Annotated in this window: 106 protein-coding genes, 1 tRNA gene and 1 other RNA gene (2 of these 108 running past the window's edge); 43 read left to right on the forward strand and 65 right to left on the reverse strand. The window is 65.2% G+C overall.

Annotation, left to right across the window (positions count from 1 at the left end):
- Both J2T07_RS03990 and J2T07_RS03995 read left to right on the forward strand, forming a co-directional pair.
- Positions 1–262 carry the 3' portion of an alpha/beta hydrolase gene (locus tag J2T07_RS03990; RefSeq protein ID WP_306847435.1) on the forward strand. It extends 755 nt beyond the left edge of the window, so only the last 262 of its 1017 coding nucleotides appear in the window; the start codon falls outside the window, past its left edge; its stop codon occupies positions 260–262.
- A 23-nt stretch (positions 263–285) separates the two neighbouring features.
- Positions 286–1773 (forward strand): OprO/OprP family phosphate-selective porin, encoded by a 1488-nt coding sequence (locus J2T07_RS03995; protein ID WP_306847438.1) that lies wholly within the window; start codon positions 286–288, stop codon positions 1771–1773.
- 67 nt (positions 1774–1840) lie between these two features.
- Here J2T07_RS03995 and J2T07_RS04000 read toward each other — a convergent pair whose 3' ends face one another.
- Entirely contained in the window at positions 1841–2326 is a 486-nt protein-coding gene (locus J2T07_RS04000; RefSeq protein WP_306847440.1) for a hypothetical protein, read from the reverse strand.
- Positions 2327–2538: 212 nt separating this feature from the next.
- On the opposite strand from J2T07_RS04000, the gene J2T07_RS04005 reads away from it, so the two are divergent.
- The 3 genes from J2T07_RS04005 (at position 2539) to J2T07_RS04015 (ending at position 6267) form a co-directional block, all read left to right on the forward strand.
- Entirely contained in the window at positions 2539–4044 is a 1506-nt protein-coding gene (locus J2T07_RS04005; protein ID WP_306847442.1) for an FAD-dependent monooxygenase, read from the forward strand.
- A 45-nt stretch (positions 4045–4089) separates the two neighbouring features.
- Positions 4090–4440, forward strand: coding sequence for a GFA family protein (locus J2T07_RS04010; RefSeq protein WP_306847444.1), 351 nt, complete (start codon positions 4090–4092; stop codon positions 4438–4440).
- A 357-nt stretch (positions 4441–4797) separates the two neighbouring features.
- Positions 4798–6267: a serine hydrolase gene (locus J2T07_RS04015; protein ID WP_306847446.1), complete on the forward strand. Its 1470-nt coding sequence runs from the start codon at positions 4798–4800 to the stop codon at positions 6265–6267.
- Between the two features lie 47 nt (positions 6268–6314).
- Here J2T07_RS04015 and J2T07_RS04020 read toward each other — a convergent pair whose 3' ends face one another.
- Complete coding sequence (locus J2T07_RS04020) at positions 6315–7193, reverse strand: S1 family peptidase (RefSeq protein ID WP_306847448.1); 879 nt, start codon at positions 7191–7193, stop codon at positions 6315–6317.
- A gap of 314 nt (positions 7194–7507) precedes the next feature.
- Here J2T07_RS04020 and J2T07_RS04025 point away from each other — a divergent pair, with 314 nt between their 5' ends.
- Positions 7508–7693, forward strand: coding sequence for a hypothetical protein (locus J2T07_RS04025; RefSeq protein ID WP_306847450.1), 186 nt, complete (start codon positions 7508–7510; stop codon positions 7691–7693).
- Complete coding sequence (locus J2T07_RS04030) at positions 7686–7865, forward strand: TetR family transcriptional regulator (RefSeq protein WP_306847452.1); 180 nt, start codon at positions 7686–7688, stop codon at positions 7863–7865. The genes J2T07_RS04025 and J2T07_RS04030 overlap by 8 nt, the downstream gene beginning before the upstream one ends.
- 250 nt (positions 7866–8115) lie before the next feature.
- Here the strand turns inward: J2T07_RS04030 and J2T07_RS04035 are convergent, their stop codons facing one another.
- Positions 8116–8544, reverse strand: a complete 429-nt coding sequence (locus tag J2T07_RS04035) for a GFA family protein (protein WP_306847454.1) — start codon at positions 8542–8544, stop codon at positions 8116–8118.
- 160 nt (positions 8545–8704) lie between these two features.
- A tRNA-Ser gene (locus J2T07_RS04040) sits at positions 8705–8794 on the reverse strand.
- Positions 8795–8939: 145 nt separating this feature from the next.
- Between J2T07_RS04040 and J2T07_RS04045 the strand changes: the two genes are divergently transcribed.
- A complete protein-coding gene (locus J2T07_RS04045; RefSeq protein ID WP_306847455.1) occupies positions 8940–9644 on the forward strand; it encodes a PP2C family protein-serine/threonine phosphatase in 705 nt (234 codons plus the stop codon).
- Positions 9645–9659: 15 nt separating this feature from the next.
- On the opposite strand, the gene J2T07_RS04050 is transcribed toward J2T07_RS04045, so the two are convergent.
- From J2T07_RS04050 to gltX, 3 genes are read right to left on the reverse strand one after another with little or no spacing between them, the layout of a single operon-like run.
- Complete coding sequence (locus J2T07_RS04050; RefSeq protein ID WP_430539305.1) at positions 9660–10133, reverse strand: transcriptional repressor; 474 nt, start codon at positions 10131–10133, stop codon at positions 9660–9662.
- Between the two features lie 40 nt (positions 10134–10173).
- Positions 10174–10449 carry a hypothetical protein gene (locus J2T07_RS04055; RefSeq protein ID WP_306847457.1) on the reverse strand — a complete coding sequence of 92 codons (276 nt, stop codon included), beginning with the start codon at positions 10447–10449 and terminating at the stop codon, positions 10174–10176.
- Positions 10450–10476: 27 nt separating this feature from the next.
- Positions 10477–11880 carry a glutamate--tRNA ligase gene (gltX, locus tag J2T07_RS04060; RefSeq protein WP_306847458.1) on the reverse strand — a complete coding sequence of 468 codons (1404 nt, stop codon included), beginning with the start codon at positions 11878–11880 and terminating at the stop codon, positions 10477–10479.
- 150 nt (positions 11881–12030) lie between these two features.
- On the opposite strand from gltX, the gene J2T07_RS04065 reads away from it, so the two are divergent.
- Positions 12031–13191: a glycosyltransferase family 4 protein gene (locus tag J2T07_RS04065; RefSeq protein ID WP_306847459.1), complete on the forward strand. Its 1161-nt coding sequence runs from the start codon at positions 12031–12033 to the stop codon at positions 13189–13191.
- Positions 13163–13705, forward strand: a complete 543-nt coding sequence (locus tag J2T07_RS04070) for a phosphatase PAP2 family protein (RefSeq protein ID WP_306847460.1) — start codon at positions 13163–13165, stop codon at positions 13703–13705. Before J2T07_RS04065 ends, J2T07_RS04070 begins: the two co-directional genes overlap by 29 nt.
- A gap of 9 nt (positions 13706–13714) precedes the next feature.
- Here the strand turns inward: J2T07_RS04070 and accD are convergent, their stop codons facing one another.
- From accD to prmB, 12 genes are all read right to left on the reverse strand, one after another.
- Positions 13715–14587 carry an acetyl-CoA carboxylase, carboxyltransferase subunit beta gene (accD, locus tag J2T07_RS04075; RefSeq protein ID WP_306847461.1) on the reverse strand — a complete coding sequence of 291 codons (873 nt, stop codon included), beginning with the start codon at positions 14585–14587 and terminating at the stop codon, positions 13715–13717.
- A gap of 37 nt (positions 14588–14624) precedes the next feature.
- Positions 14625–15425, reverse strand: coding sequence for a tryptophan synthase subunit alpha (trpA, locus tag J2T07_RS04080; RefSeq protein WP_306847462.1), 801 nt, complete (start codon positions 15423–15425; stop codon positions 14625–14627).
- Positions 15425–16636 carry a tryptophan synthase subunit beta gene (trpB, locus tag J2T07_RS04085; protein ID WP_306847464.1) on the reverse strand — a complete coding sequence of 404 codons (1212 nt, stop codon included), beginning with the start codon at positions 16634–16636 and terminating at the stop codon, positions 15425–15427. The genes trpA and trpB overlap by 1 nt, the downstream gene beginning before the upstream one ends.
- A gap of 29 nt (positions 16637–16665) precedes the next feature.
- Positions 16666–17289: a phosphoribosylanthranilate isomerase gene (locus J2T07_RS04090; RefSeq protein WP_306847467.1), complete on the reverse strand. Its 624-nt coding sequence runs from the start codon at positions 17287–17289 to the stop codon at positions 16666–16668.
- The gene (truA, locus tag J2T07_RS04095) at positions 17286–18053 is read right to left on the reverse strand and encodes a tRNA pseudouridine(38-40) synthase TruA (RefSeq protein WP_306847469.1); all 768 of its coding nucleotides are present in this window, start codon (positions 18051–18053) and stop codon (positions 17286–17288) included. The genes J2T07_RS04090 and truA overlap by 4 nt, the downstream gene beginning before the upstream one ends.
- Positions 18054–18312: 259 nt before the next feature.
- The gene (gene aqpZ, locus J2T07_RS04100) at positions 18313–19017 is read right to left on the reverse strand and encodes an aquaporin Z (RefSeq protein ID WP_306847471.1); all 705 of its coding nucleotides are present in this window, start codon (positions 19015–19017) and stop codon (positions 18313–18315) included.
- A 94-nt stretch (positions 19018–19111) separates the two neighbouring features.
- On the reverse strand, positions 19112–21574 hold the full coding sequence (locus tag J2T07_RS04105) for a FimV/HubP family polar landmark protein (protein ID WP_306847473.1): 2463 nt from the start codon (positions 21572–21574) through the stop codon (positions 19112–19114).
- 181 nt (positions 21575–21755) lie between these two features.
- Positions 21756–22040, reverse strand: a complete 285-nt coding sequence (locus J2T07_RS04110) for a hypothetical protein (RefSeq protein ID WP_306847475.1) — start codon at positions 22038–22040, stop codon at positions 21756–21758.
- Positions 22040–23068, reverse strand: coding sequence for an aspartate-semialdehyde dehydrogenase (locus J2T07_RS04115; protein WP_306847478.1), 1029 nt, complete (start codon positions 23066–23068; stop codon positions 22040–22042). Before J2T07_RS04115 ends, J2T07_RS04110 begins: the two co-directional genes overlap by 1 nt.
- Before the next feature lie 32 nt (positions 23069–23100).
- Positions 23101–24102: a 2-hydroxyacid dehydrogenase gene (locus J2T07_RS04120; RefSeq protein ID WP_306847479.1), complete on the reverse strand. Its 1002-nt coding sequence runs from the start codon at positions 24100–24102 to the stop codon at positions 23101–23103.
- Positions 24103–25206, reverse strand: coding sequence for a chorismate synthase (gene aroC / locus J2T07_RS04125; protein WP_306847481.1), 1104 nt, complete (start codon positions 25204–25206; stop codon positions 24103–24105). It abuts the gene before it with no gap.
- Positions 25207–25224: 18 nt separating this feature from the next.
- On the reverse strand, positions 25225–26145 hold the full coding sequence (prmB, locus tag J2T07_RS04130; RefSeq protein ID WP_306847483.1) for a 50S ribosomal protein L3 N(5)-glutamine methyltransferase: 921 nt from the start codon (positions 26143–26145) through the stop codon (positions 25225–25227).
- 158 nt (positions 26146–26303) lie between these two features.
- On the opposite strand from prmB, the gene J2T07_RS04135 reads away from it, so the two are divergent.
- Positions 26304–27785: a hypothetical protein gene (locus J2T07_RS04135; protein WP_306847485.1), complete on the forward strand. Its 1482-nt coding sequence runs from the start codon at positions 26304–26306 to the stop codon at positions 27783–27785.
- A gap of 28 nt (positions 27786–27813) precedes the next feature.
- Here J2T07_RS04135 and J2T07_RS04140 read toward each other — a convergent pair whose 3' ends face one another.
- Both J2T07_RS04140 and hisN read right to left on the reverse strand, forming a co-directional pair.
- Positions 27814–29943 carry a phosphocholine-specific phospholipase C gene (locus J2T07_RS04140; protein ID WP_306847487.1) on the reverse strand — a complete coding sequence of 710 codons (2130 nt, stop codon included), beginning with the start codon at positions 29941–29943 and terminating at the stop codon, positions 27814–27816.
- 6 nt (positions 29944–29949) lie between these two features.
- Positions 29950–30741 (reverse strand): histidinol-phosphatase, encoded by a 792-nt coding sequence (hisN, locus tag J2T07_RS04145; RefSeq protein WP_306847488.1) that lies wholly within the window; start codon positions 30739–30741, stop codon positions 29950–29952.
- A gap of 141 nt (positions 30742–30882) precedes the next feature.
- Here hisN and J2T07_RS04150 point away from each other — a divergent pair, with 141 nt between their 5' ends.
- The 6 genes from J2T07_RS04150 (at position 30883) to J2T07_RS04175 (ending at position 40410) form a co-directional block, all read left to right on the forward strand.
- The gene (locus tag J2T07_RS04150; RefSeq protein WP_306847490.1) at positions 30883–31944 is read left to right on the forward strand and encodes an ABC transporter substrate-binding protein; all 1062 of its coding nucleotides are present in this window, start codon (positions 30883–30885) and stop codon (positions 31942–31944) included.
- 25 nt (positions 31945–31969) lie between these two features.
- On the forward strand, positions 31970–32971 hold the full coding sequence (locus J2T07_RS04155) for an ABC transporter ATP-binding protein (RefSeq protein ID WP_306847492.1): 1002 nt from the start codon (positions 31970–31972) through the stop codon (positions 32969–32971).
- A 5-nt stretch (positions 32972–32976) separates the two neighbouring features.
- Positions 32977–34599, forward strand: a complete 1623-nt coding sequence (locus J2T07_RS04160) for an ABC transporter permease subunit (protein ID WP_306847956.1) — start codon at positions 32977–32979, stop codon at positions 34597–34599.
- The gene (locus J2T07_RS04165; protein ID WP_306847494.1) at positions 34589–35344 is read left to right on the forward strand and encodes a DeoR/GlpR family DNA-binding transcription regulator; all 756 of its coding nucleotides are present in this window, start codon (positions 34589–34591) and stop codon (positions 35342–35344) included. The genes J2T07_RS04160 and J2T07_RS04165 overlap by 11 nt, the downstream gene beginning before the upstream one ends.
- Positions 35345–35435: 91 nt before the next feature.
- Entirely contained in the window at positions 35436–38447 is a 3012-nt protein-coding gene (locus J2T07_RS04170) for a TonB-dependent receptor (RefSeq protein ID WP_306847497.1), read from the forward strand.
- Positions 38448–38457: 10 nt separating this feature from the next.
- Positions 38458–40410: a CocE/NonD family hydrolase gene (locus tag J2T07_RS04175; RefSeq protein ID WP_306847498.1), complete on the forward strand. Its 1953-nt coding sequence runs from the start codon at positions 38458–38460 to the stop codon at positions 40408–40410.
- 18 nt (positions 40411–40428) lie between these two features.
- Here the strand turns inward: J2T07_RS04175 and J2T07_RS04180 are convergent, their stop codons facing one another.
- The 3 genes from J2T07_RS04180 to J2T07_RS04190 all read right to left on the reverse strand — a co-directional run bounded on the left by J2T07_RS04180 (position 40429) and on the right by J2T07_RS04190 (position 42936).
- Positions 40429–41865: a catalase gene (locus J2T07_RS04180; protein ID WP_306847499.1), complete on the reverse strand. Its 1437-nt coding sequence runs from the start codon at positions 41863–41865 to the stop codon at positions 40429–40431.
- A 119-nt stretch (positions 41866–41984) separates the two neighbouring features.
- A complete protein-coding gene (locus tag J2T07_RS04185; RefSeq protein WP_306847501.1) occupies positions 41985–42194 on the reverse strand; it encodes a tautomerase family protein in 210 nt (69 codons plus the stop codon).
- Between the two features lie 7 nt (positions 42195–42201).
- Complete coding sequence (locus J2T07_RS04190; protein WP_306847503.1) at positions 42202–42936, reverse strand: SDR family NAD(P)-dependent oxidoreductase; 735 nt, start codon at positions 42934–42936, stop codon at positions 42202–42204.
- A 125-nt stretch (positions 42937–43061) separates the two neighbouring features.
- On the opposite strand from J2T07_RS04190, the gene J2T07_RS04195 reads away from it, so the two are divergent.
- From J2T07_RS04195 to J2T07_RS04205, 3 genes are all read left to right on the forward strand, one after another.
- Positions 43062–43979, forward strand: a complete 918-nt coding sequence (locus tag J2T07_RS04195; protein ID WP_306847505.1) for a LysR substrate-binding domain-containing protein — start codon at positions 43062–43064, stop codon at positions 43977–43979.
- Between the two features lie 43 nt (positions 43980–44022).
- Positions 44023–44877, forward strand: coding sequence for an archaetidylserine decarboxylase (gene asd, locus J2T07_RS04200; RefSeq protein ID WP_306847506.1), 855 nt, complete (start codon positions 44023–44025; stop codon positions 44875–44877).
- A gap of 128 nt (positions 44878–45005) precedes the next feature.
- A complete protein-coding gene (locus J2T07_RS04205; RefSeq protein ID WP_306847509.1) occupies positions 45006–45452 on the forward strand; it encodes a hypothetical protein in 447 nt (148 codons plus the stop codon).
- Positions 45453–45461: 9 nt separating this feature from the next.
- Here the strand turns inward: J2T07_RS04205 and J2T07_RS04210 are convergent, their stop codons facing one another.
- Positions 45462–46988 carry a transglycosylase SLT domain-containing protein gene (locus tag J2T07_RS04210; RefSeq protein ID WP_306847512.1) on the reverse strand — a complete coding sequence of 509 codons (1527 nt, stop codon included), beginning with the start codon at positions 46986–46988 and terminating at the stop codon, positions 45462–45464.
- A 134-nt stretch (positions 46989–47122) separates the two neighbouring features.
- Between J2T07_RS04210 and J2T07_RS04215 the strand changes: the two genes are divergently transcribed.
- The 3 genes from J2T07_RS04215 to greB are packed head-to-tail and all read left to right on the forward strand — an operon-like array spanning position 47123 to position 50384.
- The gene (locus J2T07_RS04215; RefSeq protein WP_306847514.1) at positions 47123–48622 is read left to right on the forward strand and encodes a helicase HerA-like domain-containing protein; all 1500 of its coding nucleotides are present in this window, start codon (positions 47123–47125) and stop codon (positions 48620–48622) included.
- A gap of 2 nt (positions 48623–48624) precedes the next feature.
- The gene (locus J2T07_RS04220) at positions 48625–49887 is read left to right on the forward strand and encodes a hypothetical protein (RefSeq protein ID WP_306847516.1); all 1263 of its coding nucleotides are present in this window, start codon (positions 48625–48627) and stop codon (positions 49885–49887) included.
- Positions 49884–50384 carry a transcription elongation factor GreB gene (greB, locus tag J2T07_RS04225; protein ID WP_306847518.1) on the forward strand — a complete coding sequence of 167 codons (501 nt, stop codon included), beginning with the start codon at positions 49884–49886 and terminating at the stop codon, positions 50382–50384. The genes J2T07_RS04220 and greB overlap by 4 nt, the downstream gene beginning before the upstream one ends.
- On the opposite strand, the gene J2T07_RS04230 is transcribed toward greB, so the two are convergent.
- Positions 50334–53915, reverse strand: coding sequence for an ATP-binding protein (locus J2T07_RS04230; RefSeq protein ID WP_306847520.1), 3582 nt, complete (start codon positions 53913–53915; stop codon positions 50334–50336). The genes greB and J2T07_RS04230 overlap by 51 nt on opposite strands.
- 84 nt (positions 53916–53999) lie before the next feature.
- Here J2T07_RS04230 and J2T07_RS04235 point away from each other — a divergent pair, with 84 nt between their 5' ends.
- Positions 54000–54635 (forward strand): response regulator transcription factor, encoded by a 636-nt coding sequence (locus J2T07_RS04235; RefSeq protein ID WP_306847522.1) that lies wholly within the window; start codon positions 54000–54002, stop codon positions 54633–54635.
- A gap of 72 nt (positions 54636–54707) precedes the next feature.
- Here J2T07_RS04235 and J2T07_RS04240 read toward each other — a convergent pair whose 3' ends face one another.
- From J2T07_RS04240 to J2T07_RS04265, 6 genes are all read right to left on the reverse strand, one after another.
- The gene (locus J2T07_RS04240) at positions 54708–55505 is read right to left on the reverse strand and encodes a DUF3025 domain-containing protein (protein WP_306847523.1); all 798 of its coding nucleotides are present in this window, start codon (positions 55503–55505) and stop codon (positions 54708–54710) included.
- 6 nt (positions 55506–55511) lie between these two features.
- Positions 55512–56837 (reverse strand): 30S ribosomal protein S12 methylthiotransferase RimO, encoded by a 1326-nt coding sequence (gene rimO / locus J2T07_RS04245; RefSeq protein WP_306847525.1) that lies wholly within the window; start codon positions 56835–56837, stop codon positions 55512–55514.
- A 261-nt stretch (positions 56838–57098) separates the two neighbouring features.
- The gene (locus J2T07_RS04250; RefSeq protein WP_306847527.1) at positions 57099–57395 is read right to left on the reverse strand and encodes a hypothetical protein; all 297 of its coding nucleotides are present in this window, start codon (positions 57393–57395) and stop codon (positions 57099–57101) included.
- 13 nt (positions 57396–57408) lie between these two features.
- The gene (locus tag J2T07_RS04255) at positions 57409–58470 is read right to left on the reverse strand and encodes a hypothetical protein (RefSeq protein WP_306847529.1); all 1062 of its coding nucleotides are present in this window, start codon (positions 58468–58470) and stop codon (positions 57409–57411) included.
- 337 nt (positions 58471–58807) lie between these two features.
- A complete protein-coding gene (locus J2T07_RS04260; RefSeq protein ID WP_306847531.1) occupies positions 58808–59155 on the reverse strand; it encodes a hypothetical protein in 348 nt (115 codons plus the stop codon).
- 4 nt (positions 59156–59159) lie between these two features.
- Entirely contained in the window at positions 59160–59378 is a 219-nt protein-coding gene (locus J2T07_RS04265; protein ID WP_306847533.1) for a hypothetical protein, read from the reverse strand.
- Positions 59379–59988: 610 nt separating this feature from the next.
- Here J2T07_RS04265 and J2T07_RS04270 point away from each other — a divergent pair.
- The gene (locus tag J2T07_RS04270) at positions 59989–60660 is read left to right on the forward strand and encodes a dienelactone hydrolase family protein (protein ID WP_306847534.1); all 672 of its coding nucleotides are present in this window, start codon (positions 59989–59991) and stop codon (positions 60658–60660) included.
- Positions 60657–61073, forward strand: coding sequence for an HIT domain-containing protein (locus J2T07_RS04275; RefSeq protein WP_306847537.1), 417 nt, complete (start codon positions 60657–60659; stop codon positions 61071–61073). Before J2T07_RS04270 ends, J2T07_RS04275 begins: the two co-directional genes overlap by 4 nt.
- A gap of 102 nt (positions 61074–61175) precedes the next feature.
- Here J2T07_RS04275 and J2T07_RS04280 read toward each other — a convergent pair whose 3' ends face one another.
- The 3 genes from J2T07_RS04280 to apbC form a co-directional block, all read right to left on the reverse strand.
- Positions 61176–61667, reverse strand: coding sequence for a hypothetical protein (locus tag J2T07_RS04280; protein ID WP_306847539.1), 492 nt, complete (start codon positions 61665–61667; stop codon positions 61176–61178).
- A gap of 87 nt (positions 61668–61754) precedes the next feature.
- Positions 61755–62321 carry a dCTP deaminase gene (gene dcd / locus J2T07_RS04285; protein WP_036114141.1) on the reverse strand — a complete coding sequence of 189 codons (567 nt, stop codon included), beginning with the start codon at positions 62319–62321 and terminating at the stop codon, positions 61755–61757.
- Between the two features lie 70 nt (positions 62322–62391).
- Positions 62392–63477 (reverse strand): iron-sulfur cluster carrier protein ApbC, encoded by a 1086-nt coding sequence (apbC, locus tag J2T07_RS04290; protein ID WP_306847543.1) that lies wholly within the window; start codon positions 63475–63477, stop codon positions 62392–62394.
- Positions 63478–63616: 139 nt separating this feature from the next.
- Here apbC and J2T07_RS04295 point away from each other — a divergent pair, with 139 nt between their 5' ends.
- Entirely contained in the window at positions 63617–64063 is a 447-nt protein-coding gene (locus J2T07_RS04295; protein WP_306847545.1) for a DUF2147 domain-containing protein, read from the forward strand.
- Positions 64064–64118: 55 nt separating this feature from the next.
- Here J2T07_RS04295 and dnaJ read toward each other — a convergent pair whose 3' ends face one another.
- The 4 genes from dnaJ to hrcA form a co-directional block, all read right to left on the reverse strand.
- The gene (gene dnaJ / locus J2T07_RS04300; RefSeq protein ID WP_306847547.1) at positions 64119–65246 is read right to left on the reverse strand and encodes a molecular chaperone DnaJ; all 1128 of its coding nucleotides are present in this window, start codon (positions 65244–65246) and stop codon (positions 64119–64121) included.
- Positions 65247–65373: 127 nt separating this feature from the next.
- Positions 65374–67299: a molecular chaperone DnaK gene (gene dnaK, locus J2T07_RS04305; protein ID WP_306847549.1), complete on the reverse strand. Its 1926-nt coding sequence runs from the start codon at positions 67297–67299 to the stop codon at positions 65374–65376.
- A gap of 131 nt (positions 67300–67430) precedes the next feature.
- Positions 67431–67967 (reverse strand): nucleotide exchange factor GrpE, encoded by a 537-nt coding sequence (gene grpE / locus J2T07_RS04310; protein ID WP_306847551.1) that lies wholly within the window; start codon positions 67965–67967, stop codon positions 67431–67433.
- A gap of 86 nt (positions 67968–68053) precedes the next feature.
- Positions 68054–69115 (reverse strand): heat-inducible transcriptional repressor HrcA, encoded by a 1062-nt coding sequence (hrcA, locus tag J2T07_RS04315; protein WP_306847553.1) that lies wholly within the window; start codon positions 69113–69115, stop codon positions 68054–68056.
- 134 nt (positions 69116–69249) lie between these two features.
- Between hrcA and recN the strand changes: the two genes are divergently transcribed.
- Complete coding sequence (gene recN, locus J2T07_RS04320) at positions 69250–70920, forward strand: DNA repair protein RecN (RefSeq protein ID WP_306847556.1); 1671 nt, start codon at positions 69250–69252, stop codon at positions 70918–70920.
- Here recN and J2T07_RS04325 read toward each other — a convergent pair whose 3' ends face one another.
- On the reverse strand, positions 70921–71550 hold the full coding sequence (locus J2T07_RS04325; protein WP_306847558.1) for a response regulator transcription factor: 630 nt from the start codon (positions 71548–71550) through the stop codon (positions 70921–70923).
- 89 nt (positions 71551–71639) lie between these two features.
- On the opposite strand from J2T07_RS04325, the gene J2T07_RS04330 reads away from it, so the two are divergent.
- Positions 71640–73259, forward strand: a complete 1620-nt coding sequence (locus J2T07_RS04330; protein WP_306847560.1) for an MASE1 domain-containing sensor histidine kinase — start codon at positions 71640–71642, stop codon at positions 73257–73259.
- 293 nt (positions 73260–73552) lie between these two features.
- Here the strand turns inward: J2T07_RS04330 and fur are convergent, their stop codons facing one another.
- Positions 73553–73966: a ferric iron uptake transcriptional regulator gene (gene fur / locus J2T07_RS04335; protein ID WP_306847561.1), complete on the reverse strand. Its 414-nt coding sequence runs from the start codon at positions 73964–73966 to the stop codon at positions 73553–73555.
- Positions 73967–74038: 72 nt separating this feature from the next.
- On the opposite strand from fur, the gene J2T07_RS04340 reads away from it, so the two are divergent.
- Positions 74039–74521, forward strand: coding sequence for an outer membrane protein assembly factor BamE (locus J2T07_RS04340; protein WP_306847563.1), 483 nt, complete (start codon positions 74039–74041; stop codon positions 74519–74521).
- A gap of 7 nt (positions 74522–74528) precedes the next feature.
- Here J2T07_RS04340 and J2T07_RS04345 read toward each other — a convergent pair whose 3' ends face one another.
- A complete protein-coding gene (locus tag J2T07_RS04345) occupies positions 74529–74807 on the reverse strand; it encodes an RnfH family protein (RefSeq protein ID WP_306847565.1) in 279 nt (92 codons plus the stop codon).
- Positions 74800–75228, reverse strand: coding sequence for a type II toxin-antitoxin system RatA family toxin (locus J2T07_RS04350; protein WP_306847566.1), 429 nt, complete (start codon positions 75226–75228; stop codon positions 74800–74802). Before J2T07_RS04350 ends, J2T07_RS04345 begins: the two co-directional genes overlap by 8 nt.
- 79 nt (positions 75229–75307) lie before the next feature.
- Between J2T07_RS04350 and smpB the strand changes: the two genes are divergently transcribed.
- Both smpB and ssrA read left to right on the forward strand, forming a co-directional pair.
- Positions 75308–75808 (forward strand): SsrA-binding protein SmpB, encoded by a 501-nt coding sequence (smpB, locus tag J2T07_RS04355; RefSeq protein ID WP_306847568.1) that lies wholly within the window; start codon positions 75308–75310, stop codon positions 75806–75808.
- An 81-nt stretch (positions 75809–75889) separates the two neighbouring features.
- Positions 75890–76282, forward strand: a transfer-messenger RNA (tmRNA) gene (gene ssrA, locus J2T07_RS04360).
- A gap of 303 nt (positions 76283–76585) precedes the next feature.
- Here ssrA and J2T07_RS04365 read toward each other — a convergent pair.
- Positions 76586–77035 (reverse strand): acetyltransferase, encoded by a 450-nt coding sequence (locus J2T07_RS04365; RefSeq protein ID WP_306847570.1) that lies wholly within the window; start codon positions 77033–77035, stop codon positions 76586–76588.
- Between the two features lie 291 nt (positions 77036–77326).
- On the opposite strand from J2T07_RS04365, the gene J2T07_RS04370 reads away from it, so the two are divergent.
- The 3 genes from J2T07_RS04370 (at position 77327) to J2T07_RS04380 (ending at position 78848) form a co-directional block, all read left to right on the forward strand.
- Entirely contained in the window at positions 77327–77875 is a 549-nt protein-coding gene (locus J2T07_RS04370) for a MarR family winged helix-turn-helix transcriptional regulator (protein ID WP_306847572.1), read from the forward strand.
- Positions 77876–77955: 80 nt separating this feature from the next.
- Complete coding sequence (locus J2T07_RS04375; RefSeq protein ID WP_306847574.1) at positions 77956–78516, forward strand: isochorismatase family protein; 561 nt, start codon at positions 77956–77958, stop codon at positions 78514–78516.
- A gap of 2 nt (positions 78517–78518) precedes the next feature.
- The gene (locus J2T07_RS04380) at positions 78519–78848 is read left to right on the forward strand and encodes a hypothetical protein (protein ID WP_306847576.1); all 330 of its coding nucleotides are present in this window, start codon (positions 78519–78521) and stop codon (positions 78846–78848) included.
- Positions 78849–78978: 130 nt separating this feature from the next.
- Here the strand turns inward: J2T07_RS04380 and J2T07_RS04385 are convergent, their stop codons facing one another.
- Together J2T07_RS04385 and J2T07_RS04390 are read right to left on the reverse strand one after the other, a co-directional pair.
- Positions 78979–79791: an NAD-dependent epimerase/dehydratase family protein gene (locus J2T07_RS04385; RefSeq protein ID WP_306847578.1), complete on the reverse strand. Its 813-nt coding sequence runs from the start codon at positions 79789–79791 to the stop codon at positions 78979–78981.
- A complete protein-coding gene (locus tag J2T07_RS04390; RefSeq protein ID WP_306847581.1) occupies positions 79788–80753 on the reverse strand; it encodes an SDR family oxidoreductase in 966 nt (321 codons plus the stop codon). The genes J2T07_RS04385 and J2T07_RS04390 overlap by 4 nt, the downstream gene beginning before the upstream one ends.
- A 126-nt stretch (positions 80754–80879) precedes the next feature.
- Between J2T07_RS04390 and J2T07_RS04395 the strand changes: the two genes are divergently transcribed.
- The gene (locus J2T07_RS04395; protein ID WP_306847583.1) at positions 80880–81470 is read left to right on the forward strand and encodes a TetR/AcrR family transcriptional regulator; all 591 of its coding nucleotides are present in this window, start codon (positions 80880–80882) and stop codon (positions 81468–81470) included.
- A gap of 69 nt (positions 81471–81539) precedes the next feature.
- On the opposite strand, the gene J2T07_RS04400 is transcribed toward J2T07_RS04395, so the two are convergent.
- The 3 genes from J2T07_RS04400 to J2T07_RS04410 are packed head-to-tail and all read right to left on the reverse strand — an operon-like array spanning position 81540 to position 85048.
- Positions 81540–82472 (reverse strand): Gfo/Idh/MocA family protein, encoded by a 933-nt coding sequence (locus J2T07_RS04400; RefSeq protein ID WP_306847585.1) that lies wholly within the window; start codon positions 82470–82472, stop codon positions 81540–81542.
- A 2-nt stretch (positions 82473–82474) separates the two neighbouring features.
- Positions 82475–83467 carry an AraD1 family protein gene (gene araD1 / locus J2T07_RS04405; protein ID WP_306847587.1) on the reverse strand — a complete coding sequence of 331 codons (993 nt, stop codon included), beginning with the start codon at positions 83465–83467 and terminating at the stop codon, positions 82475–82477.
- Between the two features lie 30 nt (positions 83468–83497).
- Complete coding sequence (locus J2T07_RS04410; protein ID WP_306847590.1) at positions 83498–85048, reverse strand: aldehyde dehydrogenase (NADP(+)); 1551 nt, start codon at positions 85046–85048, stop codon at positions 83498–83500.
- 95 nt (positions 85049–85143) lie between these two features.
- On the opposite strand from J2T07_RS04410, the gene J2T07_RS04415 reads away from it, so the two are divergent.
- Positions 85144–85893 (forward strand): FadR/GntR family transcriptional regulator, encoded by a 750-nt coding sequence (locus J2T07_RS04415; RefSeq protein WP_306847592.1) that lies wholly within the window; start codon positions 85144–85146, stop codon positions 85891–85893.
- Positions 85894–85926: 33 nt separating this feature from the next.
- Here J2T07_RS04415 and mmsB read toward each other — a convergent pair whose 3' ends face one another.
- Genes mmsB through chvE form a run of 3 tightly spaced genes read right to left on the reverse strand, consistent with a single transcriptional unit; the run spans position 85927 to position 89817 of the window.
- Complete coding sequence (gene mmsB, locus J2T07_RS04420) at positions 85927–87132, reverse strand: multiple monosaccharide ABC transporter permease (protein ID WP_306847594.1); 1206 nt, start codon at positions 87130–87132, stop codon at positions 85927–85929.
- Entirely contained in the window at positions 87116–88672 is a 1557-nt protein-coding gene (mmsA, locus tag J2T07_RS04425) for a multiple monosaccharide ABC transporter ATP-binding protein (RefSeq protein ID WP_306847596.1), read from the reverse strand. Before mmsA ends, mmsB begins: the two co-directional genes overlap by 17 nt.
- 17 nt (positions 88673–88689) lie before the next feature.
- Positions 88690–89817, reverse strand: a complete 1128-nt coding sequence (gene chvE / locus J2T07_RS04430; RefSeq protein ID WP_306847598.1) for a multiple monosaccharide ABC transporter substrate-binding protein — start codon at positions 89815–89817, stop codon at positions 88690–88692.
- 193 nt (positions 89818–90010) lie between these two features.
- Here chvE and J2T07_RS04435 point away from each other — a divergent pair, with 193 nt between their 5' ends.
- Positions 90011–91804, forward strand: a complete 1794-nt coding sequence (locus J2T07_RS04435; RefSeq protein ID WP_306847600.1) for an IlvD/Edd family dehydratase — start codon at positions 90011–90013, stop codon at positions 91802–91804.
- A gap of 60 nt (positions 91805–91864) precedes the next feature.
- On the opposite strand, the gene J2T07_RS04440 is transcribed toward J2T07_RS04435, so the two are convergent.
- The 6 genes from J2T07_RS04440 to J2T07_RS04465 are packed head-to-tail and all read right to left on the reverse strand — an operon-like array spanning position 91865 to position 97718.
- On the reverse strand, positions 91865–92278 hold the full coding sequence (locus J2T07_RS04440) for a VOC family protein (RefSeq protein ID WP_306847602.1): 414 nt from the start codon (positions 92276–92278) through the stop codon (positions 91865–91867).
- A gap of 49 nt (positions 92279–92327) precedes the next feature.
- Positions 92328–93356: an alcohol dehydrogenase AdhP gene (adhP, locus tag J2T07_RS04445; RefSeq protein ID WP_306847604.1), complete on the reverse strand. Its 1029-nt coding sequence runs from the start codon at positions 93354–93356 to the stop codon at positions 92328–92330.
- Positions 93357–93399: 43 nt separating this feature from the next.
- A complete protein-coding gene (locus tag J2T07_RS04450) occupies positions 93400–94791 on the reverse strand; it encodes an NAD-dependent succinate-semialdehyde dehydrogenase (protein ID WP_306847606.1) in 1392 nt (463 codons plus the stop codon).
- A gap of 56 nt (positions 94792–94847) precedes the next feature.
- A complete protein-coding gene (locus J2T07_RS04455; protein ID WP_306847608.1) occupies positions 94848–96260 on the reverse strand; it encodes an NAD(P)(+) transhydrogenase (Re/Si-specific) subunit beta in 1413 nt (470 codons plus the stop codon).
- 1 nt (position 96261) lies between these two features.
- Positions 96262–96573: an NAD(P) transhydrogenase subunit alpha gene (locus J2T07_RS04460; RefSeq protein WP_306847611.1), complete on the reverse strand. Its 312-nt coding sequence runs from the start codon at positions 96571–96573 to the stop codon at positions 96262–96264.
- A complete protein-coding gene (locus J2T07_RS04465) occupies positions 96570–97718 on the reverse strand; it encodes an NAD(P) transhydrogenase subunit alpha (protein WP_306847612.1) in 1149 nt (382 codons plus the stop codon). The genes J2T07_RS04460 and J2T07_RS04465 overlap by 4 nt, the downstream gene beginning before the upstream one ends.
- 548 nt (positions 97719–98266) lie before the next feature.
- Here J2T07_RS04465 and J2T07_RS04470 point away from each other — a divergent pair.
- Together J2T07_RS04470 and J2T07_RS04475 are read left to right on the forward strand one after the other, a co-directional pair.
- On the forward strand, positions 98267–101293 hold the full coding sequence (locus tag J2T07_RS04470; protein ID WP_306847613.1) for a TonB-dependent receptor domain-containing protein: 3027 nt from the start codon (positions 98267–98269) through the stop codon (positions 101291–101293).
- 112 nt (positions 101294–101405) lie between these two features.
- The gene (locus J2T07_RS04475) at positions 101406–102944 is read left to right on the forward strand and encodes an alpha/beta hydrolase (RefSeq protein WP_306847614.1); all 1539 of its coding nucleotides are present in this window, start codon (positions 101406–101408) and stop codon (positions 102942–102944) included.
- A 32-nt stretch (positions 102945–102976) separates the two neighbouring features.
- Here J2T07_RS04475 and J2T07_RS04480 read toward each other — a convergent pair whose 3' ends face one another.
- Positions 102977–104572 (reverse strand): Na+/H+ antiporter, encoded by a 1596-nt coding sequence (locus J2T07_RS04480; RefSeq protein ID WP_306847615.1) that lies wholly within the window; start codon positions 104570–104572, stop codon positions 102977–102979.
- Positions 104573–104735: 163 nt separating this feature from the next.
- On the opposite strand from J2T07_RS04480, the gene J2T07_RS04485 reads away from it, so the two are divergent.
- Complete coding sequence (locus J2T07_RS04485) at positions 104736–106721, forward strand: CocE/NonD family hydrolase (protein WP_306847616.1); 1986 nt, start codon at positions 104736–104738, stop codon at positions 106719–106721.
- 6 nt (positions 106722–106727) lie between these two features.
- Here J2T07_RS04485 and J2T07_RS04490 read toward each other — a convergent pair whose 3' ends face one another.
- The 3 genes from J2T07_RS04490 to J2T07_RS04500 are packed head-to-tail and all read right to left on the reverse strand — an operon-like array spanning position 106728 to position 109076.
- Positions 106728–107057: a hypothetical protein gene (locus tag J2T07_RS04490; protein WP_306847617.1), complete on the reverse strand. Its 330-nt coding sequence runs from the start codon at positions 107055–107057 to the stop codon at positions 106728–106730.
- A 14-nt stretch (positions 107058–107071) separates the two neighbouring features.
- Complete coding sequence (locus J2T07_RS04495; RefSeq protein WP_306847618.1) at positions 107072–107839, reverse strand: LytR/AlgR family response regulator transcription factor; 768 nt, start codon at positions 107837–107839, stop codon at positions 107072–107074.
- The gene (locus J2T07_RS04500; RefSeq protein WP_306847619.1) at positions 107832–109076 is read right to left on the reverse strand and encodes a histidine kinase; all 1245 of its coding nucleotides are present in this window, start codon (positions 109074–109076) and stop codon (positions 107832–107834) included. Before J2T07_RS04500 ends, J2T07_RS04495 begins: the two co-directional genes overlap by 8 nt.
- Before the next feature lie 199 nt (positions 109077–109275).
- Here J2T07_RS04500 and J2T07_RS04505 point away from each other — a divergent pair, with 199 nt between their 5' ends.
- Complete coding sequence (locus J2T07_RS04505) at positions 109276–109617, forward strand: hypothetical protein (protein ID WP_306847620.1); 342 nt, start codon at positions 109276–109278, stop codon at positions 109615–109617.
- Between the two features lie 4 nt (positions 109618–109621).
- On the opposite strand, the gene J2T07_RS04510 is transcribed toward J2T07_RS04505, so the two are convergent.
- From J2T07_RS04510 to J2T07_RS04520, 3 genes are all read right to left on the reverse strand, one after another.
- Positions 109622–111025 (reverse strand): chloride channel protein, encoded by a 1404-nt coding sequence (locus tag J2T07_RS04510; protein ID WP_306847621.1) that lies wholly within the window; start codon positions 111023–111025, stop codon positions 109622–109624.
- Between the two features lie 79 nt (positions 111026–111104).
- On the reverse strand, positions 111105–112064 hold the full coding sequence (locus J2T07_RS04515) for an LD-carboxypeptidase (RefSeq protein WP_306847622.1): 960 nt from the start codon (positions 112062–112064) through the stop codon (positions 111105–111107).
- Between the two features lie 141 nt (positions 112065–112205).
- Complete coding sequence (locus tag J2T07_RS04520; RefSeq protein ID WP_306847623.1) at positions 112206–113186, reverse strand: helix-turn-helix domain-containing protein; 981 nt, start codon at positions 113184–113186, stop codon at positions 112206–112208.
- A gap of 414 nt (positions 113187–113600) precedes the next feature.
- Here J2T07_RS04520 and J2T07_RS04525 point away from each other — a divergent pair, with 414 nt between their 5' ends.
- On the forward strand, positions 113601–114199 hold the start of the coding sequence (locus J2T07_RS04525) for a M28 family metallopeptidase (RefSeq protein ID WP_306847624.1). It continues 1144 nt past the right edge of the window; the window shows 599 of its 1743 coding nt (coding positions 1–599); its start codon is at positions 113601–113603; its stop codon lies off the right edge, out of view.

The following is a 114199-nucleotide window of genomic DNA, read 5'->3' on the forward strand; positions in this document are numbered from 1 at the left end:
AGCGAACATCGGCAACAGCCTGGTGATGTTCGATGCATTGAGGAAAAACGGCGTCGACGCCGAACTGCATGTGTTCGACAAAGGCGGTCACGGCTGGGGCCTGGGCGATCCGGGTTCGGCGGTGGCGGCATGGCCGCGCCTGTTCGCGGCCTGGGCACGCCGTGCCGGCTTCTTCTCGTCGGTGGACACCGGACCCTTCGCGATGCCGGCGGCGGCGCCACGCGCGCCCGCGGCCGACGATGCCGGCCCGGACGACAACTGATCGCCATTGACGAGGCCCATGCCATGAAGACACGCAAGTCCCGCCTCTATCCGGCGATCGCCGCCGTGCTGTTCGCCGGCACTTCCTCGCCGCTGCTGGCCGCCGAGCATGTCACCAACGCCGAACTGCTGAAACTCATCAAGCAGCAGGCCGCGCAGATCGACGACCTGAAGAAGCGGCTGGCCGCCGTCGAAAGCGAACGCCAGCCCGGCACAACGCAGCCCACGGCCGCCAACGCGGCGGTGAACTCACCCGACGACCGTCGCCAGGCACAAGTCGATGCCGCCATCGCCGACACCCGCGAAAGCGAATTGGCCGTGGCGATGGCGCGCGGCGGCTCGACGCAGTCCTCCGGTGGCGGAGCACGCTGGGGACGCGGCGGCGAAGCCGGCCCCACCTTCCGTAGTGACGACGGTTTCTTCACCTTCAAGCCCGATGGCCGCCTGTTGCTCGACTTCACCCGCACCAAGGGTTCCGACTACGACACCCGCAACATCAGCGGTGCACAGATCACCAGCGCCCGGCTGGGCGGTGAAGGCACGATCGGCAACATCGGCTATCACATCGAAGCGGACTTCGCCGACAACGAGGTGGCATTACGCCAGACCTACCTCACGTACACCACGAAGGTGTTCGGCAACACGACGAAGTTCTACCTCGGCAATTTCCTGAAGGACCTCGGCACGGAAGGCTCATCCGAATCCGCCCGCGTCCCCTTCATGCTGCGCAACGCGGCCACGGCGGTAGGCCAACCGGTCATCAGCTACTTCGGCATGGGCGGCCAGATGCGCATGTACGGCAGCAACTGGCACTACAGCCTGTCCGTGAGCGGCAATGCGCCGAACAGTTCCACCTCCGGCTCGTACACCGACACCACCACCTACCTCACCCGCGCGCATTGGAACCCCTGGAAGAGCCAGGATGGTTTCCTGCACGTCGGTGCCTGGTACTACTACGAGAAGATCAGCGACGGCGTGACCAGCATCAACAACACGCCGGCCATCGCACTCGACTACAACGACAACCTCGCCGTCTCCGCCAGCTCGATCGCGAATCCGACACAAGACCACGGCAAGGGCTTCGAACTCGGCGGAGTGATGCGCAACGTCTGGATGATGACCGAGTACGGCAAGCGCACGATCGACTCCAGCACCGCCGATTCGGTCAGCCGCCACGGATCGAGCTTCGCCGCCGGCTGGATGATCACGGGCGAGGCACCGGGGTTCTCCAGCCGCTCGGGCAGCTGGAAAGCGGTGAAGGTAAACGACCCGGTCACCTCCGGCGGCTGGGGCGCGTTCGAACTCGCCGGTCGCGTCGATCACTACGACTACACGGGTGCGCCGAGGGGCGGCACCGGGAAGAGCTACACGCTGGGCCTCAACTGGTACCTCAACGACTGGTCGCGGCTGATGCTGAACTACATCCACTGGAATACCGACAACAAGGTCGGCAGCTTCCAGGGCCCGGATTCAGGCAACTCGCTGGGGGTTCGCGCACAAGTGGTGTTCTGATCCGGGGGCGGGAGGGAGTCTGGTGAAGCGCGGTCTTCACGTCATGGCCGCGCTCACATTCGAGGGGCTATGGCTTCGATGAACCCGCATCCGAAGCACCGCGACGCGACGCCGCGATAGCCCGCTCCACGTCGATGGCATCGCCTTCGGAAGGTGCCGGCCAGACTCCCTCGTTTTCCTGAGGAACGTCGTCGCTGCCGCTCACCACGTCTTCCGCACCCGCGGTTTCCATCAACCCTCTCAACACCGTCTCGCTCCATTCGCCGCCGGTCGTGACCGTCACCATGGATTTGCCGAGTGTTTCGGGAGCATCCGGTGTGACCGAACGGTCGGAGGCCAGCCCCCGCCCGCCTGAATCCCGCTGCCTGTTGCGTCCGAGGTGGCTGACATCGGAGAGGACATTGGACGGCGCGTTCGAACTGGCCGGTGAATCGCCGATGCTTTCATCGGTGGCGACGACGATGCGATCGCGGGGCATGCCGCGGCCGAGCATCTTGTCGACGATGGCCGCGGCGGAGAACTGGTTGGGGAAGTAGCCGGTGACGTGATGCATGGCGATGCCTGTTCGGGGAGAGCACACCGATACACCCTGGCCGGTAAACGCGATGTCACCGCGCTGTTTACAGTGCTGCCATGACGCAAGCTCTACGCGGCGGCGCGTCGACGTTTCGCGGGAATGGGATAGGGATCCCGCTGCCGCCCCTGACGACACCCCTTTCCTGCCAGAATGGCCCGTGAGTTCTTAGTGACGACGGAGGGTGCACCATGCTTGACGTACTCGTAGTCGGCGCAGGTCCTACCGGCCTCGTCCACGCCCTCTGGCTGCACTCCCAAGGCGTCAAGGTCCGCATCATCGATCGCACCGGGGCCCCGGGCACGACGTCCCGCGCGATGGCCGTGCAGGCGAGGACACTGGAGCTCTATCGCCAACTGGGACTCACCGACGAGGTGGTGTCGGCAGGCTTCCGCACGCCGGCCATGAATATCTGGGCACGGGGCAAACACCGGGCCAGGATCGCCGTGCAAGACATCGGCCGCGGTATCTCGCCCTACCCCTTCATTCTCGTGTATCCCCAGGACTTCCACGAAAAGACCCTCGTGGCGAAGCTTCGGTCGCTCGGCATCGAAGTGGAACGCAACACGGAACTGCTATCCCTTGAAGACAAGGGTGAGCATGTCGCATCCCGCGTCCGCCGCGCCGACGGCACGGAAGAGACCATCCACGCCCGGTATCTGGCCGCCTGTGACGGTGCAAGCTCGACCGTTCGCAAGCAACTCGGCATCGGCTTCGAAGGTGGCACCTACCGGCATGTGTTTTATGTGGCCGATGTGGAACTCTCCGGACTCGACAACGCGGGGGAAGCGCACATCGCCCTGAACGGCGAGGATTTCGTTGTCGTATTACCCTATAGCAGCGACGGCAAGGCCCGGTTCATCGGCACGGTCCGCGACGAGCGGGCGGAGCACGCGGAGAACCTGACCTTCGACGATGTCGGCCACGAGGCCATGGCGAGCGTTGGCATCCACGTGGACAAGGTCAACTGGTTTTCCCACTACCGGGTGCATCACCGTGTCGCCGACCGATTCCGCCAGGGCCGGGTGTTCTTGATGGGAGACGCGGGACATGTCCACAGCCCGGCGGGCGGGCAAGGCATGAACACCGGCATCCTCGATGCGATCAACCTCGCCTGGAAGCTGGCGGCTGTCATTCACGGCCAAGCGCCGGATGCCCTGCTCGATACCTATGCCACCGAGCGCCAGGCATTCGCCCGCGAACTGGTGAAGACCACCGACCGGATCTTCAGCCTGGTCACCGCCGACGGCGGGTTCGCCAACCTGATGCGGAGCTACGGCGTGCCGCTCATCGCCGGCGTCATCTACACGATCGGCAGCGCACGAGAGACGCTCTTCAAGATGGTGTCGCAGACAGGCCTGGCGTACAAAGACAGCCCCCTGAGCGAGGGCCGCGCCGGTGACGTCGAAGGGGGCGATCGGCTGCCCTGGGTGAACGTCGACGGGCAAGACAACTTCGAACCCCTGCCCGTCATAGGCTGGCAGGTGCACGTCTACGGCACGGCAACCCCTGGCGTAAGAGCCTGGTGCCTCCGGAACGGCGTGACGCTGCGGCAGTTTTCATGGGCCGACGAGCACGGCAAAGCAGGCCTGAAGGAAAACGCCGTCTATCTGCTTCGCCCCGACACATGGGTAGCGTTGGCCGACCCGGAAGGTTCAGCCGATACGTTGGACGCATACTTCACATCGCGCTCTTAGTCCGTGGTACAACCCGGCGCAGAGTCCCGACTGGCGAGGCACGATATGGCGTACGAAGGAAGTTGCCATTGTGGCGCTGTGGTTTTTGAAGTGAGCACCGAAATTCCGATCACGGCCATAAGCTGCAACTGCTCTCATTGCCGCCGCAAGGGCTTTCTGTTTTCCTTCGTGCCATATGATGATTTCTCCATCATAAGGGGAGAGGATCTGCTCACGGATTATTATTTCAACAAGCACGCCATCTGCCATCGATTTTGCGCGATATGTGGGTGCCAGCCATTCGGGCGGGGGAAAGCGCCGGACGGTCGGCAAATGGCTGCGATTAACTTGCGATGTGTTCCTTCGGTAGATCTCGACGCCCTGGCCATACAAAAGGTGGACGGGGCAAGCTTTTGATGCCGTGTCAAAAGTGATTGAGTTCGACCCCGATCCTGCGATCAGGGGCGACGACCACGCCAGGCCGCGGATGCTTGCAGTCGCCCGGATACGGAAATCACTCTTGACGATAGAGCGATAAGACGTCGAGCCAGCTCTGTAATAACCCAGCACCTCCTGCACAGGTCAGGGCAAAGCAGGGCTGAAGGCTCGCCGAGGCTACCGCCTGGCCGAGCAGCCCGGATGATTCGCGCCGGGCGGGCGTCCGGTATGGCAACCTTTTCCCTCCCCCACGCATCCGACCCGGCAATGACCTCCGCCTGCGCTGTCGTGGTGGCGAGGTTCCTGCACTGTCGCCGCCCCACCGGAGGAACCACCATGCCATTCCGACTGCCCGCGCTCGCCCTGCTGCTCTGGACCATTGCAACACCCGCTGCGGCGGAAGGAGTCACCCCGGACACGACCCAGGCTCGCATGGACAGGGTGTTCCAGCGGCTGGGTACCGAGTTCGTTGCCACGGGTCATACCGACGGCATGTCCATTGCCGTGGTCAAGGACGGCAAGGCGCACTTTTACAACTTCGGCACAACGAGCCGTGGCGAGGAACGTCCGCCGACCGAAGCTTCGGTCTATGAGATAGGTTCGGTCAGCAAGCTCTTCAACTCGCTGCTCCTCGCCCACGCGGTCCTCGAACGTCGGATCGACCCGCAAGCCGATATCCGCCGCTACCTGCCGGGGGATTATCCGGGGCTCGAATGGGACGGGACCCCGGTGCGCGTCATCGACCTTGCCACGACGACATCGGCCCTTCCCGACAATCTCCCCAATCCCTTCCCGGTCGGGGCCGACCCGGACAAGGCGCCTTTCATTGCGACACAGGCCATGGAGCGGATCGGGCCGGACCAGGTGTTTGATGAACTGAGGACAGTCAAACTCAGCCGAAAGCCAGGCACGGTGCCTCAGCACTCGAATCTCGCCCCCGACCTGCTCGGGCGGATTCTGGAGAAAGTCTACGGCGAGCCATACGAAGCCCTCATGGCGCGCTACATCGAACAGCCGCTCGGCATGCAGCCAGGGATCGGCAAGGCCCGCGCATCCGCCGAGGTCGACGGCTACAACAAGCGGCACGTCGCCATGCCGCGCATGTATGAGCGCGCGTTTCTCATGGCGGGTGGCCTGCGTTACAGCCCGACGGACATGGCGAAGTTCCTGACCGCAGAACTCGCTGCCACCGACCCCGCCATCCGCCTGACCCAGGTGCCGGCGTGGGGCAATTCGGACACGTCCGCGGTCGGCTACAACTGGACGCTGAGCCGGACCATCGACGGCAAACCGCGGCTGCGCACCTCGGGCAGCACGTTTGGTTGCTCAAGCTACATCGAACTGTATCCGGCACTCGGCTACGGCATCATCCTGCTGGCCAACCGGCCCGGGGAAACCCAGAACGAGATGCAGGCGTTGGCAAACCAGGCGCTTCTGGAAATCTGGGGCAAGCCCCCTGCCCAGGTTGCGCTCGAGCAGGCGCTCGATGCCGATGGTTATCGAAATACCTCCCGCGTCGTCACCGCGGTCAAGCGCAAACATCCAGAACTGCACCTGACCGAGGATTACGTCAACACCTGGGCGTACCGCCTGCTTGGCGAAGGCAAGGCACAACAGGCCATCGGCCTCTTCCGTTACAACACGGGGCAGTGGCCGGCCAGCTGGAACGCGTTCGACAGCCTGGCGGAGGGTTATGAAAAGCTCGGCGACAAGCAAAACGCGATTGCCAACTACCGCAAGTCGCTGGCGCTCAATCCGGACAACCGGCATGGCGCGGAGCATCTGCAGGCGCTGCAAGCGAAGTGAGATTTAGCGGGCCTGTGACACCGCGCATAAAACGCCCGCTATCGTTTTTAACCCTTCGCTGGCCGAAGCTGAGTGCCGTCGCTCACGGTCGCAGATGTCACGCTTTCTATCCATTGGATGTAGCTTGAGATGCGAACGCCATACACGATTACTCCGTAAAGGCCTTCCACGAATGGACGACTTGGCGCCCAACTCTTCCAAAATGGATGGTCCGGAGGATACCTGCTCCAAGAGGCGAGGCCGATGAGTTGCTTTGAGCTCCCATCCCCGATGAGCAAGGGACCACCACTGTCGCCGCTCCCTGTGATGCCTTCCAGCGGCAGGGCGGACGGTGGAGGGTCAAATCGATACCAAACATAGCGCGTATCAGCACCCACAATCACGTTGAAGGCTCGGCGCAAGACAGTGCGATGTGCGCTAAGAGAATCCTGACCTTTGTCGCCATCTCCCGTGGCTCCCTTGCCCAAAAGTTCCGCGGTCATCCCGACTTCTTGACTCCCGCGATAGAGAGGCACAGGAGTTACATCTGTTACTGGCGCCGCGAGTTCGATTAGTGCGATATCGTTAGAAGACGCGAGAAATGCAGACAACTTGGATAGGTCTCCCGATGCCAAGGCCTCCGTGATCAGCTGATCGGGAAGTTTCTTGTAACCGGGATACGTGATGACGCGTTTGACCCTGCGCGCCACCCCACCAATGGATACGTCGTTCTCCATGCCTTGCATTTGCATTGGTGCTGCGTGAGCAGCGGTGACGACCCACCGCGGAGCGATTAGGACGCCATGTCCCTCACCAGGCAGGTCTACAAGCGCGGGAAATGCCGAAGTCGGGATTCGATATTTGGCATCATCCACGTCTGCCCTGGTGATAACGGCTCCGGCAGCAGTCGACATCATCAATAGGCAAAAAGCGAGACTCCATTTCATTGATTCATCCTCTTCGCGCTCAACGATCCCAGGTTAGGACCCCGGCTGACCGAGCAAACACCATGCCATCTCTAGATCGAGGCGATTACCCGCCGGAATCAGAGGGCTACGGAAATGCTTCCACATGATGCAACGTCCGCGGACACTTCTGCGGACACCCAGTCGGACACCACTCCCGCGAGCTGGCCCATTGCCGAACGGACCACGGCGAGAGCGATCCGGTCCAGACCGAACGGTCCTGCGCGCGCGATCGGACGCTGGTTCAATAAGTCGGTTCTCCGCGCCGCGCGCAATTCGTACATAAACCGTACGCAGTGCAAACGGCGCCCGCCGCGAGTGAGCATGACAAGGCGGGCCTGAAGCATCACGCCGTCTATCTGCTTCGACCCGACATATGGGTCGCGCTGGCCGACCCCGAAGGTTCGGCCGATACGTTGGACGCGTATTTCACCTCGCGCTCTTACCTGGTGGGAAAGGAACAAGGCAGCATCCGTGACTGAAAAAGAACCGAAGTGGACCCGGCGGAAGGACGCCCTTCCCCAGGAAATCATCGAGGCCGCCATTGATGAATTTGTCGCCAAGGGCTATGCCCAGACCAAGCTGACCGACGTGGCGAAGCGGGCCGGCGTGGTCAGAAAGCGGGAAGCATTCGTGCGAGTGACCCGGCCTTGATATTGTTTTCGGTGATGGGGCCGATGTTGATGGGGGTTCTTTTTCGGGAGACGTTTCCGGGGAGTCCGTTTGCGCCGGATCTGCATGCGCTTGGTGTGCAGCATGCGGGGGAGCTTATGACTGGTCTGCGTGTGTGATTGCTGAGTAGTCCGGGTTGTGCGCTTTGATATCGGGGACACTCGGGCCGGCCGGGGTCAAACCTGTTCGCACGGCAATACGGGCGCCGAGTTGAATCCCATCCGATGAGGAGTCAGTCGACGGGGATGTAGCGGAGATGGCCGACGGGGGTACCGGCGCTTCGGCCGCTGTCGGCGGGATGGTTCACACCATCGAGAACAGGGATGTCGTCGAAGTCGAACGGACTGATGCCTTCGAGGCAGGCCACATTGACACCGTACTGGGCGTTGTTGGAACGGCGCCGGTGGAAGGTATAAATGCCGCACTTCGAACAAAAGTAGTGTTTCGCGGTGCCGGAGTTGAACTGGTAGACGCTGAGTGCATCTTCGCCTTGCTCAATGGTGATGCCATCGAGCTCGGCTGACACCGCTATCGCGCCACGCATGCGGCAGTACGAACAGTTGCAGCGTCGTGCGGTTCGGAGCCCGTCGGTGAGTTTGACCGAGAAGCGAACGGTACCGCAGTGACAAGCGGCTTTGGATTCGGTGATATCAGCGAGCATGGCAAGACCTTCGCGCCGGATGATTGCCGGGAGGATAGTTCTCTTCATGGCGCCAGAGGTAGTGCGGAAGTCTCATGAGGCCTCGTGTATCCCGACTTGCGTGCCGAAGCTTTATCTCGGCCAACAAAAAAGCCCGCTTTAGGCGGGCTTTTCTGCGAACTGGCGGAGAGGGAGGGATTCGAACCCTCGGTACGCTTACACGTACGCCTGATTTCGAGTCAGGTACATTCGACCACTCTGCCACCTCTCCGTGAACGGTCGACGGCAGGGGTTGAGCCCTGCCGGGCCCGCAATGATAGTGGGTCTGTTCTGCCGTGACAACAGGCTTTTGATGGGGCATCCTGCCCGGGCAACGGGCGCATTGGCACCCTTCCCTTCGCTTTTCCAAGGCCTCCATGATCGAGTTCGGACACGGCACGCATACGGGGCTCCGCCGTACGCGCAACGAGGACACCTATTACGCCGACGCGGGCCTGGGCTTGTTCCTGGTCGTGGACGGCATGGGCGGCCACCAGCACGGCGAGGTGGCTTCGGCGACCGCCCGTGATGGCGTCGTGGCCCAGGTCGCGGCCGGGCAATCGCTGGTCGACGCGATCCAGCGGGTGAACGAGGCGCTGATCGCCCGTTCGAGCGGCCTGGCCGATTCGCGCCCCATGGGGACGACCATCGCCGCCGTGCGTATCGTCGGCCGGTCCTACGAGGCCGCCTGGGTCGGCGACAGCCGAATCTACCGCTGGGACGGGACGTTAGCCCGCCTTTCTCACGACCATTCGATCGTGGAAGCGCTGGTCGAAGCAGGCGAACTGACCGAGGCTCAGGCGCGGACGCATCCCCAGCGCAGCGTGCTGACCCAGGCGCTCGGCATCACTTCGCCCGAGCAACTGCACATCGGCCTTGCGCGTGGAGAGCTTGCAGCGGGAGCGCGGCTCTTGCTGTGCACCGACGGCCTGACCGACGAAGTCGAGGACAAACGTATCGGCGAGATCGTTTCGCGGACCGACATCGCCGCGCAGGAATGCGTGGATCACCTGCTCCTGGAAGCGCTGGGTGGCAGTGCGCGCGACAACATCACGGCGATCTTGTTGCGAGCCACGGGTTAACCTCAACGCGCAACCTCACCTGCAGTTCTTGCAGATCCCATGCACTTCCAGCGTCTGCGCCTGCGCACGGAAACCGAAGGCCTTCGCCTGAGCTTCGATCAGCTCGGCGACGCGCTCGTCGCACACTTCCTGCGCGCACTGGCACTTGTCGCAGATCAGGAACGGTACCTGGTGCGCTTCGGCCGGGTGGTGGCAGGAGACGTAGGCGTTGATCGATTCCAGCTTGTGGATGAAGCCGTTCTCGAGCAGGAAGTCGAGGGCGCGGTACACCGTGGGCGGTGCCGCGTTGCCGTGTTTCTCGCGTAGGCGATCGAGCAGGTCGTAGGCCTTCACGGGCTTGCCCGCGCCGGCGACCAGTTCGAGTACCTCGCGACGCAGCGGCGTCAGCCGCAGGCCACGTTCCGTGGAGGCGTGCTCCACGGCCGCGACGAAGCCACGAGCGTCGTCGTGGTGGTCGTGCGCGTGTCGGTGGGCGGCGTGGTCTGTCACAGGCATATCCTCATGGCCGTCATCGTAACATGAGGGCAGGTCAGCGTTTTTTCGACCCTGGCAGCGGGGGCGGCGTACGCCGCGGCAGGAACGGCACCACCCAGCCGAACGGCCCCAGGATCAGCGCGGCGACCACGCCCGCCATGGTCCGGCCCCGCCACCAGCCCAGCAGGCCGCCGACCACCACGAAAACGATCTGCCAGAGGATCAGCTGGCCCCAGGGAACCAGGGCCATGAGGTTCATGAATATCTGCAGGAAGGCGCCCGGATCGTCCGGGTCGACCCCTTGCATGGCGCGGGCGAGCAGCTCATTCACCGCTCACCCCCGCTCGCGTGCCGGGGTTCAGGCCGCGGCACGCGCCAGCGCATCGTCGATGCGCGAGAGCGCACCCTCGCGGCCGGCGAGATAGATGGTGTGCTCGATCGACGGCGATACCTGGGTGCCCGTCATCGCCACGCGCAGTGGCGCGGCGACCTTGCCCATGCCCAATTCCAGCGAGGCGGCGACGCGTTCGACCGCGCCGTGCACCGCTTCCGGCGTCCACTCGGGGAGTGCGGCCAGTTCCTTCTTCGCGGCGTCGAGCGCGGCCGGCGCGGTGTCGGTGCGCAGGTGCTTCTCCACGGCCTTGTCATCCCATTCGACGATCGGGCCGTACCAGATCTTCGCGCGCTCGGCCATTTCCTTGAACGTCTGCACGCGGTCGCGCAGCGCGACGACCACGTCGGCGGGATTCGGGCCCTGCGTGGCGTCGATGCCGATCTTCGCCAGATGCCATGCGAGCTCGGGACCGAGCGATGCCGGATCGTCGGTCTTCAGGTAATGCTGGTTGAGCCAGGACAGCTTGGTCACGTCGAAACGCGACGCCGCCTTGTTGACGTCGGCGATGTCGAACAGCGCCGTCATCTCCTCCACCGAGAAGATCTCCTGGTCGCCGTGCGACCAGCCCAGCCGCACGAGGTAGTTGAGCAACGCGTGCGGCAGGAAGCCGTCGTCGCGGTATTGCATCACGCTGACCGCGCCATGGCGCTTGGACAGCTTCTGGCCGTCCGGTCCGAGGATCATCGGCAGGTGCGCGAACTCCGGCACGGGGGCGCCCAGCGCCTTGTAGATGTTGATCTGCCGCGGCGTGTTGTTGACATGGTCGTCGCCACGGATCACCTCGGTGATGCCCATGTCGATGTCGTCGACGACCACCGCGAAGTTGTAGGTGGGAAAGCCGTCCGAACGGAAGATCACCAGATCGTCCAGTTCCTCGTTCGACCACTCGATGCGGCCCTTCACCTTGTCATCGAACACGACGCTGCCCGAGGTCGGGTTCTTGAAACGGATGACGCGGTTGGGATCGTCGCGCAACGGCTCGTTGCGGTCGCGGTAATAGCCGTTGTAACGCGGCTTCACGCCGGCGGCCATGGCCGCGTTGCGCATCGCCTCGATCTCTTCCTTCGACTCGTAGGCGTAGTAGGCCTTGCCCTCGCGCAGCAGCTGATCGGCCACTTCGCGGTAACGGTCCATGCGCAGGGTCTGGTAGTACGGACCCTCGTCGTGCGTGAGTCCGAGCCAGGACATGCCGTCGAGGATCGCCTGCACGGCCTCCTGCGTGGAGCGCTCGCGGTCGGTGTCCTCGATGCGCAGCACGAATTCGCCGCCGCGACGACGGGCTTCCAGCCAGCAGTACAACGCGGTGCGCGCGCCGCCGATATGGAGGTAGCCGGTGGGACTGGGGGCGAAACGGGTACGGACGGTCATCGTGGGGGTCATCGGGCGGACAAGCGGGCGATTTTAACCGATACGGCCCGTTTCCACGCCGGTTGCTGTCATCTGCCGGTCATGCCGCCATAACCCGCGCGACACGGCGGAAGGCCAGCATGAGCCAACCAGGCCAGTAGGGGCACCGCCATGCGCGTCGGCATCGTCACCGAGACCTATGCACCGGACGTCAACGGTGTCGCCCTGACCGTCCAGTCGCTCGCACGCGGTCTCGTCCGCCGCGGCCATTCCGTCGACCTCGTCCGCCCGATCCACCCGGCGACCCCGCCGTTGGCCGATGCCGGGATGGATGTACTGGCCGTGGAAGGCGCCGCGGTACCCCGTTACGCCGGCCTGCGGTTTGGCCTGCCCTCCCGCTTTCGCATCGAGCGCCGTTGGCGCTCCGACAGGCCGGATGCCATCTATGTGGCCACGGAAGGCCCCCTGGGCTGGAGCGCCGTCAGCGCCGCTCGTCGCCTCGGCATCCCGGTGGCGACCGGCTTCCATACCCGATTCGACTTCTACGTCGGCCACTACGGCTTCGGCGCGTTGACGCCACTCGTGCGCCACTACCTCGCCCGCTTCCACCGCCGTGCGCAGACCACCCTGGTGCCGACCGGCCAGCTCGCGGGTGAACTGAACGACCTCGGCGTGCACGATGTCCGCGTGCTGCGACGCGCCGTCGATACCCAGCGATTCCATCCCGAGCGCCGCGACGAAAGCCTGCGCGCCTCCTGGGGTGCCTCGGCCGATGCCCCGGTACTGCTCAGCGTCGGCCGCATCGCGCCGGAGAAGAACCTGCACGTGGTGATCGATGCCTTCCGCGCCCTCGCCCGCCGCGCGCCCGAGGCTCGCTGCGTGATCGTCGGCGACGGCCCCGGTCGCGCGGCGCTCGAAGCCGCCAATCCCGACATCGTCTTCGCCGGTACCCGCCGTGGCGACGAGCTGGCCGCCTACTACGCCAGCGCCGACCTCTTCGTCTTCCCGAGCCTGACCGAGACCTTCGGCAACGTGGTACTCGAAGCGATGGCCTCGGGCGTTCCGGTGGTCGCCTATGCGGAAGCCGCCGCGCGCGAGTTCATCCGCAACGGCCAGAACGGCATTCGTGTCGCGCCGGGCAACGAAGGCGGCCTGGTCGAGCGCGCCGCCGCGCTCGGTGCCGACGCCACGGTGCGCGCTGCCATGGGTGCCGCCGCGCGCAGCTCGGTGGCCGGCCTTTCGCCGGAATCGGTCGTGGCCGAGTTCGAATCGATCATGCAATCCCTCGCCGAGGAGCACGTCCATGAACGCAGCACCGCCGTCGCCGCGTAGGGCGAACCTGGACCGCCGCATGTGCGTCGCCGCCAACCGTTGGGGCGCGCGCCGGGCGATCGGCATCTTCTTCGGCGCCATCAGCCGCCTGGGCGATGGCGTGTTCTGGTATGCGCTGATGAGCGTCATCGCCCTCGTGGGCGGCTGGCACGGCGTGGCCGTGGCGGTGCAGATGGCGATCACCGGCCTCACGGCGCTGATGCTCTACCGTGTGCTGAAGCGCTGGACACGCCGCCCGCGTCCCTTCCGCACCTGCCCCGGCGTGATCGCTCACGTGCCGCCGCTGGACGAGTTCAGCTTTCCTTCGGGGCACACGCTGCAAGCGGTGTCGTTCACCGTCGTGGCGGTGGCGCATTACCCGGTGCTGGCACCCTTCCTGATCGGTTTCGCCGCCCTGGTCGGCGCATCGCGCGTCGTGCTCGGCCTGCACTATCCCAGCGACGTGCTCGCAGCCACCGCCATCGGCGGTGGACTGGGCACGTTGTCGCTGTGGGCGGAACGCGTGCTGGTCTGACCCTGGGGATCACGCCGCGGCGCGCGGCGCCTTCTGCAGGATGCCGAGGATCGAGCCGAGCTTGTCGCGCATCTCGCGACGGTCGACGATCACGTCCACCGCGCCATGGTCGACGAGGAATTCCGAGCGCTGGAAACCTTCCGGCAAGGTCTCACGCACGGTCTGCTCGATGACGCGCGGGCCGGCGAAGCCGATCAGCGCCTTCGGCTCGGCCACGTTGAGGTCGCCCAGCATGCCCAGGCTCGCCGACACGCCACCGGTGGTGGGATGGGTGAGCACCGAGATGTAGGGAACGCCCGCGTCGCGCATGCGGGCGAGGGCCGCCGAGGTCTTCGCCATCTGCATCAGCGAGAACAGGCCTTCCTGCATGCGTGCCCCGCCCGTGGCGGAGAAGCACACGAGACCGCTCTTTTCGGCGAGCGCCTTCTCGGCGGCACGCGCGAACTTCTCGCCCACCACCGAACCCATCGAGCCCCCCATGAAGGAGAACTCGAAAGCCACCGCGACGAGCGGACGCTCCAGCAGGCGGCCGGACATCGCGATCAGCGCGTCCTTCTCGCCGGTGTTCTTCTGCGCGGCGGCGACGCGGTCCTTGTACTTCTTCTGGTCCTTGAACTTCAGTGCGTCGACCGCTTCCATCTTCGGCCACAACTCGGTGGTGCTGCCTTCGTCGAAGAAGGCGGCCAGGCGCGCGCGCGCGGAGATCGCGTGGTGGTGGCCGCACTTCGGACAGACCATCAACGACTTCTCGAGCTCCGGCTTGTAGAGCACGGTGCCGCAACCGGCGCACTTCTCCCACACGCCCTCGGGCACCTTGCCCTTGCCGCCGGCCGCGCTGGGTGCGCGGGTCTTCGGCGTCATGATTTTCTGCAGCCAGTTCATCGTGTCTCTCCGAGTATCTGTACTACCGCACCGACCGTCAGCGCGCGTCGAGCGCGGCGCGGATCGGCGCGAGGAAGTCCCGTGCCCTGCCGGCGGCATCGTCGGCCGAGGTCGCACCGGCGAGGCGGTCGACCAGGGCGCTGCCGATGACCACGGCGTCGGCGAACTCGCCGATCGCCTTCGCGCTCGCGGCGTCACGAACGCCGAAGCCCACGGCCACCGGAGCCTTCGCCCGTGCGCGGATACCGGCGACGCGCTCGGCGATCTCGCCGGTGCTCAGCTGGGCCGCACCGGTGATGCCGGCGAACGACACATAGTACAGGAAGCCGGATGCGGCCTCGCAAAGCCGGGCCAGCCGGCCCTCGGCGGTGGTCGGCGAGGCGAGCAGGATCTGGTCGAGGCCGGCGTTGCGCAAGGGCTCGAGGACATGCGATTCCTCCAGCGGACAATCGACCATCAGCACGCCATCCACGCCCGCTTCGACGGCATCTTCGGCGAACGCCGCGTATCCGTACATTTCCACGGGATTGAGGTAACCCATCAGGACGATCGGGGTCTCGTTGTCGGTCTCGCGGAAGGCGGCGACCCAGGCCAGCACGTTGCCCAGGCCGACGCCCTTGGCCAGGGCGCGCTCGCTGGCGTGCTGGATCACCGGGCCATCGGCCATGGGATCGGAGAACGGCACGCCCAGCTCGATCACGTCGGCACCGGCGGCGACCAGGCCATGCATCAACGGCACCACGGCGTCGGGCGACGGGTCACCGGCGGTGATGAACGGAACGAGGCCGGTGCGGCCCGCGGACTTCAGCGCCGCGAAACGGCGTTCGATGCGGCTCATCAGAGTTCGATTCCTTCGCGCGCGGCAATGGTGTGCACGTCCTTGTCGCCGCGACCGGAGAGGTTGGCGAGGACCAGGCCGTCCTTCGGAAGCTCGCGAGCCAGCTTGATCGCCTGGGCGATCGCATGGCTCGATTCCAGCGCGGCGAGGATGCCCTCGGTGCGCGCCAACAGGTGGAAGGCCTCCAATGCTTCGTCGTCGGTCACGCCGACGTATTCCGCACGGCCGGCGTCCTTGAGGAAGGCATGCTCCGGACCCACGCCCGGGTAATCCAGGCCGGCGGAGACCGAATGCGTCTCGATGATCTGGCCGTTCGCGTCGGACAACACATACGTGCGATTGCCGTGCAGCACGCCCGGCTTACCCGCGGCGAGCGAAGCGGCATGGCGGCCCGTCTCGATGCCCTCGCCCGCCGCCTCGGCGCCGACGATGCGGACCTGGCGATCGTTGAGGAAGGCGTGGAACAGGCCGATGGCGTTCGAACCGCCACCCACGCAGGCGGTGATCACGTCCGGCAGGCGGCCGAACTGTTCGAGCGTCTGCTCGCGCGCTTCGCGGCCGACGATGGCGTTGAAATCGCGCACCATCTGCGGATACGGATGCGGGCCGGCGACGGTGCCGATGATGTAGAAGGTGTCGGCGACGTTGGTGACCCAGTCGCGCATCGCTTCATTCAGGGCGTCTTTCAGGGTCTTCGAGCCGGAGGTGACCGGCACCACTTCCGCGCCGAGCAGGCGCATGCGGTAGACGTTGATCTTCTGCCGCTCGATGTCGACGGCGCCCATGTACACCACGCACTTCAGGCCCATGCGCGCGGCGACCGTGGCGCTGGCCACGCCGTGCTGGCCGGCGCCGGTCTCGGCGATGATGCGCGTCTTGCCCATGTGCCGGGCGACCAGCGCCTGGCCCACGGTGTTGTTGATCTTGTGCGCGCCGGTGTGGTTCAGGTCCTCGCGCTTGAGCACGATGCGCGCGCCACCGACATGCTTCGACAGGCGCTCGGCGTGGTACACCGGGCTGGGGCGGCCCACGTAGTACTTGAGGTCGCGGTCGAGCTCGGCGATGAAGGCCGGATCCTTGCGCAGTTTCTCGTACGCCGCGGTGAGTTCCGCGAGCGGCTCCATGAGGGTCTCGGCCACGTAGATGCCGCCGAACTCGCCGAAGCGACCATGCGCGTCGGGATAGGCGTGGAAATCCGCGATGTCGGTCATTGCCTTCTCGTTACCTGCTGGAGGCCGTATCACGCGGTGGGGACGGCGCGCACGGCGGAAATGAAGCGTTCCATCTTAGCCCGATCCTTGATCCCGGGCGACGATTCGATGCCGCTGGACACGTCCACCGCCCAGGGCCGGGCGATGCGGATCGCCTCGCCGACATTCCCGGCGGTGAGTCCGCCGGCGAGCAGCAGCGGTTGCGCAAGATCCTTCGGCATCAGCGACCAGTCGAACCGCTGGCCGCTGCCACCCTGCTCACCCAGGCCGTGGCCATCCAGGAGCAGGCCGGCGGCCCCCGGATAGTCGCGCAGACGGGCCAGCGCCGGAGCACCCTCGCCCATCGCGATGGCCTTCAGGTAGCGCACACCGTAGGTGGCGCACTCCGCGTCCGTCTCCGCACCGTGGAACTGCAGCATGTCCGGACGCAGCACCCGGACCACTTCCTCCACGTAGGCCGGATCGTCGTCCATCACCAGCGCCACCGTCGTCACGAAGGGCGGCACGGCATCGCGCAGGCGCGCGGCGGATGCCGGATCGACGAAACGCTTGCTCTTGCGTGTCATGACGAAACCGACGGCATCGGCACCCAGCCACGCGGCCAGTTGCACGTCCTCGATGCGGGTGAGGCCGCAGCATTTGATCCGGGTCATAGCGTCACTTCCTGTGGCAAACCCCAATGGGCTTCGTAGAGGGGACCGATGAAGGTCAGGCCTTCCGCGGGTGCCGTGGCGCCGGCGACTTCGCGGTCGCGGCCGGCGAGCAGTTCGGCCATCCAGCCCACGGGCTGCTCGCCGCGGCCGATGGGCAGCAGCGAGCCCACGATGTTGCGCACCATGTGATGCAGGAAGGCGTTGGCCTCGATCTCCACCACCACGTGGATGTCTTCGCGGAACACGCGGATCGAGCGCACGTTGCGCCGCGCATGCGCGGCCTGGCATGAGATCGCACGGAACGCGGAGAAATCGTGTTCGCCCACGATCGCCTGCGCCGCCTCGTGCATCGCCTCGGCATCGAGTGGCCGGCGCTCCCATGCCACGAAACGGGCGTCCAGCGCGGGACGGACGAAGCGCGGCAGGATGCGGTACCGGTAGCGGCGGCCCCGTGCGGAAAAACGCGCATGGAAATCGTCGGCCACCGGCAGCGCCCAGGTCACCGCCACGCTATGTGGCAGGTTCGAGCAGGCACCCAGGACCCAGCCCCGCATGTCACGCACCACGTCGGTGTCGAAGTGGACCACCTGGCAGCGGCCATGCACGCCGGCGTCCGTGCGCCCGGCGGCGGTGACTTCGATGGGCGCGTGGGCGACCCGGCTCAGCGCTTCCTCCAGCGACCCCTGCACGGTCTTCGCATGGCTGAGCCGCTGCCAGCCGCGGAAGTCGGTGCCGTCGTATTCGACGCCTAGGGCGATGCGCATGGAGTTGTTCGGAAGACGGTGGAAACCGGAAAGGTTACCACCGCGGGGGCGGCAGGAGCCTGGTGGGAGCCGACCTCGTCGGCGAACCCGCGGCAGCGGGCCAGCTCAAGGCAAGCACCCATCGCCGACAAGTCGGCTCCCACCCGGGGGTTGAGGCAAGCACCCATCGCCGACAGGGTCGGCTCCCACCGGGGCCGCCAAAGAAAAACCCCGGCCGAAGCCGGGGTTCGATGAGGCGTAAACCAGCCGCCCTTCTGGCTCAACGATCGATCGAGCCGTCGTTCTCAAGCAGCGCCCGATGGATCCAGCCGCCGACGGCACCACCGAGCAATGGCACGACCCAGAACACCCAGAGCTGGGAGATCGCCCATCCGCCCTGGTACAAGGCCACGCCCGTGCTGCGCGCGGGATTCACCGAGGTATTGGTGACCGGGATGCTGATCAGGTGGATGAGCGTGAGGGCCAGGCCGATCGCCAGCGGGGCGAAACCCACCGGGGCACGCTTGTGCGTCACGCCGAGGATGACCAGCAGGAAGAAAGCGGTCAGCACGAACTCCGCGATCACAGCGGCAAGGAACGAATACCCGCCGGGGGAATGCTCGCCGTATCCGTTGGTGGCGAAACCGGCCGTCACGTCGAAGCCCGGCTTGCCACTGGCGATGAGGTAAAGCACGCCGCCCGCCGCCACCGCGCCGATCACCTGGCTGACGATATAGGGCAATACGTCGCTGGCGGGAATGCGCCCGCCCGTGAAACAACCCAGCGTCACCGCCGGATTGAAATGGGCGCCGGAAATGTGCCCGACGGCGTACGCCATCGTCAGCACGGTGAGGCCGAAGGCCAGGGCGACACCGGCGAAGCCGATGCCTAGTTCGGGAAAGGCCGCGGCGAGCACCGCGCTTCCACAACCACCGAAAACCAACCAGAAGGTACCGAAGAACTCCGCGAGCAAACGCTTGGACATATTCGCACTCCTTCGAATGAAGTCACTGAAGCAGGTACATGCCAGGGTGTAGCGGACCCCGCCGCGGTGGGAGCCGCTGCCACACACATGGTTCTTAGACGATGTCGTTGAGGATCCGGCGGGCCGTGTCCTTCTGCATCTGCGAGCCTTCGGCGAGCACTTCGTCGAGCATCAGGCGGGCGCCTTCGGCGTCGCCCATGTCGAGGTAGGCGCGGGCCAGATCGAGCTTGGTGTCCACCGGGTCATCGCTGAAGCTCTCCGGACCGTGGTCCTCGAGCGGCTCTTCGTCCGGGAAGGTGGGTTCGTCGAAACGGGGCACGTGACTGGTCGTCGTGGCCGGCTCGGCATGGCCACGGGAGGCGAGGTCATGCTCGTCCTCGAACGACCAGGTCGAGCGTTCCTCGTCCTTGGCGACCGTTTCATTACCGGCGACACTGCCGTTCGTCTCGTGCGGCTCGGCATAGGGCGATTCCGGCGCGTCGACATCGAACACGTCCGGGGCGCTCGGGCGGCGATCCGCCTCGGCGCGCTGCACCGGCGTCAGGTCGAAGTTGAAATGGTATTCGCTGTGCTTCTGCGGCGCCGGCTTCTGCGTGGGTTCTTCCTCATCCGGACCGGTGACGTAGTTGCCGAGGTCGAATTCCTCGAGCGCCGCGACTTCGTCCTCGTTGCGCGGACGCGAGGCGGTATAGGTGTCCTCGTACGGCTCGTCGACCTCGTCCACGGGGACGCCACCGAACAGCGGATGGCTGGGCGCGAGGTCCTCGCCCATCATCATCACTTCGCGCCATTCCGGCTGGTCCGGGTCGGCGACGTGGGCGAACATGGCTTCGGCCGCGGCTTCGAAATGCTCGACGTCGCGGCGGCCGTAGTAGAGGCTCACCAGTTCGAGGTGCAGGCCGATGTCGTCCGGATGCTCGGCCAGCGCATCGAGTATTTCGCGCTGGTCCTGGTCCATGATCTCGCTGGGTTCACCGAAACCGCCGAACGTGTGTTCCTGGCCGAAGCGGTCGGCCAGCGACGTGGCGCCGGCGGTGGCGGCGGCCTTCGGCTTCTTGCGGCCAAAGACGGCCGCGACCAACAGCAGCAGGATGACGATGGCGCCGCCACCCCAGGCCCAGGGCTGCATGTACCACGGGTCCTCTTCGACCGGAACGGGAGCGACCGGCGCCCGCTTCGTCACGGGCTTGGCGGCCGGAGGCGTCGCCGCCGAAGGTTCCTTGAGCGGCGAAATCGCCACGGTGGAGGCAGGCGCCGGAGCCGAAGCCGCCGGCGTGGCCGAGGCGACCACCGGTGAGGGCGCGCTGGCGGCGGCTGGAGCCGTGGGTGCCGGTGCCGGCGAGGTCGCGGCGGCGGCCGGCGTCGGCGCGCTCGCCACGGCGGGCTGGCCGGGAGCCTTCTGTGCCTCGGCCAGCTTGCGCTGGAGTTCGGCGATTTCGGAATCCTTGAGGCTCAGCAGGCGCTGGTTCTTGGAGTTGATTTCCTCGAGGTCGCCGATGCGCGATTTCAGTTCCTCGCCCTGCTGCTTGAGCGAAGCGACGCTTTCCTGCGAGGTGGCCAGTTGCTGCTTGAGGCCCACGACCTGCGCATCGCCCGTGCCGCCCTTGCTGCCCGCACGCGTGGAAGCGGCATCGCCACCGTCCTTGGAGGGAACGATGGCGAGGCGGTCGGTCGCCGGAGCGGCCGGCTTTCCTTCACCTTGGCCCGCGGGGGACGAGGCGGCATCGGCCACCACCGACGGCGCCCGCGTGGTGCCCGCGCGCCAGCTTTCGTTCTGGCGGCGCACTTCGGCCAGCGCCGACGCGGCGGACAATGCCTGCACGTCGTCGGTGGACGGAATGCGCAGAACGGCGCCTGTCTTCAGCGCGTTCATGTTGTCGCGGTAGAAGGCCTCCGGGTTGGCCTTCTGCAGTGCCACCAGCATCTGGTTCATGTCGGCGCCGCCCGCGTGCTGGCGGGCGATGGTCGACAGGGTCTGGCCGCGTTGCACCGGACCATAGGTGTCGCCAGGCGCCGCGGCAGCAGGGGCGGCCTTCGCGGGAGCCGCCTTGGTCGGTGCCTCCGCACGCGAAGGCCGGGCTTCGCTATGCGACGGTACGCGCGAGGGAACCTCGGAGGTACGCGACGGCTGTGCCGCCGACGCGGCCACCGCGGAATTCACCGGCGTACCCGGTGGATCGAGCAGCATGGTCACTTCGCGCACGACCTTGTTGCCGCCCGTGGACACCTCGACCAGGAAGTCGAGATACGTGTCGCGCACCGGCTCGGCGCTGCTGACCCGCACCACCGGCTGTCCGGACGCGTTCTTGCCCACGGCGAAGTTCAGGGCCACCGGCAAGCCGCCGCGATTCAGGCCGGCACGCGTGAAGGCTTCTTCCGAGGCCAGGGCGACATGGACATTATCGAGGTTGCCCGACACGCCGGTCAGAGGGATTTCCGCGGCCAGCGGCTGGTCCATCGTGGAACGGACCTGGACCGGGCCCAGGTTCTGCGCCAGGGCCTGACTGCCCCATGTGGCGAGCGCCAGCATGATCGAAAGCTTCAACGTACGGTTCATCACTCGCTTCCCCCGAACTAAACCCATGCCGGCGGCGCGCCTCTATGGGGCGATCGGCCGCGAAGGCGCCACTGTAGTGCACCCCAGCAACAACTAACAATAGCGGGTACGGATAGTTACGCGACAACGTTAAGTCGTTCGCGAGGCCCGTACACGCCCCCCTTACATGTCCCGGCCCCGGTCAGTGGCCCTGTTTCGCCTCCAGCTGGCGCTGGAGTTCGGCGATCTTGCGATCGCGTTCCTCCAGTGCGCGGCGGGCGGCCTGCGTGTCCGATTCCAGCGTGTCGACCTTCGCCTTGAGTTGTTGGACCTGGGCGTCCTCGCTCTTCACCTGGCCCTGCAAGGCTTCGAGCTTGGCGCGGGCCACGGCCGCCCCGGCAGGCGCCGGAGCCGACGACGACCGCTGCTCCGCCAGCGCCAGGGGCGAAAGCAGGACGAGCAGGCAGGCGGTGGCGCACGCTCTCATTACAGATAGTCCTCGATCAGGATCTCCGCGATCTGCACGGCATTGAGGGCCGCGCCCTTGCGGATGTTATCGGCCACCACCCAGAGATCGAGGCCGCGTTCGTGCGAGATGTCCTCCCGGATACGTCCGACGAACACCGGGTCCTTGCCCGCCGCGTCACCCACCGGCGTCGGATAGCCGCCGGCCTTGCGCTCGTCCTGCACGACCACGCCCGGGGCCTGCTCGAGCAGCTCGCGCGCACGCTCGGCGGTGATCTTGTCGCGGGTCTCGATATGCACGGCCTCGGCGTGGCCGTAGAACACGGGCACGCGCACCGCGGTCGGGTTCACCTGGATGGATGGGTCCTCGAGGATCTTCCGGGTCTCCCAGACCATCTTCATTTCTTCCTTGGTGTAGCCATTGGCCTGGAAGTCGTCGATGTGCGGGATCACGTTGAACGCGATCTGTTTCGGGAACTTGGCCGTCTCCACTTCCTGGAAGTTGAGCATCTGCGCGGTCTGCTTGCCCAGTTCGTCCATGCCGCTGCGCCCCGCGCCCGACACCGACTGGTAGGTGGCGACGTTGATGCGCTCGATGCCCACCTCGCGGTGGATGGGCGCCAGCGCCACCAGCATCTGCATCGTGGAGCAGTTCGGGTTGGCGATGATGCCGCGCACCGTGTAGTCGGCGATGGCGTGCGGATTCACCTCGGACACCACCAGGGGAATGTCGTCCTGGTAACGGAACTCCGAGGTGTTATCGATCACCACGGCCCCGGCCGCCGCCGCGCGAGGCGCGTGTTCGCGGCTCACGGAACCACCGGCCGAGAAGAAGGCGATGTCCACGCCGGCGAAGTCGTACTTGGCCAGGTCCTGGACGACGTAAGGTTTTCCATTGAAGTCGACCGTACCGCCCGCCGAGCGCTCGCTCGCCAGGGGCACCAGTTCGCTCACGGGGAAGTCCCGCTCGGCGAGGATCGACAGGAGGGTTTCGCCGACCGCGCCGGTCGCACCCACCATGGCCACCTTGTAACTCGTCTTCTTGCTCATGCTTCGCTTTCGTCAGGCGTGGGAAAACAGGTTCAGCTGGCGTCGGCCAGCACACCCGGATTGAGGATCGTGGGTGGCCGGCCGGCGTCAGGACCATGCCCGAACGCCGCCAGCACATTGTCCACAGCCAGCGCCGCCATATCGCGACGTGTGTCGCGACTTGCGCTGGCGATGTGCGGACTGAGCACGATATTTTGCAATTTCATGAGGTCGGGATGGACCTTCGGCTCGCCTTCGAATACATCGAGGGCCGCCGCGGCGATCGTGCCATCGGCCAGTGCGCGGGCCAGGGCCGCGTCGTCGACGATGCCACCACGGGCGACATTGACCAGGGTGGCCGTCGGCTTCATCGCCTTGAGTTCCGGCTCACCGATGGCGTGGTGGTTTTGCGGCGTGTATGGCAGCACCAGGATCAGGTGGTCCGACGCCGCCAGCAAGCTCGCCTTGTCCACATAGGTCGCCGCGTACTCGCGCTCGATCTCCGGCGCCAGCCGGGAGCGGTTGTGATAGATCACCTTCGCCCGGAACCCGGAGGCACGCCGTGCGATGGCCTGGCCGATCCGGCCCATGCCGAGGATACCGATGGTCGTGCCATGCACGTCGGCGCCCAGCCAGCCCTCGAAGCGCGAACCATGCCATTGGCCATCGCGCAACCAGCGCTCGGCTTCGCCGATCCGGCGCGCCGCCGCGAGCATCAGCGCCCAGGCGTAGTCGGCCACGGTCTCGTTGAGCACGTCCGGGGTATTCGATGCGCCGATGCCGGCCTCGGTCAGCGCACCGATATCGAGGTTGTTGTAGCCCACGCCGAGATTGGCCACGAAGCGCAGGCGCGGGGCGGACGCGATCGTCGTCGCGTCGATGCGCTCGGCCAGGCCCACGATGGCGGCGTCGGCACCGGCCAACCGCCCGGCCAGGTCGGCCGGCGAGAAGGAGCGTTCCTCCGTCTCCGCGCGCACCTCGAACCAGGGACGCAGGCGGTCGACGATGTCCGGGAAGAACGGACGGGAAATCCAGACGATCGGCTTGCTCATCATCTATGCCTGCAACGTGCCCGGAATGCGCGGCGGCACCTCGCCCACGTCGCCGCATTGGGCGCGATGGCGCAGGGCCTGGTCCATCAGCACGAGGGCGAGCATCGCCTCGGCGATGGGCACGGCGCGGATGCCGACGCAGGGATCGTGGCGGCCCTTGGTCACGACCTCGGCCGGCTGCCCGGCCCGGTCGACGCTGCGGCCGGGCACGAGGATGCTCGAGGTGGGCTTGAACGCCATCGAGACGACCACCGGCTGTCCGGAAGCGATACCGCCGAGGATGCCGCCCGCATGGTTGGAAAGGAAGCCGTCGGCACTGAGTTCATCGCGGTGTTGCGTGCCGCGCTGGACCACGGCGGCGAAGCCATCACCGATCTCCACGCCCTTCACCGCGTTGATGGACATCATGGCGGCGGCGAGTTCACCGTCGAGCTTGCCGTAGATCGGCTCGCCCCACCCGGCCGGCACGCCATCGGCCACCACGGTGACCTTGGCGCCGACCGAATCGCCCGACTTGCGCAAGGCATCCATGTACGACTCCAGCTCCGCCACCTGCGTGGCATCGGGCCAGAAGAACGGGTTGCCCTCGATCGCGTCGGCATCGAAGCCGCGCGGGACGAGTTCACCGATCTGGGCCACGTGGCCGCGCACGGTCACGCCATGGCGCTGTGCCAGCCACTTCTTGGCGATGACGCCGGCAGCCACGCGCATCGTGGTTTCCCGTGCCGACGAACGGCCGCCGCCGCGAGGATCGCGGATGCCGTACTTCTGCCAGTACGTGTAATCCGCATGGCCCGGGCGGAAGGTATCGAGGATGTTGCCGTAATCCTTCGAACGGGCGTCCGTGTTGCGGATCAGCAGGGCGATGGGCGTACCGGTGGTCACGCCGTCGTACACACCCGAGAGGATCTCGATATCGTCCGCTTCGCGACGCTGCGAGGTATGCCGCGAGCGCCCGGTGGCGCGGCGTTCGAGGTCGGCGCGGAACTCCGCCGCATCGAGCGGAAGCCCCGGTGGGCAACCGTCCACCACGCACCCGATCGCCGGGCCGTGGCTTTCGCCGAAGGTGGTGACGGAGAGGAGCTTGCCGAACGTATTGGAGGACACGGTACTTCCGGTGAGGGTTTAGTTTCTTGCGGCACGCACCGCGGAGATCTCCGCGGCGTGCTCGATGAGGTCACGCCGCTCCAGCGCGAAGATGCCCATCTGCCCGACCTTGAACTCCAGCCAGACGAACGGCACGCGCGGCAGCAGGTTGACCAGCGCGTGCTCGCTGTCGCCCACTTCGACGATCAGCAGGCCATCCTCACTGAGGTGGTCGGCCGCCTCGTCGAGGATGCGCAAGGTGATGTCCAGTCCATCATCGCCCGATGTCAGGCCGAGGACCGGTTCATGGCTGTATTCGGCCGGCATCGCGGCGTATTCGTCGTTGGTCACGTACGGCGGGTTGGACACGATCAGGTCGTAGACCTCGCCCTTCACCCCGTCGAACAGGTCCGACTTGATCGCCCGCACGCGGTCGTCCACGTGCTGGTACTCGATATTTTCGTTGGCCAGCGAGAGGGCGTCGTCACTGACATCGACGAGGTCCACCCGCCAATCCGGGTTGTACTCGGCCATGGCGATGCCGATGCAGCCGGAGCCCGTGCAGAGATCCAGCGCACGTTCCACATGGCGGTCGTCCAGCCACGGAGTGAACCGACTCTCGATCAGCTCGGCGATCGGCGAACGCGGCACCAGGGCGCGACGGTCGCTCTTGAACTTCATCCCGGCGAACCAGGTCTCGCCCACCAGGTAGGCCACCGGTACGCGCTCGGTCACGCGGCGCTCGATCAGCGCCAGCACCTTCGCTTTTTCCTCGGCGACCAGGTTGCCCGCGCCGTAGGCCGGCGGGATGTCCGGCGGCAGGTGCAGCGCGGCCAGGACCAGGTGGGTCGCCTCGTCGATCGGATTGTCGTGGCTATGCCCGAAGGTCAGGCCGGCGGCCGAGAAACGGCTGGCGCCGTAGCGGATGAAATCGATGATCGAAGAGAGTTCGCTGGTCACGGGAGGCGGCGTTCGATGGGGCTGACGGGGGAGTATAGCCGTCCGGGTCCGGGCCCACACGATCGCTATCGGCCATCCTGCCGATGGGCACGCGAGCCGGGCAGGCGTACATTCCGACCTTCCCACGGGCACGCGACGCCCGGCAAACGGAGTCTGGCATGACCGGTTTCCTGCGCGTCCTCGCCGTATCGCTGCTCGTGGTGTCCGCCGCCCGGGCCCAGGAGATGCACGACCACGGTATCCCCGAGAAACTCGGCAAGGTGTCGTTCCCGATCTCGTGCGATCCCTCGGTACAGAAGCCGTTCGATCGTGGCGTCGCCCTCCTCCACTCGTTCGCCTATGCCGCCGCCGGCCAGGCCTTCGAGGGTGTCGTGGCGAAGGACCCGGCCTGCGCCATGGGCCACTGGGGCATCGCGATGGTTTTCTTCCACCCGGTCTGGACGCCCGCCCTGCCGGCGGACACCTTCGCCCGCGGCCAGGCGGAGGCCCGGGCGGCGGCACGCCTGGCGGCGACCTCGTCACCGCGCGAGCGGACGTACATCCAGGCGCTCGGACGGCTCTATCAAGGCGGCGACGTCAAGCCCGCGCAGCGCACCCTCGCCTACGAACAGGCGATGGCCGGCGTCGCCCGCGACAACCCGAAGGACGTCGAGGCGCAGGTGTTCTACGCCGTGGCCCTGCTGTCGAATGCCTCGATGACCGACAAGACACACGCGAAACAGAAACAGGCCATCGCGATCCTGGACCCGCTGTTCCGCGCGCATCCGGATCACCCTGGCATCGCGCACTATCTGATCCACGCCTGCGACAGCGCCGAGCTGGCGCAACGCGGCCTGCCGGCGGCGAGAAAGTATGCGGACATCGCGCCTTCGGCACCGCATGCCCTGCACATGCCCTCGCACATCTTTACCCGGCTCGGGCTATGGGACGATTCGATCCACTCCAACCTTGCTTCGGAAAAGGCGGCGCGCGAGCACGGCGACACCATGGGCCAGTTGCACGCCATGGACTATCTCGTCTACGCGTACATGCAGTCCGGCCGCGACAAGGAGGCCCGGGCGGTCATCGGCGACCTGAAGACCATGCGCGGCCTGGACATGAGCGACTTCGGAATCGCTTATGCCGCGACCGCCATGCCGATCCGCGAAATCGTGGAACAAGGTAGATGGAACGAGGCCGCTACCATCGCCCCACCCGACGGCGCACCGGCCTCGGTGGTGGCCATCGCGGTGTGGGCGAAGGGCCTGGGCCTCGCACGCAGCGGCCACCCCGACGAAGCTCGTGCCGAGGCGGCCCGTCTCGACCAGATCGAGGCCCAGCTCAAGACCTCCGGCGACGACTACTGGTCCACGCAGACCGGCGTCCTCGCTTCCGAAGTAAAGGCATGGGCCGCCCAGGCCAGCGGCGACGCCGCAGCCGCCGTCGCCCTGATGACCGATGCCGCCGAGCGAGAGGACAGGGTCGAGAAGCGGCCGGTGACACCGGGACCGATCGTCCCCGCGCGCGAACAACTCGGCGAACTGCTGCTGGCACAGAAGCAACCCGGACCGGCGCTGGCCGCGTTCAAGACCGCGCTCACCCAGGCTCCCGGCCGCGCCGGCGCGCTTCGCGGCGAGAAGGCGGCGGAAGCGATGCGGTAGCTTGGGGAAATCCTGGACGCGAGACGATTCAGGACTTACGTGGACCAGGATCGCTTGTCGCAGGTTTACCGTCTTCGTGATGTCCGGCGAAACGCCGGAGGTAGCGTGGTGCGCTGGGCGTGGTAACGGCGATGTCGAACCAGCCTGCGCTGCCCGTCAGATCGAGCGGCAAGGTCTGCGACTGCCCAGCGGCGAGTTCGAGATCGCGGGGTACCGTGTTGCCATAAGCATCCGCGATGCGGGCGGTCACGCTCGCCGTCCCCCGGTTGCTCAGGCGCACGTCAACGCCGCGAGTGCCTGACGTGCCGGCAACGACCACTTCCAACCCATCACCGGCGAACCCACGCAGGTGTGCGAAGTAGCCATTCGGCCCGTGGATGCGACGGTCGTAGCCATCGCCGGCTTTCGCCAGCGCCCAGCGATCCTCGATGCGTTTGCCCGCGCTGACCGCATAGCGGCGCGGCGGGGCGTCGCGCTGGAGTCCGTCGTAGACGAGGAATGCGGCGCCGAGGCGGCCGCTGTTGGTGAAGACGATGCGACTGCTGTCCGCGTCCAGGCGATGCCCGATCGTCCAGGCGTAGCCGAGGGCGCGCGATGGACGCGTGCCCGGCTCCTGCACGGGCATGGCTTGCTCGCGCGGCACCGTGATGACTGCCTTGCCATCCGAGCCGGCCGGCACACCCAGCGTCGGCACGTGCTGGTCGGCGCTGCCGGCGAAATCGAAGGCGCTGGTCAGGTCGCCGCACACCGAGCGGCGCCATGTGCCGATGTTCGGCTCCTCGACGCCGAAGCGCTTTTCGAGGAACCGCAGCACCGAGGTGTGATCGAAGGTTTCCGAGCAGACCCAGCCACCACGGGTCCACGGCGAGACGACGATCATCGGCACGCGATTGCCCAGGCCGACCGGCTGTTCGCCGCGTGGATCGCTGTCCGGTACGAGCGGCGACGAGATCCTCGGATGGGCATCGAGGTCCATGATCTCGTCGCCCAGGCCGACGAGCAGGTCGTCGGAAACCATGCCCTGCCCGTCCTCGCCGCTTTCCAGCGGCGGCGCCGGCGGTACCACGTGATCGAAGAAGCCGTCGTTCTCGTCGTAGTTGAGGAACAGGACCGTGCGGCTCCACACCTTCGGATTGGCGGTCAGCGCCTCGATGACGCGGCGGATGTAAAAGGCGCCGTCGGCGGGTGACGAGGTGGGATGTTCGCTGTACGTGTACGGCGCGACGATCCACGTCACCTGCGGCAGGCGGTCGTGCAACACGTCGTCGCGCAGTTCGCGCAGGCTGTGGTTCGACACCCCGTTGCGCACGAGCGACCCCTTCGGATCGGCGCCTTCCTTCACCTGGTACTTCGCGAAGAACTCCAGCGAGTTATCCGTGTAGTTGTCGGTCGGCGAACCCGGATCGCCGGTGCCGCCCTGGTACACGCGCCAGCTGACACCCGCTCTCTCCAGCCGCTCCGGATACGTGGTCCACGTATAGCCATTTGCATCGGGGCGTTCCTCGGTACCCGGACCGTTGTCCTTCGTACCCAACCGGCCGGAAGGATCGGACGTGCCGCTCCAGAGGTAGATCCGGTTGATGGCGGTGTCGGCGAGTGCCGAGGCGTGGTATGCGTCGCACACGGTGAAGGCGTCGGCGAGCGCGTAGTGGAATGCCGCGTCCTCGCGGCGCAGGTACGCCATCGTCAGCACGTCCTGCTTTTGCTCGATCCAGCGGTCGTTGCGGCCGAGGTTCCAGGCGCCGTGGCCGCTGCTCCAGCCGTGGTCGGTGCCCTCGTGATGATCGCCGCAGGCGCGCGTGTCCAGGTGGAAGGGATAGACCCAGCCCACGTCGTCGCCGATGCCGCGTGCCTTCCAGTATTTCGTGCGCGCCACCGTCACCGGCTGGCGCCACACCGGGTCGCCATTGCCGAGTTCCAGCACGCGTGGATCGGCGAAGCCGCGCACGCCGCGCAGGCTGCCGAAGTAGTGGTCGAACGAGCGGTTCTCCTGCATGAGGATCACCACATGGCCGACATCCGCGATCGTGCCTGTGCGCCGGTCGGGACCCGTCGCCAGCGCCTTGGCGATCGCCGCCGGGAAACCCTGCGCGACCAGCGAGGCGGCGGCGGTGGCGCCCGCGGCATGGAGGAAACGGCGGCGATCGCGGGAAAACATCCGGCATCAGTCCTTGGCGAGCGATTCGATGAGTGCCGCATGCAAGGCGGGCGTGGCCGCGGCGACGACGCGACCGCCGCTGTCGAGGCCGAGCGCGCGGCCTTCCCAGTCGGTCATGACGCCACCGGCGGCTTCGACCACCGGCGCGATGGCGAGGTAGTCGTAGGGCATGAGGTTGGCCTCGACCACGGCATCGATATGACCGGCCGCCAACATGCCATAACCGTAGCAGTCGCCACCGAAACGGCGCGCATACGCGGCACGGCTCGTGCGGTCGAAACGGGACCATTCGTCAGGGCTGAACATGTCCGGCGTGGTCGTGTAGAGCGTGGCGGCCGCGAGGGTCTCGCACGCGCGGGTACGGCATGGCAGCCCGTTCATCGTCGTTCCCACGCCCGTGTGCCCGATCCAGCGTTCGTCGAGCACGGGCATGTCCAGCACGCCGAGAACCGGCTTGCCGTGACGGAGCAAGGCCAGCAAGGTGCCCCATAGCGGCCAGCCTGAAATGAAGCTGCGCGTGCCGTCGATGGGATCGATCGACCAGACGTATTCCGCATCCACGCGCGTCGCCCCGTACTCCTCGCCGAGCAGGCCGTGCGAGGGCCACGCCAGTTCGATACGTTCGCGCAACATCGATTCCACACCCCGGTCCACGGCTGTCACGGGGCTCATATCACCCTTGAGCGTCACATCCACCGGGCGGCGGAATCGCGGCACGGACAACGCACGCGCGTTATCGGCGATACCCGCGGCGAATGCCTCGAACTCCTTCCGCTCAACGGCGGACAACGCTTCCATCAATGACACTCCTGGCTGGAAAGAACATGCGCGGCCTAGCGTTCGCACATTTCGGGATGATGACAAAAACGAAAATTCTTTGGTGGACTCGGAAGCCACAGGTTTGCAAATATACCCAAAATGCCACACGGTTGGTGCATCATGAACCTTCCGCGGGGCACCTTCGACGAACCGCGTCACAGGGTGAAAAAACCGGCCATGCGTCCATACCGCCAAATCGGAAGCGTCATCGCGCTGCTCATGGCCGCCTGTGGCGTGGCCCGTGCCGGTACGGTCACCGTGTACTCCGCCCTGGAAAGCGACGAGATCGCCACCTACCTGGACGCGGCGAAGAAGGCCCTGCCCGGCCTCGACATCCGGGTCCTGCGCCTGTCCAGCGGCGACCTCGCCGCGCGCCTGCTCGCCGAATCGGCCGAACCGCGAAACGACGCGATCTGGGGCATGGCGGTCACCGACATGCTCGAACCGCGCATCGCCATGCTGCTCACGCCGGTGCACGGGCCGAACATCGACCGCATCCCGGCGGCGTTCCGCGCCACCGATGGGCTCTGGTTCGCACCCACGGGGTACCTCGCCGCCCTGTGCGTCAATCGCGAGGCCCTGGCCGAGCGCAACCTGCCGATGCCACGCAGTTGGCGCGATCTCGCCTCGCCGAAGTACCGGGGCCAGGTGGCCATGCCCGATCCCTCGTCGTCCGGCACGGGTTACATGCTGGTGTCTTCGCTGTCCGACGCCGGGCGCGACGCCGAAGGCATGGACCTGCTGCGCGGCATCGCGCGCAACGTCGGCCAGGTCACCCTGTCCGGCTCGGCACCGTGCAAGCTCGCGCGTATCGGCGAATTCCCCATCGGCATCTCGTTCGCCTTCTCAGCCATGCAATCCATCCGCCAGGGCTATCCGGTGACGATGGTGATCCCGGAAGGACGCAAGGGTTACGAACTGGAGGCATCCGCGCTGATGAAGGGTTCTCCGCACGCGGATGACACGAAGCGTTTTCTCGACTGGACTGCGTCGCCCGAAGCGGCCGCGCTCTATCGTGGTTACAAGGAGATCGTCGCCGCTCCCGGCAGCGTGCCGAGCGCGGAACAACAACGGCAGGGCTTGCCCGCCGACCTGGTCGCGACGCTGTCCGCGCGCGACTTCGCCACCGCGGCGCGCGAACGCGCGGCGCTCATCGCCAGATACAAGCGGCTGACGCGCTAGCGCGACGGCCTGGGGGAGTTGGGAAATGCACCTGCGGATCGACGACATCGCAAAGGCATGGAGCGGGCATACCGTGCTCGATGGCGTCTCGTTCGACGCCGGGGAGAACGAGTTCGTCTGCCTGCTCGGGCCCAGCGGCTGTGGCAAGACCACCCTGCTGCGCATCGTCGCGGGATTGACCGCGGCGGACGCGGGGCGCGTGATCCTCGGCGGCCGCGACATCAGCGCCTTGCCCGCGCGCGAGCGGCGCATGGGCCTGGTCTTCCAGGCCTATTCCCTGTTCCCCGACATGACCGCGGCGGCCAATGTCGGCTACCCCATGCGCTTGCGCCGCGACGCCCCGGCGAAGATCGCCGCACGCTGCAGCGAACTGCTGGAACGGGTCGGGTTGGGTGGCCTCGGCGCGCGCTTCCCCGACGAACTTTCCGGCGGCCAGCAGCAGCGCGTGGCGCTGGCCCGCGCCCTCGCCACCGAACCGGCCATGCTGCTGCTCGACGAACCGCTCTCCGCGCTCGATCCCGCCATACGCGGGCAGTTGCGCAGCGAGATCCGCCTGCTCCAGCGTGCGCTCGGCATCCCGACGATCATGGTGACGCACGACCAGGAAGAAGCGCTGGCGATGGCGGACACGATCGTCTGCATGAATCGCGGCAGGATCGAACAGACCGGCAGCCCCCGCGACCTCTACGAGCGCCCGCGTTCACGTTTCGTGGCCGAGTTCATCGGACGCGCCAACCTGCTGCCGACGGCGTTCGTGCGCGATGCGATACCCGGCTTCCTCGAACGGCGCCCGCCCGGCGACGAGGCCACGTACGAGCTGTGCCTGCGCCCCGAGGACGTGGTGATCGAAAACGATCCGCGCGGCGAGGCCGTGATCGAGGACACCGTCTTCCTCGGCAACCTCGCGCGCATCACGCTCGCCTGGCGGGGACGGAAGCTGCTGGTGGAGCAGCCCGGACGCAGTGCGTTGAACCGCGGCGAGCTGGTCTCCGTGGATGCATTGCGCGGCGCATGGGTGTGCGCGTGAAGAGGATGCGCACGACAGGCATGCTCTTGCTGGCGGTTCCGCTGCTGTTCCTGCTCGTGTTCTTCCTGCATCCGTTGGCGACGGTGCTCGTGCGCAGCGTCACCGATGCACAGGGAATGCCGACATTCGCGAACTACGTACGCCTGTTCGACGATCCCGGGCTTCCGCGAGCGGCAATGCGCAGCCTGGTCATCGGCGTCGCCACCACGCTATGCACCGTTTCACTCGGGCTGTGCCTGGCGATGGCGCTGCATCGCTCCCGCCTGCCCGGCAAGGCCCTGATCCGTACCGCCCTGCTCCTGCCGATGCTCGCGCCGTCGCTCGTCCTCGCGCTCGGCCTCGTTTGCCTGCTCGGACGTAATGGGCTGGTGCACCGGCTTACCGGCCTGCCCACCGACATCTATGGCTTCTGGGGCCTGCTCATCGCGAACACGCTCTACGGGCTGCCGCAGGTGGTGATCATCGTTTCCGCCGCGTTGGCCCGAACGCCTGCACGCCATTACGACGCCGCCGAATCCATGGGTGCGACGCCCTGGCGGCAGTTCCTCGACGTGACCATCCCCCGGCTGCGCTTCGCCCTGCTTGCGGCGGCCTTCCTGGTCTTCACCGAAACGCTGACCGACTTCGGCAGCGCCGTGGTCGTCGGCGGCAGCTACCGCGTGCTGGCGGTGGAGATCTACGGCGAAGTGGTCGGACAGCTGGATTTCGCCATGGGCGCGACGCTGGGCGTGGTGCTGCTGGCGCCCGCCCTGCTCTCGGTCTGGCTGGCGCGGATGGCCAGGCGCCGCCAGGACACGGGCGATGCGAGCCCGGGGCGGACACTGGTTCCCGCGCGACACCCATGGCGCGACGTCGCGCTGGGTGGCATCTCGCTGCTGGCCCTGCTGCCCCTTGTCGGCGTCGTCGCCACCGTCGCTTATGTCAGCGTGGTGAAGCTGTGGCCGTACGACCGGACGCTCACGCTGGCCAATTACATGGGCGGCATGCCCGACGGATACGGCCCCGTGGCGACATCGATCACCATGTCCTTGCTTGCCGCGGGCGCCGGTGTGCTGCTGGTGTTCGCATTGTCCGCGGGCCTGCGCCGCGCACCGCCGTTCATAGCCAAACCCGTGCAGTTCATCGCCTCACTGCCTGCCGCGGTGCCTGGCCTCGTGTTGGGCCTGGGCTACGTGCTGGCCTTCAACCACGGACCACTTTCCGGCTGGCTTTATGGAAGCGTGGCGATCGTCGCCGCGTGCAGCCTCTTCCATTACCACGCGCAGGCCTTCCTCACGATGCAGACCGGCATGCGCCAGGTGCCGGAAGCGCTGGACGATGCCGTGGCGGTATCCGGCGGCTCGACCTTCCACGTACTGCGCGACGCGGTATGGCCGTTCGCCGCACCGGCGGCGATATCCACCTTCTTCTACCTGTTCATGCGCTCCATGGTGACGCTGTCGGGCGTGATCTTCCTGGTCACCCCCGAACTCGGGCTCGCCTCGGTCACGGTGATGCGCCTGGACGAAAACGGTTTCCTCGCGCAAGCCGCCGCGTATGCGATGTGCGTCGTGCTTGCCAGCGCACTCGCACTCGGCGCGATGCGCCTCCTCCTCCACGTACTCAAGGACCGACGCCATGTGGCATGAAGAACGGCATTCCCGCATTCGCGACCTGCTGCGCACCAGCGGCCAGGTGTCCGTCGAACGGATCGTCACCGAGCTGGGCGTGTCGCGCGAGACGATCCGCCGCGACCTCGTCGAATTGGCCGAGCGCGGCGAGATCCGCCGCGTGCACGGCGGTGCGGTGCTCACTGGCGACGAACCGCCGATCGACGTGCGCCATGCCACGCGGGTGCGCGAGAAACGCGCCATCGCCAAGAAAGTGGCCAGTCTCGTCGAAAGTGGCCAGACCATCTTCATGGATGCGGGCAGCACGATGAACCTCGTGGCCGAGGCACTCGCCACGCGTAGCGGGCTCACCATCGTCACCAACGCGGTGGACGTGGCCTCGCGCTTCGCCGCGCGGGCCGGCAACGACGTGCACCTGCTAGGCGGCCGCTTCAATGCGCAGACCGGCTGCACCCAAGGCGCCGCCACCGTCGCCGAGATCGCCCGTTATCAACCGCACCTCACCATCCTTTCGCCGGTCGGTATCGATGCCAAGGCAGGCGCGAGCAGTTTCGAGATGGAAGAAGCCGAGATCGCACGGGCGATGTGTGCCAATGCGCGCCGCATCGTCATCGCGGCCGACCATTCCAAGATGGGCGTACGCAGCCGCGTCGCCTGGTGTCCCGCGGACCGCATCGACGTGCTCGTTACCGACCGTCGCTCGGAGAAGTCCCGCGCGATCGCCGCCATTCGTAAGGCCGTAGGCGACATCGCATACGCCTGAAACAACACCGCGCCATGAAGGCCGTCATCCGTCATCCGTTTAGATCGATTGAAACCACCCCGTCACATATACCGCCTTTCCGGAGCATCCCATGAGTCCCCGCCCCACCCTCCGACGTACCCTCTTATGCGCCGCGGTCGCGGCATCCTTGTCCGGCGTCGCCTTCGGCCAGGCCACCACCGGCCGCATCGCCGGCCAGGCGCCGATCGCCGCCGGTGAAACCGTCCTCATCGAGGGAAGCAACGGCATCACCCGCGAGGTGCCCGTCGACGCCCGCGGCCGTTATGTCGCCGAGTCGCTGCCCCTGGCCACCTACAAGGTCTCGCTGAAGGCCAACGGCAACGTCGTCGACACGCGCGACAACATCACGTTGCGCGTGGGTGCCGCCACCGACGTCTCGTTCGAAGCGGCTTCGGGCGGCAACGCCCAGCAGCTCGAAGGCGTGACCGTTTCGGCAACCAACATGCCGAAGATCGACGTCGCCACCGTCGCTTCCAGCACGGTGATCACCGCGGCCGACATGGCCCGCCTGCCGCTGCAGCGCTCGGCCGAGGCCGTGGCCCTGCTCGCACCGGGCGCTTCGCCGGGCTATACCGGATTCAAGAACGCCTTCGGCGGCAGCCTGGTCAGCTTCGCCGGTTCGGCCGTCTCGGAGAACGCGTATTACATCAACGGCATGAACACGACCGATCCGCTCAGCGGCTTCGGCGGCGTCACCCTGCCCTACGGTGCCGTGGACCAGCAGGAGGTGCTCAGCGGCGGTTACTCCGCGATGTACGGCCGTTCGGACGGTGGCGTCATCAGCCAGGTCGGCAAGCGCGGCACCAACGAATGGCACTTCGGCGCCCAGGTGCTCTGGGAGCCGGACTTCGCCCGCGCCAGCGCCCGCAACATCACCTATGGCCACGACAATCCGGCACCTCCGGGCACGATCAACCAGCGCAACGACGACAACCACGAGTGGAGCACGACGGTCAGCGCTTATGCGGGTGGTCCGTTGATCAAGGACAAGCTGTACGCCTTCGCCGCGGTGGAGATGGAGCGCAGCAAGGGCAACAGCATCGGCGACGTGAACCACGCGTACGACACGAAGTACACGTACAAGGACCCGAAGTGGTACGGCAAGCTCGACTGGAACATCAATGACAGCAACATCCTCGAGCTGACCGGCGTCAACCAGACCCACCGCTCCAACGGCAACAAGTACACCTACGACTACGACACCAACACCGTGGGCGACTTCGCCAGCACGGATTCGACGTACAAGACCAAGGCCATGGTCTATGTCGCCAAGTTCACCAGCTACATCACCGACGACCTGACGCTCACCGCGCTGTACGGCAAGTCCAAGCTCACGTATTACAACGAGCCGCCGAACACGGGCGTGACGGGCCCGTTCCTGGGAAGCATTAGCTTGCAGAATCCGGCCTTAAACGGCGGCACACCGATAAGCAACGGTCAGACGCTGGATACAATCGACAACCCCGACCACGAATCGACCAATCGCAATCTGCGCGTCGACCTGAACTATAAGGCGGGTAACCACTCGATCACTGCAGGTGTCGATAATCAGGACTCGCGTGACATCCAGGACGGAACGACGATTGGGGGTGACGGTTACGAATTGTGGTATGGCAAGACGGACCCCAACCTTAACATCAGCGACAGTCCCTTCGTGGACAAGCCGGGCAACTACCCCGGTGGACAGACCGGTTACTACGGCTACTACCGCCACTACAACACGCTGGCGTCGGTACGCGTGAAGCAGCGCGCGCAATACATCATGGACGACTGGCAGGTCTCCGATCGCCTGCTGCTCTCGCTGGGCCTGCGCAACGATCAGTTCACCAACTACAACCCCGCCGGCCAGCCGTATCTGAAGCTGACCAAGCCACAGTGGGCTCCGCGCCTGGGCTTCAGCTGGGACGTGAACGGCGACTCCACCATGAAGATCTACGGCAACGCGGGCCGCTACTTCCTGGCAATGCCGGCGTCCGTCGCACTGCGCACCTCGGCCGGTTCGCTGGCCACCAACCAGTACTTCACCTATACGGGCATCGACGCGAGCGGCATGCCGACCGGCGTGACCTTCATCCAGTCGGCCACCGGTGGCGCCGTGTCTCCCAACGGCGAATACGGCCAGCCGCCCGATCCCAAGACCGTCAGCGCCAAGAACATCAAGTCGGAGTACCAGGACGAGTTCATCCTCGGCATGGACAAGCAGCTGAACGCCGATTGGGTGGCGGGCGCGAAGGCCACGGTGCGCAAGCTGCGCAACGCGCTGGACGACGTCTGCGACAACGGTGCGATCACTCGCGCGGCCATCGCCCAGGGCGCGGACATCGATGCGGTGACGGTCGGCAGCTGCTACCTGTCCAACCCGGGTCGCGCCAACGTGTATCAGCTGGCCAATGCGAATGGCGGCTACACGAACGTCACCGTGACCAATGCCGACTTTGGTTTCCCGCACCTCAAGCGCAACTACTACGGGCTGGACCTGTACCTGTCGCATCCGTTCGACGGCACGTGGTCGGGCAAGATCGACTATCTGTATTCGCGCAGCTACGGCAATACGGAAGGCCAGGTACGCTCGGACGTCGGCCAGGGTTCGGTCGCGGCATCTCGTGACTGGGATTACGCCACGCTGATGAACTATGCCAATGGCGACCTCGGTAACGACCGCAAGCACCAGCTGAAGCTCTACGGTTCCTATCAGATCGCGCCGGAATGGCTGCTCTCGGCGAATATCCTGATCCAGTCCGGTCTGCCGAAGTCGTGCCTCGGCCGCTATGGCGCGGATGAGAGCGACCCGTCGGGTTACGGCAGCTACTACCACTTCTGCTTCGGTGTGCCTTCGGCCTATGGTGCGAAGGGTCGCGAGCCGTGGGAAGAGCTGGTCGACGTGAATGCGGAATACCGTCCGCTCTGGGCCGACAAGAAGCTGGCCTTCACCGTATCGGTGTTCAACATCCTCAACCAGCAGCGCTCGCAGCGGACCAATCCCGTCTCGGGAAGCAAGAACTCGGTGAACGACGGCTACCAGCAGGTCATCAGCTACACGCAGCCGCGTTACGCCCGCTTCGGTGTCACTTACGACTTCTAACGGGAAGCCCATGCATCCACTACTGCGACTCGGTATCGTCGCGCTTGCCGCCGGGGTCTTCGCGACCCCGGCGGTCGGCGGCGAAAAGACCTATAAAGACCTGCCGACGGAGACGCCGGCCAAATTCACGCCGACGAACCCCGGCTTCGATTACGTGCGCCGCACGGTCGAGATCCCGATGCGCGACGGCGTCAAGCTGCATACCGTGATCCTCATGCCCAAGGGCACGACGCACGCGGGCATCCTGCTGACGCGCACGCCTTATGGTGCCGACGGCATGGGGCATCGCAGCGACAGCCCGCACCTGGGCCCCGCCCTGCGCGGCTACGACAATCCGGCCGACATCATCGTCCAGGACGGCTATATCCGCGTGATACAGGATATCCGCGGCAAGAACGGGTCCGAAGGCGACTTCGTCATGAACCGGCCGCCGATCGGACACGGCAACCCTACCCCGGTCGACGAGTCCTCCGACATCTACGACACGGTCGACTGGCTGGTGAAGCACGTGCCGGAGTCGAACGGCAAGGTCGGCATCATCGGGATCTCCTACGACGGCTTCGAGGCGATGGTCGCCACGATCCGTCCGCATCCCGCGCTCAAGGTGGCCGTGCCGATCAACCCAATGATCGACGGCTGGATGGGCGACGACTGGTTCCATCGTGGCGCGTTCCGCCAACAGATGATTCCCTACATCTACGGCATGGTGAACTCGCGCGGCAGCGACATCGGCTGGACCACGGGCTACCGTGACGACTACGACCTGTACCTGCGTGGCGGTTCCGCCGGCGACATCGGCCGGGCCTACGGCATGGAGGCACTCGGCTTCTGGCAGAAACTGCTCGCCCACCCCGCGTACGACAGCTTCTGGTCCGACCAGGCCATCGACAAGGTCGCGGCGAAGGAGCCGATGACCGTGCCGACCATGCTCGTGCACAGCCTGTGGGACCAGGAAGACAACTACGGCGACATGGCGGTGTATCGCGCGCTCGCACCGCGCGACCCCGGGCACACGAAACTGTGGCTCGTGCTGGGTCCGTGGCGTCACGCCAAGACCTGGGAAAAGGGCGACACCATCGGCGCGATCGATCTGGGCAGCGATACGGGCACGACGTTCCGCCAGAAGATCCTCCGCCCCTTCCTCGCCCAATACCTGAAGGACGCTGCGCCGAAGGCGGACATCGCGCCGGTCAACGCCTTCGTCACCGGCGAGAACACCTGGCGCCAGCTCGACACCTGGCCTTCGGCCTGCCGCACCGGGTGCGCCCCGACCATGCAGCGCTGGTTCGTCGAAGCCGACGGTGGCCTTGCCACGACGGCGCCCGCGAAGGGTGAAGACGAATACGTTTCCGATCCGGCGAAGCCGGTGCCCTACCGTGTACGACCGATCCAGTCGTGGTCGCACGGCGTGGCGGATCGCCAGGATTCCTGGCCGGAATGGCTCGTGGACGACCAGCGCCAGTTCGCCACCCGTACCGACGTGCTCACCTACGTATCGCCCGTGCTCGACAAGGCCATGGGCGTATCCGGCGAGCCGCTGGTGCATTTGCTCGCATCCACCAGCGGCACGGACAGCGATTGGGTGGTGAAACTGATCGACGTCTATCCCGACGAGGTGGAGGAGAAGCCGTCGATGGGCGGTTACCAACTGCCGGTCGCCATGGAGATCTTCCGTGGCCGCTATCGCGAGGGCTATGACAAGCCCATGGCGCTGGTACCGGACAAGCCGCTCGAATACCGCTTCCCGCTGCCGACGGTGAACCACGTGTTCCAGCCCGGGCACCGGGTGATGGTGCAGGTCCAGTCGAGCTGGTTCCCGCTGTACGACCGCAACCCGCAGACCTTCGTGCCGAACATCTTCAATGCGAAGCCCGGCGATTACCGCAAGGCGACGCAGAAGATCGTTCGCGACGGGGAGAACGGCACCTACCTGGAGTTGCCGGTCGTCCCCGCGAACCCGTAGCGGCCGTCGCGGCGCCGGTCAACCCAGCGCCGCGATCGCCTCCGCCACGCCCTTGCCATACTCGGGATGGCAGGCGGTGCAATTGGCGATATGACGCTGCACGACCGGTGCCGAGGCGCCCTTGATCGCACGGGCGGTGTTATCGAAAAGGACTTGCCGCTGCGCCGCGCTCATCCGCTCGAAGAGCGTCCTCGGCTGCGAGAAATAATCGGTGTCCTCGCGATGGTTCCAGCGCGCGGCGGCGGTCTCGGCGATATGCAGCGGCGGCTCCGAGAAATCGGGCTGCGCCTGCAAGGCGCCATGGCTGTTCGGCTCGTAATGGGTCGATCCGCCACCGTTGCCGTCCACGCGCATCGCACCGTCGCGGTGGTAGGCATGCACAGGACAGCGCGCGGCGTTGACCGGGATCTGCGCGTAGTTCACCCCGAGGCGGTAGCGCTGCGTGTCACCGTAGGAGAAAAGGCGGCCCTGGAGCATCTTGTCCGGCGAGAAGCCGATGCCCGGCACGATCACCGCGGGGGCGAAGGCGGCCTGCTCGATGTCCTGGAAGAAGTTCTCCGGGTTGCGGTTGAGTTCCATCACGCCGACCTCGATCAGCGGATAGTCGCCATGCGGCCAGACCTTGGTGAGGTCGAACGGGTTGTACGGCGTCGTCGCGGCCTCGGCTTCCGGCATGATCTGCACGTACATCGTCCACCGAGGGAACTCGCCGCGCTCGATCGCCTCGTACAGGTCGCGCTGGTTGCTTTCGCGGTCGTTGCCGACGACCTCTTTCGCCTCGGCATCCGTGAGGTTCTGGATGCCCTGCTGGGTCTTGAAGGTGAACTTCACCCAGAAACGCTCGTTGTTCGCGTTGATGAAACTATAGGTGTGGCTGCCGAAGCCATGCATGTGGCGGAACGACTTCGGGATGCCGCGCTCGCTCATCACGATGGTGACCTGGTGCAGCGCCTCGGGCAGCAGGGTCCAGTAATCCCAGTTGTTATCGGCGCTGCGCAGGCCCGTACGCGGGTCGCGCTTGATCGCATGGTTGAGGTCGGGGAATTTCAGCGGGTCGCGGATGAAGAACACCGGCGTGTTGTTGCCGACGAGGTCCCAGTTGCCTTCCTCGGTGTAGAACTTCAACGCGAAGCCGCGGATGTCGCGCTCGGCGTCCGCGGCGCCACGCTCACCGGCCACCGTGGAGAATCGCGCCACCATCCCGGTCGTCTTGCCCACCTCCGAGAAGATCTTCGCCCGCGTGTACTTCGTGATGTCTCCGGTGACGGTGAAGGTCCCGAAGGCACCCGCGCCCTTGGCATGCATCCGCCGCTCGGGAATCACTTCACGGTCGAAATGAGCCAGTTTCTCCAGGAACCAGACGTCCTGCAACAGGGCCGGCCCGCGTGGGCCGGCGGTCATGGTGTTGTTGTCGTCGACGACGGGGGCGCCGAACTCGGTGGTGAGCTTGCTCATGGATTCGGTCCTTGCCAAAACCCGAAGGATCACCGGCAAGGCGCCGGCTGGCTTGGACGGAATCTCCCCGTCGCGAAGGACCGGCGGCCCGGACGTCACCGCCCGGGCCGCCGCATCCGCTACGTGCCGGGGTTCGGTCCCCGCAATTGCGATGTCGGCACGCCACGATATCCCCAGTCCTCCATCGCGACCTCATCGATCACGACGTGGGTCAGTTCCGGCGACTTGCCCAGGACGCGCTCGAGTGTTTCGGTGATCTCCGCGATCACCTGGGCCTTCTGCGCGGGTGTGTTGCCTTCACGAGTGATACGAACGTTGACATAGGGCATGACGGCGTCACCAGCGGCCGGCGCTCGAACCGCCATCGACCGGCAGCACGACGCCATTGGTGAAGTTGCTGGTCACGAGGTAGACGACCGCTTCGGCGATGTCCTCGGGGCGGCCCAGCCGGCCCATCGGGTTCAAGCCACTCAGGAAACCATGGGTCTCCGGCGCGTGCATCGGCGTCTCGATGATCCCGGGGGCGACCGCGCTCACCTTGACGTTGTAGGGCGACAGTTCGATCGCCAAGCCGCGCGTGACGTCGTTGAGGCCACCCTTGATCAGCACGGGCAATGCGGACGGCACGTTCCGGTCCGGCTGCAAGCCGAGGCTTGCCGTGATGTTGACGATGTGGCCGCTCTTGCGTGCGGACATGTGGCGCGCCGCGACCTGGGACGGATAGATGAAGCCGCGCAGGTTGGTGTCGATCAGCGTGTCGATCTCGTCGGTGGTGTACTCGGCGAAGGGCTTGGCGATGAAGATACCGGCGTTGTTGACCAGCACGTCCACCTGTCCGAACGCTTCGATGGCGTGGTCGAACAGGCGCTCGGCGGTGTCGCGCAGGGCGATGTCGCCGGCGACCGCGAGGAAGCGGTCCGGGTTACCGAGCGCGATGGCGGCTTCGTCGAGACGAGCCTGGCTGCGGCCGTTGCCGACCACGTTGTAGCCCAGGCCGAGGAAAGCCTTGGCGATGGCGAAACCGAGGCCGCTGGAAGCGCCGGTGACGATGACGGTTTGACGGGTGCTCATGGTGCTTGCTCCGAAAGATGGTGAGGGTTCCGGAGCGGTGGCCCCGGGCTGGTTGACAATCTATTGCCACGCCCGGCGCACATAAATAAGATCAGAAGCAATTGAATCATTACATGGTGTAATCCATGCACAGGCAATTCGACGACTTGATGCTCGGCAGCATCGAACTCTTTTGCCTTGCCGGTGAATTGGGTGGCTTCACCGCCGCGGCCACCGCTGCGGGCGTGACGCCCGCGGCGGTCAGCCGTTCGGTCGCCCGGCTGGAGGCGCGCCTCGGCGTGCGCCTGTTCGTCCGCAGCACGCGGCAGATCCGCCTCACCGATGCGGGCCGCGTCTACATGGAGCAATGCCGGCAGGCGCTGGCCCAGTTCGCCGACGCGGAGCGACTCGCCAGCGGCCAGCAGGCCCAGGTATCGGGACGGTTGCGCATCAGCGTGCCGACCACGTATGCGCACTATCGTTTGCTTCCGATGCTGCCCGACTTCCATCGCGAGCATCCGGACGTACGCCTCGACATGCACATCAGCAACCGCAACATCGGCTTTTCCGACGAAGCGTTCGACCTCGCGATCCGTGTGCGTCCACAGGCGGATTCCACGCTGATCCTGCGCCACCTGGAAGATGCGCCGCTGGTGCTGGTCGCCACTCCCGCCTATCTGGAAACGCGTCGCGTGCCGCGATCGCTCGACGACCTGTCGTCGCACGAGTGCATCCAGTTCGACCTGCCGAGCAGCGGCCGGCGCATCCCCTGGCTGTTTCGCGACGGCGGCGAGGATGTCGAATTCGAGGCCGAAAGCGCGTTCACCGTGTCGGAAGACGTGCTCGGCGGCGTGACGCTGGCCCGTGCGGGCGCGGGCATCTTCCAGACCTACCGTTTCATCGTGGAAAAGGATCTCGCCGAAGGTTCATTGGTGGAGGTGTTGCCGCAACTGGCAGGACGCACCCGCCCGTACAACCTGCTCTATCCGCACAGCCGGTTCGTGCCGCCCCGCGTGCGCGCGTTCATCGATTTCCTGACCGCCCGGGTGGGGATGGAGCGGTAACGGGCATCGCGGACAGGGTCCGCTCCCACCTATACTCCTGCGCATGAAGCCCAATGTCCTGCTGCAGTACATCCTCCCGCACCGCTTCCTCTCGCGCATCGTCTACCAGGCGACCCGGTGGGAGTGGGCTCCATGGAAGAATTTTCTCATTCGGGAGATCGTGCAGCGCTATGCCGTCGACATGAGCCAGGCCGCCCAGCCGGACCCGTTCGCGTACCAGCACTTCAATGCGTTCTTCACCCGCAAGCTGAAGGCCGGCGCGCGCGCGGCCGATCCGGACCCGCAGGCGATCCTCTCGCCGGCTGACGGACGGATCAGCCAGTCCGGACGTATCCGTGACGGCCGTATCTTCCAGGCGAAGGGCCAGGAATACAGCGCGGCGGAACTGCTGGGCGACGAGGCCGCGGCCGCACCGTTCCGCAACGGCAGCTTCGTCACCATCTACCTGTCGCCGCGCGACTACCACCGCGTGCATATGCCGCTCGAGGGCAAGCTCACCGGTACCACGCATGTCCCGGGCCGCATCTTCAGCGTGGCCCCGTTCGCGGTCGAAGCCATTCCGCGGCTGTTCGCGCGCAACGAGCGCCTCGTCTGCCATTTCCAGGGCGAACACGGCCCTTTCGTGTCGGTCATGGTCGGCGCGATCCTGGTCTCCAGCGTGGCCACCGTGTGGGACGGCATGGCGATCCCGCCGTATGCCTCGGACATCATCCGCAACGACTGCCGTGGCCGCGACGTGACGCTGGAACGCTTCGCCGAGATGGCCCGCTTCAACATGGGATCGACCGTCATCCTCCTGTTGCCTGAGGGTTACACCCTGGACGAACTCGTGCCACAACAACAGGTTATGGTCGGACAACGGATCGGAACCTGGACGGGTACCAGCGCGGAGCAATGACGGAACGCGTCACAATGTGACGAAAACGTCTTACATTTGACGCATCGGCAGCGTATTCTCGACGTTCCGCCGCCCTTCGGGAGAGGGCACGGGACCGCAAGAAGCATCCGTACTAGGGGAAGTAGTCCATGCGTCTGGTCACCCATCTCATCGCCGTCAATCGCGAAATCCGCCTTCGCCGGCAACTCGCCGATATCGAACGTGTCGTCCTGGCCTTGCCGGTGCGAGCCCACGCGGACCTGCAGCAACTGGTCCGGCGCGAGATGGAACAGGCCGCGGCCTGCGACTTTCCCCATCTCTACGGCACCCCGCCCGAAGAGCGTTACAGCACCTACGGTCATGGGCCGGATATCGGCCTCGGCAAGGCACGCTCGGAGAACCCGTTGATCGCCACGCGCGGTGTCGCGCTGTGGATCGCCTCGGTCTATCACGAGACCCTGGATTCGCGGCGCCCCAACATGGAAGACCTGCACCGGCAGATCCTGCGCCTGATGCGCCAGATCAAGGAATTGTCGGCGCTGGAGCGTCGCGGCACGGCCACGGCGTGGGCAAACGAGCCGCACGCTGTCGCGTAAACGCCCGTCTCAGCGGCAGACCGGCACGCGAATCGCCTGCCCCACCCTCAACTGGTGTCCCTTCAGACGATTCATCCGCGCGATGTCTTCGACATCGGCGCAACTGCTCTTGCGCGCGATGCTGACCAAGGTGTCGCCCCGGCGCACGGTGTAGTTCCTCGACGCGGTGGACGACGGTTTCGACGACGGAGCGGACGGCCCATTGGCCAGCGCAGCCGAAGTGGCGGCCGGCGGCGGTGGCGCGACGATCTTCACGGCGTTGTGCAGATCGCTGGCGAGGATCGGCCACGGACCGTCGGTGCAGGTAGCGGCATAGGCCTTCTCCAACTGCTTGGGAACCTCCAGGCGCGCGCCTACCGGCTGGCTGATCTGCGGATCGAGTCGCGGGTTGAGGTTGCGCAAGGTGCGGAACCAGCCTTCCGGCATGCCCTGGGCGGAACCGAGGCATACGGTGAGTTCGCTGATCGACGCGGGGCGCTTCAGCACGATCTGGCCCGGCTCGCCATCGATCTTGGGCCAGGTGAGGTGATAGCTGTCCGGATGCAGGAACAGCCATGCCGCCGCGAGCACCATCGGCACGTAGTCGCGCGTCTCCGCCGACATCTGGCCGTAGATCTGCGGGTCGTAGAAACTGGCCCCGGGGCTTGTCGCCGCGATCCGGCGCATGCGGCCCTCGCCACCGTTGTACGCGGCGAGGGTGAGTTCGAGGTTGTTGTTGAAGGCGCGGAGTTGTTCGTCGATGTACTCCGCATTGGCTTGCGCCGCCATCGTCGGATCGAAACGCTGGTCGAAGCCATCGGTGTTGGACAGACCGAAGCGCAGCCCGGTGGCGTACATGAACTGCAACGGGCCCGAAGCGCCCGAGCGCGACACGGCGTGTACCTTGCCGCCGGATTCCTTCGCCATGATGCCGAAGAGCAGCGCTTCCGGCAGGTCGGCCTTCTTGTAGGCCGGCCACATCTTGTAGCGCATCATCTGGTAGTTGACGTAGGCATCCATCAGATTCGGACGCAGCTGCGTAAGCCACATTTCCAGCGCGGCTTTCACGGGGCCGTTCATCACCATCAGATCCGAGAACTGCTGGCCCTTGAGCATGGTGACAGCGCGTTGCGCCTGCGGCAGCGTGCCGACCGCGACCGAACCGGCGACATCGCCTGCCTGCTCCCCGGCTTCCGAACCCTGCTCGGCCTCGTCCGCGTCCTCCCCTTCGATGAAGCTGCCGTCCTTCAGGCGCAGCAGGCGGTCGAACACCGCCGCGAAACGCTGCTGGTCGCATCCCGGTGTGAGGGCGCAGCGGGCCGATGCATCCTTCAATTGGTCGAGCGCCTGCTTGCGCGTCTGTGCCGCTGCCGGCGTGTCACCGCGGCGTGCCTGGTCGATCGAGGCCTCGTACCCCTTGCTCGCCTGGTTCATCCGGTCGTACAACGCGTTGACCTCAGGCGTGGCCTTGCCGGAACGGGGGGCGCCGCTCGAGGCGCAGCCGGCGAGGATCGCCAGGGGCAGGATCAGGAGGGGGCGCGGGACGCGGACAGACATGCACTTACTCAGGGTCGGACAATGCCGGCCACGTTACTGCCGGCGCCTCCGGGACTCAAGCGGCAGGCGGGACTTTTCTCCGTAACGGCGCATCGTTGCGTACACTTGTTCAGGACATTCTTAAGGACGAAGCCATGCCCACGATCCTGATCGGCCGGAACGACGAAACGGCCGTCGAACTCGACTCCCGCTACGGCAACCGCCACGGCATGATCGCCGGAGCCACCGGCACCGGAAAGTCGGTGAGCCTCATGCTGCTGGCCGAGGGCTTCTCGAAGCTGGGTGTGCCCTGTTTCCTCGCCGATGCCAAGGGCGACCTGGCCGGACTGTCCCAGGCGGCCGGTGCGCCCTCTGAAAAGCTGGCTGTCCGCCTGGCCAAACTCGGCCTCACCGACTGGAAGCCGCAGGCCAACCCGGTGGTGTTCTGGGACATCTACGGCAAGTCGGGCCACCCCGTGCGCGCCACGGTGTCGGAGATGGGCCCCACCCTGCTCTCGCGCATCCTGGAGCTCAACGACACCCAGGAAGGGGTGATGGAAGTGGTCTTCCGCGTGGCCGACGACGAAGGCCTGTTGTTGCTCGACCTCGCCGACCTGCGCGCGATGCTCGGCTTCGCGTCCGACCATGCCAAGGACATTTCCGCACGCTACGGCCTGATCAGCGCGCAGAGCGTCGCCGCGATCCAGCGGGCGCTGTTGAAGCTGGAACAGGACGGCGCGGATTCCTTCTTCGGCGAACCGGCGCTGGAGCTGGCCGACCTGATGCGCCAGGACATGAGTGGCCGCGGCGTCATCAGCGTGCTCGCCGCCGACACGCTGATCCTGAAACCCCGCCTGTATTCCACCTTCCTGCTCTGGCTGCTCTCGGAATTGTTCGAGCAACTGCCCGAGGTCGGCGACCTCGACGTGCCCAAGATGGTTTTCTTCTTCGACGAGGCCCACCTGCTGTTCGACGACGCGCCGCCCGCCCTGCGTCAACGCGTGGAACAGGTCGTCCGCCTGATCCGCTCCAAGGGCGTGGGCGTGTACTTCTGCTCGCAGAACCCGGACGACGTGCCGGGCGAGATCCTCGGCCAGTTGGGCAACCGCGTGCAGCACGCGCTGCGTGCGTTCACGCCGCGTGACCAGAAAGCGGTGAAGGCCGCCGCCGAGACCTTCGCCCGCAATCCCAAGCTCGATGTGGTGGAGACGATAGGCACGCTGGGCACCGGCGAGGCCCTGGCCTCCACGCTCGGCGACGGTGGCGTTCCCTCGCCGGTGCAGAAAGTGCTGGTGGCGACGCCCGTGTGCCGGATCGGGGCGATCACGCCGGAAGAGCGTGCCGCCGTGCGTTCGCGCTCCCCCGTGGGCGGCAAGTACGACACCCTGGTGAACCGCGAATCCGCGCAGGAACGCCTCGCCGTCCGCGCCAGCGAAAAGAGCGCGGACGACGCGCCGCCGGTGAAGCCGGCCGGCAAGGACGAGGCTGGCGACAGCGGCTGGGGCGGCGCCGTGCGCGACGCCGTCTTCGGCACCAAGCGCCGCCAGGGCATGATCGAGACCATGGCCAAGTCGATGGTGCGCACGGCGGGCTCGCGCGCGGGCCAGCAGATCGTGCGCGGCATCCTGGGCAGCATCTTCGGCGGGAAGCGCTGAGCGTGCCACGCCACGAACTGGCGGATGCCGGCACGCCGTTCGCCGAGCGCATCCGCATCGGATGGCGCTATCCGATGCGTGGCGCGGCGCCGCTCACGATCGGTGCCATCACGCTATTCGAGGCGATCGCCTTCCTGCCGGTGACGGGGTTGAAGCTGCTGGTGATCGGCATCGGCTGGATGGCGCTCTACACGTATGCCTTCGAATGCCTGCGGCACACCGCCGACGGCTACGCCGACCCGCCGGAGATGGCGATCCATACGACGGACGGGACCAGCATCGCGCTGATCCTGATCCAGCTGACAGGCAATGCCATCGCGGTGCTCGCGCCGATCTTCTTCGGTGTACCGGGGCTGCTTGTCTCGCTGGTGTTCGCCTTCGTGCTGCCCGTGATCACGATGTCGCTGACTTTCGACGGGGTCGGCGCCGCCTTGAATCCCGCCATCTGGGTCCAGGCGGTCGGACGCCTCGGCGGCAGCTACCTCCTGCTGTTCGCGATCATGCTGGCCAGCAGCCTGCTCCAGGCCGCCGCCCAATACGCGATGAAAGATCATGGTCCCACCTTCTTCGGCACGCTGGGTTACTACCTCGTCGCCAACTACCTCACCGTCTACAACTTCCACCTGATGGGTGCGCTGATCCACCATAAGCACGAAGTGCTCGGCTACCAGCCGGAGTCGATGGCGATCGCCGCCGTGACGGAACCCGACGACGACGGCGCGCTGCTCTCGCATGTGAACCTGATCGCCCGGGACGACGTTCCCGGTGCCACGGACATCCTCACCGAACGCCTGCGCGAGGGCGTGGCCCCGCCCGGCTTGCACCTGCGTTATCGCGAACTGCTGCGCATGCAAGGGCGGTTGCCGGAACTGCTCGTGCACGGCCAGATATGGATCGCGGCGCTGGTCGCCGGTGGCGAGTCGCGACGGGCGCTCGGCGTGGTGCAGGATTGCTTCGACGTCGATCCGTCCTTTCTTCCCGACGACACCGTCACCTGCGGGCCGCTTGCCGACACCGCGGCACACGGCGGCATGTCACGGCTCGCCCTGCACCTGGCCGAGGGTTACGTGCGCCGCTGGCCGCGCGACATGGGCGCGCCGCACTACGGGTTGCTGGCCGTGCGCATGCACGATCGTCTTGGCCAGCCCGCGGAGGCCGCTGCCCTGGCGCGCCAGCTCCTTGCCGATTATCCGGACCATCCGCTCGCGCGCGACATCGAGGCCTTGCTGGCCACACCCGCACCCACCCGGAAGGTCTCGCCATGAGCCGCTGGCGTCCGCCCTCGCCGTCTTCGACGGCGATCATCACGCGCGACGGCTTCGAACGCCTGAAGGCCGAACTCGACCACCTGTGGCACACGGTCCGGCCCGAGGTGGTCAAGGCGCTCGCCGCCGCGGCAGCCGAAGGCGATCGTTCGGAGAACGCCGAATACACCTACCGGAAGAAACAGCTCGGCGAGATCGACCGCCGTGCGCGTTACCTCAGCAAGCGCATTCCCGTGCTCAAGGTGGTGGAGGCCGCACCTTCGCAGCGCGATGCCGTTTTCTTCGGTGCGACCATCGAACTGGAAAACGTCGACACCGGCGACACCGTGCGTTACCGCATCGTGGGCCCCGACGAAACCGACGCGCGACGCGGCTGGATCAGCATCGATTCGCCCCTCGCCCGCGCTGTCCTGAAGAAGCGCGTGGACGACGAATTCGACGCCGAACTACCGGGCGGTCGCACCCGCTTCGCCGTGATCGCCGTCGGCTACGACTGAGCGTGCGAGTTGTTCGAGGCCGTCGGCGAATCGCGTCACGCGGAACGCGAAGGCGTCGATGGCGATGATGTCGACCTCGGCGCCTTCGCGGAGCGCCAGTTCGAGGCGCTCGCCTTCCTCACCGACGGGCGAGTAACCGAAGACATTCACGCCACCGAGCACATGGTGTATCCATCCCGCGACTTCCTCACGTCCCGCCCTGTCGAGCACCTCGGGCAACCGCGACAGCGCCTCGCGCGTGGTGTCCACGCCGGCCCGGATCACCCGGGCGACGTTCTCGTCCGAGCCGAACGCCCGGCGCATCCGGTCCATGTCGATCGCAGGCAAGGTCTGTCCGGCCCTGGCGAGCCAGTGCGCGACCGTCGCGTGGAAGGCTTCCAGGCGGATGGGCTTGCGCAGCAGGTCGTCCATGCCGGCCGCAAGACAGATATCGCGCTGGTCGGCACGCGCGTCGGCGGTCATCGCCACGATGGGCAGGCGTCGCCCGGTTCCCGCTTCACGTCGGCGCACTTCACGCGCCACCGCGTAGCCGTCCATGTGCGGCATGTGGCAATCGACCAGGAGCAGGTCGTAGTCGGCGAGTTCGAGGGCGGCGAGCGCGGCCACGCCATCGTCGACGATGTCGCAGCGATAGCCACGCAAGGCCAGCTGCACGCGCACCAGTTCCTGGTTCACCGGATGATCCTCGGCCAACAGGATGCGCGCCTTGTCCGGCTCGCCTTGTGGTAGGAGTGACGCCGGTGAAGCGGCTTCATCCGGCACGCGGGGCGCATCGGCCACCGCGACTTCCAGCGTCACGCTCACGATCGTGCCGCGGCCCGGCTCACTGTCCAGGGCGATATGCCCGCCCATGCGCTCGATCAACCGCCGGGAAATGCTCAGGCCCAGGCCTGTTCCGCCGAAACGCCGCGTCGTCGACGATTCGGCCTGACTGAACGGTGCGAAGACATGACGCAGTTTCGCGGCATGGATACCGATACCGGTATCCGCGACGACGATGCGCAGACGCTGGCGTGAACCGTGCCGCTCGTCGACGTGCACCTCCACGGCCACGTCACCGCTGGCGGTGAACTTGATCGCGTTGCCGATCAGGTTCAGCAGGACCTGGCGCAGGCGACCGTCGTCGACGACGACCGCCGGCGCCAGGTCGGGATCGACATGCATGCGCAGCGACAGGCCCTTCGCTTCTGCCTGGGCCGCCAGGATGGCGACGGCGCCCTCGACGATCGCACGCAGGTCCGACGGTTGCGGGTCGAGGGTGAGATGACCGGCCTCGATCTTGGAGAAGTCGAGGACGTCGTCGAGGATATGCAGCAACGCTTCGGCCGAGTGCTCGATCGTGGAAACCATCTTGCGTTGCCCGTCGTCGAGGCGCGTGCGCTCGAGGACGTCGAGCAAGCCGATCACGCCGTTCATCGGCGTGCGTATCTCGTGGCTGATCGTGGCGAGGAAGTCGCTCTTGGCTTGCGTGGCGGCCTCGGCCTCGTCGCGTGCATGGGCCAGCCCGCGCGCCGCCAGTTCCTGCGCGGTGACGTCCACCCAGTAACCGTTCCAGCGCACGCTGCCATCCGCCGCCGCGAGCGGCACGGCATCCGAACTGAGGTAACGGATGCGTCCGCCGACCTGCGCACGCACCGTCACGTGCAAGGGCGTGAGTTCGCGCGCGGACCGTTCGAAGGCCTCGCGCAGTTTCTCGCGATCCTCGTCCGCCACGGGCGTGAGCATCGTCGCGTCGCCAGCGAGCAGGTCGCCATGCTCCATGCCGAGGATGCGCTGCGGGTCGCCGCCGACATAGCTCATCGCATAGGCGGCATCGGTGCCGCGCACGGCCTCGTACACCACCGCCGGAACGTGGGCGGTGACTTCGGCGAGCCGCCGCTCGGTGCGCTCGCGCCGGCGGGTTTCCCGGCGCAGGTTGAGATAGGCGTAGCTGATGGCGACGAGCGAGATCAGCAGCACCGCGACGAATGGCAGCACGCGGCCGGCGACCTCGCGCCAGGTCGGGCCGACGACGTAGTGGGATGCGAACCAGGTGTTGCGGATTTCCTGCTGGCGGTGCGTGGGCAGATTGACGAGAACGCGGTTGACGAGGGGCAACAAGGGAGCCAGGTCGTGACGCACGCCCACCGCGATGGCTTCGGTGTCTCCGGTGGGTGCCGCGACCTTCAACTGGCCGAGGAAGGTCTCACGGATGTGGTAATCGACCGACGCGAGGTTGCCGACGAAAGCGTCGCCCTCGCCTGCCGCCAGCCGGCGCATGCCTTCGGCCTCGGTATCGACGGGAATGGTCTGCACGTTGGGAATGCGTGCCAGCAGGCGCCGGATCGGCTCTCGGGTGACGTTGCCGAACACGCGCTTTCCGGCTAGATCGTCGCGGCCGGCCATCGTTGGCGCGCCTTCGCGCGTCACGATCATGATCGGGAAGTCGAGGTAGGGAACGCTGGGCTCCAGGTACGGTGACGTGGCGCTCTGCGGATTGATCGCGGCGACCAGGTCCACCTCGCCCCGCTCCACCCTCTCCACGGTGCCCATCCAGTTTTCGCTGGGCACCTGGGTCAGGCGGATGCCCAGTTCGGCGGCGATTTCGCGCACGTAGTCGAGCGCCAGGCCTTCCGCCTCGCCCTGCCCCGATAGCAGGCTGAAAGGCGCGTAGCTGGGGTCCACGCCCAGGCGCAAAGGCGGCAAGGCGTTCAGCCAGGCCTTTTCCTTCTCGCTGAGCGGGATGTCGGTCTGCCGGGGTCGCGGTGCGATATCGCGGCCGACCCAGCGGGCGCGGAGCCGGCCATGGTCGGCGGCGGTCAGCTCGCCTACCGCGTGGTCGATGGCACGGCCGAGCGGCGCGCGGTCGGCCGGGACGGCGAATGCCAGCGCACTGATCGGCAACGCCAGCGGAGCGCCCACGCGAAGCTCGCGCTCGTACCCCAGGCGGGCCACGAATTCACGGGCGGAATAAGGATTGTCGAGATACGCCGTGACGTCGCCCGAACGTACCCGGGCCAACGCATCGGCCGTCGACTTCGTCTCGACGAGGGTGGTTTCCGGCAGTTCCCGGCGCAGCGCCGCCATGTCGAAGTAGCCCGCGTGCACGGCCAGGCGTTTGCCGCGCAGGTCGCCCGGCCGGTGGACGATGGGAGCGTCCGCGCGTTCCACCAACGAAGGCAGGGACTCGAAGTAGGTGGCACCGACGCGGATGCCCGGCATGCCCAGTTCCAGTGGGGTGACCGAGGTGGCGACGTCGATCTCGCCACGGGCCAGGCCCGCGAGCAGGTCGGGCCACGTGGCGTAGACCCGGGTCTGCAAGGTCACGCCGAGGTCGCGGGCGATCTCGCGCAGGTAATCCGGGCCCAGGCCCTCCAGCTCGCCGTCGCGCAGCTCGTCGAAAGGCGGATAGCCCTCGCGATAGGCGCCGACGGTGAGTACCGGGTGGTGGCGTAGCCAATCCGCGTCTTCACGCGAAAGCGCGCCATCCGGCATGGCCCGGATGGGGCCGGCCAGGCAGACCAGGAAAAGCAGGATCAGGCGTCGGATCACATCGCAGGCTTCGTCAGGGGAACCATCATGGGCATAATCGGTTCGAAGTTCGCTGTGTGTAATGAAACAAGGAGAACACAAGGCATGCCACTGAAGGTCATTCTGGCAGACGATCACCCCCTGGTTCTCGTCGGCGGCGCCCTTGCGCTGCGAAACGCGCACATCGACGTCGTGGGCGAGGCCAAGGCCGCGGACGAGTTGCTGGCCATGTTGGGCGAGCGTCCTTGCGACGTCGTTATTACGGATTTTCTCATGCCGAGCGATCGGCAAGACGACGGTTTCGCCCTGATCGAGACGATCGTGAAGGAACATCCGCAGCTTGCATTGGTGGTGTTGACGATGATCAACCGCCCCGCCGCGCTGCAGTCCATGCTCAACCGCGGCGTGCGCGGCATCGTGGACAAACGCGCCCCCATGGACGAACTGGCGACCGCCGCCCGTGCCGTGGCGGACGGCGAAACCTACCTGAGCGAAACGCTGCTCGACATCCTCAACGAGGCGGACGACGCCTCCGAAGCGATGCCCGGTGCGCCGCTGTCACCGCGCGAGACGGAAGTGATCCGTATGTTCGTCAACGGCATGTCGCTCCAGCAGATCGCCGACCGCGAAGGGAAATCCGTGAAGACGATCAGCCGGCAGAAGCGCGACGCGATGCGCAAGCTGGGTGTGGATCACGACAGCCTGCTAGGCGAATACGCGCGAGACCACGGCCTGGTGTAAGGGCCTCTGCAACGGACTGCTGGAAGACTGGTGGGAGCCGACCACTGAAGTCGGCTAACCACGCGGGTTTGGCTATCGCGAACTGAGCGGTGGCGGGTAGACGCGGCCGGGCCGCAGCGGCTGGAAGCACGGCGCGCTCATGTAGAAGGCCTCGTTCCCGGCCTCCGGATGCCATCCCGGAACACCCGACACCGGAAGCGGACGGAGTTCCTGTGGATCGCGGAGAGCGACACCGGCGGCGATCGCTTCCGCGCAACACGCAATGGCATCCGCCTCGCCCATCACCACCAGCGCCTTGCCCACCAGCAGCTTTCCCGGCGTGAGCGCATGCTCGAGCAAGGCGTGGCCGAAGACGTCGACACGCGCTTCACCGCTCGACCATGCCTCGCGATGCGTCCAGAACAGACGATGCCAGTCGTGCGCATCCCATGCGACCAGCATGGCCGGATCGCGCAGCGTCACGATCAATCCGGCTTCGTCGAAGTGCGTGAGCGCACACTGCGGACGCGAACGTTCGCGTGGCCCCATCACTCCGATTTCCGCCATCTGCCGCGCATTCAACGCGCGCTTCAACGCGGTGTGGCGCAGCCAGACGAAAGCGTTGAAGAGGTCGTGCCAGTTGTCCGGCCGCGTGGCGATGGCGCCGAGGCGCGCGATGCGTTCCTCATAGTGCAATCCGTCGGCGAGCAACGCGGCGTCTTGCCTCGCGAAGCGAAAGCCCGACGGGCCGGGCCACAGGCTGTTCAGGGACTCGACGTCCGGCCATGCCTCGCCTTCGACGAAGCCGGCGAAACGTGACCAGTGCGACAGCGGCGGTGACGCCAGCACGCGCCGGTCCAGCGCATCCCGCGTCGGCGCCACGTGCCGCATGGTGGCTCAGGCCAGGCGGCCGTAGAGGTCGTGCGCGTCGGCCTCTTCCACGACCACGTCGATGAACTGGCCCGGCTTGAGCAACTGGCCGTCGTCGATGCGCACGGCACCGTCGATCTCCGGCGCGTCGGCGCTGGAGCGGCCCCAAGCACCTTCCGCGTCGATCTCGTCGACCAGCACCTTGATCGTCCTGCCGACCTTGCGTTGCAGCTTCGCGGCGGAAATCTCCGCCTGCACGGCCATGAACTGCTCCAGACGGTCTTCCTTCAGTTCCTCGTCGATCTGCCCGGGCAGTTCGTTGGCGTTCGCGCCGTCCACCGGCGAGTAGGCGAACGCACCCACGCGATCGAGTTCCGCCTCGCGCAGGAAGTCGAGCAGCTCCTGGAACTCCTCGTTCGTCTCGCCGGGGAAGCCGACGATGAAGGTGCTGCGGATCGTGAGGTCCGGCACCTGGCGACGCCAGTTCTGGATGCGCTCCAGCGTCTTGTCGACGTTGCCCGGGCGCTTCATGAGCTTGAGGATGCGCGGGCTGGCGTGCTGGAACGGAATGTCGAGATACGGAAGGATCTTGCCCTCCGCCATCAACGGCATGACCTCGTCGACGTGCGGATACGGATAGACGTAATGCAGGCGTGTCCATGCGCCCAGTTCCGACAGGCCCTGGCAGAGTTCGGTCATGCGCGTGCGATAGGCCTTGCCCCGCCACTCGCGCTCGGCATAGCGGACATCCACGCCATAGGCGCTGGTGTCCTGCGAGATCACCAGCAGCTCCTTCACGCCCCCCTTCACCAGCTTCTCGGCCTCGAGCAACACCTGGTCGACCGGACGGCTGACGAGGTCGCCGCGCATCGAAGGGATGATGCAGAAGCTGCAACGATGATTGCAGCCCTCGGAGATCTTCAGATACGCGTAGTGCTTGGGCGTGAGCTTCACCCCCGTGTCGGGCACGAGGTCGATGAACTTGTTTCGCGTGGGCGGCAGGGCCGTGTGCACGGCGCTCATCACGCTGGCGTAGTCCTGCGGGCCGGTAATCGCGAGCACGTCCGGATAGCTTTCGCGGATCAGCGATTCGCGCTTGCCCAGGCAACCGGTGACGATCACCTTGCCGTTCTCGTGCAGCGCCTCGCCGATGGCGTCGAGCGATTCCTGCACGGCGGAATCGATGAATCCGCAGGTATTGACCACCACGGCATCCGCTTCGCCATAGCTGGGGACGATCTCGTAGCCTTCGACCTTGAGCTGGGTGAGGATGCGTTCGGAATCGACGAGCGCCTTCGGACAGCCCAAGGATACTATGCCAATACGGTTTCCGACTCGGGCTGAAGCGTTCATGGCAGGTGTATTCAAGGCTAAAAACGGCATAGTATACAGCTATTTGCGATTCAGCGATGCTCGACAGTGCACTGGTCACGGCGCAGACCGCCAGGCACAGTGCGTCGAACGGTGAGCGCGATCGAGACCTGGTGCTCGACAGGCCCTGCCCCTCCCGGACGAGGGCCTGAGCGCCTTCCGCCAGCGGCATGTCACCTAGGGCGCCGCAAAGGAAAGGAGATATCCCCTGACATCATCACCGGCTTGCGCCTGAACTACTTTCTATTGCGTCAAGTTCAGGTAAATACCAGCCACGAACAGCACGAGCGCCGCGACGGTCACGAGTTTTGCCGTCATGGGTGTGCGATATGTCCCCGCCCGAGCCTGCGTGTAGACCCCTCGAATCGAGTTGCCCAAAGGCGGCCCCGGCGTAAACGCCATGTTCCATGCGAGCAGTAGCATCGATGCCATGATTAGGAAATTGGCTGGCGTCGGTCGCCACAAGGCGTAGGCGACACCGCCCACGGCGAAAACGACGGCCAGAGCAGTGGCGCTTCTTGTTGATCCAGCCGTATTCATCGCATCTCTCCCGTTACCAACCGCAGCCGCCACCGGCGTCATAGTACTCCTGCATCGGCTCCGCGACGTTCCAGTCCGCATCGAACTGCACCGTCGCACCTCCTGTATTGGTGACGGGATACCCGAACAAGGCGTCGTAGGCCGATTGGTAATGGCCACGCTCTACTTCCGTGATAGCCGCCTGGGCGGCCTCGATGCTACCCGCGATCGTGCCGCCGATCGCGTCACTCAGGCTCGGGTCGTAGTTTTCGATCAGGTAGTTGATTCCCGTCCCGATCGCGGTGCCTGCCGCCGCGGCGGGCAACACGCGTTGAGAGGCAAAAAGCGTTGTCTCGGACAGTGCACTTGCGGGGCTCAGGCTGCCGACAGGAGCGGTGCGGAAATCAAGGTAGATCTCCTCCAGCGTCATGTCCGTGGTCGGGGCGGCCGCCGCGCTGCCTCCGCCCGTGCTCCCACCACCTGCCGAGCCACCGCCACCACCCTCCTCGCCGCCACCTGGGAGCAAGTCAGGCTGCACCGTGGACACCTGCGCGGCAAAGGATGCGCGCACCGCGTTACCCGAATATTTTGTGACAGCCGCACGCACTGCGGCGCTATCGAACGCTCGGGCGACGCGCAATAGGGCCTTGTCGCTCAATCGCTTCGCGAAGGTGGAAAGCAGCGGCGTGTCGTGTGTGCCGCGCGTGCGCTGGTAGTGCTTCGCGATCGCTGCAAGTTCTTTGTCAGATAATCGGCCGATCAATTGCTCGGTCGAAGCGGCGGCGAAGTTGGCTTCGATCACGTCACCGAAGTTGTTATCCACGCTCTTCTCGTCCGCACCAATGACCCTCACCGATGCACCGGTCGGCGCGTGTGTGGTTAGGCCACTCCGAATGCTCGCAGTGAGATTCAATGATTTAGGTGTCCCTGCGGTACGCAGGTCCGCCCACGGGTCACCACCGCCATCGCCACCATCGCAGACCGGCATGAGGTCGGATCTAACGGTGACTGGCGCGGTAGAGCCGGCAAATGCCATCGCGCTGACGGCGGACGTCGCCAGCGCGATGGCGGCTGCGAGTGCAATACGATTCTTCATGAATTCACTTCCTTGAAAATCCCCCTGCAAGGAAGACCGTATTTGCAGGCGATGACTGCGCCAACCCGGCAGGAAAACGCGAGTTCGCGAAAACGTGCGGCGGTCCGTTCAGAGTTTCCATTCAACGGGCTGACGTGCATGGGCGCCTAACGCGTCGAGTAGGCATTCGCCTACAAGAAACCTTGCGAAAAGCCCTTTTTCGGCAGTCGCGTTCTGTGACGTGATTGGCATTCCAATGCGCTATGCCACCGCCCGCGACCGAGGCCCTATCCCAACGGAGCCTAGGCGACCAAAGTCCCTACAGCCCCCGGCACTGAAAAAGACAATCTTGCTAACGCTAGCTTGTCAGGCGATACCCGATCCAAACTCGCCGTAAATGGGTGACAAGGACGAGCAATGCGATCAGAAACAGCGATAGGGCGGCGAAGGGAATATCCATGGCGGCAAACGTCTCTTGCTTTAGCACCGGCGGAAACACGAAGATCACTGCGCCGACGACGGCAACAGCCACACGACTCGGAAAAAGCGCCCATAGACTCACTATCACACCGGCGCCCGTGAGGAAGCCGATGTCAAGGAAATGGGCGTCCTCATTCACCTGGTACCAGCCGTAGCGCATTTTGAACGTCGCGTAGCTCGCGGCTAGGCCAAAGCATGCAAGAACCAAGAACAGAGCGATCTTCACGGGCCTACTCCGCAAACTGTTGGCTGTCGATGATGTCATGCTGGTTCTTTTGCCACGTCTGTTCGACCTGGGGTGCCCAAATACTTTGCAGCAGTGGATTCTGGTGCCAGTCATTGCCTTCACCATAACTGCGAAGGGTGGTTGTGCCATCGCTGTTTTTTTCGCCGAAGCGCATGACGTAGCCTTCGGCCAGCTTATGCTCCCCTGCGATGGTGTAATTCACGACGATGTCGGAATACTTCGCTGGATTTTCTTCGGGCAGCCGAGCGAAACGAATCCGACTTTGGGAGCGGCCTGGGACGTTGCCGTGAGTGCCGGAGAGAGGAAACCGCGCACTATAAACTCGTCCCGCATTTCCTGGCTCCGCCTGGTGCGGGGCTCGGCTTCGCCCTCGCGTTGGTCGTGTGCGTCGCAGGGCGCTGCCGGGGGTTGGTGGAAGAGCAAAGCCCGCCACGTGCGGCATACGACTGGCCGTATCAGCCTCACCCGCGTGGGGCTGACACGGAACGGCTTGCCCCACGTCGCGGGCATTGCTTGTGCCCCACGACACCTCAGTGCCCGGAAGAGCCGTCGGCCGCCGCCCTCGGCGCGACGGGGCGCCAGCCATAGAACATGGCCGCGCAGCGGCCTCCCTTCCCGAGCGACGGTGCAACCGGAGCGACGAGGGTGGCGGCCGACGGCTCTGCCCCGCGCATCCCAATGCAAGGGCAAAGCCGAGCCGGCGCAAGAAACTGGCCCGCTGCCGCGGGATCGCCGACAGGGTCGGCTCCCACAGACACGGCCTCCCGGTTAACCTTCGTGCTCCCTACCCCACCCCGACGGAGATCCGCCCCATGGGCCGCACCCTGATCCTCGACACCTCCCGCCCCCACGAAAGCATGGACGCCTACCTGGCCGAACCTTCGGGCGCGCCCAAGGGCGGCATCGTGGTGATCCAGGAGATCTTCGGTGTGAACGCGCACATCCGCAGCGTGGCCGACCGCTTCGCTGCGGAGGGCTATGTCGCCATCGCGCCCGCCCTGTTCGACCCCGTGCAAAAAGGCGTGGAACTGGGCTACGACCATGAAGGCGTGCAGAAAGGCAGCAAGCTGATCGCCGAACTCGGCCTGCTCCGGCCCATGCAGGACAGCGCCATCGCCGCCAGTCTCATCGCCGACCAATACAAGGTGAAGGTGGGTACGGTCGGCTATTGCTGGGGCGGCACGGTGGCCGTGTTGGCCGCCTTGCGCCTCGGCCTGCCCTCGTCGAGCTACTACGGTTCGAGGAACGTCCCCTTCCTGCCTGAACCGGCCAAGGCCAACGTGATCTTCCACTTCGGCGAGCGCGACCATTCGATCCCGCCGGAGATGGTGGAAAAGCACCGCGAACTGAAACCGGAAATGGATACCTGGGTCTATCCGGCCGACCACGGTTTCAATTGCGACGCCCGCGCCAGCTATGACGAACCGAGTTCGAAGCTCGCCTGGGAGCGGACCCTGGCCTTCTTCGCCCGCGAACTCAAGTGAGTCCCCCGTTCGGGCTGGACCCTCGCCTCGCCGGCGATACGCTCCACGTGGGCGACTTGCCCCTGTGCAGGCTGCTGCTGATGCGCGACCGTCGCTACGCCTGGCTGGTACTGGTGCCGCGCCGGGACGGCATGGTGGAGGTGGCCGACCTTCCGCCGGACGAACGCGCGGCGTTGTGGCGCGAAGTGGACACCGCCGGCGAGGCCCTGCGCGCGGTGGCGCCCTGCGACAAGCTCAACATCGGCGCGCTGGGTAACATCGTCCGCCAGCTTCACGTACACGTGGTGGCCCGGGTCGCTGGCGATGCGGCATGGCCGGGGCCCGTCTGGGGGCATGGCGCGGCCGAGGCCTATGCCGATGGCGAAGCCGAGCGGCGGGTGGACGCACTCAGGGCCCGGCTGGGCCTTTCGTAGCCAACCGGGAGACGGCGACCTGCCACGCAGGCAGCGGAAAGGCCCCGTCACTGCCGCCTCGGCCGTAGTGACGGGGCCTTTCCAAGGCCACGCGGGGGCGGCTTACTGCTGCGTCTGCGGGTCGTAGGCGCCGCTGGAGGCTTCCTTACCCTGCATGCGATCCGGCAAGGCGGCCTTGTGTGGGGTGTCTTCCAACTGGCGGGCCTTTTCCTCGACGGCGTTCAGGCGAACCAGCTCGCCCTTCTTGTCGTAGTACACCGCGAAGCCGTAATCCAGCTGCATGCGGGCCAGGAACCCGAGGTGGTTGTCACGGATCTTGGAGTCGTCGCTGGGCAGCACGAGTACCGTCTTCGGAAGCTTGCCCTGGTCCTTCAGGTAGGCGAAGTGGCTACCGGTGTCGGCGGCGGAAAGTACCGCGCCGTCGACGATGAACTGGCCGCTCTTGTACGCCTTGATGGTGTAGTCGAACTGGCCCTGCTCGGTCGCGACGTGGTCGGACTTCGAGGCGCCACGATGGCAGCCGGCCAGCACCAGCATGCTGGCGAGGAAGAGCGCCGCGGTGGCGCGGGCCATCAGGGTGGGAACTCGGATCATGCGGTGTCTCCGTGGATCGGTATGGCGTGGAATGGGCGAGTCTACCGCGCGCCGATGTCGCGCGCGGATGCGACGTGAAGGCCGCGTTCAGGTGCTCGGCAGAGTGACGCCGCGCTGGCCCTGGTACTTGCCACCGCGGTCGGCATAGGACACCTCGCACTCCTCGTCGGACTCGAGGAAGAGCATCTGCGCCACGCCCTCGTTGGCGTAGATTTTTGCGGGCAGCGGCGTGGTGTTCGAGAACTCCAGGGTCACATGCCCCTCCCACTCGGGCTCGAGCGGGGTCACGTTCACGATGATGCCGCAGCGCGCGTAGGTGCTTTTTCCGAGGCAGATCGTGAGTACCTGGCGCGGGATGCGGAAATACTCAACCGTGCGCGCCAGCGCGAAGGAATTGGGCGGAATGATGCAGACGTCGGACTTGACGTCGACGAAGCTGCGCTCGTCGAAGGCCTTGGGGTCGACGATCGTGGAATTGATGTTGGTGAACACCTTGAACTCGTCGGCGCAACGTACGTCATAGCCGTAGCTGGACGTACCGTAGGACACCAGCCGGTGGCCGTCGCGCTCCTTGACCTGGCCAGGGGCGAACGGCTCGATCATGCCGTGCTGCTCGGCCATGCGGCGGATCCACTTGTCGGACTTGATGCTCACTTACTGTCTCCCTCGCTGGAGCCGGAAAGGTATAGGAACGTTGCCGTGCACGCCACTTGGGCGTCGCCGGTCAGGTGTTCTGGATGACGATCTTCGGGAATGAAATGGCCTTGTTGCGCGCCTGCAGCGACAGCCTGGCGGCGGTGGTGCGGGCGATGGCGCGGTAGCGCGCGGCAAGGTCGGAGTCGGGGATGGCCACCACGGTGGGCTTGCCGTCGTCCGCTTGCTGGCGGATGCGGATGTCCAGCGGCAGGTCGCCGAGGTAGGCGATGCCGGCTTCCTGCGCCATGCGCGCGCCACCGCCGTGGCCGAAGATATGTTCCTCGTGCCCGCAGTTCGAGCAGATATGGGTGGCCATGTTTTCCACCACGCCGAGGACGGGCACCTCCACCTTGCGGAACATGCCTAGCGCCTTGCGTGCATCGAGCAGGGCGATGTCCTGCGGCGTGGTGACGATCACCGCGCCGGACACCGGCACTTTCTGCGAAAGCGTGAGCTGGATGTCGCCGGTACCCGGCGGCAGGTCGATGATGAGGTAATCGAGTTCTTCCCAGCGGGTGTCCGTCAGGAGCTGCATGAGCGCCTGGGTGACCATCGGGCCACGCCAGATCATCGGTGTGTCCTCTTCGATCAGCACGCCGATCGACATCGCCTGGAGGCCGTGGGCACGCATCGGCACGATGCTCTTGCCGTCGGGCGAGGACGGCTTGCCGCTGAGGCCGAGCATGCGCGGCTGGCTCGGCCCGTAGATATCGGCGTCGAGGATGCCCACCGTGGCCCCTTCGGCAGCCAGGGCCAGGGCCAGGTTCACCGACACCGTGGACTTGCCCACGCCGCCCTTGCCGGAGGCGACGGCGATGATGTTCTTCACCCCCGGCAACGGCGCCAGCTGGCCCTGTACCTTGTGCGGGTGCACGCGCCAGCCGACCGACACGGCTGCCGAGGCGATGGCCGGGTCCGCCTGCAGGGCGTCCCTGGCGTCATGCGCCGCCTGCTCCAGGTACCCGGTGGCGGGATAACCCAACTGGATATCCACCGACACGCGGTCACCGTCCACGCCGACGGCGCGCAGGGATGCGCCCAGGGGTTGCCCGGAATGGGGATCGATAACGCGGTCGAGAATGCCGCGGACGAGGGTTTCGCTGGGCTGGGTCATGGGGACACTGAGGAAAATCGAAGATCAGCCATTATGCCAGCGTGAGCCCCGGCCCGGTCTGGCGCGATGCAGCTTGACGGGCGTCGCGGCGGTCGTCAGGCTCCGGCCGTACCTGACCGTATGGGGAGCCCCCGAGCCTATGAAGCCTCTGATCCGCACCGCCTTCGCCCTCGCCTTTGCCGCGAGCGCCCTTCCCGCCCTGGCCGCCAACGACTCGCCCGTGGGCAAGTGGAAGACGATCGACGACAAGACCAAGGAAGTGAAATCCATCGTCGAGATCACCGAGAACGGCGGCTTGCTCGAGGGCAAGGTGCTCCAGGTGCTCAAGTCCGAGCATGGCCCGCATCCGCTCTGCACCGAGTGCGATGGCGAACGCAAGAACAAGCCCATCGAAGGCATGACCATCATGTGGGGCCTGAAGAAGGACGGCGACGAGTGGTCCGGCGGCCAGATCCTCGACCCCGCCAAGGGCAAGATCTACAAGGTCACGCTCAAGCTGGAGGACGGTGGAAAGACCCTCGACGTCCACGGATACGTGGGGTTCTCGCTGATCGGGCGCAGCCAGGAGTGGGTGCGGGCCGAGTAAGCCCCAGCGTCACGAGCGGCAGGAGCGCGCCATGCGCTCCTGCCCTGGCCTCGGTTCACGAGGTGACGCGTGACCAGAAGTCCTTGACGCCGTCGATGAAGGTGTTCGAGCGCGGCGTATGTTTTGCCGCTTCCTCCCCCACGAACGTGGCTTCCAGCTGGGTGAGCAGGTCGCGTTGCTCCTTCGTGAGACGAACCGGCGTCTCCACCACCACGGTGCAGATGAGATCGCCTGTACGGCCACCGCGAACCGACTTCACACCGCGTCCGCGCAGGCGGAATTGGTGGCCCGTCTGTGTTTCAGGCGGCACGTTCACCGGGACTTCGCCCTCGAGCGTCGGCACGGCCAGTTCGGTGCCGAGCGCGGCCTGCGCGAAACGGATGGGCACTTCGCAGTAGAGATCGGAACCGTCGCGCTGGAAGATCTTGTGCTCGCGCACGCGCACTTCCACGTAGAGGTCGCCGGCAGGCGAGCCCGCGGGACCGGCTTCACCCTGCCCCGTCAGACGGATGCGGTCGCCATTGTCCACGCCCGCGGGGATGCGCACCGACAGCGTGCGTTCTTCCTCGAGACGGCCTTCGCCGTGGCACTTCTTGCAGGGCTTGTCGATCTTCTGGCCGGAGCCATGACAGGTCGGGCAGGCTTGCTGGATGGAGAAGATGCCGTTCTGCATGCGCACGCGGCCATGGCCGGCGCAGGTGGAACAGGTGGAAACCTTGCCATCTTCCGACCCGGTGCCGTTGCAATGGTGGCAATTGACCTGGGTGGGCACCTCGATCTTCTTCTCGACGCCGAACACGGCTTCCTCGAGATCGAGATCCATCATGTAGCGCAGGTCGGCACCGCGGCGCGTGCGCTGGCGTCCACCACCACCGCCGAAGATGTCACCGAAGATGTCACCGAAGATGTCGCCCACGTCGCCGAAGCCAGCGCCGTTGCCGCGACCGAAGCCACCGCTCTCGAAGGCGGCATGGCCGTACTGGTCGTATGCCGCGCGCTTCTGCGCGTCGGACAGCACGTCGTAGGCTTCCTTGGCTTCCTTGAATTTATCGACCGCTTCCGGTTCCGGGTTGCGGTCGGGGTGATACTTCATCGCGACGCGACGAAAGGTCTTCTTGAGGTCGCCCTCGCTCACGGTGCGTTCCACACCGAGGATTTCGTAGTAGTCGCGCTTGCTGCTCATTGCACGCTTGCTTTCCCTGGACGAACGAACGCGCCGGCGGGAAACCCTTCGGCGCGATCGATCCGGTTGAACCTTGCCATGCCGCGGACGCTCTGGCCGCGGCATGGCATCGCTTTAGCAGGACGACTTACTTCTTGTCGTCCTTGACCTCGGTGAACTCGGCGTCGACCACGTCGTCCGGCTGGGCCGAACCGCCGCCCGGCGCGGACTGCTGCGCGGTGTCCTGCGCGCCGCCCGACTGGGCCGCCGCCGCGAGCGCCTGGGCCACCTGTTCGAGGTTGGCGATCTTCGCCTCGATCGCGGCCTTGTCGTCGCTGTCCTTGAGCTTCTCCAGCTCGGACACCGCACTGTCGATACCGGCGAGCTGCTCGGCCGGGATCTTGCCACCGTGTTCCTTCAGCTGGCTGCGCGTGGCGTGCACGAGCTGGTCAGCCTTGTTGCGCACCTGCACGAGCTCGTGGAACTTCTTGTCTTCCTCGCGGTTGGCTTCCGCGTCCGCGACCATGCGCTGGATCTCTTCGTCCGAGAGGCCCGAACCGGCCTTGATCTCGATCTTCTGTTCCTTGCCGGTGTCCTTGTCCTTCGCCGACACGTGAAGGATGCCGTTGGCGTCGATGTCGAAGGTGACCTCGATCTGCGGCGTGCCGCGCGGTCCCGGACGAATGCCCTGCAGGTCGAACTTGCCCAGCGACTTGTTCGCGCCGGCGCGCTCGCGCTCGCCCTGTAGGACGTGCACGGTGACGGCCGTCTGGTTGTCGTCGGCGGTGGAGAAGACCTGCGAGGCCTTGGTCGGCACCGTGGTGTTCTTCTCGATGAGCTTGGTCATCACGCCGCCCATCGTCTCGATGCCGAGCGACAACGGGGTGACGTCGAGCAGGAGCACGTCCTTCACCGAACCGCCCAGCACGCCGCCCTGGATCGCGGCACCGACGGCCACGGCTTCATCCGGGTTGACGTCCTTGCGCGGCTCCTTGCCGAAGAAATCCTTCACCGCTTCCTGCACCTTGGGCATGCGGGTCTGGCCACCGACGAGGATCACCTCGTGGATGTCCGAGATCTTCAGGCCGGCGTCGTTGAGCGCCGTGCGGCACGGATCGATCGTTCCCTTGACGAGGTCTTCCACCAGCGTCTCGAGCTTGGCGCGGGTCAGCTTGATGGTCAGATGCTTCGGACCCGAGGCATCGGCGGTGACGTACGGCAGGTTCACTTCGGTCTGGTGGGCCGAGGAGAGCTCGATCTTCGCGCGCTCGGCGGCGTCCTTCAAGCGCTGCAGGGCGAGCTGATCCTGGCGCAGGTCGATGCCCTGCTCCTTCTTGAACTCTTCCACGAGGTAGTCGATGACGCGGTTGTCGAAGTCCTCGCCACCGAGGAAGGTGTTGCCGTTGGTCGACAACACTTCGAACTGTTTCTCGCCGTCGACGTTCGCGATCTCGATGATCGACACGTCGAACGTGCCGCCGCCGAGATCGTACACGGCGATCTTGCGATCGCGTGCGTCGGTCTTGTCGAGGCCATAGGCCAGGGCGGCCGCGGTCGGCTCGTTGATGATGCGCTTGACGTCGAGACCGGCGATGCGGCCGGCGTCCTTGGTGGCCTGGCGCTGGCTGTCGTTGAAGTACGCCGGCACGGTGATGACCGCTTCGGTGACCGACTCGCCCAGGAAGTCCTCGGCGGTCTTCTTCATCTTCATCAGCACCTTCGAGGATATCTCCTGAGGGGCCATCTTCTTGCCGTCGGCGGTCTGCACCCAGGCGTCGCCGTTTTCATGGGCGACAATGCCGTAGGGGACCAGCTTGATGTCCTTCTGCACCTCGGCGTCGGTGAACTTGCGGCCGATGAGGCGCTTCACCGCGTAGAAGGTGTTCTTGGGATTGGTGACACTCTGGCGCTTGGCCGGCGCACCGACCAGGACCTCGTTGTCCTTGGTGAAAGCCACGATGGACGGCGTGGTGCGATCGCCCTCCGAGTTTTCGATGACACGCGCGGTCGAACCTTCCATCACTGCGACGCAGGAGTTGGTCGTACCGAGGTCGATGCCGATGATCTTGGCCATTGAAGTTGCTCCGAATTGCTAAGCGGCCCCCGCGGCCGCGACTGTGTTTGAAAATGGGGCTCGGCCCCATCGATTCAATGCCTGGTGAGACTCCCCGCCTGCGCGAAAACCGCGCCACGCGGGGTTTTCATTCAGTGATCGCCGACGACGGCGACGAGCGCCGGGCGCAACAGACGATCGTTGAGCACGAAACCCTTCTGCACGACGGCGACTACCGTGCCCGGTACGTGCTCGTTCGAGGTGACCGAGCTGATCGCCTGGTGGTGCTCCGGGTTGAACGGCTGGTGCAGCGGATCGATCACGCTGAGCCCGTTGCCCTGGATCACCTTCTCCAACTGCTTCAGCGTCAGGTCGAGTCCTTCGCGAAGGGTCTTCGCGTCGGCCGATTCGTTGGCCAGGCCAAGCACGATGCCGTCGTACACCGGTAGCAACTCGCCCAGCAGTTTCTCGTTGGCGAAGCGACGGGCGTTGTCCAGGTCGCGCTGGAGACGACGGCGCTGGTTCTCGATCTCCGCCCGTTCGCGCAGGACCGTTTCACGCGCGCCGGCCAGTTCGGATTCGAGGGCCGTCAGCTTGGCGGTCAGTGCGTCGAGATCGGCGTTCACGCCGTTGTCCGCCACACCGCCGTCCTGCGCCGGATCCGGCACGTGGGGATCGTTGTTATGCATGCTTGCTCCAAATGTCAGCTTACCGACCCACTCCTATGAGGGGCCGAACATTCGCGGGAAATAGTAAACCCGCCTCCCGTGGCGGTTTATGAGGTCGCCGCGGCGCGATTCAAGGCGTCGCTGAGCAGTCCGGCGGTGGCCTGGACCACCGGGATGACCCGCTCATATGCCATACGCGTCGGTCCAATAACTCCGATCGCGCCGAGCATGCGGCCACTCGTGCCATAGGTGGCGGTGACGATGCTGCACCCGTCGAGGGCCGAAAACCCGGATTCCTCGCCGATGAACAAGCGTACGCCAGGGGCCTTGACGCACATTTCCATGAGCTGGAGCAGGTCCCGCTTCTGCTGGAAGGCGTCGAAGAGGTCGCGAAGCCGGTCGATGTCGGCCAGCTCCGAATAACCCATCAGGTTGGTCTGGCCGCTGACGAGCACATCGTCGGCGTCCTCGTCGCTGGCGAACGAGGCGGTGGCCAGTTCCACCACGCTGGACAACAGGCGGTTGATCTCGCCGCCCGCCTCGCGCAGTTCCGCGGCCAGGTGCGCACGGATATCGGCCAGGCGGAACCCGGCGAACTGGGCATTCAGGTAGTTCGCCGCTTGTTCCAGATCGGAGGCTTCCAGCGGGCGGGCCAGCTGGACGACACGGTTCTGCACCTGGTTGTCCGAGAACACCAGGATCACCAGCACACGGGCGTCCGGCAGGTTGACGAAATCGATATGGCGCAGGGGGAAATCGCCCTGGCGCGGCACGGTGACCACCCCGGCGAAATGGGTCATCGCCGAGAGCAGGTTCGATACGTTGCCGAGCAGGTCGCGGGTGGTCGTCTGGTGTGGCGGCAGGCCGCCTTGCAGGCGGGCCATCTCGTCGCGCGGCAGCGGCTTGAGTTCGAGCAGGCTGTCGACGAACAGGCGCAACCCGCGCGGCGTCGGAATACGCCCGGCCGAGGTGTGCGGCGAGGCCACCAGGCCGGCATCCTCGAGGTCGGCCATGATGTTGCGGATCGTCGCCGGACTGACTTCCAGGCCGGAGGACCGCGCCAGCGTGCGTGAGCCGACCGGCTCGCCATCGGACAGGTATTGGGAAATCAGGGTCCGCAGCAGCCGGCGCGCGCGAGCATCGATGTCGTGACCGGAAAACGGATTCATGCGCCTGACTGGATGGGAAGGGGGTCGGATCGTCGGGCTATCAATAAGGTCTAGCCGCTCCGCTTGCAAGTCTCGGCTTCTGCGACGCCGCTGCCGCTACAATCGGCGCGATTCCATTCGCCACTCCCGTGCCCATGCTCACCTCGCTCTACGTCCGCCAGTTCGCCGTCGTCGAAGAAGCCGAGGTCGCCTTCGGGCCGGGCCTTACCGTGGTCAGCGGCGAGACCGGCGCCGGCAAGTCCCTGCTGGTGGATGCGCTGATGCTCCTGGCGGGTGCCCGCGCCGACAGCGGCATGGTCCGCGCCGGCAGCGACCGCGCCGAACTGGCCGCGGAGTTCGATCTGGCCGGCCTGCCCGAGGCCCTGGACTGGTTGCGCCAGGAAGAACTGGACGATGGGCAGACCTGCCAGCTCCGCCGGGTGATCCGCACCGAAGGCAGCTCGCGTGGCTGGATCAACGGCCGTCCGGCCAGCCTCGCCCAGATGTCGGCCCTGGCCGCGCTGATCGTGGAGATCCATGGCCAGCACGAGCACCAGGCCCTGCTCTCGCGCCAGCACCAGATGGCCCTGCTCGACGCGTATGCCGGCAACGAGGCGCTGCTGGCCCAGGTACGCGAGACGGCCAAGGCGTGGCGCGACGCCGTGGCGCGTATCCGTACGCTCTCCGGTGGCGACGACCGCGAACACCAGATCGAACTGCTGAGCCACGAACTGGAGGAACTCGACCGCTGGGCGCTGGTCCCGGCCGCCCTGGAAGACCTCGAAGCCCAGCACCGCCGTCTCGCCAACGCCGGCCGCCTCGCCGAGGGCGCCAACGGCGTCGTCGAAATGCTGGATGGGGAAAGCGAATTCGCGATCGGCCGCGCCCTGCTCCGTGCGCACGCGGAGCTGTCGCGACTGGCCGAACTCGACGCCACGCTCGCCCCTACGCTGGAACTGCTGGATAGCGCGCAGATCCAGGTGGGCGAAGCCGTGGACGGCCTCAGCCGCTACGCACAGGATGTCGAACTCGATCCCGAGCGGCTGGCCGAGGTGGATACCCACCTCACCCATCTGCACGATCTCTCACGCCGCTACCGCCTGCCCATTGGCGAACTCACGGCCAAGGCCGACGAGGTCCGCGAGCGCCTGGCCGAACTCGAAGGCGCCGGCGACGCGCTCGACCGCCTCGGCCGCGAGCGAGACCGCCTGCGCCAGGCCTACGACGCTGCCGCCGCCACCCTGTCGAAGGCACGCGTCGAGGCCGCGTCACGCCTCGGCGCCACGGTCGCCGGCTTGATGGGCGAACTGGGCATGGCCGGTGGAAGGCTGGAAGTCTCGCTGGAGCGTGCCGAGGGCGACGAGCCCGACCCACAGGGACGGGAGCGCTGCGAACTGCTGGTCAGCGCCAACCCGGGGCAGCCGCCGCGTCCGCTGCGCAAGGTCGCCTCCGGTGGCGAACTCGCCCGCATCAGCCTCGCCATCGAGGTCGCCACGCTGGGCAACGACAACATCGGCTGCATGATCTTCGACGAAGTGGACACCGGCATCGGCGGCGCGGTCGCCGAAGTGGTCGGCCAGAAGCTGCGCGCCCTCGGCGAGCGCGTGCAGGTGCTCTGCGTGACGCACCTGCCGCAGGTGGCGGCCCAGGGCCACTCGCATTTGCAGGTGGCGAAAGAGAGCGATGGCGAGGCCACGCGTACCCGCATCCATGCGCTCGATGCCGCCGGTCGCCGCGACGAACTCAGCCGCATGCTTGGGGGGGTGGAGATCACCAAGGAAACCCGCGCGCATGCGAAGAAGATGCTGGATCGCGCGCAGGGGTGATCAGGTTCGGATCAGGCCGCGCTCCTGCGCCATCCGATAGAGATCCAGTTCCGAGCCCGCGTTGAGCTTGTTCATCACCGCCGCGCGGTGGATGTAGATCGTCTTCTGCCCGATCCCGAGTTCCGCGGCCACCTGCTTCGGTGCGCGTCCAGCGGCCAGCAACAGGAAGACCTCCCGTTCGCGGGCCGTCAGGCGATTGAACGGGTCCAGGTCGGTCGTGGGCCGGCCCGAACGGCGTTCGCGCAGGTCGGAACTCAGGTACTGGTCGCCGCCGAGCACCGAACGCACCGCGGCCACCAGTTCCTCGGGCGCCACGCCCTTGGTCACGTAGCCACGCGCACCGCGGCGCAGTGCTTCGGATACGTAGGGTTCGCCATCGTGCATGCTCAGAACGATAATCTTCATGCCCGGCGCGATGCTGCCCAGGTGCTCGATCAGCGGCAGTCCGCTGCCGTCAGGCAGGGACAGGTCCACCGCCACCAGGTCTGGCCGATGCTGGGTGACGGCGTCCACCGCTTCGTCGGCGTTGCGGGCTTCGGCGACGACGTCGAGGTCGGGTTCCAGCTCGATGAGGCGCTTGAAACCCTCACGAACGATGGCGTGGTCATCTACAAGGACGATTCTGGGCATGGGCAGAATGTAGCAGGCTCTCCCGACGCGTGCGTATGGCCCGATCGCCGCCGTCGGCTCCGCGCATCCGCCGTGTAACATTGCCGCCAATGCGACTACACGGTCTTTCACGCTTCGCCGGCCCCTTGTTCGCGCTCGCGTACGCCGCGGCGTGGGTGATGCTGTGGCCGACCGAGCAGCCTTATTGGGTGCTGCCCTTCGGCCTGCGCTTCGGCGCACTGCTGTTGATGCGCACGCGCCACTGGTTCTGGATCCTCGGCGCCGAGATCGCCGCCAGCGCCTTTTGCGAATGGCGCAGTGGCCTGCCGATCGGGGGCGCGGGCTTCGTCCTTGGCGACGCTCCCGAGCCGCTGATGGTGGCCGCCTGCCTGTGGCTGCTGCGTCGCGCGCACCTGCACGCCAGCCTCAATACGCCCGAGGACGTCGCCCGCCTGCTGCTCTCGGCCATGGTCACCGCCACGGTAGCCACCGCCGGCAACGCCGCGATGATGGCCTCCATGCATCCCGCCGCCCCGGTGGAGATGCTGGGTACCACCTTCGGCAGCGACCTGCTCGGCAACTACCTGGGCGTGCTGCTGGTGGTGCCGGTCATGATCCTCGCGTTCCGCGAGCGGCCCACGCAAGCGGCGATGGGCGAACTGTTGCTCGATGGCCTGCTGGTGATGCTGCCCTCGCTCGCCATCCTGATCACGCTCGCCGAATACTCGCCGCAACCGCAGTTCGCCCGGGTCCTCTCCCTGGCGCCGGTGTTGTTCTTCGCGTTCCGCCACGGCTGGCGCGGCGCCGGCCTGGCCATGCTGATCACCAGCGTGGGGCTGAACGTCACCGAGGACATGATCGGCCGCGGGGCACCCACGGCGGCCGCCCATCTGTTCCTGGCCGTGGCGGGCACGGGCACGTTGATGCTCGGTGCGGCGACCGATGCGCTGCGCCGCAGCAGCGAGCGCGTGGCCCAGCAGAACACCCACCTGGCCGCCGCCAACCAGCGCCTGGACCAGCTTGCGCGGCAGCTGCGGGATGCCGCGCGCGGCAACCTTCAGGCGGAGGAAAACCTGCGCCGTCACATGGCCGCGGAACTGCACGACGAACTCGGCCAGAACCTCACCGCGATCCAGACCCACCTGAAACTGGCCCAGTCGCGCCTGGGCAGCGCGGGACTGGAAGACATCGGCATGTCGATCAACGGCATCCTCGGCCATATGCGCCGGGCCCTGCACAAGATGCTCGACAGCCTGCGTCCTTCCGTCCTGGATGAGTTCGGTCTGCTGCGCGCCCTGGACGAAGGCCCCGTGCGCGACATGCTCACCGCCGCGGGCATCCACTACGTAACCGACCTGCGCGGCGACCCCCGCCTGCTCGACGACGACACCCTGACGGCCATCTACCGTGTCGTCCAGGAGAGCGCGACCAACGTGGTGCGGCACTCCGGCGCCCGTCAGATGAAGCTGCGCCTGCGTATCGGCCTGCGCGACAGCGGGCCGGTGGCGATCCTCGATATCCGTGACGACGGGGCCGGCCTGCCCTCCACCCCACGCCCCGTCCGCACCGATGGCGGTGGCCGTGGATTGCAGGGAATGAGCGACCGGATCACGGCCCTCGGTGGCCTCTTTCGCATCCGTCCCGAGCCTGTAGGGCTTCACCTCCGCGTGCTGCTTCGCAGCACAAGTATCGGAAGCAACATAGGAAATTTTCCGATACCGGGTGGATGAACGCTTCGTTACGATCCCATTATCGATGTGGGGGAGCCGCCGTCGAGAGACGGTGAGCCCAGGTCGGTCGTGGGGACGATCGACCTGATGAGGCGACAGGATGTCAGCCTCGCCGGTGCGACATGGAGATCGGGATCCAGCGAGCAACTCGCGATCCACGAACCTTGAAGACGCCGGATCAAGCCGTCGGTGGACAGGAGTCCGCCGGCGGCGTTTTTTTTGGCCCTTCGAAATCCGGATGCTACCCAATAAAAAAGGCCCCGCAGGGCCTTTTCTCGTTGCGGCAAGCGGGATCAGCGCTTCTTCTTGGGCCGGACGTACAGCACCAGGCTGTGGTCCTCGATGACGTAGCCGTGGCGCTCGGCGATCTCGTGCTGGAGGCGTTCGATCTCCTCGCTAATGAACTCGATCACTTTTCCGCTGTCCACGTCGATCATGTGGTCGTGATGCTTGCCGCGGTCCAGCTCGTACACCGCCTGCCCGCCCTCGAAGTTGTGCTTCATGACGATGCCGGCAGCTTCGAACTGGGTCAGGACGCGGTACACCGTGGCAAGCCCGATGTCCTCCTGGTGCGCAAGCAGGCGCTTGTAGATGTCTTCGGCCGTGAGGTGGCGTTCCTCTGCCTCTTCGAAGATCTGCAGGATCCGCATGCGCGGATGCGTGACTTTCAGGCCCGCCTTGCGGAGCTCTTTGGTTTCCTGGTCCATGTCAGACCCCTCGCGGTGCCGTAAGGCGCTTAGTGTATCATCACAGGCTTCACGATCCGGACGTTACTACGCATGCATAAGCTCATCCGCACGCTGGGTTTGGCCATGATGGCGACCGCCATCGCGGGCTGTGGCCTGCTCTATACCCCCGACGTGCAGCAGGGCAACCTGCTCGACAAGAAGAACGTCGACCAGCTGCAGCCCGGCATGACCAAGCGCCAGGTCCTCGTCCTCCTGGGCACCCCCTCGGTCATCTCGCCGTTCGACCAGGACCGCTGGGACTACGTCTCGACCTTCTCGCACCGTGGCCGTCCGATGACGACCCGCACGCTGACCCTGTCCTTCAACAACGACACGCTCGTGCGTACCGAGGGTGACTTCTTCTCCCAGGATGCCCAGCAGTTGCTGAAGGACTCGGAGAAGTACAAGGCGAACCCGACCGGCGGCGCCGACGGCGACAAGAACACGGATGGCAAGAAGGAATCCAGCGACGGCGGCTTCGGTGTCGGCGTCAACGGCTCGTCCGACGACAGCCCGGCCAGCAAGCGCCAGTAATTCCGGGTCAGGTGCCGCGCATCGCGCGGCGCCTCCTGGCTTCCATGGGGTCGAGGGTCAGCGGCCGGTAGAGTTCCACGCGGTCGCCGTCCTCCAGCACCTGCCCGGCGGGCACCTTCTTCGCGTAGATGCCTAGCCGGGACGGGTCTGGCGTCACTCCCTCGGGCAGCTCCACCCTGGCCCGTTCCACGGCCTCCCAGGCGGTCGTCCCCGACGGCATCCGCAGGGCGATCACCACCTGCCCTTCGGGCCCGGCGTAGGCGACCTCGATGGCGATCTCAGCCATACTGCCGGCGCGCCTCGTCGCAGAAGTCGTCGACCATCCGGTTGGCCAGTTGCTGGAAGCCCATCTTCAGTACCCCACCGCCCAGGCCGGCGTAGTCGAAATCCAGGGCGAGCGCGATCTTGCAGCCGGCGTCGCCCAGGGCCTGGAAGGTAAAGACACCATCGAGCGAGCGGAAGGGCCCCTCCACGAATTTCATGGACAGGCGTTCCGGCCGTTCCATGGTGTTTCGGGTGGTGAAATGCTGCTTCATGCCGGCGAACTTGAGATCCAGCCGGGCCACCAGCACATCGTCGTCCCGCTCCACCACCGTGGCGGCGTCACACCAGCCGAAGCGCTTTGGGTATGCTTCCACATCGTTGACCAGGTCGAACATCTGCGCGGGCGTGAACGGCACGATCGCACTGCGGCGGATTTCAATCACGTGAAGACCTCGTCTTATTCACCGGCTCATGGACCCGCCGGACTTGTATCAGGGATCCGATAGACCGATTTTAGCGGACATGGCAAAAGCGAAACCGAAGGACACGGAAAAGGAAGGCCGCGGCACGATCGCGCTGAACAAGCGCGCGCGTCACGAATATCACATCGACCAGCGCTTCGAAGCCGGGATGGAGCTGCAGGGCTGGGAACTGAAGTCCCTGCGTGCCGGCCGGATCAACTTCGGCGAAGGCTGCTACGCGATCATCCAGCACGGCGAGGTCTTCCTCGTCGGCGCCCAGATCCCGCCGCTGATCAGCGCCTCCACCCACGTGGTGGCGAACGACCGGCGCACGCGCAAGCTGCTGCTCCACCGCGAGGAGATCGACCGCCTGATCGGCGCCGTCGAGCGCAAGGGCTACACCCTGGTCCCCACCGCGATGTACTGGAAGAACAACAAGGTGAAGTGCGAGATCGGCCTGGCCAAGGGCAAGCAGGAGCACGACAAGCGCAACACCGACAAGGAACGCGAATGGGCGATCGACAAGCAGCGCGTGATGCGCTCGCACAACAAGATGGGCTGACCTGAACAGCCGGGCGGCGCCCATTGTGGGTGCCCCTCCCCGCCCATATACTGCTGGGTGTAGTCACATTACGTTTTCCCCGGGGGTGTACTGGTTTCGACGGGGGTAGTGCGATCTACTGGTGCATGCCGAGGGGGCAGCTTTCCTCGTTAAACCAGCCGCAAAACATATAGTTGCCAATGACAACTACTACGGTGACAACTCGGTGGCTCTCGCCGCCTAAGCTGTCCGGCCCCTAAAAAAGGCCAAACCCCCGAACCGATCTTGTGCTCATGCTCGTCGGTGTAGGGTCACTATCATGAGACCGCCGAAAGACCCTCCGTCTGTGGGTCTGACGCTAGATCAATCAGATATGTCCGCCGGTGCGCTTAGCACGCCGTGCTGTCGGCGGACGAGACTTAACGGTGAGCTAAGCATGTAGATCTGGAGATTAAACGCCTTCGGACGCGGGTTCGACTCCCGCCACCTCCACCACTTCGGCAGCGGATCAGCAGTAACTTGCTGATCCGTTTTGCTTTGCGGGTGACGGAGACCTCTGATCAGTCCTTTCAAAGGTACTGCCGGAGGTACTGGTATGCCCAAAGCGTTCCTGCAAACCCGATAAGCCGCTGACCGAGGTTGACGCGCAGGACATGGATCTGTTTTTTGGACGCCATCGCGACACTGCCGCCTAACGCCACGAAGAGGTGGCCTACCTTGGCGTCCTCGAAAGAAGGGCTGTCGCCATATCGCCTGAATCAAGCCGCGTTGCGAAGCTACGTCGGCTTGAACGAATTGTCAGGCAGCACTCCGACGGGCTTCGCTCAAATGCAGCAGCGGAAATGGCAACCCTTGGGAATCCGTCGATGAGCGACCAGTGACGACGAAGCCATTGGATAGATAAAAAGCTACTGCGCGCGGATTTTGCTCATTTACATCCACTTGCAGTTCACCTTTCAATACCCTCGCATGCTCAAGCATGGCCTTTCCTCCGCCTCGCCGAAAGCTGGTTGGAGAAATAAACAATGCCTCAAGCTTGTTGTTGTCCAGCCCCATAAAACCCATAGGTGCCGATGCCTCATCACACAACACCCACACTTCAAGGCCCGGCAAGGCTTGATCGCGAACCATGGGTAGAAGCGTCTGGATATCTTGCTCCGATAGGAAGTCATGTGACGCGCGAACGGATTGCTCCCAGATGCCAAGGAGAGCTTGATGATCTTCTGGCTGTGCTTTTCGAATCTTCATGTGTGCTGCCTGATGCGCATTAGGAAGTAGCAGTCTTCCTTTGATTCTGCGAACGGTACTTCCCATGCGGGTCACGATCCGCCGGGGTGATCTTGCACAGGAAACCGGGGCCCACAGTATCCCGAAGTTCGATAGCCCTGTCTTGAGGCTGTGCCGCATCGACTGCGGACTTGGTGAGCCTGATTTAAACCTGCTGTAGCTATCCGGAAACGTCTTTTGGCGAGTTGCGCGAATCCGCCGGTGGATTTAAGCCACCGCCGTGGGTGGACCGCATGCGGCGACCGCCGCCATATGCTGATCGTCGACCCGATCCGAGATATCAATGGGTCACCCTCAGCGACATTTAATCAGGAAAACTTGCAAGTTTTCCTGATTGATCGTACCGTTGTATCCATGACTCCTCCCGTCGGCCCTTCCGCTTCCCTAGAAACCGCCGTTGCAGAGCTTTCTCTAGCAGTCGGCCAACTCCTGCGACGTCTGCGCGCCGAAACCAACCCGGAAGGACTGACCTGGTCGCAGACCATGGCGCTGGCCAGGCTTGAAAAAGCCGGGCCAGCGACGACCGCCGACCTCGCACGGGCGGAGGCGGTAAAGCCGCAGTCCATGGGCGCCACACTCACCGAACTGGAGCGCGAGGGCCTGGTCGAGCGTCGCCCGCATCCGACCGATGGTCGGCAGGTCCTGTTCGTCCTGACGCGGGAAGGTGTTCAGGCGCGGCGCAAACGCAGCGCCGCCAAGCAGAAATGGCTGTTGGACGCGATATCCAGGCTCGATGCCGACGAACGGAAAACGCTTATGTCCGCGGTCGAGCTAATCAAGCGTCTTGGCGAATCCGAATAGACCACCGCCTTATCGAAGACTGCTCCCGAAATAACATCGGCGCGCGGTCGGCTGCGCCGGCTCTATGAAAGGAAACCACCGTGGCAGTGACTACCCTCGATCCGAACGTTGCGCTCATCGTCATCGACCTTCAGAAAGGCATCGTCGCACTCCCAACCGCCCATCCGGTGAACGGCGTTGTGGAGCGCGCCGCTGCGCTGGCTGACACCTTTCGCGCACGAGACTTGCCGGTCGTGCTGGTCAATGTTGCCGGTGCCGCGCCAGGTCGTACCGAGCAACCTCGCCGTCTGCGCGACCTCCCCGCCGATTGGACCGAAATCGTTCCTGAATTGAAGCGACAGCCGCAGGACCATGTGGTGACGAAGCATACGCCAGGCGCCTTCACCGACACCGGACTTCAAGCCCATTTGAAATCGTCGGGGGTGACGCAGGTGGTGATCGTTGGCGTGGCCACGAGCAACGGCGTGGAAGTCACGGCGCGCCAGGCCTATGAACTCGGCTTCAACGTCACCCTCGCGACGGACGCCATGACCGACATGCAGGAAGACGCCCATGCCTGGAGCACGACGCGCGTTTTCCCTCGGATCGGCGAGACAGGTACGACGCAGGAAATCATCGATCTGCTGGAACGGGGCGTATAACCGTGAGCTGGGCTCATGACATCTCTTATTTTTTTGGTGGCATGTTTCTCGCCAATGCCTTCCCGCACTTCGTCAGCGGCATGATGGGACGCGCTTTTCAGACTCCTTTCGCCAAACCACCAGGTCAAGGACTTTCCTCTTCGACCGTCAATGTTCTTTGGGGGTTCGCGAACTTCGTCTTCGCATACATGCTGATCGCTCGCGTGGGAACTGTCGATCTTCACGCTATGGACCAGGCCATCTCGGCCGGTATGGGAGTCCTGTTGATGGCCTTATTTTCCGCGCGTAGTTTCGGGCGTTTCCATGGCGGAAATTCACCAACGAATCGCTGACATGTCTTCTTCTAAGACCACGCTGCCGGGCACAAGGCCCACTCACGCATGGGGGACAGTTGGTCCCGGAACACCGCCAGTGGCAGACGGCCAATAACATGCAGCTTCTCGACTGACCTTCATCTGCCCGTCAGAGCACCCCCTCCTCGACAGCCTGATAGATCGTTCTGACGGAAGGCTGGAACCCCAGGCTACGGGCGAAACTCCCGTCCACATGAAGATGCCAGGGATTCACGAGCGGCTCGGGAGATGGTGCCATGGATGCGCCGGCAAGCGTGACCAATTCATAGACCGACGTCGGGGCTTCGTCTGTGATGTTCACGATATGGCCGTCCATCACACCGGCCAAAGCCATCTTCACCGCCGTTGCAACGTCACGATGATGGACGGTGCTCATCCTCTGGGCGGGATGCCACTTGCCTACGACGTGCTTGGGAAAGTCTTCCAGGTGCCCGTCGCGATCGCCGTAGACGAATGGGAGCCGCAGAATCGACCAGTTGATCCCGCTGTTGCGCAGTTCGTTCTCTGCCGCCACTTTACTGGCCGGATACGCATGCTTTGGCTCGACGTCATCGTCTTCGCGGCCGGGACGAGGACTGTTCGTATCGTACACGTGGGCGGTACTCGCCATGATGAAGCGCGCACCCATTGCATGTGCCATTGTTGCCGCGATCAGGTTACGCGTGCCTTCCAGGTTGACCTTCCAGATCAGGTCTTCGTCGGGCGTTCGGAACACCGCCGCCAGGTGCACGACGGCCGATATACCTTCCAGCGCAGCCGCAAGGGACGCCGGGTCCAGGATATCGCCCTCGATGGCAGTTACGCCGGCTGGGAGCGTCCTGCCGGAGCGCACCAGCGCCCGGCATCGCACACCCGAATCCACCAGACGCCCTAGCAGACGTGAGCCGACGAGCCCGGTTCCCCCCGTCACAAGAACCGTCATGGATTCACTCCCTTCCCGGCCGCTTCTGGAAACTTCCGCCCTTCGCCGGCGGGATAGACCGTGCCGGTCAGCCGCTCCGATTCATCCCAGAGCCTGGCAGCGCTAGCCGTATCGAGGGCCTGCGGAGGGATCAGGGCCGGGACCGGATAGCCACGCGTCTCGCTCAGCTTGTCCGGACCGTAGTACGCACCCGCTCGCGCTTGCGGCGAAGTCGCGGCGAAGAGCGTCGGCAATGCTCCCTGATCTGCGGGTTGGAACAAAAACCACAAGTAACGGCGGACGATACCCGGCGCACTCCAGGTTCCGGCGCCATTGGGCAAGAGATCGGTGCGCGAAATACCGGGATGCGCGGCGATGCTCTGGATACCCCAGCCTGCGGTATCACTGCGGCGTTGTAGTTCAAGGGCGAACATCAGACAGGCGAGCTTCGATTGACCATAAGCTGGCATCGGTTTGTAGCTGCGCCGAGCTTGCAGATCATCGAAGTTGATCGCGGCGCTTCGAGCTGCAACGCTCGAAAGAGTGACCACGCGCGGCTTGTCGCCCTTTCGCAGCAGCGGCAGAAGCTGGCCGGTCAAGGCGAAGTGGCCCAGGTAGTTGGTGCCGAACTGCAACTCGAACCCGTCGGTAGTGGCCAGGCGCTTCGGTGGCGTCATCACCGCCGCGTTGTTGATGAGCAGATCCAGGCTGTCGCGCGATCGCCGCAGGTTCCCCGCGAACGACTTGATGGAGTCGAGGCTGGCGAGATCCAGCAACTCGAAAGCCACATTCGCGCCAGGCACGCTTTGGCGAATCCGATCGACTGCCGCGGTGCCCTTCAACGGATTTCGACCTGCAATGATGACGTCGGCCCCTGCCCGGGCCAATGCCAATGCGTCCTGGAACCCAAGACCGCCAGTACCGGTGACTACCGCCGCACGGCCGCGTTGGGAAGGGATGTCGGAAACGGTCCAAGCGGCCATTGACCTTGCCTTGGTTGGGGATGAGAACGTAAGATGAGTGCAACTAATTTAGCACTGAGTGCAATTTTTACTGCACTTGATGCAGCTTTGCAATAGGCCATCCGGATGTCAGGAAATTCGTCTCCCGTGGGCGCAGCGGCCACAGAAGGTTTGCGGGAGCGCAAGCGCCGCGAAACGCGTCAGCGTATCGCCGAGGTCGGACAGCGCTTGTTCCTTGCCAATGGCTACGAAAATACGACGCTGGACGCCATCGCCACGGAAGCGGGCATCTCGCGCCGCACTTTTTTCTCGTATTTCAAATCCAAGGACGACGTCATCCTGTTCTGGCAACAGGCCGGAGCTTCGAGTCTGTATGCCGAGTTACTCAAGACATCACCCGACGTATCGCCGCTCGATGCGGTTCGCGATGTGATGGTGAAGCATATCGAGCGCTATACCACCGAACAGATGATCGCCGTCGACAACCTCATGCGGTCAAGCGAAGCGCTGCGTGCCCGCAAGCAGACGCATTATGCGGAACAGGAGCAAGCGCTCTTCGAGACGTTGTGCGAGGTGTGGCGGCAACCCGAGCGCCGCACGTCGCTTCGAATGGTCGCCATGGTCTCCGTCGGGGCGATGAGATTGGCGCTTCAAGCATGGAGAGACCAGACTGGCCAACGAAAGCCGGTGGCCAAGTTCTTAAGGGATGCCTTCGACGGTTTACGTATGGAACTCTGATTGCATCGAGGGCCACTCGTCCCTGACAGTAGCCCCGCCCCATGTGCCCCACCGGGCTCGGCTATGAACTCATCTGTCCCAATAAAACGCCTCGGTGGTCTCACGACGGCCGAGCAAGAACGCATCGGCCACCAGCCGCAGCGGCGCCGTATCCACATCGGAACGGCGCGAACGGATCAGCGAGGCGAAACGCGAATACATCCCCGCATATTCCCGGTCTTCCCCGCCCACGTCCTGTCCAGGCAGGCTGAGCACGGCGCCACCTTTAGCTAGCATCAACCGACCTTGATCGGTCTCGACCACGATGTCCCAACTTTGCGGACCGGTCTGGCGCCAGTCGAGATCCATCGACATCGGGACATCGTCCCCGTCGATGAACCGCAGGTCGGCCGCGATGGGCGCCGCGCGGTTGGCGGGAATCGACAAGGTCGCGGACCGAAGGATGAACGTCCGGGGAAGTATGTGCGTGGCGATCGACAAGGCGTTGATACCCGGATCGAAGACGCCCAGCCCGCCGGCTTCCCATATCCACTCTTGCCCCGGGTGCCACACGCGAACATCTTCCCGCCAACGGATGGAGACTTTCTCGATCCGCCGCTCGGCGAGCCAGGCGCGCGCCGGCTCCACGCCAGCGGCATACCGGGAGTGCCAGCCCGCGAACAAGGTCAGGTCGCCAGCATCCGCCCGCTGTGAGAGTGCCGCGACTTCGGCCAATGTCGCGCCCGGCGGCTTCTCGAGGAAGACATGGATGTTGTTCTTCAGGGCCTTCCTGGCCAGCGTATAGCGAATCTGCGGCGGCGTGCAGAGGACGACCGCATCCACGGCGACGCCACCCTGGAACAACGCATCGAGGCTGTCGAAGCAAGGTACGTCTTCAAGGCCCGACACCACGGGATCGACCACTGCCGCCAGCTGGAAGTCATCGTCGTTTGCGATCGCGGGGAGGTGCTGGTCGCGGGCGATCTTGCCCAGGCCGATCACCGCGACGCGGATAGGGGCCACCGTCAAAGTGCCTTGACCGTGACGGCCTGCGCGGGTGCCTGCGCGAGTGCGTTACGCAGCGGCAAGGCGAACGGCGCGGCTTCTATCTCGAACACGTCGCCAAGCTGGGTAGCCACGCCATCGGAGAACGACAACGTGGCCGTACCGAAGAAATGCACGTGGATATCGCCCGGCTGCCGGAACAGCTCGTACTTGAAATGATGCGCCTCGAGATTCGCGAAGCTATGCGACATGTTCTCTTGCCCGGAGAGGAATGGCTTTTCCCACACGACCGCACCGTTCCGATGGATGCGGCTCTTGCCTTCGATTTCAGCAGGAAGTGGCCCGACGAGCAATTCGGCACCCAGGGCCGCCTGGCGCAATTTCGAGTGCGCGAGCCATAGGTAGTTATGCCGTTCCGTGATGTGGTCACTGAACTCGTTCGCGAGGCAAACGCCGAGACGAAACGGCGTGCCATCGTCACCGATGAGGTAGATGCCCGCGAGTTCGGGCTCCTCTCCACCATCCTTTGCGAACGCGGGCGACGTGAGCGGTGCGCCCGGCCCGACCAGGCCGTGGCCGTTGCCCTTATAGAACCATTCCGGCTGGCTGCCGACCGCCCCTTCCGCGGGTTTGCCGCCCGCGACACCTTCGAGGAAGATCCGCATCGAATCCGTCTGCTTCTCGGCGGCGGCCGCCTCACGGTGCATCTTGTCCCGCCCTTCCGCGGAACCCAGGTGGGTGAGCCCCGTGCCAGTCATGAACAGATGCGCCGGGTCCGGGTGATCGACCGGAGCGAGCAAGCGGCCCGCGGCCAATTCCTCGACGATATCCACCGGCGCCCCGGCACCGCATGCGGCGATCGCGCCCGCGAGGTCGGTGCCCATCGCGATGGCCTTGCCCGCGAGTGCCCGAACGCTGTCGACGCCGGGCACGAAGGCGGCGGTGTCGCCCCGCGCGGCGATCACCGACCGTACGCCGTCCGCGGCACGATGTTGCAGGAGACGCAAAGTCATGAAGTCTCTCTCTTCTCGGTAGACGGGAAATCAGGCGGCCGGGATACCGTTGACGAGCCGCGGCAAGCCTGCGTCGTCGCGCAACACGGCGGGCAACAAGGCAGGCGGGAAGTTCTGATACGACACGGGGCGCAGGAACCGATCGATGGCGAGGCTGCCGACCGATGTCGAACGCCCATCGGACGTCGCGGGGAACGGTCCACCGTGCACCATGGCGTGGGTGACTTCGACACCGGTCGGCCAACCGTTGACGACGATGCGTCCGCACTTCCGCTCCAGTAGCGGGACCAGCCGGGCCGCCAATGCGGTATCGCCATCGTCCATCTGCAGCGTCATCGTCAGCTGCCCCTCGCATGCCGCGACGACTGCGCGAAGTTCGGCTTCGTCGGCACAGCGAACCAACAGGGACGACGCACCGAAGACTTCGTGCGCGAGCGCCTTGTCAGCCAGGAACGCCTTGCCGCTGGTGGAGAAGAACGCCGCGCGCCCGGCGCTCGCGCTTTCGGCGGCAGGCCCCTGCGCCAAGGCCGTCACCTCGCCGTGTTTCCGGAGCGCCTCGACCGAGGCCTCGTAGGCATGGTGGATCGCAGGGGTCAACATGGTTTGCGGGCTCGCCTCGGATACCACGCGGCTGGCGGCGGAGACGAAGGCGTCGAGGCCGTCCCCTTCGATCGCCAGGAGCAAGCCGGGATTGGTACAGAACTGTCCGGCGCCCATCGTCAGCGAACCGACGAAGGTGGCGCCGATGGCTTCCCCGCGTGCACGCAGCGCCCCCGGCAATAGCAGGACCGGATTGACGCTCGACATCTCCGCGAACACAGGGATGGGGATCTCTCGTGCTTGTGCCAGTTTGACGAGCGCCAGGCCGCCGGCACGCGAGCCCGTGAATCCCACCGCGGCGATCGCCGGATCGGTGACCAGGGACGCTCCCAGTTCGATCCCCGGGCCGGTGAGGTTCGCGAATACGCCGGACGGCAGGCCGCTCGCCCTCACCGCCTTGCGGATGGCGTCCGCGACCATGGCCCCCGTGGCGGGATGCGCGGGATGGCCCTTGACGACGACGGGGCACCCGGCGGCGAGCGCCGATGCCGTATCGCCACCGGCCGTGGAAAACGCCAACGGGAAATTCGACGCCCCGAACACGGCGACCGGTCCCAGGGGAATCCTGCGCAGCCGCAAATCGGCGCGCGCGGACGGTGTCTCGCCAGCCGGGACGGGGTCGACGCGCAGCCCCATCCAGTCGCCGCGCCTGAGCACGCCGGCGAACAACCTCAGCTGGCCGACCGTACGGCCGCGCTCGCCCTCGAGGCGCGCGCGGGGCAGTCCGCTTTCGCGCATGGCGGTGACGATGAGTTCGTCGCCCAGGGCAAGGATTTCCTCGCCGATGCGTTCCAGGAACGCCGCCCGGTCGCCGGTATCTGTCGTACGATAAACATCGAAGGCCGCCTCGGCGGCCGCACAGGCGGACCTGACCTCAGCCATACCGTCCGATGTGAACGCAGGGCCGAAAGGCTGCCCGGTCGCCGCCTCCACCGAGCGGAAAGTACTGTGCATCCCGCCTGTCTTCTCATCGTTCGACATGTGCTGCGCCACGATAATTACTCAGACAATTAGGTTAAGGCGGTTATGCTGGTTTTGCAATGCCAAGCGGTCGATGGTCAGGAAGGAATGAGCACGTGAGCAAGACGAAGTCGCCGGCGGTACCGATCGAACGCGAACGCCAGGCGCGCGGTACCGGTCGACGCCTGTACGGCGCCATCGCGAACAAGCTGGGTGCCGCGATCCTCTCGGGTGAATACCAGCCGGGCGACGTACTCTCCGGCGAAGTGGTTTTCTCCGAGCAGTTGGACGTTTCGCGAACGGCCTACCGCGAGGCGATCCAGGCACTGGCTGCCAAAGGCCTCGTCGAAAGCCGGCCAAAGGCCGGCACGCGTGTGTTACCCCGGAGCCGCTGGAACCTGCTCGATCCCGAGGTATTGGGTTGGGCATTCGCCGGGCAGCCCGACATTGGTTTCATTCGCAGCCTGTTCGAACTTCGCGCCATCGTGGAACCCGCCGCCGCGGCACTGGCTGCCGAGCGCCGCGACAACGCCGCCCTCGATACCATGCGTGATGCCCTGGCCCGCATGACCCGCCACACCCTCGCCACCGAGGCCGGCCGCACGGCCGACCGTGATTTCCACAGTGCGATCCTGCATGCCACCGGCAACGACGCGCTCATCGTGTTGAATGCGAGCATTTGCGCCGCCGTCAATTGGACGACGCAGTTCAAACAACGCCAGCGCACCCTGCCCCGCAATCCCATCCCGGACCATCGCCGGGTGTTCGTCGCCATCGCCGATCGCGACCCGGCTGCCGCCAGCGAGGCGATGCGCGTGCTCGTGGAACTGGCGTTGGAAGACACGCGGCAGGCGATGCAACCGTAAGCCGCATCGCTGACCGCCCTCCCTCCGCGGGACCTAGCGACCTCCGACGCGACGCTTGTTATAGACGTCGAACGCGACGGCCGCCAACAGCACCAGTCCCTTGATCAGCGACTGGTATTCGGTGCCGACGCCAAGGATCGACATACCGTTGTTGAGCAGGCCGATGATGAGGCCACCGATGATCGCGCCGGTAACCGTGCCGATACCGCCGGTCACGGCGGCGCCACCGATGAACACGGCGGCGATCGCATCGAGTTCGAAACCCGTGCCGGCGCTCGGGCTCGCCAGGTTCAACTGGGCGGTGAAAACCAGCCCGGCGAGCGCGGAGATGACCCCCATGTTCACGAACAGCAGGAAGGTGACGCGCTTGGTCTTCACGCCCGAGAGGGCCGCGGCGTTGAGGTTGCCGCCGATCGCGTAGACGTGGCGGCCAAAGACCGACCGCGCCATGATCGCCGCATACGCGACGATCAGCACACCGAGGATCACCAGCACGATGGGTGTGCCGTTGTAGCTGGCCAGCAGGAACGCCATGCAACCGATCAGGAAGACCGAGAAGACCAGCTTGAGGATGAAGTACCACAGCGGCTCGGATTCCAGCCCGTAGGTATGCCGCACCATACGTTGACGCAACGAGCCATAGAGCAACACGATGGCGGCGAACGCCCCCAGGACGAGCGTGAGCGGCTCGTACCCGCTCGTGCCGAACGCTGGGAGAAACCCGGAACCCATCCGGCGGAACGCTTCCGGGAACGGCGAAATCTGCTGGTTTTGCAGCGCGATCTGCGCAGCCCCACGAAACAGCAACATGCCCGCCAACGTGACGATGAACGCGGGGATCCTGAAATAGGCGATCCAGAAGCCCTGCCACGCCCCGACGATGCCACCGATGACCAGGCAAAGCACGATCGCCGCCGGCCAGGGAATCTGCCACTGCGTGATCATGACGCCGGCCATCGCCCCCACGAACGCCACGAGCGAACCGACCGACAGGTCGATATGGCCCGCGATGATTACCATGACCATGCCGATCGCGAGAATCAGGATGTAACTGTTCTGGATGACCAGGTTCGATACGTTGATCGGCCGAAGCGTGATGCCACCGGTCGCGAACTGGAAAAACAGCACGATCACGATCAGCGCACTGAACAGGCCGACCTGGCGAAGCTGTCCCGCCAGGTACTTCAGCGCCGTCGTCGTCGCGCTGGCCGGTGGCGTCGATTCATTGGAGGTTGTCACTGGCGCCCCGCTCCCGTTCTCTTGTCATGTGCTGCATAAGGACCTCGGCGGTCGCCTCGGATCGAGGGATATCCGCCGTGATACGTCCCTCGGCGAGGGTGTAGATACGATCGCAGACGCCCAGGAGCTCCGGGAGTTCCGACGAAATCATGATGATGCCTTTGCCCTCGTCGGCGAGCCGGTTGATGATGGCGTAGATCTCGTACTTGGCGCCCACGTCGATGCCGCGGGTCGGCTCATCGAGGATCAGCACATCCGGGTCGGCGTACATCCACTTGGACAACACGACCTTTTGCTGGTTTCCACCCGACAGTTTCCCGGTGATCGAAGACACGCCGGGCGCCTTGATCTTGAGGGACTTGAGATACTCGCCCGCCACGGTGGCTTCTTTATGCCCGTCGACGAAACCGAACAGCCCCGCGAGCTTGCCCAGGGCCGAACCCGATGTGTTGCGGGTGATGTCGTCGATGAGGTTCAACCCATAGCGTTTGCGATCTTCGGTGGCGTACGCCACGCCGTTCCTGATCGCCTTCGGCACGGTGCTCATGTCGACCTCGACCCCGCGCTTCAACACCCTGCCGCTGATCTTCACGCCATAGCTCTTCCCGAACACGCTCATCGCGAGTTCGGTTCGCCCAGCACCCATCAACCCGGCAATGCCGACGATTTCACCAGCCCGTACGTGGATGCTGGCATTGGTGACGATCTGCCGGGTGACGTCGACCGGATGAAACACATTCCAGTTCTCGACGCGCAAGAGTTCTTCGCCGATGCTCGGCGTGTGCTCCGGGTATCGGCTTTCGAGTTCGCGCCCGACCATGCCCTTGATGATCCGCTCTTCGGAGACGTGGTCCGCCTGCATGTCGAGCGTCTCGATCGTCCGGCCGTCGCGGATGATCGTCACTTCGTTGGCGATCGCCTCGATCTCGTTGAGCTTGTGGCTGATGATGATCGAGGTGATGCCCTGCGCCTGGAGCTGCTTGATCAACCCGAGCAGGTGCGCTGAATCGGCGTCGTTCAGGGCCGCCGTGGGCTCATCGAGAATGAGCAGCTTCACGCGCTTGGACAAGGCCTTCGCGATTTCCACCAACTGTTGCTGGCCGACGCCCAGGTCGGTGATCTTGGTGACCGGGTTGTTTTTCAGCCCCACCCGCTCCAGCAGCTTGGCGGCTTCCAGGTTGGTCCGGTTCCAGTCGATCCATCCGCGTGTCTGCCGCTCATTGCCGAGGAAGATGTTCTCGGCGATGGAAAGATACGGACTGAGCGCAAGCTCCTGGTGGATGATCACGACACCGGCGGCCTCGGAGTCGTTGATGCTCCTGAAATCGACCGGCTGGCCCTCGAAAACGATCTGCCCGTCGAACGTCCCAGCGGGATAGACCCCGCTGAGAACCTTCATGAGCGTCGACTTGCCGGCACCGTTCTCGCCACAGATGGCGTGGACATGGCCGCGTTTGACCCCGAGCGAAACATCCTGCAACGCCTTGACACCGGGAAACGTCTTCGTGATGCCCCGCATCTCGAGAATATGATCGGTCACGTGCCCTCCAGCGCGGCTTACTGCAGCTGCGCCGGGGTGTAATAGCCACTATCGACGAGCACTTCCTTGTAGTTCGCCTTGGTGACCACGGTCGGCTGGAACAGGTACGTCGGAACGACCACGACCTTGTTGTTGTAGGTCTTGTCGTCGTTCGTTTCCGGCTTCTTGCCGGTCAGCAGGTCGTTGGTCATCACGGCCGCCTGGTCGGCGAGCTTGCGCGTGTCCTTGTAGATCGTGGAGTACTGCTGGCCCGCGATGATCGACTTGACCGACGCCGCCTCCGCATCCTGCCCGGTGATGATGGGCAGCGGCTTGGCGGCGCCGCCATAGCCTGCGCCCTGCAGGGCGGAGACGATGCCGATCGACATGCCATCGTACGGCGAGAGCACGCCATCGACGTTGGCACCGTCCGAGTAGGACTTGGCGACCAGATTCTGCATGCGGGCCTTCGCCGTCGCCGGGTCCCACTGCAGGGTGGCCACCTGGGTGAACCCTGTCTGGCCGCTCTTGATGACGATGGAGCCGTCGTCGATGTAGGGCTTGAGCGTATCCATCGCCCCGTTGAAGAAGAACGTGGCGTTGTTGTCATCCGGGCTGCCCGCGAACAACTCGACGTTCAACGGCCCCTTCTTGTCGGTCTTCTTGCCGTTCGCATCGAGGAAGCCCAGGCCGGTGAGCAGGCTGTTGGCCTGGTCGACGCCCACCTTATAGTTGTCGAACGACACGTAATAATCGACGTTCTTGCTTCCGGTAAGCAGGCGATCGTAGGAGATCACCTTGATGCCGGCCTTGGCCGCCGCATCGAGCTGGTCGCTGAGCGAACCGCCGTCGATCGAAGCGATGACCAGCACCTTGGCACCCTTGGTGATCATGTTGCTGACCTGGAGCACCTGCTGCGGGATCTTGTTGTCGGCGTACTCGAGATCGACCTTGTACCCGAGTTTCTCCAGATCCTCCTTGACGGCGTTGCCGTCCTTGATCCAGCGCTCGGATACCTTGGTGGGCATGGCGACACCGACCAGGGCGCCCTTGTTGTCCGATGAGGAAGCGGCGGTGTCGCCGTTGCCGCGCCCGCCGGAACAGGCCGCGAGCGAGAAGGCGAAGCCGACGGCTGCGAGGCCGATATACAGGTTGCGTGCGTTCACTTGGAATACCTTTCGGTTGAGTGCTGGAAGTTGCCCGTCTTTCCGAAAACGTCTTTACCGCCGCGTCTCTCATCGACTATCTTGTCTGAGTAATAGACTATCGGCGCACAGATCGCGCGTCAACGACCGCCGCTCGACTGTACCCCTGCTGCTGAGCCGCTCCCTGCCTGCCTTCAGAGAACTCCCGCTCGCCATGACACAGACCACCTTCCCGCTTCGTTCGCGCGCCTGGTTCGACAATCTCGAAAACATCGACATGACCGCGTTGTACCTGGAGCGGTATCTCAACTTCGGCCTGTCGCTGGAAGAGCTACGCTCGGGCAAACCGATCATCGGCATCGCGCAGACGGGCAGCGATCTCTCGCCGTGCAACCGCCATCACGTCGTGCTTGCCGAACGCGTGCGCGAGGGCATTCGTGAAGCGGGTGGCATCGCGCTGGAGTTCCCGGTGCATCCGATCCAGGAAACGGGAAAGCGCCCTACCGCGGGCCTCGACCGCAACCTGGCGTACCTGTCCCTGGTCGAAGTGCTGCATGGTTATCCGATCGACGGCGTGGTGTTGACGATCGGTTGCGACAAGACCACGCCAGCCTGCCTGATGGCGGCCGCTACGGTGAACATCCCGGCCATCGCGCTTTCGGTAGGCCCCATGCTCAATGGCTGGCACAAGGGCGAGCGCACGGGCTCGGGAACGATCGTCTGGAAAGCGCGCGAGCTGTTGGCCACCGGCGCCATCGACGAAGAAGGCTTCATCAAGCTGGTTGCCTCATCCGCGCCATCGACGGGCTATTGCAACACGATGGGAACGGCGACGACGATGAACAGCCTGGCCGAAGCCCTCGGCATGCAGCTGCCGGGCGCCGCCGCGATTCCCGCGCCCTACCGCGATCGGCAGGAAGTCGCTTATTTCACCGGCAAGCGCATCGTCGGGATGGTCGCGGAAGACCTCAAACCCTCCGACATCCTCACCCGCGAAGCGTTCCTCAATGCCATCGTGGTCAACTCGGCCATCGGCGGATCGACCAACGCCCCCATCCACCTGGCAGCCATCGCCCGTCACATGGGCGTGGAGCTGACGATCGACGACTGGCAGACGCACGGCCACAAGGTACCTTTGATGGTCAACCTGCAGCCGGCGGGGGAATACCTCGGCGAGGACTTCTATCACGCCGGCGGCGTACCGGCGGTGGTCGGTGAGCTGCTGAGGCAGGGCTTGATCCACGAGGGCGCGATGACGGCAAACGGCAAGTCGATCGGTGAGAATTGCCGGGGTGCGACCATCGAGGACGAACGCGTCATCCGTCGGTTCGCCAATCCGCTGAAGGAAGATGCGGGATTCATCGTGTTGCGCGGCAACCTGTTCGACAGCGCCATCATGAAAACCAGCGTCATCAGTCCCGAGTTTCGCGAGCGCTATCTCAGCAGCCCCGACGATCCCGACGCGTTCGAAGGGCCAGCCGTCGTCTTCGACGGTCCGGAGGACTATCACCACCGCATCGACGACCCCTCGCTCGGCATCACCACCGACACGTTGCTCTTCATGCGCGGCGCGGGGCCGGTGGGCTACCCGGGTTCGGCGGAAGTGGTAAATATGCGGCCGCCGGCTTATCTCATCCGCGAAGGCGTGCACGCGCTGCCTTGCATCGGCGATGGACGCCAATCGGGCACCTCGGGCTCGCCCTCCATTCTCAACGCGAGCCCCGAGGCCGCGGTGATGGGTGGACTGGCGCTGATCCGAACCGGCGATCGTGTCCGCATCGACCTTGGCAGGGGTACCGCCAACGTGCTGATCAGCGACGAGGAATTGGCCGAGCGCCGCCGCGCGCTGGCCGAGGCGGGAGGCTACCGCTACCCGGCATCGCAAACGCCGTGGCAGGAGATCCAGCGCAGCATCGTCGGACAGATGGAAACGGGTGCCATTCTCGAAGGTGCCGAGAAGTACCAGCAGATCGCGCAGACGAAGGGGCTTCCGCGCGATAGCCATTGAAGGGCATCAAGGTATCGACCGCCGCGTCAGCCACGACACCCACCACGGCTATGCGACGACCTAGCCAGCTGTGGAAGGTTCCATGGACGCTCGATGAATACCGTCGTCAAGGACAATGTTCGTTCCGATCCGCCACAGCACCCCGCTGGGATCGGTAAGCGTGAAATCACGGATAGCCCATGGCTGGTCTTCCGGAACGCTACAGCGCACGCCGTAACGCCGAACCAGCTGCTGCGCCTGGATATGGTTCCACCAGGCGTCCACGTCGGCCACCAGCAAATGCATCATGAAGTTCGAAGCGTGGTCGGAGACATGGAACTTCTGCAGAAGAAAACTGCAATTTCCTGCCCGCATGTAGGCAAGCGAACCATCGGTGAAAGCCACTTCGAACCCGAGTTCGACGTAGAAACGTGTCGATAGTTCGAAATCCTTCGCGGGAACGAAGGCCTTTATCTCGACGGTCTCCAATGTCATGGGATGTCCTTCTGCAATAACGCCACGTCTACGATCTCACCGGGTGGAACTAGGCATTCATGTCCATGACCACGCGCCCCTCGATCTGGCCGGCCCGCATCCGGTCGAAGATACCATTAATGTTCTCAAGGCGATCGGTGCTGACGGTTGCCTTGACCTTCCCTGCCCCCGCGAACGCCAAGGACTCCTGCAGGTCAAGACGGGTGCCGACGATGGAACCGCGCACCGTGATCCCTTCCAGGACCATGTCGAAGATCGACAGTTCGAACTTCCCGGGCGGAAGCCCATTGAGCGCTACCGTGCCACCCCGGCGCACCATGCCCAATGCCTGCGAGAAAGCCTTGGGCGATACCGCCGTCACCAGCGCGCCGTGTGCGCCTCCGATTTCCTTTTTCAGGTACGCCACGGGGTCCATCTTCAAAGCGTTGACCGTCACGGTGGCACCGAGTTGGGAGGCAAGCGAAAGCTTGGCATCGTCGATGTCCACGGCCGCCACGTTCAGGCCCATCGCGCGCGCATACTGCACCGCCATGTGGCCAAGCCCACCCACCCCGGAGATGACCACCCAATCGCCAGGGTGGGTGTCGGTCATCTTCAAGCCCTTGTAGACCGTGACACCCGCGCAAAGCACCGGCGCCACCTCGATGAATCCAAGGTTGGCCGGCAAGTGGCCCACAAAGCGGGCATCAGCCAGTGCGTACTCGGCGAAACCACCGTTGACCGAATAGCCCGCGTTCTGCTGCGACTCGCACAGGGTCTCCCAACCACCCAGGCAGTGTTCGCAATAGCCGCACGCCGAATAGAGCCAGGGAATGCCTACCCGATCCCCTTCCTTGACATGGGTTACCCCGGCACCGACCGCGACGACGTGCCCAACGCCTTCGTGACCGGGAATGAAGGGCGGCTTCGGCTTGACGGGCCAGTCGCCTTCCGCCGCATGAAGGTCCGTGTGGCATACACCACAGGCCTCGATCTTCACCAGCAGGTCGCCCGGGCCCGGCCGTGGAATCGGAACCTCCTGGATCTCCAGGGGTTTGCCGAAGGCAGTCACCACCGCCGCTTTCATCGTCTTGTTCATGGGTTCGAGTCCTCAGGGAATGTAGTAGTCGGATGTCGCTGTATCAGAACGGAGCGTCGATGCTGACGATGTCGATCAATTTGTGATTCACGAATTCCTTGATCCCGAGACCGAGCAACTCGCGGCCATAGCCGGAATGCCGGATGCCGCCAAAGGGAAGGTCCGCCTTGACCATCGTGGGATGGTTCACGAACACCATCCCCGTGGAGATCTGACGAGCCACGCGGGCGCCATGCGCCGGATCCGCCGAGAACACCGACCCACCCAGGCCGAAGGGCGAATCGTTCGCGATGGCGATCGCCTCGTTATCGTCCTTGGCCCGGAACAGCATGGACACCGGCCCGAAGAACTCCCAGTTCCGTGCCGGATTGTCCGGCGCGATGTCGGTAAGGATGGTCGGTTGAACGAAGGCTCCCGTCGTCGGTACCGGTGGCCCGACTTCGGTGGCGGTCGCGCCATGGGCCACCGCTTCCTTGATCCGCGCCTTGATGTCGTCCGCAGCCTGCTGCGAGGAAAGCGGAGCCAAGGTCGTCTCCGGCAACGTGGGGTTGCCCGCTTTCAGCGCCCCAACCCCTTTCTTGTATCGCTCCAGGAAGGATTCGTAGAGTCCATCCACGACGATCATCCGCTTGGACGAGACACACACCTGGCCACCGTTCCAATGCCGGCCGAAGACGGCCCAATTCACGGTCTTGTCGAGGTCCGCGTCGGCCAACACCACGAATGCATCGGCGCCGCCCAGTTCCATCGTCGACTTCTTGAGCGCCTTGCCCGCTTGAGCGGCGACACTGGAGCCGGCCGCCTCCGAACCGGTGAGTGCAACGCCGCAAACCCGCGGATCGCCGAGGATCAATTCGATCTGGCTACGTGTCGCGAACACATTCTGGAATGCGCCAGAAGGCAGGCCTGCTTCCTTCATCAGCTTCTCGAACGCTTGCGCGCACTGGGGTACGTTGGATGCGTGTTTCAGCAGTATCGTGTTACCCGCCGAGAGCTGGGGGGCGATGATGCGGGCGACCTGGTAGTAGGGAAAGTTCCACGGCTCGATAGCCAGGAGCACACCCAGAGGTTCGTGGGTAAGCACGGCCTGGCCTTCCGTGAGGTTGGCCACCGGCAGGCTCTCGGGTGCCAGAAGACGCTTCGCATGCACCGCGTAGTATTCGAAAATGTTCGCCGAAAGCTCGACCTCCGCGCGAGCCTCGCCGATCAGCTTGCCCATCTCCAATGTCAGCAGCGATGCGTATGCGTCGATGTCCTTGCGCAGCAGGTTCGCCGCGTTCTGCATGATGCTCGCGCGTTCGGCGAAGGATGTATCGCGCCACGATTCGAACGCCGCTTGCGCCTTTCCGATCGCACGCGTGACCTCCTCATCGGTCGCGTCCTTGAAACGGGTTACGGTTTCCCCCGTGAAGGGATTGACGGTCGCATAGGTCATGCCATGTCTCCTGCAAATGATGGGATGGGAGTGAGGATGGAATCGGGGCGCCGGATCTAGGCAGCCTGTTCCTTGATCGCCTGGACCATGGCGTTGAGCACCGCGAGGGCGTCTCCGTAAACCATGGCGCAGTTGTCCTGGTAGAAAAGAAGGTTCTCGACGCCCGCGTAGCCTTTTCCCTGCCCTCGCTTCACCACGTAGACCTGGCGGGCCTGGTCCGCATTGAGAATGGGCATCCCATAGATCGGCGACGCCTTGTCGGTTCGCGCCGCGGGATTGACCACGTCGTTGGCGCCAATGACGATGGCCACATCGGTCGACTTGAAGCTGTCGTTGATGTCTTCCATATCGTCGATCAGGTCGTAGGGAACACCGGCCTCGGCGAGCAGCACATTCATGTGGCCAGGCATCCGTCCCGCCACCGGATGGATGGCGAATCGCACCGCTACCCCGGCCGTCTGAAGCAGTTTGACCAACTCGTAGAGCTTGGCCTGAGCCTGCGCCACGGCCAATCCGTAGCCGGGCACAACGATCACGGTGGTGGCGTAACGCATGGTCAAGGCGGCGTCCCGTGCGTCGACGCTCTTCATATGACCGGCCACGCCCGCGGTCGAGCCGGCCACGGGATCGCCAAATCGACTGAACAGCACGTTGGCCAGCGACCGGTTCATCGCCTTCGCCATCAACAGGGTAAGGAGCGTGCCGGCGGAGCCGACCATCATGCCCGCCACCATCAGGGCGGGATTGGACAGGGCGTAGCCTTCCAGGGCGACGGCGAGGCCTGTGAACGCGTTATAGAGCGAGATGACCACCGGCATGTCCGCGCCGCCGATGGGCACCGTCATGAGCACGCCAAGCAGAAGCGCGACGGCGAAGAAGATCGCCAGGGAAAGCTGCGATGGATCGGCCAATGCCCACGCTGCGGCGCCTAGCGCGAGCAGCAATACGCTCCCGTTGACGGCGCTTTGTCCACGAAACCGGAAGGTTCGTTCCAACCGGCCATCCAGCTTTGCCCACGCCACGATGGAACCCGAGAGCGAGATCGAGCCAATGAGCGCCCCCAGCGCCGTGACGACCAGGAGCAACACCCCCACGCTGGCTTCGCCACCATCCCGGGCCATCAGTTCGACCGCGGCGACCGCCGCCGCCGCGCCACCGCCCATGCCGTTATAAAGGGCCACCATCTGTGGCATCGCCGTTACCGCGACCCGCCTTCCCCGCCACCAGGCCCACCCGCCACCCAATGCCAGCGCGGTAAGCGCCAGTGCGACATTGGTCAGTGTATGGGGGCGGGCTTCAACGGGAATGGCGCTCAAGTAACCGAAGCTGGCGACCACCGCCGCGACCATGCCGATTCCGGTAAGCCAGATGCCATGGACCGCCGTGGCCGGCGATGCCATGCGCTTCATGCCCAGGATAAACAACAGGGCGGCCGCGAAGCCGCTCACGTCGACAAGAATAGAAATCATCCTACGGTTCCTTCCGGCCGGCGCTCGGCTTGAACATGGCGAGCATTCGCTCGGTGACGACATAGCCACCCGCGGCGTTCGCGGCACCCAGCGCGACACCAAGGAAACCCACCACTTGCATGGCGAGCGTCGTGGCATGGAAGAGCGCGTGAAGCGCACCCACCACGACGATCCCGTGAATGAAGTTGGAACCCGACATCAGCGGCGTATGCAGAATCGAGGGAACGCGACTGATGACTTCATACCCGGTGAACGCGGCCAGCATGAACAGATACACGGCCACCAACCATCCCATGTCCAATGCGTCGTTCATGCGTACGCTTCCTTGCTCGACGTACCGGCGGGTGCTGGTCCATGAGGTGGGCTTACGATGTTCCCGTCATGGGTGACCACGGCGCCGGCGATAAGCTCGTCGGCGAAGTCGAGCTTTACCGCACCGTCCACAAGCACCAGATCCAGGATGGCCGCGAGATTCTTGGCATAAAGTTCGCTGGCATGCTGTGCGAGTCGGGAAATCAGATCCATCGGCGCGACGATCTTCGCGGGGCCCACCTGGATGGTCTGGCCCGGTACCGTGCCTTCGCAGTTGCCGCCGCTTTCCGCCGCGAGATCCACGATCACCGATCCCACCTTCATTCGGTCGATTTGCGACCGGTCGATCAATCTCGGCGCTGCCCGCCCGGGGACGTTCGCCGTCGTGATGATCAGGTCCGCCTGGGCGATGTGTTCCGTCAAGGCGGCATGGGTCGCGGCCTGTTCTTCGGCGGTCAGTGCCCGCGCATATCCCCCCTCGCCGCGCGCATCCACGCCGGTTTCGATGAATCGCGCACCCACCGACTGCGCCTGCTCCTTCGTTTCGGGACGAACGTCGTAACCTTCGGTCACCGCACCAAGGCGACGGGCCGTGGCGAGGGCCTGCAAGCCCGCCACTCCCAGCCCCATGACCAGGACACGCGCCGCCCGGAGGGATCCGACCGCGGTGGTCATCATGGGCAGGATGCGCGGCAGTTCCAGCGCCCCCAGCAACGGAGCCAGGTAGCCCACGAGGGTGGCTTGGCTGGATAACGCGTCCATCGCCTGCGCACGGCTGACCCGGGGAATCCTTTCGACGGCATAGGCCGTGATCCGTCGCTGGCATAGCTGCTCCAGCAACTCCGGCGTCTGTTCCAGGTAGAGCAGGCCGATCAGCAAGGAACCCGGCTGCATCGAGGCGACGATCTCCGCGGAGGGCGCATGGACGGCCAGGACCACCTGGGCGTTGGCCAGCAGCTCGGCATCGGACGAAGCGATATCGGCCGCCTCGTAACTGGTGTCGGAAAACCCGGCTTCGAGCCCCGCACCGGACCGCAGGGACAGACGGGCGCCAAGCTTTGCGATGCGCGCCTGGAGCGAGGGGATCATCGCCACCCGTCGCTCACCGGCAAGATGTTCTTTCAGGACAGCGATCTTGATCGCCATTGAGTTTCCTCGAGACAAAGCCAGAGTGTTGGCCGTCCCGCGCGTAGATCACTTGACCTCGGTCAACAGAGAACGAGGTTTCCGGATACCGCGTGCTGGCGACGTGTCGTGGACGCTCCGGACTTCCCCTAATAAATGAAGCGACTTCGCATGATCCGAAAACACAGTCGAAGCCAACGCCCGGGGCCATTCCTCATATCATTCAACCGCAGAATACTTCGATAGGCGGAGTGAATGGCCGCATTATCATGCGGCGTGAAAACGAGATGAAATTCTCACTAATTTCAGAGACGTAAGCGTTTTTCGGCGCATTATCCGCAATTGCATGCACCTCTTCACATCGTAAGTATTGACGACTTCTAAACGATAGTTTTATGTTCGGGCTGCCGTTGACGGGCGACCGAGCGGCATTTTCTTGTTTTCCATCGTTTGCAACATTCGGAAAGATTTTCGAATAGCGCGTGGAAATGCTTTCCGATTGGGATCTTCGGCAACCGCCGATGCGCTACTTGTGGCCCGCTGGGGGCCAACTCTGGGGAGAGCAGTAAATGAATTCACGTGACTTACGGCAGGCGCAAGTCCTGCGTCGTTCCGCACTGGCTTTGGCCCTTGCGGTTGGCCTCGGCGGCACGGGTGCCGTCCTCGCCCAGGCCACCACGGGCGCGATCTTCGGTCAGGCCAGTCCCGGCAGCACGATCCAGGTATCCGGTACGACCGGCGTGACCCGCGAGATCACGGTCGGTACCGACGGCCGGTACCGTATCGGTAATCTTCCACTCGGCAGCTACACAGTCAACGTCATGCAGAATGGCCAGGTGGTCGATTCCCGCAAGAACGTCGGCCTGACCGTGGGTGCGGGATCGGAAGTCTCGTTCACCGGCACCACCGCCACCAGCGCTCAGGCGTTGGAATCGGTCACCGTGACAGCGAATGCGCTACCGCCGATCGACGTGTCGGCGGTGGACTCGCGCACGGTGGTCACCTCCGAGCAACTCGCTCGCCTGCCGCTCGGCCGCAACGCCGAATCCATCGCCCTGCTCGCACCGGGCGTGAATCCTGGCGCCGGCTTCTTCGGCCGCACCGTCTCGTTCGGTGGCTCGGGCGTGTCCGAGAACGCCTACTACATCAACGGCTACAACACCGCCGATCCGCTGCGCAACCTGGGCGGCGTGGGCCTGCCGTATGGCGCCATCGACCAGCAGGAAATCTATACCGGCGGTTACAGCGCGATGTATGGCCGCTCGGAGGGCGGCGTCATCAGCCAGGTCGGCAAGCGCGGTACGAACGAATGGCACTTCGGCGCGCAGATCCTGTGGGAGCCGAAGTTCGCCCGCTCGCAGCTGGGCAATCAGTACTTCGCCAACGCGAACCTGCCCGCGGGCTACGCATACTCCGACCCGTCGCTCGCCGGCCAGCTCTACCGTAACCGTTCGGGCGACACCCAATGGACGCGCACGGTCAGCGCGTACGCCGGCGGCCCGCTGATCAAGGACAAGCTGTACCTGTTCGTCGCCGCGGAGACGGAGAAGACGGAAGGCACCGACACCAACCCGTTCACCACATCGCCAAACGCGACCAACCACTACAAGTGGGACTTGCCGAAGTACTACGCGAAACTGGACTGGAACATCAACGACAGCAACATCCTCGAACTGACCGGGATCAACTCGGCCGACGAGCGCAGCGGCAAGTACTCCACGTTCGACTACGACACGCGCGAACACCTCGGATTCCAGGGACGCTACCCCGACAGCACGAAGACCTCATCGACCTACGGTATCGCCAAGTACACCAGCTACATCACCGACGACCTGACGTTCTCGGCCACGTACGGCAAGAGCAAGACCACCGACGTCCGGCGCAATCCGGGCGACCTGGGCCTGCCCTTCATCAGCCGTCCCGACCTCCAGGACCCGGCGATCACCGGCGGACAGTCGTTCACCAACACCACGGCCACCACGCAGAAGATCGCGCCAGGCGCGAACAGCAAGACCCACGGCCTGCGCGCGGACCTCGAGTGGCAGGTCGGCGATCATCGCGTGACCGGCGGTATCGACAACATGAAGTACACCGCGCAGGACGAAGGCGTGACGACCACCGGCCCGGGCTACTTCTGGACCTACGGCCACGTGAACGATCCGACCGTTCCCCTCGTCCCTGGCCTGGGCGTCGGTCCGACAGGCGGTGACGGTTACTACACCCGCCGCACGATCTTCATCACGACCACGAGCATGGAAGTCGATCAGAAGGCTTACTACCTCGAAGACAAGTGGCAGATCACCGACAAGTTCCTGTTCACCATCGGCGTCCGCAACGACCGGTTCAAGAACTACAACGACCAGGGCCGCACCTACGTCAACAGCGGTAACCAGTGGGCGCCGCGAATCGGCGCTTCATGGGACGTCTTCGGCGACTCTTCGCTGAAGATCTACGGCAACCTCGGCCGTTATTACCTCGCGTTACCGAACAGCGTTGCCATTCGCGGCGCGTCGGCCTCGACCTTCACCAACGAGTACTTCACGTATACCGGCGTCGATCCGAACGGCGAGCCGACCGGACTGAGTCCGATCGGCCCCGGCCCGGTGTCCTCGAACGGCGAGTATGGCCAGCCCAACGATCCGAAGTCGATCACCGCGACCGACCTCAAGTCGCAATACCAGGACGAAGCCATCCTAGGCTTCGACAAGACACTGGGCCCCGACTGGGTCACCGGCGCCAAGGTCATGGTCCGCAAGCTGCGTGCGGCGATCGACGATGTCTGCGACACCGCACGCATCGCCGACAAGCTGGCCGCGACCGGCATCGATCCGGACAGCGTCACCATCCCGGGCTGCGTGATCTTCAACCCGGGCCGCTCGAACGAGTTCAGCCTGGCCAACGTCGACGGCAGTGGCCGTACCAAGGTGAAGATGTCCAAGGACGACTGGGGCTTCACCACCGGTGCCAAGCGCAAGTACTACTCACTGGACCTTTACCTGGAGCATCCGTTCGACGGCAAGTGGTTCGGCCGCGCTGTCTACACTTTCTCCAAGAGCTACGGCAACACGGAAGGCCAGGTGAAGTCGGATATCGGCCAGAACGACATTTCCAAGACGCAGGACTGGGATGCCGCGGAACTCATGGTGCACAGCAACGGCCTGCTGGCCAACGATCGCAAGCACCAATTCAAGGCCTACGGTTCCTACCAGATGACCCCGGAATGGATGTTCTCCGGTTCGATGCGCCTCACCTCCGGTGCGCCGAAGTCCTGCCTGGGCTTCTTCGGCCCGAACGACGACGATCCGATCAGCTATGGCTCGTCGTACCACTCCTGCGCCGGCAAGCTCTATGCACCGGGCGAGCAACGCATGCCTTGGTTCAAGCAGCTCGATCTGTCGGTCGAATACCGCCCGGCGTTCGCCGACCACAAGCTGGCTTTCGGCCTGCAGGTCTTCAATGTCACCAACGAGCGCAAGGCGCTCCTCAATGACTATGTCTACGAGGACGACCGCTTCACCGTGTCGAACACCTACGGTGCGGGGCTGTACTACCAGACGCCTCGTTATGCCCGCCTGACCGCGAGCTACGATTTCTGAGCTGGAGAATCATCGCGGCATCACAACAATAACCGGGCCAGGGAGGGCCCCTCATTGCAAACTCCCCTCGCCGCCGTGCACAACGGTGGCGTTTTTTTTAAAGGATCCAGATATGCGTTCGTTCGGCAAAGCGTACGGCCCCCGTTTCGCCGTGACGCTCTTCCTCTTTCTGCCCCTGTGCGCATCCGCGCAACACAAGGCGGGCGACATCGTCGTCGAAAGGCACACGGCACATGATGACAAGGGTCAGCCCGTGGAATACGAAATCGGCACGCTTTACGTACCGGAGAACAGGCACAAGCCGGACAGCCGGCTCATCGGCGTCGGCTTCGCCCGAATCAAGGGACCGAGGTCGACGCGTTCCGGCACGCCTCCGGTCTTCTGGCTCCCCGGCGGACCGGGGCTGACCGTGCTCGGCGCCTTTACCGATACAGACGCATCGTCGAAAGCACGGCTGCGCTCATGGCTCACCTTCGGCCAGGTCGGTGACCTCGTCGTCATCGAGCAGCGTGGCTACACCATCCGCGGCGAGATGCTGACCATTCCCTCGAAGCCCCTGCCCGACGATCACCCTGGTTCCGTGCGCGACGACGTGGCCGTCATGCGGGCGGATGCCAAGGCCGCCATCGCGGCCTACCCCGGTAAGGATCTCTCCGGCTACGACATCGGCGAGTTCGCGGGCGATATCGACGACCTCCGCGGCGCGCTCGGTTATGAAAAGATCAGCCTCTTCGGCGGCAGCTTCGGCTCGCAATGGGCATTGGCGGTCATGCGGCTGCACCCGGGCATCGTCAGCCGCGCCGTGATCTCCAGCGTGGAGCCACTGGACAACGGCTACGACATGCCTTCGCACGTGTACGCCGCGCTGCAACGCATCGCCTACGATGCCGACCGTGCACCGTCGCTGGCGCCCTATCTACCGCAGGGTGGGCTCATGGCGGCCGTGAAGGCGCTCCACGAGCGCTTCGCCGGCAGCCCCGTCACCGTCACGTTCAAGGAAGACAACGGAACGTCACGGCGCATCGTGCTCGGTGCGCAGGATCTCCAGCAGGCCCTCCTGTCGCACACACAGGAAAGCGCGGAATGGCCGGCCTTCATCCTCTCGCTCTACCACCGGCACTACGAGGCCTGGGCCCGCGAGGTCGCCAGCGACCGCAAGCCAGGGCCGAGGACCCTGATAGGTCCGCTGGCGGATAGCAGTCTGGGGGTCAGCGCGGAACGCGAACACCTCCTGCGCACCGACCCCGCGCTGGACATGCTGGGAGCTTGGAACTTCGAAGGAAATATCGCTTCGGCCGCCGACTGGCCAACGGTGGACATGGGCGACAAGGTACGCAAGCCCGTCGTGTCCGACATACCCGTAGTCTTCATCCACGGCGACTGGGACACCTCGACGCCTGTCGAGAACACCCTGGGCCTGCTTCCCTATTTCCCGAAGGGTCATGCCATCCTGGTTCATCGCGGCTCGCACGACGGCGCGTTCTATCAGCTGCGGAACGAACCAACGGCCAAGCAAGCCGTGTATGGGTTCCTCGCCACCGGGGAAACATCGGGACTGCCCGTCGAGGTCACCCTTCCGGTTCCGGACTTCGAGGTACCTTCCTTCGTTCCGCCGACATCGACCTCGGCGCCGCCTGCCCGGTCTTCCTGAACGCGGCCTCCGGCTTCAGCGGCCCGGCCCGATCAAGTCGGGCTCTGCCGGTCGTTCTCGGCTTCGATCTGCTGCAGGTCGAGGTCGCGCTCCATGTAGTGCAGCAACTCGTCGTGGATCTGTCCGGAACGATGCAGGCGCAGCAGCTCGCTGCGACCCGCGGCGATGGCCGCGAGCACCACGTCGTAATGCGCCGCGCGGCCCCCTTCGTTCGCATGCGGGGCCTTGCTGTAGCGTTCGGCGACCGTCACGCGATAGGTGTATTGCTCCAGCAGGCGGGGATGGATCAAACGCCCTTCGTCATCGTAGGCACGCGCTTTTACGGCAGCGAGCTGGGCGTTATCGATGAACACGGAAGCCTGCGCTTCCGTCAGGTGCGTGCGTTCCGCCCCCTCGCCGGCATCCAGCCGAAGCCAACGGATGACCGGGGCGATCGTCCCGCCCTGCACCACCACCGTGACCAGGATCACGGCGAAGGCCGCCGCGATGGTCAGGTCGCGGCCAGGCATGGCCTCAGGCAGCGACAAGGCGATCGCCAGCGTCACCACGCCCCGCATGCCCGCCCAGCTGAGCAGGAACGAGGCCTTCGCCGAGGCCGGCACGGGTTTGCGCCCCACCATGCGCGCCAGCGGCACGCGCAAGTACTCGGTAACGTAGATCCAGAGAAAGCGCGACAGGATGACGGCGGCGAGCACGGCGAGAATGGGCATTCCCAACGTCGACAACGCCTCGCCGACACCCCCCATGCGCTCGACGACACCGCGCAGCGAGAAACCGATCAGGATGAAGACCAGCGCCTCGAGCAGGAAGATCATCACTTCCCAGAAAGCGAAGCTGTTGACCCGCACGCGCGCCGAGAAGACATCGTGCTGGTACCACCCGAAAATGATGCCGCAGCTGACCACCGACATCACGCCGGACACATGCAAGGATTCGCCACCGATGTACGCGGCCCAGGGCGAAAGACAGGCAGCCGTGATGGCGAGGAAGAGGTGGTCGATCCGGCGCAGCACGAAGATCAGGGCGAAGCCCAGCACCACACCCACGACGATGCCACCCAGCGCCAGGGCGGCGAAACTGAGCACCGCTTCATGCGTGCTGAAAGCCCCGGTGAGCGCGGCCGCCGTCGCGAAGCGGAACAGCACCAGGCCCGTCGCATCGTTGAGCAGGCTCTCCCCTTCGAGAAGAACCATCAGCCTGCGCGGCAGGCGTACCTTGCCCAGCACCGCCTTCGCCGCCACGGCGTCGGGCGGCGACACGACGGCACCGAGCGCGAAGCATGCCGCCCACGGCAAGGAAGGCAGCACCCAGTGAACGGTGACTCCCACCGCGAACGTGGTGAACACCACGGCGCCAATCGCCAGCCAGAGGATGCCGCCGAGGTATTTGCGGAACTCCGACCACACCGTATAGAAGGCGCCATCCATGAGTAGCGGGGGCAGGAAGATCGTCAGCACCAGCTCCGGATCGAAGCTCACCTCCGGGATACCAGGCAGGAAGGCGATGCCGATACCGCCGGCCAGCAAAGCCGCCGCGGAAGGCAGGCGCAGGCGGCGCGCGATCAACTCCAGCACGAGGATCGCGACAAGAAGGATCAGTATGAACTTGAATGTTTCGGTCGAGGCCATGCGCCCTCCAGGCATATCGGAGGCATCTTATCCGTATCGCGTGGCCCGCCGATTGGACCGGTTGTACGCCTACCCCTGCCGGAAGTCATGCATTTACCTGCCGGGGACATTTTGCCAGACTCGATGAACCGTCCCTGAAAAACAGGCCCGCCTGATGCGACCGATGCGCCCTGCCCTCTACCATGCCAGGACCGCGTTGTCGGTCGGCGTGGCTTCCGTTTGCCTCGCCCTCGTGGCGGGCCCCGTCGCCGCACAGCAGACCGTGCTGACGCCCGAGCAGAAGGCGACCATCGCCAAGCGCAACGACATCGAGCGGCAACTCGAGGCCATCGCGGTGGTCGACCGCAAGGTGATGGTGAAGATGCGCGATGGCAAGCGCATGGCCGCCGACGTGTACCGCCCGAAGAATGCCTCGGGCAAGGTGCCGACCATCTTCGTGCGCACGCCGTACAACTTCAATTTCTGGGACGTGAAGCTCGGTGCGCCACGTGACATGAGCCGCCAGCTCGCGGCGGTGAAGCACGGCTACGCCTATGTCGACATGAACGAGCGTGGCCATTACTTCTCCGAAGGCAACTACGAGATCCTCGGCGCGCCGCTCAGCGATGGCGTCGATGCCATTCGCTGGATGACCTCGCAGCCCTGGTCGAACGGCAAGGTGGGCACCACCGGATGCTCGTCAACCGCCGAGTGGCAAATGGCCGTCGTCGCGCAGAACGAGCCGGGCCTCGCCACGTTCAACGTGCAGGGCTTCGGCGCCGGCGTGGGCCGCGTCGGCCCCTACTACGAGCAGGGCAACTGGTATCGCGGCGGCGCCGTGCAGATGCTCTTCATCGACTGGCTCTACAAGGAACAGAACCAGGTGCGCCCCACGTTCCCGGCGAACCTGTCGCAGGCCGACCTCATCCGCGCCTCGAAGATGTTCGACCTCGATTCGCAGCCGCCGGAACCCGACTGGGACAAGGCCTTCTGGGTGCTCCCCGAGAAGGACATCATGAAGTCCGTCGACGGCCCCAAGGGCATCTTCGCCGATGCGATGGACGTGCCGACGGGCGGCAACATGATCGCGCGCACGCCCAACAGCCCCGCCTGGTACAAGGGCGGCCTGTGGCACGACGACATGAAGATCGACAAACCCGGCCTGTGGTTCATGAGCTGGTTCGACGTGTCGGTTTCGCCCAACCTCGCGGCCTACAACCACGTGCGCGCCACGGCGTCCAAGGACGTCGCGGACCAGCAGTACGCGATCATCGCGCCGGTGCTGCATTGCGCCTATACGCGCGCGACCGAGCACACCGTCATCGGTGACCTCGACGTGGGTGACGCACGCTTCGACTATGAAGCCCTGGTCTTCGGCTGGTTCGACAAGTTCCTCAAGGGCGTGGATAGCCCCGTCGTCGACAAGCAGCCCAAGGTCATGTACTACGTGATGGGCGAGAACAAGTGGCGCAACTCGTCGACGTGGCCTCCCGCCGGCGCCGCCACGCGCGAGCTCTTCCTCACCAGCGGCGGCAAAGCCAACACACTGTACGGCGACGGCAAGCTGGTCGGCACGACGGATGGCACGGACCATCCCGACCACTTCCTCTACGATCCGGCCAATCCGGTCACCACGCTCGGTGGCGGCGGGTGCTGCCAGGGCACGGCGGTGAAATTCGGCTCGTTCGACCAGAACCCGCAGCTCACCCGCAACGATATCCTCGTCTACGATTCGGAGCCCTTCAAGGAAGGCACCGAAGTGAGCGGGCCGATCACGGTCACGCTGTACGTATCGTCGGACGCCAAGGACACCGATTTCACCTTCAAGGTGATGGACGTCTATCCGGACGGCCGCGCTTTCAACCTCACCGAAAATATCCAGCGCATGCGTTACCGCGAGGGATACGACAAGCCGCCGGTGTGGATGAAGGACGGCGAGGTCTACAAGGTGACCTTCCAGCCGATCGACACGAGCAACTTCTTCTTCGCCGGCCACAAGCTCCGGATAGCGGTATCGAGCAGCAACTTCCCACGCTTCGACCGCAACCTCAACACAGGGGGCAACAACTACGACGAGGCCAAGGGCGTGATCGCGCACAATGCCGTGCACCACGACGCTGCCCACCCGTCGAAGATCACCTTCACGGTGGTGCCGCGAAGCAACCCGTAACCCGGATCAGACCGGCTTGCACCCGGCGGAGACTTTCTCCGCCGTGGTCGTCACGCACTGCGCGAAACCCGCGGGCAGCCGGTCGACCAGTCGTTCTTCCGATACCGCAAGCGAGAAGGCCTTCACCTCGGCCGCGCCATCGAACACGGTGTAGTAGCAGCGCCCCGCGCTGCTCGCCTGGCAGGCGAAGCGCGCGCGGCCCATGCGCACTTCCGTGCGGCTGTCCAGGGTGACCGCGCCGTTTTCCCGGGATGTGGCCACGATCGTGCGGTTCTGCGCGTCGGTGCAACCGGCGAGGCTCATGAAGCAATAGACGATGGCAAGGAACAGGCGCATGGAAGTCTCCTTCGTCACATGGCGCGGAAAATGGCCATGAACGGCTGGCTCACGCTCAGGGTTTCGGGACGGCCGCGTAGCCGCAGGCAACCCTTGCCGGTATCCTCGCGTTCCACCGAGGCGACCTGGCGCAGGTTGACGATCGTCGAACGGTGGATCTGCCGGAAGATCTTCGGGTCGAGCTGCCGGAGCAGGTCCCGGATCGGCCTCGTCAGCAGGGCGTCGCCCTCGGCGGTCGCCACCAGCGTGTATTTGTTGTCCGCGCGGAAGTAGATCACGTCATCGACGAGGATCAGGCGTGTCGCGCGTCCCGTGCTGGCGGTGAGCCACGTCAGCGGCTCGTCGGGTGGACGATCGAAATGCGCGCCGATATCGCGCGCGACCCGCGCCGCGCGCCCCACGTGCCGTGCCGCGTCGGCGAGGCGGCCGCGCAAGCGAGCCACCGTCTGCGCGAGCCGGTCCGGCGTAACCGGCTTGAGCAGGTAGTCCACGGCGCCTCGTTCGAAGGCATCGACGGCGTACTGATCGTACGCGGTGATGAAGACGACCAGGGTGTCCGGGCTTGCCTCGGCGGCCGCCGCGGCCACTTCCATCCCGGTGAGTCCGGGCATGCGGATGTCGAGGAAGGCGACCTCGGGACGGTGCGACGCGATGGCTTCCAGCGCGGCGCCCCCATCCTCTGCGACTTCCAGCACGTCCAGTTCTGGCCAGGCGATGGCGAGCTCGCGCTGCAAGGCGGCGGCGAGCAGCTTCTCGTCTTCGGCGACGATGCACCTAGGCATGTTCGACCACTCCCGTCACCGGCAACGTGATGGTCGCGGCGACTCCATGGGGGAAATTGTTGCCGATGGAGAATGCCGCGGCGCTGCCATACATGAGGCGAAGGCGCTCGCGCAGGTTCTTCAAGCCGATACCCGTGCCCGCACCGTCGCTACGGAAGCCCATGCCATCGTCAGCGACCGTAAGGGACAGGCCCGACCCGTCCACGCCCGCGCGGATCCAGATGCCGCCACCGCCCGGCTTGGGTTCGAGCCCGTGCTTGATCGCATTCTCGACCAGGGTCTGCAACATCATCGAAGGCATGGGCACCTTCAGCGCATCCGCCGGTACGTCCGTGTGCACGGTGAGGCGGTCGCCCATGCGCAAGCGCATGATCTCCAGCCACGCGGTGGAACGCTCCAGTTCCTCCCCCAGGGTGGACAGCGAACCGTCCGTGCGCGGCAGCGAGCGGCGCAGGTAATCGATGAGGTGCCCGAGCATCCGGTCGGCACGCGCGGGGTCCGTACGAACCAGTTCCTGCGCACTGGCCAGGGTGTTGTAGAGAAAGTGCGGTTCCACTTGCGCTTGCAGGAGACCGAGCTGCGCGGCGGTCAGTTCCTTTTCCATCGCGGTCTGGCGTACATCGGCACGCTCGCGGTTGCGGCGTTCGGACAGGCGCTGCGTGGTGGCCCGTACCAGCGTTTCCACGCATTCCAGCGACGCGCCACCATCGGGATTGAACCAGTCGGTCCATGCGCCGCTGTCCGGCTCGCAAACGAACATCACGCTGCTGGACCCATCCGTCGGCGTGATCGTGGCGGATATCTTCGTGTGACGGTCGAGCGATGCCTGCCACTGTGGCCGTGCACGGCGGCGTGGTTGATCGCTGGCCTGCTGGCGAATGATCGCGCGCAGCTGGAGCCCACCGCGTGTTCCGCTCACATCGTGCACATTCGGCAGTTCCCGGATCACCTCGTCGACGATGGCGAAAGCCTCGTCGGCAAGATAAGGCACTTCCACGCGGCGGCGTTGCCGGTTGGACACGGTCTCCGCATCGACGCGGCCCGCGATCACCCGGACACGGTAAAGATGGGTGACGCCACGAGCCAGCGCCACGAGCAGGCCAACGAACCACGCCAGCGTGAATATCCACGGAAATTCGCCGCGATTCCAGCCGGTTCCGGACCATACGACCACTAGCACGCATAGCGCCGCCACCCACGCCACGATGATGCGTCCAAGGAACTTCAGGCTTGCCATCACATGTACTCCCACCCTGCATTGGCGTGGAGCATACGACGCGCTTCGCGCTGCCTGGCAGTTGTTCCGACGAAACGCCGCATGCGCCGACGAAACGCCCGCCTTGCGCGGCGCAGCATGACCTGGGCCGCCCGATGGGCCATCCTCGGGAAACGGCTTTCGCGGTGGGGACCGCAAGCCACGACAAAGGGGTTACTGCATGGCCTTGTTGCTCGTCGTTTTCGCTGTCGTCGTACTTGCGATCTTCCTCGGCATCCGCACCTTGCCGAAGCATCATCCCGCCAACTGGCTGCTGGGCATCGTCGGTGGGGCCTGCCTGGTCCTTGCCTGGTATGCGATCTTCCGCCCCATGTTGCTGGCCTCGGGCGGTGGCGACCCGTCGCTTGTCACGCTCGGCCTCACCGCCGCCGGCATCGTGTCGTGCGTGCTGGGGGTGGTCTGCCTCGGTGTCTGCGTGTGGCGCGACCCTGCCCGCTTCTGGATGCTCTCCATCGTCTTCATCGGCGTGATCGGCGCGACGCAGTACACCGCCCTGGGCTGACGATCTACGGAACCACCCCGAAATCGGTGGGTACATGCACACCGCGCCGCGCGATCTTCTCGGTCATGATCGTGTGTCGCATCATCAGCCCGGATACCAGATAAGCGGTGGTGCAGGCGGCGAGCAAGGGCAACAAGGCGTGCGGCTGCATCGTGGTCTCGAAGACGAACACCGCCGACGTCATCAGCGCACGCGAGGCACCGGCGAACAATGCCGCCATGCCGATCAAGGCGGCCATGTGTGGATCCACCTGCAGCGGCGGCCACGTGGCCAGTGCCCATCCACAGACGCCGCCCAGCGCTCCACCGATGGTGAACAGTGGCGCCAGCGTGCCACCCGACGTGCCGCTGCCCAGCGCCACGGACCATGAAAGGAGTTTGGCCACGGCCAGCAACGCCATCGCCATGATGCCGAGGTGGCCGGAAATGACCGCGGTGATGTTCTCGTAGCCCACGCCGAGCGTCTCGGGCATCACGTACCCGACCGCGCCGACGACCAGCCCGCCCAGCGCCGGCCACCACATCCAGTGGATGGGCAGCCTCTCGAACGCGTCTTCGATACCGTAGGCGAGGCGCGTGACGAAGACGCCGGCAATACCCATCACTATCCCGAGCAACGCATAGACCAGCAGCGCTTGCGGTGCGACGGCGGCGAGCGCGGGCATGGGAAAGACCGGCCCCGGACCTTCCAGTGCGAAGCGCACGCCGGTACCGGTCGCCGCCGCCAGTGCGACGGGCAGCAGCGAACGCGCGCGGCGTTCGAACAGCAGCAACTCGATGCTCAACAGGACGGCCGACACCGGCGCGCTGAAGATCGCCGCCATGCCCGCCGCGGCACCGGCTGCCAGCAGCGTCTTGCGTTCGTCCGCCGTCACGGGAAGGCGCTGGCCCAGCAACGAGCCCAGCGCTCCGCCCGTGGCGATGATCGGCCCCTCCGCACCGAACGGTCCGCCGGTCCCGATCGCGACCGCCGACGACAGCGGCTTCAGCCAGGTCATGCGCGCGGGAATGCGGCTCTCGTTCGTAAGCACTTGCTCCATGGCCTCGGGAATGCCGTGTCCGCGGATGGCACGCGATCCCCAGCGGGCCATCGCACCGACCACCAGGCCGCCAACGGCGGGCACCACGATCACCCATGCGCCGAGATGATGGCCCGCCGGCCGGCCGAACGCGGTGCTCCATGTCTGGTGGAACGCGAGGTTCGTGATCAATCCGATCAGCATGGTCAACAACTTCGCGACAACGCCCACCGCCAGCCCTAGCAGGATGGCGAGGGCACCGATGTGCAGTACGCGCGTGCCAAGCAACGGAAGACGCGCCGGCATGTGGGCGTCGACCAGCGACTGCTCCAGCGACGGGGCGAGCGGAATCGCCGCACGATCGTGCGGTGTGTGAAGAGGATCGGTCATGGGGACTACGCGGTGGGAAGCGGCGTGCAAAGACTAACGGGATCCAGGCGCAGTGGCTGGCTGGCAGATGAACGGCTACTCAGGCCGATGTGGTCGATCCGTCGAGGGGTGCCCTCGCGTAGCGGTAGTCGAACACCGCCAACCTCGCGGTGCCCGCGACCACTTCCAACGCCGCGTGGCCGCCGAACGGCAGCGTCCACTTGTCCTGACCGTGTCCGAAAGCAAGGCCGCGCAACATCGGCAGGCCACACGCGCGGACGAAGCGCTCCAGCGCATGGTCGATGTCATAGCCGTTGTCGTACTCGCTCGTACGCTGGCCGCCGAGCCCGCCGACGAGGATCGCACGCTGGCGGTCGAGCACTCCCGCCAACTTCAGTTCGTACAGCATGCGTTCGACACGGTACGCCTGCTCGCCGGTTTCCTCCACGTAGAGGATGCCGCCGTCGATCCTGGGCAGGTAAGGCGTGCCGATCAGGCTGCACAACGCGGAGAGGTTGCCACCCCAGAGCGTGCCTTCCACGAGCATGTCGTGTTGCCCTTCACCACAGGCCCAGCTCATTTCTGTTCGTGGCGACAGCGCCGTATGCCAGAAATGCCGCCAGGTATTCTCTCGCAGGTAACCCTGGCCGAAATCGCGCACGAGCATGGGCCCGTGCAAGGTACCGATTGCACTGCGGGCATAGAGCGCGCACTGGAGCACGGTGAAATCGCCGTGCCCCACCAGCACGCAGGATTCATCGAGGAAACGGGCGGCAAGGCCGTCATAATCGAGCCGTTCGAGCAAGGCGATCGCGCCATAGCCACCGCAGACGGCCATGACGAGATCGGGCAACGGCCGGTCGGTTCGCGCCAGCTGGTTGATGTCCGCGGCGCGCTCGGCGTCACCGCCGGCGAAACGCAGCATCACGCGATCGACCACGTCGCCGCCATGGACGGTGTGTCCGGCGGCTTGCAGCCGTTCGATGCCCCGCGCGCAGGCGGCACGGTCGTCCGCGTATCCGGAGGGGGCAATGAGCCGTATATCGAGTCGTGTCGGCATGTCTGGCAGTGAGTGATTCGGCCTAGCAATACCTCGACCGCCCCGAGAAGGCAATCGAAACGTGGCCGGCACGTCCTGCCGAGGTCCCGCATCTCCTGTTCCATCCTTCCGCGCCAGCTTACGCCGTCATGTGGAAGAGCCTCACCAGCCGTCGTATTCCTCGGCCGTTGTAAGGTCATCCATCGGCGAGCTGCGAGTGAGCGTCTCACGAGGCTGTTCGCCGAACACGCTGCGGTACTTTTCCGCGAAACGCGACAGGTCCCACATGCCGCAACTGAGCGCGACCGATTTCACCGAACGGCGGCCGGCTTCCGCCGTCACCAGGCTGCGATGCGCCGTGCACAGGCGAAGCATCGCCAGGTAACGGTTGGGCGGAATGCCCAGCAGGTCGTCGAAGGCATAACGCAATCCGCGCTCGCTCGCTCCAGCCGCCTGGCAAAGCTCCTGCGAATAGATATCGCGACGCAGGTTGGCCCGCATGAAGCGTTCGGCCCTGCGCACCACCTGGTAATGCGCGCGCCTGCCGCGCGATGCCACCGGCCGCTCTTCGGGCGACGAGGCCAGGGCGACGCGGATGTGCTCGTCCAGCAGATCCTCGATCGGACCCATGACCGGATCCCCCGCCTCCTTCAACTGGTTCGCGATCTGCCGGTACGCGCGTTTGAGATGACCGGAGTGCACCGAGAAGAGTCGCAGGCGTTGCGCGGCCATGTCGACATCGGCGTGGTCCGATGCCAGGAAACGCGAGCGGAAGCGCGCGTACGGAGCCACCACCATGGTAAAGCGCGTACCGCGTTCGAACATGAAGTCGGTGGGAGTTCCCCGCAGCAAGGTAACCGCCATGTCCGACTCCACGCTGATGCCCTGGCACCAGCTACGCTCGCCCGCCTCGTGCAGGTATACGAGCATGCAGGCGTCTTCGGGAACCGTCAGCGAACCGCGAACGTCGAAGTCGATATGCGCCGTGAGATAAGTCACGCCATCGTGCATCTTCGATGCGATGGATGCGCGAGGTCGCACAGGGCTCAATGTCAACAAGTCCACTTCGCAAAGGCCCAGCGAAGCACCTAGTGTCACCAGATCGTAGTCTTCCAGACCAAGCACATCGGAAGGACGGCTCATGCGATTACCTCCCTGCGAATTGACCTTGTTGTCCTCGCCTGCATCGGCGGGAACGGACTCCATTGCGGATGCCGTTTCCCGGCAACGCCCCTGTCGTTGCCCGTACTTTTCCGGACACACCCCAAGACACACATCACCCACCCCCCCGCGTCATACCGCAGGCACTGGACCTGCGGTCTTGCTCTCCATGCGCCGAAGCCACTCCCTTCCAAATGAAGCCATCGACGCTGCCTATAACTAACGGTGTATGGGAGCAAATGCCAGTACTTTGTGAATTTGCCGATTCAGCGTATCGACCTTACAAACCCTTGGAAGACTTGGCAGAACTAGTGCTTGGGACAGGGCGGGCAGCCGGGGCTCCGCTGCGGCTACACTCGGTGCCGTGTTTCCAGTCCATAAGGGATAGCCCCGACGATGCGACGCCTCGTTCTCGCCTGCCTGACCGTCCTCACCCTGGCCGCCTGCCAGTCCCACGATGAAGACAAGACCGCCCAGGTGCCCGCGCCCGCGCCGGCCGGCCCTTCCACCGCGCCACCGCCACCGTTGCCCGCCGTGGCCAACGAGCATCACGAGTTCAGCCCCGAGATCACCGGTGGGGACTTCGCCGCACACTTGCGCATCATCTCCTCGGACGAGTACGAAGGACGCAAACCCGGCACCTTGGGCGAGCGTCTCACTACGAACTATCTCATCGAGCAGTTCAAGCGGATGGGGCTGGAGCCGGGCAACAAGGGGGAGTGGATACAGAGCGTACCCGCGGTCTCCACCGCGCTGAACGGGCAGGATTCGCTCATGCTCGATGTCGCCGAAGGCGGCGGCAACGAAGACTTCGCTTTCGGCAAGGACATGGTCGCAGGCACGCTTCAGGCGAAGGCCGATGTCGACCTGAAGGATTCGGACATCGTCTTCGTGGGTTATGGCGTGGACGCGCCCGAAGCGCAGTGGAATGACTTCGACGGCATCGATGTGAAGGGCAAGACGCTGGTGATCCTGGTCAACGACCCGGGCTGGAA

Origin of the sequence: Luteibacter jiangsuensis (assembly GCF_030812295.1) — a bacterium.
GTDB lineage: Bacteria > Pseudomonadota > Gammaproteobacteria > Xanthomonadales > Rhodanobacteraceae > Luteibacter > Luteibacter jiangsuensis_A.

Bases quoted from the DNA above. Each gene is read 5' to 3' on its own strand.
- J2T07_RS03995 (WP_306847438.1), top strand. From the start codon at position 286: ATGAAGACACGCAAGTCCCGCCTCTATCCGGCGATCGCCGCCGTGCTG.
- J2T07_RS04000 (WP_306847440.1), bottom strand. From the start codon at position 2,326: ATGCATCACGTCACCGGCTACTTCCCCAACCAGTTCTCCGCCGCGGCC.
- J2T07_RS04005 (WP_306847442.1), top strand. From the start codon at position 2,539: ATGCTTGACGTACTCGTAGTCGGCGCAGGTCCTACCGGCCTCGTCCAC.
- J2T07_RS04010 (WP_306847444.1), top strand. From the start codon at position 4,090: ATGGCGTACGAAGGAAGTTGCCATTGTGGCGCTGTGGTTTTTGAAGTG.
- J2T07_RS04015 (WP_306847446.1), top strand. From the start codon at position 4,798: ATGCCATTCCGACTGCCCGCGCTCGCCCTGCTGCTCTGGACCATTGCA.
- J2T07_RS04020 (WP_306847448.1), bottom strand. From the start codon at position 7,193: ATGAAATGGAGTCTCGCTTTTTGCCTATTGATGATGTCGACTGCTGCC.
- J2T07_RS04035 (WP_306847454.1), bottom strand. From the start codon at position 8,544: ATGCTCGCTGATATCACCGAATCCAAAGCCGCTTGTCACTGCGGTACC.
- J2T07_RS04045 (WP_306847455.1), top strand. From the start codon at position 8,940: ATGATCGAGTTCGGACACGGCACGCATACGGGGCTCCGCCGTACGCGC.
- gltX (WP_306847458.1), bottom strand. From the start codon at position 11,880: ATGACCGTCCGTACCCGTTTCGCCCCCAGTCCCACCGGCTACCTCCAT.
- J2T07_RS04065 (WP_306847459.1), top strand. From the start codon at position 12,031: ATGCGCGTCGGCATCGTCACCGAGACCTATGCACCGGACGTCAACGGT.
- J2T07_RS04070 (WP_306847460.1), top strand. From the start codon at position 13,163: ATGAACGCAGCACCGCCGTCGCCGCGTAGGGCGAACCTGGACCGCCGC.
- accD (WP_306847461.1), bottom strand. From the start codon at position 14,587: ATGAACTGGCTGCAGAAAATCATGACGCCGAAGACCCGCGCACCCAGC.
- trpA (WP_306847462.1), bottom strand. From the start codon at position 15,425: ATGAGCCGCATCGAACGCCGTTTCGCGGCGCTGAAGTCCGCGGGCCGC.
- trpB (WP_306847464.1), bottom strand. From the start codon at position 16,636: ATGACCGACATCGCGGATTTCCACGCCTATCCCGACGCGCATGGTCGC.
- J2T07_RS04090 (WP_306847467.1), bottom strand. From the start codon at position 17,289: ATGACCCGGATCAAATGCTGCGGCCTCACCCGCATCGAGGACGTGCAA.
- truA (WP_306847469.1), bottom strand. From the start codon at position 18,053: ATGCGCATCGCCCTAGGCGTCGAATACGACGGCACCGACTTCCGCGGC.
- aqpZ (WP_306847471.1), bottom strand. From the start codon at position 19,017: ATGTCCAAGCGTTTGCTCGCGGAGTTCTTCGGTACCTTCTGGTTGGTT.
- J2T07_RS04105 (WP_306847473.1), bottom strand. From the start codon at position 21,574: ATGAACCGTACGTTGAAGCTTTCGATCATGCTGGCGCTCGCCACATGG.
- J2T07_RS04110 (WP_306847475.1), bottom strand. From the start codon at position 22,040: ATGAGAGCGTGCGCCACCGCCTGCCTGCTCGTCCTGCTTTCGCCCCTG.
- J2T07_RS04115 (WP_306847478.1), bottom strand. From the start codon at position 23,068: ATGAGCAAGAAGACGAGTTACAAGGTGGCCATGGTGGGTGCGACCGGC.
- J2T07_RS04120 (WP_306847479.1), bottom strand. From the start codon at position 24,102: ATGATGAGCAAGCCGATCGTCTGGATTTCCCGTCCGTTCTTCCCGGAC.
- J2T07_RS04135 (WP_306847485.1), top strand. From the start codon at position 26,304: ATGACCGGTTTCCTGCGCGTCCTCGCCGTATCGCTGCTCGTGGTGTCC.
- J2T07_RS04140 (WP_306847487.1), bottom strand. From the start codon at position 29,943: ATGTTTTCCCGCGATCGCCGCCGTTTCCTCCATGCCGCGGGCGCCACC.
- hisN (WP_306847488.1), bottom strand. From the start codon at position 30,741: ATGGAAGCGTTGTCCGCCGTTGAGCGGAAGGAGTTCGAGGCATTCGCC.
- J2T07_RS04150 (WP_306847490.1), top strand. From the start codon at position 30,883: ATGAACCTTCCGCGGGGCACCTTCGACGAACCGCGTCACAGGGTGAAA.
- J2T07_RS04155 (WP_306847492.1), top strand. From the start codon at position 31,970: ATGCACCTGCGGATCGACGACATCGCAAAGGCATGGAGCGGGCATACC.
- J2T07_RS04160 (WP_306847956.1), top strand. From the start codon at position 32,977: ATGCGCACGACAGGCATGCTCTTGCTGGCGGTTCCGCTGCTGTTCCTG.
- J2T07_RS04165 (WP_306847494.1), top strand. From the start codon at position 34,589: ATGTGGCATGAAGAACGGCATTCCCGCATTCGCGACCTGCTGCGCACC.
- J2T07_RS04170 (WP_306847497.1), top strand. From the start codon at position 35,436: ATGAGTCCCCGCCCCACCCTCCGACGTACCCTCTTATGCGCCGCGGTC.
- J2T07_RS04175 (WP_306847498.1), top strand. From the start codon at position 38,458: ATGCATCCACTACTGCGACTCGGTATCGTCGCGCTTGCCGCCGGGGTC.
- J2T07_RS04180 (WP_306847499.1), bottom strand. From the start codon at position 41,865: ATGAGCAAGCTCACCACCGAGTTCGGCGCCCCCGTCGTCGACGACAAC.
- J2T07_RS04185 (WP_306847501.1), bottom strand. From the start codon at position 42,194: ATGCCCTATGTCAACGTTCGTATCACTCGTGAAGGCAACACACCCGCG.
- J2T07_RS04190 (WP_306847503.1), bottom strand. From the start codon at position 42,936: ATGAGCACCCGTCAAACCGTCATCGTCACCGGCGCTTCCAGCGGCCTC.
- J2T07_RS04195 (WP_306847505.1), top strand. From the start codon at position 43,062: ATGCACAGGCAATTCGACGACTTGATGCTCGGCAGCATCGAACTCTTT.
- asd (WP_306847506.1), top strand. From the start codon at position 44,023: ATGAAGCCCAATGTCCTGCTGCAGTACATCCTCCCGCACCGCTTCCTC.
- J2T07_RS04205 (WP_306847509.1), top strand. From the start codon at position 45,006: ATGCGTCTGGTCACCCATCTCATCGCCGTCAATCGCGAAATCCGCCTT.
- J2T07_RS04210 (WP_306847512.1), bottom strand. From the start codon at position 46,988: ATGTCTGTCCGCGTCCCGCGCCCCCTCCTGATCCTGCCCCTGGCGATC.
- J2T07_RS04215 (WP_306847514.1), top strand. From the start codon at position 47,123: ATGCCCACGATCCTGATCGGCCGGAACGACGAAACGGCCGTCGAACTC.
- greB (WP_306847518.1), top strand. From the start codon at position 49,884: ATGAGCCGCTGGCGTCCGCCCTCGCCGTCTTCGACGGCGATCATCACG.
- J2T07_RS04235 (WP_306847522.1), top strand. From the start codon at position 54,000: ATGCCACTGAAGGTCATTCTGGCAGACGATCACCCCCTGGTTCTCGTC.
- J2T07_RS04240 (WP_306847523.1), bottom strand. From the start codon at position 55,505: ATGCGGCACGTGGCGCCGACGCGGGATGCGCTGGACCGGCGCGTGCTG.
- rimO (WP_306847525.1), bottom strand. From the start codon at position 56,837: ATGAACGCTTCAGCCCGAGTCGGAAACCGTATTGGCATAGTATCCTTG.
- J2T07_RS04250 (WP_306847527.1), bottom strand. From the start codon at position 57,395: ATGAATACGGCTGGATCAACAAGAAGCGCCACTGCTCTGGCCGTCGTT.
- J2T07_RS04255 (WP_306847529.1), bottom strand. From the start codon at position 58,470: ATGAAGAATCGTATTGCACTCGCAGCCGCCATCGCGCTGGCGACGTCC.
- J2T07_RS04270 (WP_306847534.1), top strand. From the start codon at position 59,989: ATGGGCCGCACCCTGATCCTCGACACCTCCCGCCCCCACGAAAGCATG.
- J2T07_RS04280 (WP_306847539.1), bottom strand. From the start codon at position 61,667: ATGATCCGAGTTCCCACCCTGATGGCCCGCGCCACCGCGGCGCTCTTC.
- apbC (WP_306847543.1), bottom strand. From the start codon at position 63,477: ATGACCCAGCCCAGCGAAACCCTCGTCCGCGGCATTCTCGACCGCGTT.
- J2T07_RS04295 (WP_306847545.1), top strand. From the start codon at position 63,617: ATGAAGCCTCTGATCCGCACCGCCTTCGCCCTCGCCTTTGCCGCGAGC.
- dnaJ (WP_306847547.1), bottom strand. From the start codon at position 65,246: ATGAGCAGCAAGCGCGACTACTACGAAATCCTCGGTGTGGAACGCACC.
- dnaK (WP_306847549.1), bottom strand. From the start codon at position 67,299: ATGGCCAAGATCATCGGCATCGACCTCGGTACGACCAACTCCTGCGTC.
- grpE (WP_306847551.1), bottom strand. From the start codon at position 67,967: ATGCATAACAACGATCCCCACGTGCCGGATCCGGCGCAGGACGGCGGT.
- hrcA (WP_306847553.1), bottom strand. From the start codon at position 69,115: ATGAATCCGTTTTCCGGTCACGACATCGATGCTCGCGCGCGCCGGCTG.
- recN (WP_306847556.1), top strand. From the start codon at position 69,250: ATGCTCACCTCGCTCTACGTCCGCCAGTTCGCCGTCGTCGAAGAAGCC.
- J2T07_RS04325 (WP_306847558.1), bottom strand. From the start codon at position 71,550: ATGCCCAGAATCGTCCTTGTAGATGACCACGCCATCGTTCGTGAGGGT.
- J2T07_RS04330 (WP_306847560.1), top strand. From the start codon at position 71,640: ATGCGACTACACGGTCTTTCACGCTTCGCCGGCCCCTTGTTCGCGCTC.
- fur (WP_306847561.1), bottom strand. From the start codon at position 73,966: ATGGACCAGGAAACCAAAGAGCTCCGCAAGGCGGGCCTGAAAGTCACG.
- J2T07_RS04340 (WP_306847563.1), top strand. From the start codon at position 74,039: ATGCATAAGCTCATCCGCACGCTGGGTTTGGCCATGATGGCGACCGCC.
- J2T07_RS04345 (WP_306847565.1), bottom strand. From the start codon at position 74,807: ATGGCTGAGATCGCCATCGAGGTCGCCTACGCCGGGCCCGAAGGGCAG.
- smpB (WP_306847568.1), top strand. From the start codon at position 75,308: ATGGCAAAAGCGAAACCGAAGGACACGGAAAAGGAAGGCCGCGGCACG.
- J2T07_RS04365 (WP_306847570.1), bottom strand. From the start codon at position 77,035: ATGAAGATTCGAAAAGCACAGCCAGAAGATCATCAAGCTCTCCTTGGC.
- J2T07_RS04370 (WP_306847572.1), top strand. From the start codon at position 77,327: ATGCTGATCGTCGACCCGATCCGAGATATCAATGGGTCACCCTCAGCG.
- J2T07_RS04385 (WP_306847578.1), bottom strand. From the start codon at position 79,791: ATGACGGTTCTTGTGACGGGGGGAACCGGGCTCGTCGGCTCACGTCTG.
- J2T07_RS04390 (WP_306847581.1), bottom strand. From the start codon at position 80,753: ATGGCCGCTTGGACCGTTTCCGACATCCCTTCCCAACGCGGCCGTGCG.
- araD1 (WP_306847587.1), bottom strand. From the start codon at position 83,467: ATGACTTTGCGTCTCCTGCAACATCGTGCCGCGGACGGCGTACGGTCG.
- J2T07_RS04410 (WP_306847590.1), bottom strand. From the start codon at position 85,048: ATGTCGAACGATGAGAAGACAGGCGGGATGCACAGTACTTTCCGCTCG.
- J2T07_RS04435 (WP_306847600.1), top strand. From the start codon at position 90,011: ATGACACAGACCACCTTCCCGCTTCGTTCGCGCGCCTGGTTCGACAAT.
- J2T07_RS04440 (WP_306847602.1), bottom strand. From the start codon at position 92,278: ATGACATTGGAGACCGTCGAGATAAAGGCCTTCGTTCCCGCGAAGGAT.
- adhP (WP_306847604.1), bottom strand. From the start codon at position 93,356: ATGAACAAGACGATGAAAGCGGCGGTGGTGACTGCCTTCGGCAAACCC.
- J2T07_RS04450 (WP_306847606.1), bottom strand. From the start codon at position 94,791: ATGACCTATGCGACCGTCAATCCCTTCACGGGGGAAACCGTAACCCGT.
- J2T07_RS04455 (WP_306847608.1), bottom strand. From the start codon at position 96,260: ATGATTTCTATTCTTGTCGACGTGAGCGGCTTCGCGGCCGCCCTGTTG.
- J2T07_RS04460 (WP_306847611.1), bottom strand. From the start codon at position 96,573: ATGAACGACGCATTGGACATGGGATGGTTGGTGGCCGTGTATCTGTTC.
- J2T07_RS04465 (WP_306847612.1), bottom strand. From the start codon at position 97,718: ATGGCGATCAAGATCGCTGTCCTGAAAGAACATCTTGCCGGTGAGCGA.
- J2T07_RS04470 (WP_306847613.1), top strand. From the start codon at position 98,267: ATGAATTCACGTGACTTACGGCAGGCGCAAGTCCTGCGTCGTTCCGCA.
- J2T07_RS04475 (WP_306847614.1), top strand. From the start codon at position 101,406: ATGCGTTCGTTCGGCAAAGCGTACGGCCCCCGTTTCGCCGTGACGCTC.
- J2T07_RS04480 (WP_306847615.1), bottom strand. From the start codon at position 104,572: ATGGCCTCGACCGAAACATTCAAGTTCATACTGATCCTTCTTGTCGCG.
- J2T07_RS04485 (WP_306847616.1), top strand. From the start codon at position 104,736: ATGCGCCCTGCCCTCTACCATGCCAGGACCGCGTTGTCGGTCGGCGTG.
- J2T07_RS04490 (WP_306847617.1), bottom strand. From the start codon at position 107,057: ATGCGCCTGTTCCTTGCCATCGTCTATTGCTTCATGAGCCTCGCCGGT.
- J2T07_RS04495 (WP_306847618.1), bottom strand. From the start codon at position 107,839: ATGCCTAGGTGCATCGTCGCCGAAGACGAGAAGCTGCTCGCCGCCGCC.
- J2T07_RS04500 (WP_306847619.1), bottom strand. From the start codon at position 109,076: ATGGCAAGCCTGAAGTTCCTTGGACGCATCATCGTGGCGTGGGTGGCG.
- J2T07_RS04505 (WP_306847620.1), top strand. From the start codon at position 109,276: ATGGCCTTGTTGCTCGTCGTTTTCGCTGTCGTCGTACTTGCGATCTTC.
- J2T07_RS04510 (WP_306847621.1), bottom strand. From the start codon at position 111,025: ATGACCGATCCTCTTCACACACCGCACGATCGTGCGGCGATTCCGCTC.
- J2T07_RS04515 (WP_306847622.1), bottom strand. From the start codon at position 112,064: ATGCCGACACGACTCGATATACGGCTCATTGCCCCCTCCGGATACGCG.
- J2T07_RS04520 (WP_306847623.1), bottom strand. From the start codon at position 113,186: ATGAGCCGTCCTTCCGATGTGCTTGGTCTGGAAGACTACGATCTGGTG.